Source organism: Microbacterium sp. NPDC060117 (assembly GCF_042729315.1).
Classification (GTDB): Bacteria; Actinomycetota; Actinomycetes; order Actinomycetales; family Microbacteriaceae; genus Microbacterium.
Genome location: NZ_JBHWXR010000003.1, coordinates 280448 through 393713 on the forward strand (window position 1 = coordinate 280448; position 113266 = coordinate 393713).

105 protein-coding genes and 1 riboswitch (2 of these 106 cut by a window edge) are annotated in these 113266 nt (G+C 70.6%); of the genes, 43 read left to right on the plus strand and 62 right to left on the minus strand.

Annotated elements, in window-relative coordinates; translation table 11 throughout:
* The 3 genes from ACFWCK_RS13065 to ACFWCK_RS13075 form a co-directional block, all read right to left on the minus strand.
* On the minus strand, positions 1-417 hold the 5' portion of the coding sequence (locus ACFWCK_RS13065) for an energy-coupling factor transporter transmembrane component T family protein (RefSeq protein WP_378806248.1). Its footprint begins 369 nt before the window's first position; only the first 417 of its 786 coding nucleotides appear in the window; it begins with the start codon at positions 415-417; its stop codon lies beyond the left edge, outside the window.
* A 53-nt stretch (positions 418-470) separates the two neighbouring features.
* Positions 471-1937, minus strand: coding sequence for an ABC transporter ATP-binding protein (locus ACFWCK_RS13070; RefSeq protein WP_378806249.1), 1467 nt, complete (start codon positions 1935-1937; stop codon positions 471-473).
* A 1-nt stretch (position 1938) separates the two neighbouring features.
* Positions 1939-2577 carry an ECF transporter S component gene (locus ACFWCK_RS13075; protein WP_233312696.1) on the minus strand — a complete coding sequence of 213 codons (639 nt, stop codon included), beginning with the start codon at positions 2575-2577 and terminating at the stop codon, positions 1939-1941.
* Positions 2573-2682: riboswitch (TPP riboswitch) on the minus strand. Its footprint overlaps the gene before it by 5 nt.
* Before the next feature lie 223 nt (positions 2683-2905).
* Between ACFWCK_RS13075 and ACFWCK_RS13080 the strand changes: the two genes are divergently transcribed.
* The gene (locus ACFWCK_RS13080; RefSeq protein ID WP_378806250.1) at positions 2906-4813 is read left to right on the plus strand and encodes a D-alanyl-D-alanine carboxypeptidase; all 1908 of its coding nucleotides are present in this window, start codon (positions 2906-2908) and stop codon (positions 4811-4813) included.
* A gap of 190 nt (positions 4814-5003) precedes the next feature.
* On the opposite strand, the gene ACFWCK_RS13085 is transcribed toward ACFWCK_RS13080, so the two are convergent.
* The 3 genes from ACFWCK_RS13085 to ACFWCK_RS13095 all read right to left on the minus strand — a co-directional run bounded on the left by ACFWCK_RS13085 (position 5004) and on the right by ACFWCK_RS13095 (position 10337).
* Positions 5004-7187 carry an ABC transporter ATP-binding protein gene (locus tag ACFWCK_RS13085; protein WP_378806752.1) on the minus strand — a complete coding sequence of 728 codons (2184 nt, stop codon included), beginning with the start codon at positions 7185-7187 and terminating at the stop codon, positions 5004-5006.
* 89 nt (positions 7188-7276) lie between these two features.
* A complete protein-coding gene (locus tag ACFWCK_RS13090) occupies positions 7277-9004 on the minus strand; it encodes an ABC transporter ATP-binding protein (protein WP_378806251.1) in 1728 nt (575 codons plus the stop codon).
* Positions 9005-9209: 205 nt separating this feature from the next.
* Positions 9210-10337, minus strand: coding sequence for an enoyl-CoA hydratase/isomerase family protein (locus tag ACFWCK_RS13095; protein ID WP_378806252.1), 1128 nt, complete (start codon positions 10335-10337; stop codon positions 9210-9212).
* Between the two features lie 188 nt (positions 10338-10525).
* On the opposite strand from ACFWCK_RS13095, the gene ACFWCK_RS13100 reads away from it, so the two are divergent.
* Positions 10526-13003, plus strand: a complete 2478-nt coding sequence (locus ACFWCK_RS13100; RefSeq protein WP_378806253.1) for an ATP-binding cassette domain-containing protein — start codon at positions 10526-10528, stop codon at positions 13001-13003.
* 111 nt (positions 13004-13114) lie between these two features.
* Here ACFWCK_RS13100 and ACFWCK_RS13105 read toward each other — a convergent pair whose 3' ends face one another.
* Both ACFWCK_RS13105 and ACFWCK_RS13110 read right to left on the minus strand, forming a co-directional pair.
* Positions 13115-13573 (minus strand): hypothetical protein, encoded by a 459-nt coding sequence (locus tag ACFWCK_RS13105; protein ID WP_233312691.1) that lies wholly within the window; start codon positions 13571-13573, stop codon positions 13115-13117.
* 453 nt (positions 13574-14026) lie between these two features.
* Positions 14027-15349: a glutamate-1-semialdehyde 2,1-aminomutase gene (locus ACFWCK_RS13110; protein WP_378806254.1), complete on the minus strand. Its 1323-nt coding sequence runs from the start codon at positions 15347-15349 to the stop codon at positions 14027-14029.
* Positions 15350-15572: 223 nt separating this feature from the next.
* On the opposite strand from ACFWCK_RS13110, the gene ACFWCK_RS13115 reads away from it, so the two are divergent.
* The gene (locus ACFWCK_RS13115) at positions 15573-16694 is read left to right on the plus strand and encodes a hypothetical protein (protein ID WP_378806255.1); all 1122 of its coding nucleotides are present in this window, start codon (positions 15573-15575) and stop codon (positions 16692-16694) included.
* Positions 16695-16857: 163 nt separating this feature from the next.
* Here ACFWCK_RS13115 and hemB read toward each other — a convergent pair whose 3' ends face one another.
* The 9 genes from hemB to hemE all read right to left on the minus strand — a co-directional run bounded on the left by hemB (position 16858) and on the right by hemE (position 24590).
* Positions 16858-17841, minus strand: a complete 984-nt coding sequence (gene hemB / locus ACFWCK_RS13120; protein ID WP_378806753.1) for a porphobilinogen synthase — start codon at positions 17839-17841, stop codon at positions 16858-16860.
* 26 nt (positions 17842-17867) lie between these two features.
* Positions 17868-18662 carry a uroporphyrinogen-III synthase gene (locus ACFWCK_RS13125; protein ID WP_374107846.1) on the minus strand — a complete coding sequence of 265 codons (795 nt, stop codon included), beginning with the start codon at positions 18660-18662 and terminating at the stop codon, positions 17868-17870.
* An 11-nt stretch (positions 18663-18673) separates the two neighbouring features.
* Positions 18674-19705 (minus strand): hydroxymethylbilane synthase, encoded by a 1032-nt coding sequence (gene hemC, locus ACFWCK_RS13130; protein WP_378806256.1) that lies wholly within the window; start codon positions 19703-19705, stop codon positions 18674-18676.
* The gene (gene hemQ, locus ACFWCK_RS13135; RefSeq protein ID WP_378806257.1) at positions 19702-20406 is read right to left on the minus strand and encodes a hydrogen peroxide-dependent heme synthase; all 705 of its coding nucleotides are present in this window, start codon (positions 20404-20406) and stop codon (positions 19702-19704) included. Before hemQ ends, hemC begins: the two co-directional genes overlap by 4 nt.
* Positions 20407-20649: 243 nt before the next feature.
* Positions 20650-20925, minus strand: coding sequence for a hypothetical protein (locus ACFWCK_RS13140; protein WP_378806259.1), 276 nt, complete (start codon positions 20923-20925; stop codon positions 20650-20652).
* Entirely contained in the window at positions 20915-21319 is a 405-nt protein-coding gene (locus tag ACFWCK_RS13145) for a phage holin family protein (protein WP_233312684.1), read from the minus strand. The genes ACFWCK_RS13140 and ACFWCK_RS13145 overlap by 11 nt, the downstream gene beginning before the upstream one ends.
* A 1-nt stretch (position 21320) precedes the next feature.
* Positions 21321-21743, minus strand: a complete 423-nt coding sequence (locus ACFWCK_RS13150; RefSeq protein ID WP_233312683.1) for a hypothetical protein — start codon at positions 21741-21743, stop codon at positions 21321-21323.
* Between the two features lie 151 nt (positions 21744-21894).
* On the minus strand, positions 21895-23529 hold the full coding sequence (locus ACFWCK_RS13155; protein WP_378806260.1) for a protoporphyrinogen/coproporphyrinogen oxidase: 1635 nt from the start codon (positions 23527-23529) through the stop codon (positions 21895-21897).
* Positions 23526-24590 (minus strand): uroporphyrinogen decarboxylase, encoded by a 1065-nt coding sequence (hemE, locus tag ACFWCK_RS13160; protein ID WP_378806261.1) that lies wholly within the window; start codon positions 24588-24590, stop codon positions 23526-23528. Before hemE ends, ACFWCK_RS13155 begins: the two co-directional genes overlap by 4 nt.
* A gap of 250 nt (positions 24591-24840) precedes the next feature.
* Between hemE and ACFWCK_RS13165 the strand changes: the two genes are divergently transcribed.
* Positions 24841-26184 (plus strand): glutamyl-tRNA reductase, encoded by a 1344-nt coding sequence (locus tag ACFWCK_RS13165; protein WP_233312680.1) that lies wholly within the window; start codon positions 24841-24843, stop codon positions 26182-26184.
* Between the two features lie 24 nt (positions 26185-26208).
* Complete coding sequence (arr, locus tag ACFWCK_RS13170; RefSeq protein WP_233312679.1) at positions 26209-26619, plus strand: NAD(+)--rifampin ADP-ribosyltransferase; 411 nt, start codon at positions 26209-26211, stop codon at positions 26617-26619.
* On the opposite strand, the gene ACFWCK_RS13175 is transcribed toward arr, so the two are convergent.
* Together ACFWCK_RS13175 and ACFWCK_RS13180 are read right to left on the minus strand one after the other, a co-directional pair.
* The gene (locus ACFWCK_RS13175) at positions 26616-27476 is read right to left on the minus strand and encodes an SRPBCC domain-containing protein (RefSeq protein WP_378806262.1); all 861 of its coding nucleotides are present in this window, start codon (positions 27474-27476) and stop codon (positions 26616-26618) included. The two genes, arr and ACFWCK_RS13175, sit on opposite strands and share 4 nt — an antisense overlap.
* Before the next feature lie 2 nt (positions 27477-27478).
* Positions 27479-27949: an SRPBCC domain-containing protein gene (locus tag ACFWCK_RS13180; RefSeq protein ID WP_378806263.1), complete on the minus strand. Its 471-nt coding sequence runs from the start codon at positions 27947-27949 to the stop codon at positions 27479-27481.
* Positions 27950-28029: 80 nt separating this feature from the next.
* Between ACFWCK_RS13180 and ACFWCK_RS13185 the strand changes: the two genes are divergently transcribed.
* Entirely contained in the window at positions 28030-28602 is a 573-nt protein-coding gene (locus ACFWCK_RS13185; RefSeq protein WP_378806264.1) for an HhH-GPD-type base excision DNA repair protein, read from the plus strand.
* Between the two features lie 117 nt (positions 28603-28719).
* Here ACFWCK_RS13185 and ACFWCK_RS13190 read toward each other — a convergent pair whose 3' ends face one another.
* The 5 genes from ACFWCK_RS13190 to ACFWCK_RS13210 form a co-directional block, all read right to left on the minus strand.
* Positions 28720-29982, minus strand: a complete 1263-nt coding sequence (locus ACFWCK_RS13190) for a hypothetical protein (protein ID WP_378806265.1) — start codon at positions 29980-29982, stop codon at positions 28720-28722.
* Positions 29979-31469: a family 20 glycosylhydrolase gene (locus tag ACFWCK_RS13195; RefSeq protein ID WP_378806266.1), complete on the minus strand. Its 1491-nt coding sequence runs from the start codon at positions 31467-31469 to the stop codon at positions 29979-29981. Before ACFWCK_RS13195 ends, ACFWCK_RS13190 begins: the two co-directional genes overlap by 4 nt.
* 71 nt (positions 31470-31540) lie before the next feature.
* Positions 31541-32524 carry a carbohydrate ABC transporter permease gene (locus tag ACFWCK_RS13200; protein ID WP_378806267.1) on the minus strand — a complete coding sequence of 328 codons (984 nt, stop codon included), beginning with the start codon at positions 32522-32524 and terminating at the stop codon, positions 31541-31543.
* Entirely contained in the window at positions 32521-33492 is a 972-nt protein-coding gene (locus tag ACFWCK_RS13205; RefSeq protein WP_233312672.1) for a carbohydrate ABC transporter permease, read from the minus strand. Before ACFWCK_RS13205 ends, ACFWCK_RS13200 begins: the two co-directional genes overlap by 4 nt.
* Before the next feature lie 27 nt (positions 33493-33519).
* Entirely contained in the window at positions 33520-34815 is a 1296-nt protein-coding gene (locus ACFWCK_RS13210) for an extracellular solute-binding protein (protein WP_233312671.1), read from the minus strand.
* Positions 34816-34986: 171 nt separating this feature from the next.
* On the opposite strand from ACFWCK_RS13210, the gene ACFWCK_RS13215 reads away from it, so the two are divergent.
* From ACFWCK_RS13215 to ACFWCK_RS13225, 3 genes are read left to right on the plus strand one after another with little or no spacing between them, the layout of a single operon-like run.
* Positions 34987-36414, plus strand: coding sequence for a sulfatase (locus ACFWCK_RS13215; protein WP_378806268.1), 1428 nt, complete (start codon positions 34987-34989; stop codon positions 36412-36414).
* A complete protein-coding gene (locus tag ACFWCK_RS13220; protein WP_378806269.1) occupies positions 36411-37769 on the plus strand; it encodes a glycosyl hydrolase in 1359 nt (452 codons plus the stop codon). Before ACFWCK_RS13215 ends, ACFWCK_RS13220 begins: the two co-directional genes overlap by 4 nt.
* Positions 37766-39067: a sulfatase-like hydrolase/transferase gene (locus tag ACFWCK_RS13225; RefSeq protein WP_378806270.1), complete on the plus strand. Its 1302-nt coding sequence runs from the start codon at positions 37766-37768 to the stop codon at positions 39065-39067. Before ACFWCK_RS13220 ends, ACFWCK_RS13225 begins: the two co-directional genes overlap by 4 nt.
* A 26-nt stretch (positions 39068-39093) precedes the next feature.
* On the opposite strand, the gene ACFWCK_RS13230 is transcribed toward ACFWCK_RS13225, so the two are convergent.
* Entirely contained in the window at positions 39094-39570 is a 477-nt protein-coding gene (locus tag ACFWCK_RS13230; protein ID WP_233312667.1) for an adenylyltransferase/cytidyltransferase family protein, read from the minus strand.
* Between the two features lie 143 nt (positions 39571-39713).
* The gene (locus ACFWCK_RS13235) at positions 39714-40736 is read right to left on the minus strand and encodes a LacI family DNA-binding transcriptional regulator (RefSeq protein WP_378806272.1); all 1023 of its coding nucleotides are present in this window, start codon (positions 40734-40736) and stop codon (positions 39714-39716) included.
* Positions 40737-40826: 90 nt separating this feature from the next.
* Here ACFWCK_RS13235 and ACFWCK_RS13240 point away from each other — a divergent pair, with 90 nt between their 5' ends.
* Positions 40827-43901 (plus strand): alpha-mannosidase, encoded by a 3075-nt coding sequence (locus ACFWCK_RS13240; RefSeq protein ID WP_378806273.1) that lies wholly within the window; start codon positions 40827-40829, stop codon positions 43899-43901.
* A gap of 175 nt (positions 43902-44076) precedes the next feature.
* Here the strand turns inward: ACFWCK_RS13240 and ACFWCK_RS13245 are convergent, their stop codons facing one another.
* Positions 44077-44550, minus strand: coding sequence for an S-ribosylhomocysteine lyase (locus ACFWCK_RS13245; protein ID WP_378806275.1), 474 nt, complete (start codon positions 44548-44550; stop codon positions 44077-44079).
* Between the two features lie 114 nt (positions 44551-44664).
* Positions 44665-45345, minus strand: coding sequence for an NUDIX domain-containing protein (locus tag ACFWCK_RS13250; protein ID WP_378806276.1), 681 nt, complete (start codon positions 45343-45345; stop codon positions 44665-44667).
* Positions 45346-45430: 85 nt separating this feature from the next.
* Between ACFWCK_RS13250 and ACFWCK_RS13255 the strand changes: the two genes are divergently transcribed.
* Both ACFWCK_RS13255 and ACFWCK_RS13260 read left to right on the plus strand, forming a co-directional pair.
* Positions 45431-46429, plus strand: a complete 999-nt coding sequence (locus ACFWCK_RS13255; protein ID WP_378806277.1) for an SPFH domain-containing protein — start codon at positions 45431-45433, stop codon at positions 46427-46429.
* Position 46430: 1 nt separating this feature from the next.
* Positions 46431-47315: a hypothetical protein gene (locus ACFWCK_RS13260; protein WP_378806278.1), complete on the plus strand. Its 885-nt coding sequence runs from the start codon at positions 46431-46433 to the stop codon at positions 47313-47315.
* 64 nt (positions 47316-47379) lie between these two features.
* Here the strand turns inward: ACFWCK_RS13260 and ACFWCK_RS13265 are convergent, their stop codons facing one another.
* Positions 47380-48522, minus strand: a complete 1143-nt coding sequence (locus ACFWCK_RS13265) for an epoxide hydrolase family protein (RefSeq protein WP_378806279.1) — start codon at positions 48520-48522, stop codon at positions 47380-47382.
* Between the two features lie 66 nt (positions 48523-48588).
* Here ACFWCK_RS13265 and ACFWCK_RS13270 point away from each other — a divergent pair, with 66 nt between their 5' ends.
* Complete coding sequence (locus tag ACFWCK_RS13270) at positions 48589-49545, plus strand: helix-turn-helix transcriptional regulator (protein WP_378806280.1); 957 nt, start codon at positions 48589-48591, stop codon at positions 49543-49545.
* A gap of 14 nt (positions 49546-49559) precedes the next feature.
* Here the strand turns inward: ACFWCK_RS13270 and ACFWCK_RS13275 are convergent, their stop codons facing one another.
* Positions 49560-50375: a serine hydrolase gene (locus ACFWCK_RS13275; protein WP_233312661.1), complete on the minus strand. Its 816-nt coding sequence runs from the start codon at positions 50373-50375 to the stop codon at positions 49560-49562.
* Positions 50376-50483: 108 nt separating this feature from the next.
* Between ACFWCK_RS13275 and ACFWCK_RS13280 the strand changes: the two genes are divergently transcribed.
* Both ACFWCK_RS13280 and ACFWCK_RS13285 read left to right on the plus strand, forming a co-directional pair.
* Complete coding sequence (locus tag ACFWCK_RS13280; protein WP_233312660.1) at positions 50484-51080, plus strand: carboxymuconolactone decarboxylase family protein; 597 nt, start codon at positions 50484-50486, stop codon at positions 51078-51080.
* Positions 51077-51973: an RNA polymerase sigma-70 factor gene (locus ACFWCK_RS13285; protein ID WP_233312659.1), complete on the plus strand. Its 897-nt coding sequence runs from the start codon at positions 51077-51079 to the stop codon at positions 51971-51973. Before ACFWCK_RS13280 ends, ACFWCK_RS13285 begins: the two co-directional genes overlap by 4 nt.
* Positions 51974-52308: 335 nt before the next feature.
* Here ACFWCK_RS13285 and ACFWCK_RS13290 read toward each other — a convergent pair whose 3' ends face one another.
* Positions 52309-53694 (minus strand): glycine--tRNA ligase, encoded by a 1386-nt coding sequence (locus ACFWCK_RS13290; RefSeq protein WP_233312658.1) that lies wholly within the window; start codon positions 53692-53694, stop codon positions 52309-52311.
* 169 nt (positions 53695-53863) lie between these two features.
* Here ACFWCK_RS13290 and ACFWCK_RS13295 point away from each other — a divergent pair, with 169 nt between their 5' ends.
* Genes ACFWCK_RS13295 through ACFWCK_RS13305 form a run of 3 tightly spaced genes read left to right on the plus strand, consistent with a single transcriptional unit; the run spans position 53864 to position 56604 of the window.
* Positions 53864-54649 (plus strand): CPBP family intramembrane glutamic endopeptidase, encoded by a 786-nt coding sequence (locus ACFWCK_RS13295; protein WP_378806281.1) that lies wholly within the window; start codon positions 53864-53866, stop codon positions 54647-54649.
* Between the two features lie 22 nt (positions 54650-54671).
* Positions 54672-55088, plus strand: coding sequence for a VOC family protein (locus ACFWCK_RS13300; protein WP_233312656.1), 417 nt, complete (start codon positions 54672-54674; stop codon positions 55086-55088).
* Positions 55089-55134: 46 nt separating this feature from the next.
* A complete protein-coding gene (locus ACFWCK_RS13305) occupies positions 55135-56604 on the plus strand; it encodes a peptide MFS transporter (protein ID WP_378806283.1) in 1470 nt (489 codons plus the stop codon).
* Between the two features lie 124 nt (positions 56605-56728).
* On the opposite strand, the gene ACFWCK_RS13310 is transcribed toward ACFWCK_RS13305, so the two are convergent.
* The 4 genes from ACFWCK_RS13310 to ACFWCK_RS13325 all read right to left on the minus strand — a co-directional run bounded on the left by ACFWCK_RS13310 (position 56729) and on the right by ACFWCK_RS13325 (position 60842).
* Positions 56729-57607: an NAD-dependent epimerase/dehydratase family protein gene (locus tag ACFWCK_RS13310; protein ID WP_378806284.1), complete on the minus strand. Its 879-nt coding sequence runs from the start codon at positions 57605-57607 to the stop codon at positions 56729-56731.
* Positions 57608-57812: 205 nt separating this feature from the next.
* A complete protein-coding gene (locus ACFWCK_RS13315; protein ID WP_378806285.1) occupies positions 57813-58205 on the minus strand; it encodes a hypothetical protein in 393 nt (130 codons plus the stop codon).
* Between the two features lie 182 nt (positions 58206-58387).
* Positions 58388-60355, minus strand: a complete 1968-nt coding sequence (locus tag ACFWCK_RS13320; protein WP_378806286.1) for a M13 family metallopeptidase — start codon at positions 60353-60355, stop codon at positions 58388-58390.
* Between the two features lie 58 nt (positions 60356-60413).
* Complete coding sequence (locus ACFWCK_RS13325; protein ID WP_378806288.1) at positions 60414-60842, minus strand: SRPBCC family protein; 429 nt, start codon at positions 60840-60842, stop codon at positions 60414-60416.
* A gap of 181 nt (positions 60843-61023) precedes the next feature.
* On the opposite strand from ACFWCK_RS13325, the gene ACFWCK_RS13330 reads away from it, so the two are divergent.
* The gene (locus ACFWCK_RS13330; protein WP_233312650.1) at positions 61024-62694 is read left to right on the plus strand and encodes a GspE/PulE family protein; all 1671 of its coding nucleotides are present in this window, start codon (positions 61024-61026) and stop codon (positions 62692-62694) included.
* Positions 62695-62720: 26 nt separating this feature from the next.
* On the opposite strand, the gene ACFWCK_RS13335 is transcribed toward ACFWCK_RS13330, so the two are convergent.
* The 10 genes from ACFWCK_RS13335 to ACFWCK_RS13380 form a co-directional block, all read right to left on the minus strand.
* Positions 62721-63959, minus strand: a complete 1239-nt coding sequence (locus tag ACFWCK_RS13335; RefSeq protein ID WP_378806290.1) for a type II secretion system F family protein — start codon at positions 63957-63959, stop codon at positions 62721-62723.
* Positions 63959-65098 (minus strand): type IV pilus twitching motility protein PilT, encoded by a 1140-nt coding sequence (locus tag ACFWCK_RS13340; protein WP_378806292.1) that lies wholly within the window; start codon positions 65096-65098, stop codon positions 63959-63961. Before ACFWCK_RS13340 ends, ACFWCK_RS13335 begins: the two co-directional genes overlap by 1 nt.
* Positions 65095-65877 (minus strand): hypothetical protein, encoded by a 783-nt coding sequence (locus ACFWCK_RS13345; RefSeq protein ID WP_378806293.1) that lies wholly within the window; start codon positions 65875-65877, stop codon positions 65095-65097. Before ACFWCK_RS13345 ends, ACFWCK_RS13340 begins: the two co-directional genes overlap by 4 nt.
* Positions 65874-66536 carry a hypothetical protein gene (locus tag ACFWCK_RS13350; protein ID WP_378806294.1) on the minus strand — a complete coding sequence of 221 codons (663 nt, stop codon included), beginning with the start codon at positions 66534-66536 and terminating at the stop codon, positions 65874-65876. Before ACFWCK_RS13350 ends, ACFWCK_RS13345 begins: the two co-directional genes overlap by 4 nt.
* The gene (gene pilM / locus ACFWCK_RS13355; protein WP_378806295.1) at positions 66536-67594 is read right to left on the minus strand and encodes a pilus assembly protein PilM; all 1059 of its coding nucleotides are present in this window, start codon (positions 67592-67594) and stop codon (positions 66536-66538) included. Before pilM ends, ACFWCK_RS13350 begins: the two co-directional genes overlap by 1 nt.
* Positions 67595-67637: 43 nt before the next feature.
* Positions 67638-68528 carry a prepilin peptidase gene (locus tag ACFWCK_RS13360; RefSeq protein WP_378806297.1) on the minus strand — a complete coding sequence of 297 codons (891 nt, stop codon included), beginning with the start codon at positions 68526-68528 and terminating at the stop codon, positions 67638-67640.
* Complete coding sequence (locus ACFWCK_RS13365; RefSeq protein ID WP_378806298.1) at positions 68525-70156, minus strand: hypothetical protein; 1632 nt, start codon at positions 70154-70156, stop codon at positions 68525-68527. Before ACFWCK_RS13365 ends, ACFWCK_RS13360 begins: the two co-directional genes overlap by 4 nt.
* Positions 70147-70656 (minus strand): hypothetical protein, encoded by a 510-nt coding sequence (locus tag ACFWCK_RS13370; RefSeq protein WP_378806300.1) that lies wholly within the window; start codon positions 70654-70656, stop codon positions 70147-70149. The genes ACFWCK_RS13365 and ACFWCK_RS13370 overlap by 10 nt, the downstream gene beginning before the upstream one ends.
* A 20-nt stretch (positions 70657-70676) precedes the next feature.
* Positions 70677-71093 (minus strand): hypothetical protein, encoded by a 417-nt coding sequence (locus ACFWCK_RS13375; protein WP_378806301.1) that lies wholly within the window; start codon positions 71091-71093, stop codon positions 70677-70679.
* A 69-nt stretch (positions 71094-71162) separates the two neighbouring features.
* On the minus strand, positions 71163-71636 hold the full coding sequence (locus ACFWCK_RS13380) for a type II secretion system protein (RefSeq protein WP_378806303.1): 474 nt from the start codon (positions 71634-71636) through the stop codon (positions 71163-71165).
* Positions 71637-72289: 653 nt separating this feature from the next.
* On the opposite strand from ACFWCK_RS13380, the gene ACFWCK_RS13385 reads away from it, so the two are divergent.
* The 3 genes from ACFWCK_RS13385 to ACFWCK_RS13395 all read left to right on the plus strand — a co-directional run bounded on the left by ACFWCK_RS13385 (position 72290) and on the right by ACFWCK_RS13395 (position 75156).
* Positions 72290-72673 (plus strand): hypothetical protein, encoded by a 384-nt coding sequence (locus ACFWCK_RS13385; protein ID WP_378806304.1) that lies wholly within the window; start codon positions 72290-72292, stop codon positions 72671-72673.
* A gap of 15 nt (positions 72674-72688) precedes the next feature.
* The gene (locus ACFWCK_RS13390; protein WP_378806754.1) at positions 72689-72859 is read left to right on the plus strand and encodes a hypothetical protein; all 171 of its coding nucleotides are present in this window, start codon (positions 72689-72691) and stop codon (positions 72857-72859) included.
* A gap of 128 nt (positions 72860-72987) precedes the next feature.
* Positions 72988-75156 (plus strand): M66 family metalloprotease, encoded by a 2169-nt coding sequence (locus ACFWCK_RS13395; RefSeq protein ID WP_378806305.1) that lies wholly within the window; start codon positions 72988-72990, stop codon positions 75154-75156.
* Positions 75157-75259: 103 nt separating this feature from the next.
* Here the strand turns inward: ACFWCK_RS13395 and ACFWCK_RS13400 are convergent, their stop codons facing one another.
* Entirely contained in the window at positions 75260-76411 is a 1152-nt protein-coding gene (locus ACFWCK_RS13400) for a sensor histidine kinase (protein WP_378806307.1), read from the minus strand.
* Positions 76408-77118, minus strand: coding sequence for a response regulator transcription factor (locus ACFWCK_RS13405; protein ID WP_378806309.1), 711 nt, complete (start codon positions 77116-77118; stop codon positions 76408-76410). Before ACFWCK_RS13405 ends, ACFWCK_RS13400 begins: the two co-directional genes overlap by 4 nt.
* Positions 77119-77268: 150 nt before the next feature.
* Here ACFWCK_RS13405 and ACFWCK_RS13410 point away from each other — a divergent pair, with 150 nt between their 5' ends.
* Entirely contained in the window at positions 77269-77742 is a 474-nt protein-coding gene (locus tag ACFWCK_RS13410; RefSeq protein WP_378806311.1) for a DM13 domain-containing protein, read from the plus strand.
* A complete protein-coding gene (locus ACFWCK_RS13415) occupies positions 77739-78272 on the plus strand; it encodes a hypothetical protein (RefSeq protein WP_378806312.1) in 534 nt (177 codons plus the stop codon). The genes ACFWCK_RS13410 and ACFWCK_RS13415 overlap by 4 nt, the downstream gene beginning before the upstream one ends.
* A 242-nt stretch (positions 78273-78514) precedes the next feature.
* Here ACFWCK_RS13415 and ACFWCK_RS13420 read toward each other — a convergent pair whose 3' ends face one another.
* Complete coding sequence (locus tag ACFWCK_RS13420) at positions 78515-79063, minus strand: DUF1992 domain-containing protein (RefSeq protein WP_378806314.1); 549 nt, start codon at positions 79061-79063, stop codon at positions 78515-78517.
* A gap of 453 nt (positions 79064-79516) precedes the next feature.
* Here ACFWCK_RS13420 and ACFWCK_RS13425 point away from each other — a divergent pair, with 453 nt between their 5' ends.
* Both ACFWCK_RS13425 and ACFWCK_RS13430 read left to right on the plus strand, forming a co-directional pair.
* On the plus strand, positions 79517-81040 hold the full coding sequence (locus ACFWCK_RS13425; RefSeq protein WP_378806316.1) for a DUF222 domain-containing protein: 1524 nt from the start codon (positions 79517-79519) through the stop codon (positions 81038-81040).
* A gap of 250 nt (positions 81041-81290) precedes the next feature.
* Entirely contained in the window at positions 81291-82595 is a 1305-nt protein-coding gene (locus tag ACFWCK_RS13430; RefSeq protein ID WP_378806756.1) for an MATE family efflux transporter, read from the plus strand.
* Between the two features lie 116 nt (positions 82596-82711).
* Here the strand turns inward: ACFWCK_RS13430 and ACFWCK_RS13435 are convergent, their stop codons facing one another.
* The 4 genes from ACFWCK_RS13435 to ACFWCK_RS13450 form a co-directional block, all read right to left on the minus strand.
* Entirely contained in the window at positions 82712-83920 is a 1209-nt protein-coding gene (locus ACFWCK_RS13435) for a hypothetical protein (RefSeq protein WP_378806317.1), read from the minus strand.
* A 129-nt stretch (positions 83921-84049) separates the two neighbouring features.
* Positions 84050-84706 carry a response regulator gene (locus ACFWCK_RS13440; protein ID WP_378806318.1) on the minus strand — a complete coding sequence of 219 codons (657 nt, stop codon included), beginning with the start codon at positions 84704-84706 and terminating at the stop codon, positions 84050-84052.
* Positions 84703-86001, minus strand: coding sequence for a sensor histidine kinase (locus tag ACFWCK_RS13445; RefSeq protein ID WP_378806320.1), 1299 nt, complete (start codon positions 85999-86001; stop codon positions 84703-84705). Before ACFWCK_RS13445 ends, ACFWCK_RS13440 begins: the two co-directional genes overlap by 4 nt.
* 77 nt (positions 86002-86078) lie before the next feature.
* Entirely contained in the window at positions 86079-86708 is a 630-nt protein-coding gene (locus ACFWCK_RS13450; RefSeq protein WP_378806321.1) for a TrmH family RNA methyltransferase, read from the minus strand.
* Positions 86709-86823: 115 nt separating this feature from the next.
* Here ACFWCK_RS13450 and ACFWCK_RS13455 point away from each other — a divergent pair, with 115 nt between their 5' ends.
* From ACFWCK_RS13455 to ACFWCK_RS13480, 6 genes are all read left to right on the plus strand, one after another.
* Complete coding sequence (locus ACFWCK_RS13455) at positions 86824-88113, plus strand: Nramp family divalent metal transporter (protein WP_378806322.1); 1290 nt, start codon at positions 86824-86826, stop codon at positions 88111-88113.
* Positions 88114-88253: 140 nt separating this feature from the next.
* Positions 88254-88604: a hypothetical protein gene (locus ACFWCK_RS13460; protein WP_378806323.1), complete on the plus strand. Its 351-nt coding sequence runs from the start codon at positions 88254-88256 to the stop codon at positions 88602-88604.
* An 89-nt stretch (positions 88605-88693) separates the two neighbouring features.
* Positions 88694-89326: a metal-dependent transcriptional regulator gene (locus tag ACFWCK_RS13465; RefSeq protein ID WP_233311764.1), complete on the plus strand. Its 633-nt coding sequence runs from the start codon at positions 88694-88696 to the stop codon at positions 89324-89326.
* 60 nt (positions 89327-89386) lie between these two features.
* Positions 89387-90214 (plus strand): HAD-IIA family hydrolase, encoded by an 828-nt coding sequence (locus ACFWCK_RS13470; protein WP_233311765.1) that lies wholly within the window; start codon positions 89387-89389, stop codon positions 90212-90214.
* 3 nt (positions 90215-90217) lie between these two features.
* On the plus strand, positions 90218-90790 hold the full coding sequence (locus tag ACFWCK_RS13475) for a YdeI family protein (protein WP_378806325.1): 573 nt from the start codon (positions 90218-90220) through the stop codon (positions 90788-90790).
* Complete coding sequence (locus ACFWCK_RS13480) at positions 90787-90948, plus strand: hypothetical protein (RefSeq protein ID WP_233311767.1); 162 nt, start codon at positions 90787-90789, stop codon at positions 90946-90948. The genes ACFWCK_RS13475 and ACFWCK_RS13480 overlap by 4 nt, the downstream gene beginning before the upstream one ends.
* A gap of 3 nt (positions 90949-90951) precedes the next feature.
* Here ACFWCK_RS13480 and ACFWCK_RS13485 read toward each other — a convergent pair whose 3' ends face one another.
* The 3 genes from ACFWCK_RS13485 to pyrE form a co-directional block, all read right to left on the minus strand.
* Positions 90952-92178 (minus strand): anhydro-N-acetylmuramic acid kinase, encoded by a 1227-nt coding sequence (locus tag ACFWCK_RS13485; protein ID WP_378806326.1) that lies wholly within the window; start codon positions 92176-92178, stop codon positions 90952-90954.
* 2 nt (positions 92179-92180) lie between these two features.
* The gene (locus tag ACFWCK_RS13490) at positions 92181-93104 is read right to left on the minus strand and encodes an ROK family protein (protein WP_378806327.1); all 924 of its coding nucleotides are present in this window, start codon (positions 93102-93104) and stop codon (positions 92181-92183) included.
* Positions 93105-93237: 133 nt separating this feature from the next.
* Entirely contained in the window at positions 93238-93813 is a 576-nt protein-coding gene (gene pyrE, locus ACFWCK_RS13495; protein WP_378806328.1) for an orotate phosphoribosyltransferase, read from the minus strand.
* Between the two features lie 220 nt (positions 93814-94033).
* Here pyrE and ACFWCK_RS13500 point away from each other — a divergent pair, with 220 nt between their 5' ends.
* From ACFWCK_RS13500 to ACFWCK_RS13510, 3 genes are all read left to right on the plus strand, one after another.
* Entirely contained in the window at positions 94034-94576 is a 543-nt protein-coding gene (locus tag ACFWCK_RS13500; RefSeq protein WP_378806330.1) for a YbhB/YbcL family Raf kinase inhibitor-like protein, read from the plus strand.
* A 126-nt stretch (positions 94577-94702) separates the two neighbouring features.
* Positions 94703-95134, plus strand: coding sequence for a heme-binding protein (locus ACFWCK_RS13505; RefSeq protein WP_233311772.1), 432 nt, complete (start codon positions 94703-94705; stop codon positions 95132-95134).
* Positions 95131-97320 carry a malate synthase G gene (locus ACFWCK_RS13510; protein ID WP_378806331.1) on the plus strand — a complete coding sequence of 730 codons (2190 nt, stop codon included), beginning with the start codon at positions 95131-95133 and terminating at the stop codon, positions 97318-97320. The genes ACFWCK_RS13505 and ACFWCK_RS13510 overlap by 4 nt, the downstream gene beginning before the upstream one ends.
* Positions 97321-97409: 89 nt before the next feature.
* Here the strand turns inward: ACFWCK_RS13510 and ACFWCK_RS13515 are convergent, their stop codons facing one another.
* A complete protein-coding gene (locus tag ACFWCK_RS13515) occupies positions 97410-97937 on the minus strand; it encodes a DUF6611 family protein (RefSeq protein WP_378806332.1) in 528 nt (175 codons plus the stop codon).
* 217 nt (positions 97938-98154) lie between these two features.
* On the opposite strand from ACFWCK_RS13515, the gene ACFWCK_RS13520 reads away from it, so the two are divergent.
* Together ACFWCK_RS13520 and ACFWCK_RS13525 are read left to right on the plus strand one after the other, a co-directional pair.
* Entirely contained in the window at positions 98155-99000 is an 846-nt protein-coding gene (locus ACFWCK_RS13520) for an exodeoxyribonuclease III (RefSeq protein ID WP_378806333.1), read from the plus strand.
* Positions 99000-99992: a Cof-type HAD-IIB family hydrolase gene (locus tag ACFWCK_RS13525; RefSeq protein ID WP_378806334.1), complete on the plus strand. Its 993-nt coding sequence runs from the start codon at positions 99000-99002 to the stop codon at positions 99990-99992. Before ACFWCK_RS13520 ends, ACFWCK_RS13525 begins: the two co-directional genes overlap by 1 nt.
* Before the next feature lie 52 nt (positions 99993-100044).
* On the opposite strand, the gene ACFWCK_RS13530 is transcribed toward ACFWCK_RS13525, so the two are convergent.
* The 5 genes from ACFWCK_RS13530 to ACFWCK_RS13550 all read right to left on the minus strand — a co-directional run bounded on the left by ACFWCK_RS13530 (position 100045) and on the right by ACFWCK_RS13550 (position 105648).
* Positions 100045-102102 (minus strand): carboxypeptidase regulatory-like domain-containing protein, encoded by a 2058-nt coding sequence (locus tag ACFWCK_RS13530; protein WP_378806336.1) that lies wholly within the window; start codon positions 102100-102102, stop codon positions 100045-100047.
* Positions 102103-102380: 278 nt separating this feature from the next.
* Positions 102381-102998, minus strand: a complete 618-nt coding sequence (locus ACFWCK_RS13535; protein WP_378806337.1) for a dihydrofolate reductase family protein — start codon at positions 102996-102998, stop codon at positions 102381-102383.
* A 197-nt stretch (positions 102999-103195) separates the two neighbouring features.
* On the minus strand, positions 103196-103876 hold the full coding sequence (locus ACFWCK_RS13540; RefSeq protein ID WP_378806338.1) for a winged helix-turn-helix transcriptional regulator: 681 nt from the start codon (positions 103874-103876) through the stop codon (positions 103196-103198).
* A gap of 18 nt (positions 103877-103894) precedes the next feature.
* The gene (locus tag ACFWCK_RS13545; protein ID WP_378806339.1) at positions 103895-104362 is read right to left on the minus strand and encodes a VOC family protein; all 468 of its coding nucleotides are present in this window, start codon (positions 104360-104362) and stop codon (positions 103895-103897) included.
* Between the two features lie 119 nt (positions 104363-104481).
* Entirely contained in the window at positions 104482-105648 is a 1167-nt protein-coding gene (locus tag ACFWCK_RS13550; protein WP_378806340.1) for an MFS transporter, read from the minus strand.
* Between the two features lie 75 nt (positions 105649-105723).
* Between ACFWCK_RS13550 and ACFWCK_RS13555 the strand changes: the two genes are divergently transcribed.
* From ACFWCK_RS13555 to ACFWCK_RS13580, 6 genes are all read left to right on the plus strand, one after another.
* Positions 105724-107121: a sensor histidine kinase gene (locus ACFWCK_RS13555; protein WP_378806341.1), complete on the plus strand. Its 1398-nt coding sequence runs from the start codon at positions 105724-105726 to the stop codon at positions 107119-107121.
* Entirely contained in the window at positions 107118-107813 is a 696-nt protein-coding gene (locus tag ACFWCK_RS13560; protein WP_378806342.1) for a response regulator, read from the plus strand. The genes ACFWCK_RS13555 and ACFWCK_RS13560 overlap by 4 nt, the downstream gene beginning before the upstream one ends.
* 59 nt (positions 107814-107872) lie before the next feature.
* On the plus strand, positions 107873-109102 hold the full coding sequence (locus ACFWCK_RS13565; RefSeq protein ID WP_378806343.1) for a benzoate/H(+) symporter BenE family transporter: 1230 nt from the start codon (positions 107873-107875) through the stop codon (positions 109100-109102).
* Between the two features lie 137 nt (positions 109103-109239).
* On the plus strand, positions 109240-110124 hold the full coding sequence (locus ACFWCK_RS13570; protein WP_378806757.1) for an ABC transporter ATP-binding protein: 885 nt from the start codon (positions 109240-109242) through the stop codon (positions 110122-110124).
* Positions 110121-111230 (plus strand): ABC transporter permease, encoded by a 1110-nt coding sequence (locus ACFWCK_RS13575; RefSeq protein WP_378806344.1) that lies wholly within the window; start codon positions 110121-110123, stop codon positions 111228-111230. The genes ACFWCK_RS13570 and ACFWCK_RS13575 overlap by 4 nt, the downstream gene beginning before the upstream one ends.
* A gap of 287 nt (positions 111231-111517) precedes the next feature.
* Positions 111518-112102, plus strand: coding sequence for a nitroreductase family protein (locus ACFWCK_RS13580; protein ID WP_233311791.1), 585 nt, complete (start codon positions 111518-111520; stop codon positions 112100-112102).
* 163 nt (positions 112103-112265) lie between these two features.
* On the opposite strand, the gene ACFWCK_RS13585 is transcribed toward ACFWCK_RS13580, so the two are convergent.
* Positions 112266-113266, minus strand: partial view of a glycoside hydrolase family 15 protein gene (locus ACFWCK_RS13585; protein ID WP_378806345.1) — the 3' portion only. Its footprint extends 829 nt past the window's final position; only the last 1001 of its 1830 coding nucleotides appear in the window; its start codon lies beyond the right edge, outside the window; it ends in the stop codon at positions 112266-112268.

Sequence of the window (113266 nt, forward strand, 5' to 3'; positions counted from 1 at the left end):
CGCGAGCGCGTCGGCGAGCTCGGTCGGATCCGTGCGCGCGAACAGCAGGATCGTCGGCAGGCCGAGTGCCACGACACGGATCGACACCGCGATCGCGAGCTGGATCGACGCCTCGCTGATGTGGGCGAAGCCGAAGCTGAAGAACACCTGCCCACCGGGGGCGGCGTAGAGCAGCATGCTCACGCCCGCGACCGGGGCGATGACCAGCAGCAGCGCCAGCCGGCGCAGCACGGTGCCGAACCGGAGCCCCGTGAGTGGAATGCACAGCAGCTGCAACCCGATCGCGACGAGCCCGCTCGTGACGTCGATCGAGGCGAACAACGGGATCGACAGCAGCAGCGCGAGCAGGATCCGGGTGACCGGGTTGACCCCGTCGATCCACGCGCGACCGACCGGCTCCGGTTTCGAAGCGCGCACATGGCTGCTTCCGACGGACATATCGAGCGCTTTGCGCTCTTCGAAACCCGTGCTCACGCTGCCACCGCCGCCGTCAGTCCGATTCGTTGCCCGCCGAGGTGGCGGATCACGTCGTCGTCGTGAGTGACTGCGATCACGGTCGTACCGCGCGCGATCTCCTCCTGCAGCAGGCTCACGATCCCGATCCAGCCGCGACGGTCCTGTCCGAACGTCGGCTCGTCGAGCACCACGACCGCGGGCGCCGCGGCGAGCACCGTCGCGACCGAGAGCCGGCGCTTCTGCCCGCCGGACAGGGTGAACGGGTTCGCCGCCGCCAGCGCGGTGAGTCCGAGTCGCTCCAGCAGAGCGTCGACGACGGCATCGATCCGGTCCTTGTCCCAGCCGAGTGCACGCGGCCCGACCGCGAGCTCCTCGCGCACGGTCTGTGCGAGGAACTGGTGCTCGGGATCCTGGAACACCATCCCGATGCGGGTCAGCAGCTCGCGAGACGTCCAGCGCGACGGGTCCAGTCCGCGCCGCCCGCGCAGTCGTTCGGCGGCCTCGACGGCGCCCTCGAGCGGATCCAGGAGCCCGGCGAGCGTGAGCGCGAGCGTGGATTTGCCCGCCCCGTTGGGACCGACGATCACGGTCGCCGCACCGTCGGGAACCACGAGGTCGAGCCCGTGCTGCACGGCTCGACGACGATCTCGGGTGACCGCCAGATCGCGCGTCGTGAGGATCGCGCCCTCCGGATCCGCGGCAGACAGCACCGGCAGCTCCGGCAGGCGCACCGGGTGACCCGGCACCCACACACCGGCATCGGCCAGGGCGTCGCCGTGCGTGCCGAACACCTCGGCCGGGGCGCCGTCGGCCAGGAGCCCGCCGTCCGCCCCGACGACGATGACGCGCGTCATCATGTCCGCCCACACCGCGGTGCGGTGCTCGATGACCACCAGCGTCGCGCCGGTCGCCTCCACCACCCGCTCCACGCTCGCGCGGATCTCGCGCACCCCGTCCGGGTCGAGGTTGGCGGTCGGCTCGTCCAGCAGCAGCAGCCCCGGACGCATGGCGAGCGCTCCGGCGAGCGCCAGCCGCTGCTTCTGCCCGCCCGAGAGCGCCGCCGTCGGCCGATCCCGGGGCACGTCCAGACCCACCGCGTCGAGGGCCTCGCTGACGCGCGCGGGGATCTCCTCCGCGGGGACGCCGAGGTTCTCGCATCCGAAGGCGACATCGTCGCCGACCCTGCTCAGCACGACACCGGCGTCGGGATCCTGCAGCACCAGCCCGATCCTGCCGCGCTGACTCTCCGGATCCGCGCCGTCGACCTGAAGGGATCCGCTGCGCTCCCCCTCCTCGGCATCGCCGAGCAGGCCGGCCATGCCTGTCAGGAGCGTCGACTTGCCCGCACCGGAGGCGCCGAGCAGGAGCACCCGCTCCCCCGGCTCGATCGTGAACGTCACGTCGCGGACAGCGGGCAGGCGGCGACCGGCGTAACGCCAGCCCCACCCGTCCGCGACGACGCGAGCAGCACTCGCGGTCATGTCAGACCTCGCGGCGGAGCTCGCGTCCGGCGGCGAAACGGCTCAGCGCACCGGTCGCGGCGAGCGCGCGCACCAGCAGCCAGCCGAGGACGCCGGCCAGCAGCGCACCCGACACGACCAGGGTGCCGAGGTAGATCGCATTGAACTCGACCGACTTCAGGATGTTCGGCGAGCTGCCGTAGAACAGCTCGAACAGCCAGGCGCCCGCGGCGGCGGCGACGCCCGCGAGGGCGGCGACCGGCAGCGAGAACCGGCGGTAGAGGAAGATCGCGAAGATCAGCTCGGCGCCGAGCCCCTGCGCGATGCCCTCGAGCACCGTGGACACGCCCCAGATGTTGCCGATCAGCATCGAGACGATCGCCGCCACGACCTCGACGACGAGGGCGGCTCCGGGCTTGCGGATCACGAGCCCGCCGACCACGCCGCCGAGCAGCCAGATCCCGACGGCGACGCCACCGAGGCCCGGCGTGAGGCCGTCGGCCGCCGTGAACCAGGCGTAGCCGATCGTGTTCCAGACCCAGAAGACCAGGCCGATCGCGACGCCGAGCACGGCGGCCACGACGATGTCGACGACGCGCCAGTTCAGGCGGCGTGCGACGGCCCCGCTGTTCACGTTCTGTGCGGTTGCAGATGCATGCATGAGAAATGCTCCTCCCTGCGCCGGCATGATCCGGATCAGGTTCGACGGTCGAAGCGCGATTCGCTCCCTCTCAGCCCGGCTCGCCGGACTCCCGTGGTGATTCCGCCCATCTTAGCCCCGCGGACGAGCGCGGGCGACCGTCCAGTCGTGATGTGACGAGGCAGTCGACCGGTCGTCCGACCGCGGACGCCCTCGGCCCATCCGCCGCTCGCCGGGCGCGACCTGTGGCCTCCCGTGATCCGAAACGCTGGGCGCGCGGTGAGCGAGGCGACTCCGCGCTCGCACGCCGATCCCGCGAGTTGACAGGGGCGCCCGATACGGTAGGGGGGTGAACAATGACGACGGTCCGGGGGCCGCCCAGGTCGATCCGGAGATCGTCGACGCCGAGGCACCCGACGCCGAGCGTCCCGGCTCGGAGACCGACGGGTCGGCCGTCGAGCCGGCAGGGCTGTTCTCGACGTCCCCGGACGGACGCGGATCCGCGGCGTTGTTCCCCACCCAGGACTCCCCCGCCGCCCGCCCGCTCTTCCCCGCGCCGGGCGCACCCGTCTCCCCGCCGCTGTTCGAAGGAACGGGGACGGCCGTCGACGCCGCGTCTACCGCCGCCGAGAAGGATCCGGCCGCCGAGGCCGCACGGCCCAGCCTCTCGAAGGATCCGATCGCCGAGCCGATTCCCGTCGCCAAGGACGGAGACCCGGCGCCCGTCGTCCCGGCTGCGACGCCCGCGACGGAGCCGACCGCGTCGACCGCGTCGCCCTCCGACTCGGTCGCCACCCGCGCCACCCGGACTGCCACTGCCTCCTCGGCGCGGACTGCCGAGCCGTTCCCGGGCACCGCCGCCGACGCAACTCCCGCCACCGCGCGGCCACTGCCCTCGGCGTCGCTCGTCCGCGGTCCCGATCGCACACCGACCGCCGCTCTCGCCTGGGTCGATGTGGCTCGCGTGGGCACCGGTGCGGCAACGGCCGCCGCCGCGCCGCCCCGGGCGCTGCTCGACGACGCGCCTCACCGCAGCCTCGCCCGGCCCGGCGTTCTGGTGCCGCTCGCCGGTGTGCTCGCCGTGATCGTGGCCTATGGCGCCACGACGGCGCTCTGGCCGCTCAACGCCGTGAAGCCCGTCACCTCACCGGTCCAGTTCCAGCCGGCCGCCGCCCCCGTGGCTGCCGCTGCCTGGCCCGGCTCGGGCAGCGCTGCCGTAGGTGTCGAGGGCATCGGCACGATCGCTTCGGCCGAACAGCCGGTGCCGATGGCCAGCATCACCAAGCTGGTGACGGTGCTCGCCTCGCTCGACAAGCTGCCGCTGAAGGCCGGCGAGCAGGGTCCGTCGTTCGCGTTCACGCAGGCCGACAGCGACGAGTACTGGAGCTACCTCCGCCAGGATCAGTCCGCCCTCGATGTCCCCGTCGGAGGGTCGCTCACGCAGTATCAGCTGTACGAGGGGATCCTGCTCGGTTCCGCGAACAACTACGCGGACCGGCTCGCCCGCGAGGTCTGGGGCTCGGAGGAGAACTACGCGGCCGCCGCCAACGAATGGCTGCGCCAGCACGACCTCGGCGACATCACCGTCGTCACTCCATCCGGATTCGACTTCGGAAACGTCGCCACTCCGCGCGCGCTCATCCAGTTGGGCCAGATCGCCGAGAAGAACCCGGTGATCGCCGGGATCGTGAAGCAGAAGAGCGTCGAGCTGCCCGGCGCGGGCGTCGTGGAGAACACCAACGGACTCATCGACGACGCTGGCATCGTCGGAATCAAGACCGGCACGATCGGCGACGGGGACGACACCCGCTACAACCTGCTCTCGGCCAAGGACGTCAAGGACAGCGACACCGTCGTGCGGATCTACGTCGCCGCGCTCGGACAGGGCAGCGATCAGGGCCGGGTCGATGCCTCGCGGGCGCTGTACGCCGACATCGAGGCCGCTCTGAAGGACCAGCCGCAGACGGTGGACAAGGGTGCCACGCTGGGCACGGTCGACACCGCCTGGGGCGAGACCACCCAGGTCGTCGCCGCCGCGGACGGCCGGGTCGTGCTGTGGAACGGCGCCTCGGCCACGGCGACCACCAAGTTCTCACTCGGCGACGAGTGGAAGGCGGGGGAGAAGGCGGGAACCCTCAGCCTGAAGGGCCCGCTGGATTCCGCCTCGGTGCCGCTGGAGCTGCGCACGGCCCTGCACGGCCCGAGCCTCTGGTGGCGCCTCACCCACCCGCTCGAGCTGTTCGGCCTGACGAAGTAGGCCGCTGGCTCCGGGACGCACGGCGACCGGGATCCGGCCCGACGGGGATCCGGCCCGCCGCCTCCGCCCGGGCGACGCCGCCTCCGCCCGGGCGATCCCGCCTCCGCCCGGGCGATGTCGCCCCCACTGACGCGGAAGCGCCGCCGCCCTGCGAACAGGACGACGGCGCTCACGTCGGTGCGGACGAGGGTCAGACCCTGTCGTCCTCGCTCTCCCACAACGGGGTCTCCGGCGACTCGGCCGACTCGATGACGCGCTCGGCGACCGCGACCGGGGCGGTCCCGGATCCGATCACGGCGGCGGCACCGGCCTCGACCTCGGACGCGACCGAACCCTCCACCGGAACCGTGACGGTCCCGGTGACGAGCGCCTCGTCGGCGTCGGTGTCGCTCGCGGCCTGCTCGAACTGCGACTGGTACAGCCGCCAGTACGCACCCTGGGCCGCGATGAGCTCCTCGTGGTTGCCCTTCTCCACGATGTCGCCGTGCTCCATCACGAGGATGAGGTCGGCGTCGCGGATGGTGGACAGACGGTGCGCGATCACGAACGACGTGCGCCCGTTCCGCAGGGCCGCCATCGCGTGCTGCAGCAGCAGCTCGGTGCGGGTGTCGACGGCCGACGTGGCCTCATCCAGGATGAGGATCGACGGCTGCGCGACGAACGCACGGGCGATCGTGATCAGCTGGCGCTCACCGGCCGAGACGTTCGAGGCGTCCTCGTCGAGCTTCGTCTCATAGCCCTCGGGGAGCGCGTGCACGAAGCGGTCGACGTACGTCGCCTTGGCGGCGTCGATGACCTCGTCATCGGTCGCGGTCGAACGGCCGTAGCGGATGTTCTCCCGGATCGTGCCGGCGAACAGCCACGGATCCTGCAGCACCATGCCGGTGCGCGAACGCAGGTCGGAGCGCTCCATCTGGGCGATGTCCTGCCCGTCGAGAAGGATCCGCCCGCCGCTCAGCTCGTAGAACCTCATGATGAGGTTCACCAGCGTCGTCTTGCCCGCGCCGGTCGGGCCGACGATCGCGACCGTCTGGCCGGGCTCCACGCGGAACGACAGATCCGTGATGAGCGGGCGATCCTCGGTGTAGGAGAACGCGACGTGCTCGAACTCGATGACGCCCTTGCCGTCGGTGACGGTGGGTGCGTCCTCGGCGTCGGGATCCTGCTCCTCCGCGTCCAGCAGCTCGAACACGCGCTCGGCCGAGGCGGTTCCGGACTGCACGACCGCCGCCATGCCGCCCAGCTCGCTGAGCGGCTGGGTGAACTGCTGCGAGTACTGGATGAAGGCCTGCACGTCACCCAGGCGCAGCTGCCCGCTCGCGACCATGAGTCCACCGAGCACGGCGAGGCCGACGTAGGTCAGGCTGCCGATGAAGGTCATCGCCGGCATCATCAGACCCGACAGGAACTGGGCCTTGAACGCGGCCTGGTAGAGCTCCTCGTTCTCGACCTGGAACTTGTCCAGCGCGTCCTTCTCACGGCCGAACACCTTGACCAGCGCGTGGCCGGAGAAGGCCTCCTCGACGCGGGCGTTCAGGCGTCCGACCTTCTTCCACTGGATCCCGAACGCCTTCTGCGAACGCGGCCCGATGACGCCGAAGATCACGGCCATGAGCGGCAGCGCCACGAGGGCGACGAGGGCCAGCTGCCAGGAGATCGAGAACATCATGATGAGCACGCCGACCACGGTGAGCACCGAGGTGAGCGCCCCGGAAAGGGACTGCTGCATCGTCTGCGTGATGTTGTCGATGTCGTTCGTGACCCGCGAGATCAGCTCGCCGCGCTGCACCTTGTCGAAGTACGACAGCGGCAGGCGGTTGATCTTCGCCTCGACGTCCTCACGCAGGCGCCACATCGTGCGCACCATGATGACGTTGATGACGTAGCCCTGGATCCAGCTCAGCAGCGCGGATCCGACGTAGATCGCGAGGACCGCGGTGATGACCCAGCGCAGCTGCTCGAAGTCGATCCCGTCGCCGACCTTGAACGGACCGAACGCCGCGACCATGTCGGCGAACTGGTTCTGCTTGGCGGCGCGCAGCGCCTCGACGACCTGCGCCTGGTCGGTGCCCTTCGGGAACCCCGGGAAGCCGTTCTGCCCCTTGCCCAGCTGCAGCGAGGTGAACCCCTCGTAGATGATGTTCGTCGCGTTGCCGAGCACCTTGGGCGCGGCCACGGCGAGCACCACACCGAGGGCGCCGAAGATCGAGACGAGCACGAACCACACGGCGCTGGGCTTGAGCAGCCCGATCATCCGCTTGAAGCTCGGGCCGAACTGGTTCGCCTTGCCCGGCGCGGGGCCGTCGAACATGCCGCCGCCCTGCTGGCGCGCCTTCTCGGCCTGCTCGGCCTCTTCCTTCTCGGCGTCGGTCATCTCGACGGTCTCGGTCGATCCGCCGGCGTACTTGGCCCGGCGTGCCGCCATGCGCTCCGCGCGTGCGGCCTTCTTGTCCACGTTGTCGCTCATGCGTCCACCCCCAGCTGCGACTCGACGATCTCTCTATAGGTGTCGCTCGTCCCGAGCAGCTGCTCGTGCGTGCCGACGGCGACCATGGTGCCGCCCTCGAGGACGACGATGCGGTCGGCGTCGGTGATGGTCGAGACGCGCTGCGCGACGACGATCTTGGTGACGTGCGGCAGCTCCCGCCACAGCGCCTGGCGCAGCCGGGCGTCGGTGGTGAGGTCCAGCGCCGAGAACGAGTCGTCGAAGACCAGGATCTCGGGCTGGTGGATGATCGCGCGGGCGATCGCGAGTCGCTGGCGCTGGCCGCCCGACACGTTCGTGCCGCCCTGGGCGATGTTCGAGTCCAGACCGTCCGGCATCTCCGAGACGAAGTCCCTGGCCTGGGCGATGTCGAGCGCGGCCCACAGCTCCTCGTCCGTCGCGTCCTCACGCCCGTAGCGCAGGTTGGAGGCGATCGTCCCGCTGAACAGGAACGGACGCTGGGGCACGAGACCGATGCTCTTCCACAGCGCATCCACGTCGGCCTCGCGCACGTCCGTGCCGCCGACGAAGGCGGCGCCTCCGGTGACGTCGAACAGACGTGGGATGAGCGAGATCAGCGTGGTCTTGCCCGCGCCCGTGGATCCGACGATCGCGACCGTCTCGCCGGGCTCCGCCGCGAAGCTGATCCCGTGCAGCACCGGCGACTCGGCACCGGGGTACGTGAAGGAGACGTCGTCGAAGGCAACGGATCCCGGGACCGGGAAGGTCTTCACGCCGTTCTCCGGCCGGGTCATGCTCTGCTCGGCGTCCAGCACCTCGCCGACGCGCTCGGCGGAGACCGCGGCGCGCGGGATCATCATGGCCATGAAGCTGGACATGATGATGCCCATCATGATCTGGCCGATGTACTGCATGAAGGCGAACAGCGTGCCGACCTCGACCGTGCCGTTGTTGACCTCGATGCCGCCGAACCAGATCACGCCCACGATGGTGACGTTCAGGATCAGCATGAACAGCGGGAACAACAGGACGAAGAGCGATCCGACGTTGCGACCGACGACCATGATGTCGGTGTTGGCGCCGCGGAAGCGCTCCTCCTCGATGCGCTCGCGCACGAAGGCGCGCACGACGCGGACGCCGGTCAGCTGCTCGCGCATGATGCGGTTGACGTTGTCGAGCTTGCCCTGGTAGCTGCGGAACAGCGGGACCATGCGGCCGATGATGATGCCGGCCACGATGAGCAGCGCGGGCACCGAGACGGCGATGAGCCAGCTCAGGCCCAGGTTGGTCTGCAGCGCCATGATGATGCCGCCGATCGCGAGCAGTGGGGCGGTGATGAACATCGTCGAGCCCATCATCGCCAGCATCTGCACCTGCTGCACGTCGTTCGTGTTGCGCGTGATCAGGGATCCGGCGCCGAACTGAGAGACCTCACGCTCGGAGAAGCCGCTCACGCGGGCGAACACGTCGGCGCGGATGTCGCGGCCGAGGCTCATCGCCGCGCGCGCGGCGAAGAAGGTCGCGATCACCGAGGCGATGATCTGGCCGAGCGAGACCGCGAGCATGAGCCCGCCGTGCGACCAGATGTAGGCGGTGTCGGCGTTGGCGACGCCCTTGTCGATGATGTCGGCGTTCAGGCGCGGCAGGTACAGCGAGGCGAAGGCGCTGCCGAACTGGAACACCAGCACGCCGAGCAGCAGCCACTTGTAACGCTTCAGATAGCGGAAGAGGATCTTTCCGAGCACAGGCGGACTTTCCTTGTGGGAGCGGGCTTCCCAAGGGGAAGGGGGATGAGCCGATGAACGACCACGAAACACCCTGCCACGAGGCACGGACATTCACATCCCCCTTGAGGAGGATCGACTCAGATCTTCGCTGAGGGCGAAACGAATCCCTGCTCGCGCCGAGATTTCCGGATCCGGTTAAGAAACCTCGGGCACGGGGAACGCATCAGCTCCAGAGCGGAATCGGCGGTACGTAGTCCCGTGCATCGGCGCCCGCATCGGGGGCGAGGTCGGCGAGGGTCTGCGGATCCCAGTGCGGATCGCGGTCCTTGTCGACCAGCTGGGCGCGGATCCCCTCGACGAGGTCGGGGTGGTGGTGCACGAACCACAGCACGCGACGGTACTCGCCCGCCAGCGCGTCGCGAACGGACTCCATCGCACGGGCCTCGCGCACGGCGTCGAGCGTCACGACGAGCGCGGTCGGCGCGAGGGACTCGAGCAGGTCCGCGGTCTCCGCGGGCGTGGGGCCGACCCGTTGCGACCTTTCCTCTCCCTCGACGGCGCCGGAGGAAGCGATCGCGCGGAGGCGCGCGATGATCTCCGGCACCGTGCCGGCGGAGAACGCCTCGTCGATCCACGCCCGCTGCATGGACAGCGGGGACGGATCCGGCGTCTCGTCGAACAGCATCACGATCTCGCTCGGCCCGGTCGGATCCGCCCGGTGCGCGAGCGCGTCGCGCAGCGCGTCGAGCCGTTCGGACGGCACCCAGAAGTCGGCGAACCCGGCGTAGAGCGCATCGGATCCGTTCATGGTTCCCGCGGTGAGGGCCAGGAACTCGCCGAGGCGTCCCGGGGCGCGGCCGAGCAGCCAGGTACCCCCGACATCGGGCGTGAAGCCGATCCTGACCTCGGGCATCGCCAGCTGCGAGCGCTCGGTGACGACGCGGATCGCCGCGTGCCCGGCGACCCCGATGCCGCCGCCCATCGTGATGCCGTCGGCGATCGCGACGATGGGCTTGGGGTACTCCGCGATGGCCGCGTTCATCGCATACTCCTCGCGGAAGAACTCCACCGTGTCCGCGCTGCGTCCCGCCGTGATCTGGCGATGCAGCTCGCGCACGTCGCCGCCGGCGCACAGGCCGCGGTCCCCCGCCCCGTCGATGTAGACGATCTCGACATCGCTGTCGTCGCGCCACGCGTCGAGCGCCGCGTGCACCGCGCGGATCATCCCCACATTCAGGGCGTTGAGCGCGCGCGGACGGTTCAGCGTGATCCAGCCCAGCGCGCCTTCGGCGCGCACGAGCACCTCGGCGTCTGCGGCGGCGGATCCCTGGGCGTCTTCGACGGTGCTCACGGATGCCACGTTACCGCGCACGATCCTCCGTCCGGGGCGCCGGCGACCGGGTGGACGGAGCGCGCATTCTCGCTCGCGCGGCGGGAGGACCGGCCCCCGCATTGGGCGGAATGCCCCGGATCAACCTGCGTTTTCCCTCCCCATCCGGCAGGATAGAGGCGTACTGCTGTATCGATGAGAGGCCGCGGATGACCGACGGACAAGTGCTCGAGTTCTCGCATGCGACGAAGCGCTTCGGCGTTCTCACCGCTGTCGACGACCTCTCCGCCCGCATCGAACCCGGTGCGGTGACCGCGTTCCTCGGGCCGAACGGCGCCGGCAAGACCACCTCGCTGCGGATGATGCTCGGGCAGATCCGCCCGAGCTCCGGCACCGCCACCATCGGCGGCATCGCTCACTCCGAGCTGCGCCACCCCCTGCGCACCATCGGATCCGTGCTCGAGGAGGCGGTCTACCGTCCTCGTCGCACCGCGCCCCGGCAGCTGTCCATCGCCGCGAAGGCGAACGGCATCCCTCTCGCCCGCGTCGATGAGGTGCTCGCCCTGGTGGGCCTTCAGAACGAGACCGAGACGCGCATCGGCGCCTACTCCCTCGGCATGCGCCAGCGGCTCAGCGTCGCCGGCGCACTGCTCGGCGACCCCGGTGCGCTCGTGCTCGACGAGCCGGCGAACGGGCTCGACCCCGAGGGCATCCGCTGGATGCGCCTGCTCATGCGCCGCCTCGCGGACGAGGGCCGGACCGTGCTCGTCTCCTCGCACGTGCTGAGCGAGATCGAGCAGATCGCCGACAACGTGCTGGTGCTGTCCAAGGGCCGTCTGGTCTACGCCGACAGCATCGGCAAGCTCTCGGATCCGACCACGGGATCCGTCGTCGTCGACGCCGATGACCGTGCGGCCCTTGCCGGCGCCCTGCAGAACGCCGGGCTGAGTTTCGACGTGCTGCGCTCCGGTCTGACCGTGCACAACACGGATGCCGCCGCCGTCGGCGCGGTCGCCGCGTCGGCGGGCCTTGCGCTCACCACGCTGCTGCAGCGCGGACCGAGCCTCGAGGAGGTCTTCCTCGACCTCGTGCACGGCCGTCGCGACTCCACGACGGGTGCGGTGCCGATCGTCGGCGCGCCCGAGGCGGCACCCGAAGAGTCTGTCGCGGCCGATGCCGGCGCCGGCGCGGATGCCGCGGATGAGGGCGCGGAAGCTCCGGGAGCGACCGAGGCCATTCCGACCGCGGGGCTGTTCGGTGCTGCCGCCGCCGTGCCGGTGGTGGCAGCCGCGACCGCCGGTGTCGCCGGCCTGTTCGACTCCGCGGGCACCCCGGCGGAGGGCGCGTCCGCCGTTCCGACCACGCGTCGTGAGGCCGCCGAGTTCGCCGCCGCGCAGTCGGCGGCCGACCAGGACGAGGACGCTGCCGGATCCGAGGTCGAAGGATCCGAGACCGACGATTCCGAGACGGCGACCGACGGTTCCGAGACGGACGATTCCGAGGCGGCGGCGGACGGCTCCGAGGCTGCGGCGGACGGTTCCGAGACCGACGGCGGAGAAGCGGCGCCCGAGGATGCGACTCTCACGGCCGTCGAGGACGGCGCCGAGAGCGACGACGAGACCGCATCCTCCGGCTCCGACGAACACGACGCAGACGAGAGCCCTGCCGACCAGGACGGATCCGAGGGCGATGAAGAGGCCGACGCCTCCGACTCCGACGACTCCGGTGATGAGGGATCCGCTGAGGAGGGATCCGCTGAGCCCGCCGCCGAGAGCGACGAGCACGCGGAAAGCGACGCTCACGCGGAGGACGGCGGGTCCGAGCACACCGCTGAGGACCAGGCAGAGTCCGCCGCCGAGGAGGACGCGTCGTCGGAGGACGCCCCCGACGACACCGCCATCGCCGCAGGCGTCGCGCTGACCGCTCCGATCGTCGCCGACTACACGCCGGGGGACGCGCCTCAGGACGACGCCGACGACGCGCCCGATGATGAGGGAGCCGACGCGCAGGACGCGCCTCTCACGCGCGCCGCCGACGCCGGCGAGGACGGCTCCGCGGCACTCGGATCCTTCGAGACCGCCGCGCTGACGATCCCGGACGCCGCACCGGTGTCCTTCGACGATCTGATCACCGGTGTGCCGTCGGCTCCGCAGGCCTCCGACGCCGCCGACGAGGGCCAGGACGGGCCCGCGGACGAGCGCGAGGACGCGGGCGCGGAGACGGACCACGTCGACGACGCTCCCACGGCGGCGACGACCGTGATCACGACGCCGCCCGCTGAGGACGAGTTCGCCTCGCCGGAACCCAGCACCGAGACCACGGAGATCGCCGGGATCGAGATCTTCGCCGCTCTCGCCGAAGGGCGCACGCAGGAGATCCAGGTCATCCTCGACGAGACGTCCGACGAGGACGACGACCTCGAGGACGTGACCCAGGGCGAGATCGACCACGACGAGGATCCGCGCGCCGCCGCCGTCAGCGCGTCGCTCGCCGCAGCCGCTCGCGCGTTCTTCACGGACGAGGCGCCCTCCTACACCCCCGGTCCCGCCGGCGACGAGACCGCAGGCGAGCAGCCTGCCGCGCAGGACGAGCCGGCGCCGCAAGACGACGAGCACGGCGACGAGCCGCAGCACGAGCAGGGCCAGGATGGGGAGCGCCGCGACGACGGCGACCACCACGGGCACTGACGCGAACCCCAGCGAAGCGGCGATCGTCTGAGGACGGTCGCCGCTTCGGCGTTCGGGCGGGTTCGCGACGCGCGCCCTCCGCCCGGAAGCACGCCCTGATTCGGGCCTCGATCAGGCCGGGCGGATCGCCGGCTTGCGCTTGCGGCCGGACCTGCCCGCGGGCTCCACGACGGGGATTGCACCGGTCGCGGCGATGTCCGTGACCTCTGCGAGCTCGGAGGTCGCATCGAGCCGCAGCGCCTGTGCGAGCGCCAGTCCGTGTCGGGTGGTGAGGACGAGGCGTTGGAACTCGGCGCCCTCGAGGTCTATCACGACGCTGGGCTTGTGCCGGCGGATGAGCACGAAGTCGTCTCCGTTCGCCGACTTCCAGGTGCCGGCCGCGAGCACGAGCGGCACGTGCGTACCCGGGCTGCCGACACCGCGCAGCCACGTCCAGGCGTCATCGGTGAGCTGCACCTTGACGATCGCCTCGCGGGCGATGTGCAGGTTGTCGCGGCGGAATGACACGGCGCGCTCGAGCGGAGAGAGCTCCACCTCGAGGCGGGTCCGGTCCAGCAGCAGCGTCACCATCACCCCAGTCTGCCAGCGCCGCCCCGGATCCGCCCGAGAGGCACCTCACAGGACGGCAACGATCCCGCTGGCGAGGACCGACAACCGGCTCCCCCGCCGTCGCCTGCGGCCGGCGACGCCAGTGTCGCCCGTTCGCTGGTCGCGAATCGCCGGTTCCCCCCCGCTCGCTAGTCGCGAATCGCCCCTTCCCCGCGCTCGAAGGGGCGATTGGCGACCAGCGAGCGGGGGTGGGAACTTCGGATCCGGATCCCGCGGTCGGGTAGGCTGCACGGACCGCCACCCGAACCACGGCCAGCCCGTCGTCCGAACCGCGATCAGCCCGTCGTCCGAAGCGCGGTCAGCCCGTCGCCCGAACCGCGGTCAGCCCATCCCCCGGGTCGTGCCAAGGCCGGCACGCAGGCTACTCTCCAGCCGTTCCCGCGGGCCGCGATCAGCCCGTCGCCCGGGCGGCGATCAGGCCGTCGCGCGAGCCGCGGCCTCGGCTGCCGCGGGCAGTGCCGCCTCGATCGCGGCGAGCTCGGCGTCTCCGTGCGCAGCCGTGAGGAACCAGGCCTCGAACACGCTCGGCGGCAGTGCCACGCCCTGCTCCCGCATCGCGTGGAAGAACGGGGCGTACCGGAACACCTGCTGCGCCTGGGCCGCGGTGTAGTCACGCGGAGCCGCAGGCGCGAAGGCCACGCCGAACAGGTTGCCGGCGCGCGGCACCGCGTGCACGACGCCCGCATCGGTCAGGGCGCGGTCGAGGGCGTCCGAAAGCCGGGCGGCCGCGGCATCGATCCGCGCGTACACCTCGGGCGTCGCGAGGCGCAGCGTGGCCAGGCCCGCGGCGACCGAGAGCGGGTTCCCGCTCAGGGTTCCGGCCTGATACACCGGGCCGGTCGGCGCCAGCCGGTCCATGACCTCGGCACGTCCGCCGAGCGCGGCGAGCGGCATGCCGCCGCCGACGACCTTGCCGAACGTGATGATGTCGGGGAGGTACTCCTCCCCCGCCGCCTGCTGCAGCCCCCAGAACCCTGCGGGGTGCACGCGGAACCCGGTGAGCACCTCGTCCAGGATCATGAGCGCGCCGTGCGCGTGCGCGGTGTCGGCGATGAGCCGGTTGAACCCGGGCTGCGGTGCGACCACGCCCATGTTCGCCGCGGAGGCCTCCACGATGACGGCCGCGATCCGGTCGCCGTGCTCGGCGAACACGGCGGCGAGCGCCTCCGGCGAGTTGTAGTCGATGACGAGCGTCTGCGCCGCGATCGGGGCGGGGACTCCCGCGGATCCGGGCAGGGCGAGGGTCGCGACACCGGATCCGGCCGCGGCCAGCAGCCCGTCCGAGTGCCCGTGGTAGTGCCCGGCGAACTTCACCAGCAGGTCGCGGCCGGTCGCGCCGCGCGCGAGCCGGATCGCCGTCATGGTCGCCTCGGTGCCCGTGGAGACCAGGCGCACCCGTTCGACCGGCCGTGCGTCGCCGTGCCGCACGCGGTCGGCGATGAGGGCAGCGAGCTCGACCTCGCCCTCGGTCGGAGCGCCGAACGACAGCCCCCGGGTCGCGGCCTCCTGCACGGCGGCGACGATCTCGGGGTGCGCGTGCCCGAGCAGGGCGGGGCCCCAGGACGCGACGAGGTCGAGGTAGGTCGTGCCGGCCGCGTCGGTGACCGTGGCGCCGGACGCGCTCGCGAGGAACCGCGGCGTACCGCCGACCGACCCGTAGGCGCGCACCGGGGAGTTCACCCCGCCGGGGATCACGGCACGGGCGGCGTCGAACAGGTCGTCATTGCGGTCGGTCATGGATCCATTCTCCCGGAGGATCCTGTGCCCTGGTGTGGGCTGGTCCTCCTCGTTTCAAAGCGCGCAAATGGCTCGATCCGACGCCTGGATGGAGCCATTTGCGCGCTTCGAAACGAAGACGGCTCCATCGGAGAGCCATCTGCACACTTCGCGTGCTTCAGAACAGCCGGAGCACCTCAGGGGCTGACGCCGATCCTTCAGGGTGCACGGCTAGCGTGACGGGATGCAGCAGCATCCGCCGGCGCTCCCGCACCGCACGTCCGCCCTGCAGCGGGCCACCTGGCGGATCTGGCCGTGGCTGACCTGGCTCCTGCCGATCGGCGTGGCCCTGTTCTGCCTCTGGCGTGTGAACACCGTTCATGGCGAGCTGTCCTTCACCATCGTGCTGACCTCGCCGCTGTTCCTCCCTCTGGCAGGTGGCCTGGGATCGCTGCCTCGCTCCGTTCAGCGTCGAGCGGGCGCGAGTGCGACGCCGGCGCGGCAGGTGCCGGTACTGATCCTGCTGTGGTGGAGCTGGGTGGCGTTCGCGATCGCGATGCCGGATCGCACGATCGCGTCAGCCCCCTCCCAATCTGCGCCGGTGCCGTCACTGCTGCAGCAGCTGGTCGGCGGTCCCGCGGGCGGAGTGTTCACCATCTGGGTCTTCGTCGCGACGATCGTCTGCGGGATCGCGGCCTGGGTGCTGCTGCTCGTGCTGGCATCGGACCGTGTGGCGATCCGGCGTGCCCCGCGGTGGGAGCGCCTCGGCTGGGCCGGGTTCGGACTGGCGCCGTTGCTGCTCGCGACCGCCGGCGGGATCGGTGTCGCGACCGGGCAGATGCAGGGGGATGCCGCCGGCGAAGTGCGCGCGCAGGCGTCGACCCGCACGGCCGAGAAGCAGATCGCGCTCGCGGAGCAGCGCTACGACGCCGTGCAGCGGGTGGTCTCCGATCTGCGCGCCGCCGCGGCACCGCAGGGGTGGGACGCACAGGAGGCGTGTGCGGAGTCGCTGAACCACGACGGGCTCGGGTGGGACGCGTATCGGCTGCGCATCGGGTTCCGCCATGCGGCGAGCCTGGAGCTCGACCACGACGCGCTGACGAAGGCGCTCACGGATGCCGGGTGGACGGTCACCGGGGATCAGGAGGCGCCGTTGGCGATCTCAGCCAGCGGGCCGCAGGGCGCTGAGCTGAGGCTCACGACGAACGGCGACGCGCCGTTCTGGATCACGGCGACGGCCGGTTCCTGGTGGCAGTCGGCGGATCAGCCGGTGTCGGAGGCATCGTGCGGCACGCCTGGCGGAGCCGGAGTCGGCTACGACGGCAGTGCGGGTGCGGACGCGAGCTGGTGGCCGCCGCTGCGATGATGCGTCCGCTGGCCCTTCCGGAGGCTCCTGTGACGCCTCCCCCGCAGCCCGGCACCGAGCCACCCCTTTGCACGCGAGCCTCCCCCTTGCGTCCCGTTCGCATGGGGGTGGCTCGCGCCGAAAGGGGTGGCTCGGCGTTCGCCGGAGGGCAGGACGAGGCGGCTCAGCCGCGGGCGAGCCAGCGGGCGGCCTCGGTCGCCCAGTAGGTGAGCACCACGTCGGCGCCGGCGCGACGGATCGACAGTAGCGACTCGAGGATCGTGCGCTCGCGGTCGAGCCAGCCGTTCTGCGCGGCCGCCTCGATCATCGCGTACTCGCCCGAAACCTGGTAGGCCCAGACGGGCACCTGCACGGCGTCACGCACCTCGCGCATGACGTCGAGGAACGCCATCGCGGGCTTCACCATCACGATGTCGGCGCCCTCGGCTTCATCCAGGAGCGCCTCGCGGACGCCCTCGCGCCGGTTGCCCGGGTCGAGCTGATAGGTGCGGCGGTCGCCCTGCAGCTGCGAGTCGACCGCCTCGCGGAACGGGCCGTAGAACGCGCTCGCGTACTTCGCCGCGTATCCGAGCAGCAGCACGTCCTGGAAGCCCTCGGCGTCCAGCGCGTGGCGCACCGCGGCGACCTGGCCGTCCATCATGCCGCTCAGGCCCAGCAGCTGCGACCCCGCGCGCGCCTGGGCGAGCGCCATCGCGACGTACCGCTCGAGGGTCGCGTCGTTGTCGACGGATCCGTCCGCCGCGAGCACCCCGCAGTGGCCGTGGTCGGTGAACTCGTCCAGGCAGAGGTCGGTCTGCACCACGAGCGCGTCGCCGACCTCGGCGGCCAGCACGGTGGTCGCGACGTTGAGGATCCCGTCCGGATCATCGGCACCGGATCCGACGGCGTCGCGCACGGCCGGCACGCCGAAGAGCATGATCCCGGGCACGCCGGCCTCGGCCGCCTCGACGGCGGCGCGACGGAGGGAGTCGAGCGAGTGCTGGACGACGCCGGGCATGGAGCCGATCGGGGACGGATCCGTCAGCCCCTCACGCACGAAGGCGGGGAGCACCAGGTGCCGCGGAAGCAGGTCCGTCTCACGGGCCAGGGAGCGCACAGCCGCGGACTGACGCAGCCGGCGCGGGCGGACGTCGGGGAAGCCGGCCATCGAGGCGTTGCCGGAGAAGGCGCCGGTCACGGGGCGAACTCGTCGGCCGCGTGCGGAAGGGTGAACTGCGAGACGGCGTCGATGAGCGCGTCCACGGTCTGCTTGTCGGCGACCACGGTGATCGGCAGGCCCGCCTTCTTGGCATCCTTGGCCGTGCGCGGGCCGATCGCCGCCAACAGCGTCGAGTCGGGGATGTCCGGGAACTGCTCGCGCACCTGCTCGGCGACGGAGCCGCTGGTGACGAGGATCGCGTTGATCCGGCCGTTCTGCACGTCGCGCATGATGCGCTCGGTGACCGGCACGCCGACGGTGCGGTACGCGACGACGCTGGACACGTCGTGCCCGGCCTTGATCAGCGACTTGGTGAGCAGCGGCTTCGCGATCTCGCTGCGCAGGGTCAGGATCCGCTTCGGCTCGGGCTCGAGCGCGATGAGCTGGCCGGCCATGCCCTCGGCGGAGTTGTCGTCCTCCGGCACGAGGTCGACGTGGTAACCGACGGCGGCGAGCGCCGCGGCGGTGGTCTCCCCCACGGCGGCGATCTTCGTGGAGGCGGGGATCTCGGCGCGGTGCGCGAAGAGCACGTCGACCGTGGTCGCGCTGGTGATGGTGAGCCAGTCGAACTCGCCCGCCGAGAGCTTCGCGAGGGCCTCGTCGAGGGCTGCCTGGTCGTTCGTCGGTGCGAAGTTGATCAGGGGCGCCACGACGGGGACCGCCCCCTGTGCGCGCAGAGTGGCGGCGACGCCGTCGCCCCACGGTCCTCCGCGCGGCACGAGCACGCGCCAGCCTGTGAGCGGCTTGGCCTCTTGCTTCGATTCAGTCATCATCATCGGATTCAGGGGCGGGGAAGGAGATCAGCCGCCCCACGTTCGAGCAGCCGATGGGCAAGAGACAACCCGATCGCGCGTGATGCGCTGATCGGGTCTGCACCATCGGCAGAGTCCGCACCGTTGCCACTGCCGTTGGGATGAATATACTCCTCGCCCGGTTCCGCCGCCTTCACGGAGGCTGGATGCAGGGGCTCTGTGACGTCGAGCCCGATCCGCCAGCCGTCGTGCGGCGCATAGACGACGGCCCGCACGCGCAGGTCGCCGCCGATGAGCTCCGCGTGCGCGGCCATCGGGGCCTGGCAGCCGGAGTCCAGCCCCTCCAGCACGGCGCGTTCGGCGGTCACGGCGATGCGGGTGGCCTCATCGTCGAGGAGAGCGAGGGCGGCGAGCAGCTCCGCCGGAGCGTCGACGGTGGTCTCCACGGCGAGCGCACCCTGGCCGGGGGCCGTGGGCCACTCCGCGAGGCCGAGGGGCTCCGCCTTCAGCTCTCCGAGGGGATCCCCGTCGAGCCTGCTGAGCCCCGCGGCCGCGAGGATCACCGCGTCGAGCTCGCCCTTGGCCACTCGCTGCAGCCGGGAGTCGACGTTGCCGCGCAGGTCCACGGTGCGCAGGCGCGGGTTGCGCACATGCACCTGCGCGATCCGACGCGGGGATCCGGTGCCGATCGCGGATCCGCCCTTCAGCTCGTGAAGGGGCGTGCCGTCGCGGGTGACGGCGACATCGCGGGCGTCGGCGCGGGCCGGGATCGCGGCGATGACGAGCCCGTCCGGCACCTGCGTGGGCAGATCCTTCAGGGAATGCACGAGGATGTCGCATTCGCCGCGGAGCAGCGCGTCGCGCAGGGCCGTGGCGAACACGCCCTGCCCGCCGATCTCACTGAGGGACGCCCGGTTGGTGTCGCCCTCGCTCGTGATCGGGACGAGCTCGACCCTTCGTCCCGAGACGGCCTCCAGCGCCTTCGCGACATGGCCGGACTGGGCCTGGGCGAGGGCGCTCCGGCGCGTGCCGAGGCGGATGACGTCTGCGGCAGCGGTCACTGCAGCACCTCGGGGATCTCGTCGAGGCGCAGTCGGCGCCCCGTGTAGAAGGGCACCTCCTCCTTCACGTAGCGGCGCGCGTCGGTGTAGCGCAGGTCGCGCATGAGGTCGACGAGCTCGGTCGGGTCGTCCGCTTCGAGCGGCAGCAGCCACTCGTAGTCGCCGAGGGCGAAGGCGGCGACGGTGTTGGCGATGACGCCGCGGAAGGCGGCGCCCTTGCGCCCGTGCTCGGCGAGCATGCGGCGGCGCTCGTCCTCCTCGATCAGGTACCACTCGGGCGTGCGCACGAACGGATAGAGGCAGAGCCAGCCCTTCGCCTCGACGCCGCGAAGGAAGCCGGGGACGTGCGCGCGGTTGAACTCGGCGTCGCGGTGCACGCCCATCACGTTCCAGGTCGGCAGCAGGGTGCGCAGGAGCTCGGTGCGACGCAGGCGACGAAGGGCCTTCTGCAGCTCCTCGGGGTTGGGGCCGTGCAGCCACACCATGAGGTCGGCATCGGCCTTGAGGCCGGAGACGTCGTAGAAGCCGCGGACGGTGATCCCGCCGTCCTCGACGTGCCGGACGATGTCCTCCAGCTCGGTCGCGTCGGACTCGACGACGGGAGCGGAGGGGTCGCGGCGCCAGACCGCCCACAGGGTGAAGCCCTGGGGCGAGGCGTCGGAGTCGGCGGCGAGCACGGGCGTTTCTGCAGCTTCAGCCATGGATCCAGTCTGCCCCCTCCGCCTATGAGGTGCGGACGGATGACGGTCTGCCGCCGCCCGGATCAGCTCGGTGGCCGCACCGGATCCGCTCGGTCGAGTGCGACGATCAGCACATGGTGTGACGATTCGCCGCGCAGATCCGGCTGATTCGTGTGCACATCGTCACAACCTGTGCAGATCGTGCGCGACAAGCGCCCCGGCGCGCCGGATCCGACGCGGGGTCAGGCGCGAGTCGGACGCGGGTCAGCGCGAGATGCTGCGGGCGACGGCCCAGACGATGCCGCCGACGACCGCGGCGACGCCGACGGCCGCAGCCACAGCGCCCGCCGGGTTGCGCTGCGCGAACGTGCGCAGTCTGACCTTGCCCTCGACGGTCGCCTTCTCGAGACGGCGGGGCACGTTGCCCTTCTCCTCGATCGCGAGCAGCGCCGCCTTCAGCTCGGCACGGGCCGAGGCGACGGGATCGACGATCCCTGCGGGCACGGCCGTGCGCGGGATGTTCACCGGGTCAACGGCCATTGCCGGCCTCCTTCACGATGCGGACGTCGGTGGCGACGGCCTGTGCGGGGTTCTCCCGGCGCAGCACCTTGCGGAACTTCAGGATCCCGAGCAGCGCGAACACGACCACGGCGAGCAGCAGGATTCCGAACGTGATGATCGCGGAGAGCCAGACGGGGAACCAGGAGGAGAGACCGGCGATCGCGAACACCAGGACGACGGGCACCGTCCAGAACAGGAAGAACAGGGCGACCAGGAACCAGACGCTGCCGATGCCGGCGTCCTTCGCGGTGCGGGAGATCCAGGTCTTGGCCGCGTCGATCTCGGCCTTGACGAGGTTGCTGACGAGGTCGGGAAGGTCGCCGAGCAGCGTCAGCAGGCTGTCGTCGGCGCGGTCCCGGAAGTTGCCGGCCATGTCAGGCGCCCGCGGTCGGCTTCTTCGGCGCGCTCTTCGCGCCCGAGGAAGTGCGGGGCTTCGCCTTGCTCTCGCCCGCAGCGGCGCTCTGCTCGGCGGCCGCGACCGTCTCCTCCGCCGCCTGCTTGACCTCCGCCACGACGGTCTTGCCGCTCGCGATGGTGGAGTCCACGCGCTGGCCCGGGGTGCCGTCCGACGTGGCCGCCTTGACGATCTTGACGGCGCCGGTCCACAGCGCCTGCGGCACGGCGGCCGCCTGAGCCTTCGCGAAGTCCTGCACCTTGTGCACCTGCGCCTGCACCGGGTCGAGGTGCCACACCTTGAGCCACTGCTTCTTGATCTGCTCGTAGCGCTCGCGCCCCGCGCGGGTCCCCAGCACGTATCCGACGCCGAGTCCGACGACAAGTCCGATCTTCCCCTTCATGGGGTCTCCTCACGATTGCGGTCTCTGCGGATCTCCAGCGTAACCCTGTATTCCGTTTTCGGCATCTATCGGGAGGAGGGTTGACTTCGCCCGGTCCGCATGAGTCGCGCTGTGCACTCCACCCCGCGGACCACGGCCGTTCCCGCCCGGATCAGCCCCAGAGGAGGGAGTGGCGGATCCGCTCCGCCTCGGCCTTCGCGTGCGGGACGACCTGCGCGAGACCTGTGCCGCTCAGCCATGCCCCGGTCGCGCCGACACCGGCGACCGCGGAGACCGCGGCGGCCGCGGCGGTGCGCCGCTCGGCCGCGCCCGACACCGCGGAGGGCTGCGCCTGAACGAAACGCGCCCGGTGACTGCCGCGCAGCTGCGCGGCGGTCAGCTCGACGCCGAGGAGCGCCGATGCCTCGGCGAGCGCGAGGGCTCCGGCGGCCTCGTCGTCCAGGACCGCGGTCGCCGGATCCTCGCCGGCGGAGCCGAACGACACCCGCACGATCTGCCGGGTTCCGGCGCGCTCGCGCAGCCAGCCCCACTTGGCGGTGCTGTGCGTGAGCGCCTTCGCGGTGTGCGTGCCGGGAACGGTGAGGACTCCGGATCCGCGCGGAGCGGCGGCGAGCTCGGGGGCGTCGAGGACCAGTGTGACGATCTCGATGCGAGGGGAGGCTCCGGCGGCGACCGAGGCGAGCTCCGGAACGTGCGGGCCGAGGAGCCGGCGCGCGGTGGACTCGTCGGCGGCGACGATGACCGCGTCGAAGCGCTCGTCTTCTTCCGGGGTCGTTGCGCGAGCACCCACGGAGTCGGCGCGAGACGAAACGCGGTCCCCGTCGGGTTGCGGCGTTTCGTCTCGGTCGCCTTCGGCGTCCTCGCTCAATGACCCCGAAGCGAGCCGGTCGGTCACCGGAACCTGCACGATCCAGCCGTCGTCGTCGCGCTCGAGCGCCTGGACCGGGGCGCCCGTGCGCACCTCGGATCCGAGCAGTCCGATGCGTGCGACCAGCGCGTCGACGAGGCCCGACATGCCGCCCGCAAGGCCCTGCACCGCGGCGCCGGGAGTGCGCCGCGAGGCGCCGGTGATCTCGGCGACCGCACCGGAGAGCGAGCCGGCGCGGGTGAGGGCCGCGTTCAGGGTCGGTGCAGCGGCGTCGACGTCGATGTCGTCGGGGTGCGCGGAGTACACGCCCGTGCTGACCGGGGCCACGAGGCGGTCGAGCACGCGGGCCCCCATCCTCTTGCGCACGAGACGACCCAGGCTGTGGTCATGGCCGATCGTGAGGGGCGGCAGCAGCCGATCGAGCCAGGCCCGCCAGGTGCCGTTCCAGCCGATCACCCGGCGCACGTCCTCGGCGAAGGGGTTCGCCGGGATTCCGAGCAGACCACCCTTCGGCAGTGGAGCCGCACCACCGGGGATCCCGGCGACCCAAGCCCCGCCCGGCTCGGGCGACACGACCCGGTCGTCGAGACCGAGGTCGGACAGCAGTGTGCGCACATGCCCGCCGCGCACGGCGAAGCTCTCCGCTCCGGCATCGAAGGCGAGCCCGTCGGCCTCGCCCGACTGCACGGCACCCCCGGCGCGGCGCTGCGCCTCGAACACCGTCGCGTGAGCGCCGATCGCGGCGATCGACTCCGCAGCGACGAGGCCCGCCACGCCGCCGCCGATCACCGCGACACGGAGCTTCGCAGCCTTCGCGGCGAGCGCGGGCTCGTGCGGCTCGACGCCGGGCTCGTGCGGCTCGACGGCGGGCGAGGGCGACTCCGTCGCGGGCGAGGTCGCCGGATCCGGTCCGGTCATCGCCCCGCCCCGGCGGCGGCGATGCCGGACTCCGCACGCACCTCGTTCACGAGCTCGACGATGCGGGTGAGCACGGCGGGGTCGGTCTCGGGCGGCACTCCGTGGCCGAGGTTCAGGATGTGCGCACGGGCGGCGGTGCCGCGGCGCAGCACGTCGCGGACGTGCGCCTCGAGCACGGGCCAGGGCGCGGTGAGCAGCGCCGGGTCGATGTTGCCCTGGACGGTCACGTCGTCGCCGAGCACGGCCACGGCCTCGTCCAGTGGCAGGCGCCAGTCGACGCCGACCGCGTCGGCGCGCCCGTCCAGGCGCATGTCCGCGAGGAACGGGCCCGTGCCGACGCCGAAGTGGATGACCGGGGCGTCGATCCCGTCCACCGCGGCCGCGGAGTGCGGGGCGACGAAGGCGCGGTAGTCGGCGGGGCTGAGCGAGCCCGCCCAGGAGTCGAAGAGCTGCACGGCACTCGCGCCCGCCGCGCGCTGCGCGTCGAGGAAGGTCCGCGAAATACGCGCGAGCCAGCCCGCGAGTCTGTTCCACGAGTCCGGATCCGTGTGCATCATCGCCCGCGCGCGCAGGTGCTCCTTCGACGGCCCACCCTCGACAAGGTAGGCGGCGAGGGTGAAGGGCGCTCCGGCGAAGCCGATCAGCGGCGTCGCATCGCCGAGCTCCGCGACCACGAGCCGCACCGCCTCTGCGATCTGCGTCGTGTCCAGCGAGTCCGGGTCGATCGCCGTGATCCGGTCGACGTCGGCGGCGGTGCGCACCGGCGCCGCGAACACAGGCCCGCGGCCGGGCTCGATCTCGACCTCGACGCCGGCGAGGCGCAGCGGCACCACGATGTCGCTGAAGAAGATGCCCGCGTCGACCTTGTGCCGGCGCACCGGCTGCAGCGTGATCTCCGCCGCGAGGTCGGGAGTGAGGCAGGCGTCGAGCATGCGGGTGCCGACCCGCAGGTCGCGGTACTCCGGCAGCGAGCGGCCGGCCTGGCGCATGAACCACACCGGGGTGGTCTCGGGGCGGTCTCCGGCGAGGGCGCGCAACAGGGGGGCGTCGTTGAGGGGCATGAGTCCATTGTCCCCGACCTCTGCTTTGCAGCGAATGGGGATCCGTCGATCGGCCGGATCCGTCGAGCGGCCGGTTCGGGGCTCCTCCCGTTGTGGGGCGCCGTACGCCGAGAGTCCCGGCCATGGCGCGCCCCAAGACGACGCGGCACGCCCCGGATCAGCGACACGAACAGACCGAGACCAGCCGGATCCATGTCGCTCCGCGTCGGCATCCAGGATCCGCAAAGGGCGCGGAGCGTAAACTCCCAGGGTGCTGCTCTGCGTCACGGCCAATCACAAGACGGCCCCCTTCGACCTCCTCGAACGACTCAGTCGCACCCCGGATGACCTGGCCGGATCCCTCTCCGAAGGATCCAAGGGCGCCGTCGTGCTCGCGACCTGCAACCGTTTCGAGGCCTATGTCGACGTCGACGGCACGGCCGACGAGAACGACGTCGCGCGGATCCTGAGCACGGTCTCGGAGCGCAGCGGCATCGACGCCGACACCCTCACCGCGTCGTCGTCGGTGCACTCCGGCGCCCGCGTGGTGGAGCATCTCTTCTCCGTCGCCTCCGGACTCGAGTCCGTGGTCTCGGGCGAGGGCGAGATCGCCGGCCAGGTGCGCCGCGCACTGACCTCCGCCCGCAAGCACGGCACCACCTCCCCCGAACTGGAGCGGCTGTTCCAGCGCGCCAGCGAGGCGCAGCGCAAGGTCAAGAACGACACCGCGCTCGGGCGCGCCGGCCGCTCGCTCGTCCGTCTCGCCCTCGAGCTGGCCGACAGCCGCATCGCCGACTGGAGCGCCGCCCGCGTGCTGCTCGTCGGCACCGGCGCGTACGCCGCCGTGACCCTGGCGACGCTGCGCGAACGCGGCGCCCAGGACATCAGCGTGCACTCCCCCTCCGGGCGCGGCGCCGCGTTCGCCGCGAAGCACGGCATCCGCGCCCTGCCCAAGGCCGAGTACGCCCGCGCCGCCGCGCACGCCACGATCGTGATCACGTGCACGAGCGCCGAACTGCCTGTGCTGGACGCCGCGATCCTGCGCGCGGGACGAGGTCCGGCGCTGTCGGCGCTGCCTTCGCCCGACGCGGCGGTCGACTGCCCGGTCCCCGGCCACGGCTTCTCGGCCGGCGCCGCACCGTCGCAGCTGATCGTCGACCTGGGCATGCCGCGCAATGTCGCCCCCGACGTCGCCGAGGTCGAGGGCATCGCCCTGCTCGACCTCGAGACCATCCGCCTGCACGCGCCGCTCGAGGAGCTGCAGGCCACCGACGCCGCGCGGTCGATCGTGCGCGCGGCCGCCGCGACGTTCCATGAGGTCGGCGCCCGCGAGAGCGTCACCCCGGCCGTCGTCGCGCTGCGCGGTCACATCTTCGAGCTGCTCGAGGCGGAGATCGAGCGCGCCCGCCGTCGCGGCGATCACGGCGGGCAGGTCGAGCAGGCGATGCGCCACCTCGCCGGCGTGCTGCTGCACACCCCGACGAGCCGCGCCCACGAACTCGCCGCGCAGGGTCGCGGATCCGAGTTCATCGCCGCCCTCGAGACGCTGTACGGGCTGAGCGCCGAAGCGGGCGCCGGGCGGAACGCTCCCCAGGACGACGCGGCCACGGCCTGACCGCTGCGCGGTTAGCCTGAGACGGTGAGCGACGTGACAGACGAAGGCCCCTTCTTCCACGGCACCAAGGCTGATCTGCAGCCCGGCGAGCTGCTCACAGCGGGGTTCCGGTCGAACTACCGGCCCGAGATCGTGATGAACCACATCTACTTCACGGCGCTGCGCGACGGCGCCGGCCTCGCCGCCGAGCTCGCCGCGGGAGACGGCGCACCGCGGGTGTACCTCGTCGAGCCGACGGGCGCCTTCGAGGACGACCCGAACGTGACCGACAAGAAGTTCCCGGGCAACCCGACCCGTTCCTACCGCAGCGCCGAGCCGCTGCGCGTGGTCGCCGAGGTCGACGACTGGACGCGGCTGAGCCCCGAGGCGCTGCAGGAGTGGCGTGACCGTCTGGCCGCAGTCCTCGCTGACGAGCGCGGCGAGATCATCAACTAGGGCCGGACGACGCCGTCACCGGATCCGTCCGCGAAGAGGCCGGCGAGCGCTGCGAGCAGCTGAGTCCAGCCGGGTTCGAGTCCCGCGATCGCCTCGACCGCGCCCGGCCGCACCCCGGTGGCCTCGATACGCAGCTCGACCGTCGTGGCGGCGTCGTCACCGCTCAACGAGACCGTGTGCACGGCGTCGAACATCGGTGCGCCCGTCGGGTCGACCGGCGCGAGCGCGAAGACGAGGCGGCGGCCCGGATCCGCATCGAGCACGCGTCCTTCCGAGCGATAGGTCGCCCCGCCCGGCTCGCCGAGCGCGAAGCGGATGGGAGCACCGGGCTCCGGGGCGATCGCCAGCTCCCGCACCTCGAAGTGCGGCGGCGCCCACCACCGGCTCGCGATCCGGGCGTCGGTCCACGCACGCCACACCGCGTCGACCGGGCCGGGGATCACGGCGCCCAGGGACATGCTCCGGTCCTGTCCTGGGTCCGCCTGCTCCGACGCGATCGCCTGCTCGTAAGTCTGCAGCGCGTCATCGTCCGCGCCGGTCTGCGCCCACTCTCCGAGGTGCGCGGCGAGCATCGTGAAGGAGCTCCGGTTCAGGCTCGCCACGCGCCGTCGACCGAGCCGGTGAATCGTGATCAGCCCCGCACCCTCGAGCGCCTGGAGGTGCTTCGTGGTCTGCGGTTGCAGGGCGCCGATCGCTTCCGCGACCCCGCCCACGGTGGCCGGGCTCCCTGCGAGGACCTCCAGGATCCGATAGCGGGTCGGCTCCCCCATCGCGGCGAACGCGCGCTGGGGGTCGCGGGATCCGGCTCCCGGAGCCTCGTCCGACGGCGCGCCGGCCCCGGGCGACGATGCAGCCACGGTCATTCCGCGGCGACGAGAGCGGCGAGGTTGTCGAGCTCGTTCGCCCTGCCTGCGAGCAGGCGCTGCGTCCACACCTCGTCGTGCAGGGGTTCCACGCGCATGACGACCCGAGTGCCGCCGTCCTCGGCCGCGTGCAGCTCGATCTCGGTGAGCTGCTCGTACTCGTCGTAGCCGGGCACGAAGTCGATGATGGAGGCGTAGGCGAGCCGCGTCGGCTCTGCGATCTCGGTGAAGCGCTTGCGCGACGCCGTGGACAGCGGCATCCCGTTCTGCTCCATGAAGGCCACCTGCTCCGGCCCGACCGCGGTCATGGTGTACTCGAGTGTGCCGCCGGGGCGCAGATCGAGGGCGGTCACGTCGGTGCGGAAGCCGTCCGGCGCCCACCAGCGGGAGATGCCCTCGGGAGTGGTCCAGAGCTCCCAGACGCGCTGGGGGGTGGCGGAGACGGTGCGTTCGATGATCTCGCTCATGGATTCATGATGCATTCGTCTGGACGAATATGTCAAGAGGTTTCTCCTCGGAGATCGACCGGCGATGCGAGACTGGATCCATGGCCCTTCACATCACCGGAGACACCGCCGCCGACGCCCTGCTCAGCGACAACCCGCTCGCCCTGCTCGTGGGCATGCTGCTGGATCAGCAGGTCGCGATGGAGACCGCCTTCGCCGGTCCGCTCAAGATCGAGCAGCGCACGGGCGCGACCGAAGCCGCCGCGATCGCCGCCTACGACCCGGAGGAGTTCCTCGCCGCGTTCAAGCAGACGCCGTCCGTGCACCGCTTCCCCGGCTCGATGGCCGCGCGCGTGCAGACGCTGTGCCAGAAACTCGTCGACGACTGGGGCGGCGATGCTGCGAACCTGTGGACCCAGGGGGATCCGGACGGCGCAGAGGTGCTGCGCCGCCTGAAGACCCTGCCCGGCTTCGGCGAGCAGAAGGCGAGGATCTTCCTCGCCCTGCTCGGCAAGCAGTACGGCTTCACCGGCGCCGGCTGGCGTGAGGCCTCCGCTCCCTACGGCGAGGACGGATCGTTCCGCTCGGTCGCCGACATCGTCTCACCCGAGTCGCTGACGAAGGTCCGAGAGCACAAGCGTGCGATGAAGGCCGCCGCCAAGGCGACCGCCTGACATCTCACATCATGATCGTGTCGGCGTCGTCGGCGCGGTAGTCCTCAGTCGACGGCACCGGGACCCGGCCCCCTCCCCCTCGGGCCGGATCCCGCGCCGTTCTGGCGCCGACGACGGTCAGTCGCCGACGAAGCGCACCGCGGTCGGGGCGGACGCTCCCGTGTGCGGCAGCTTCTGCGTGATCGTCGCCGTCTGCGGCTCGGTCAGCTTGCGGTTCAGCACGAGCGTCCAGCTGCCGTCGACCGCTGCGGTCGTCGAGGCCGCGGTCGGGATCCTTCCGGGTCCGGTGACCTTCACGCTCACCGTGGAGCCAGGGGCTCCGACGCCGCGGATCGTGATCCGGTCCGCGGCGAGCGCGGCCGTGGTCGCCTTCGGCGCGACGCCCGCGGCGTCGTCCTGCACGGCCGAGAGGTTCTTCATCCAGGTGAAGGACGTGGGCGTGATGCTGTTGTCGCCCCACACCTTGCCGTCGCGGTCGACCGCATAGGCGAAGAACCCACCCTTGGTGCCGCCCTGCGGCTGCCAGGTCGCGTACTTGTAGGCCGTGGATCCGGGCGCCGTCGCCGGGTCGTAGATCCCCTCGGCGTCGCCCCAGTGCGTGCGGTCCTGCTCCTCGGGGAAGGAGAACCCGGGCAGGAACTGGCAGGGGGCGATCTTGTCGGCGAAGGTGTTCCATGTCGACTGCATGCCGGCGGTGCCACGGCCGTAGGCCTGCAGCAGCACATAGGACACCTTCGAGGAGACAGCCGTGAACAGCGGGGTGCTGCCGTTCTGGTTGGTGTCGAAGATGAGGATCTTGTCCGAGCCGGATTTCGGGCCGATGATGTCGCCGAGAGCGTTGAACACGCCGATCGCCCTGGTCAGGTCGTCCCCGGTCGGATACGACTCCACATCGATGTCGATGCCGTCCAGCCCGTACGGGGTTACATACGTGTCGACGAGCTTCTGCGCGTAGTCGCGATAGGCCTGGTCCGTGAGCGGGATGTCCGCCTTCGCGAGCTTGTCGATCCACAGCGTGTACGCGACCCTGGTTCCGCGCGCGTGCAGTGCGGGCACGTACTCGTCACGCAGGGCGCGCCAGTAGTCGGTGTCGGCCGTCGCGCCGGCGTCGAACACCATCGCCACGTCGACCTCGGGGGGAAGGTCCGTCATGCGCGTGACGTTGGGATCGGGCAGGTTCGAGTTCGCGCTCTGCGGCACCGTGACGTCGCGCCAGGTGCGGTAGTACGCCATGGTGAGCGGCTCGGCCGAGCACTGCGAGGTGTTCCCGACGGGCGCCGATCCCGTCGCGGCGAGGGCGGGCGGTGCTCCGAGGACGGCGATTCCGGCGATGAGCGCGCCGAGTCCGACGGCGGCTGTCGTGCGTTTCATGCGTGTCATGCGTGCCTTCTCTCTTCTTCGAGTGGGGTGGCTTCCCCGATCGCGACGTCGAGCGCCGCGAAGTCCTCCAGCGACAGAGCGGATCCCGCGTTCCAGGACCGCTCCGCCATCGCGCGCAGCGGCCCGCGGATCCCCTCCGCGACCTCGGCCGGGGTCTGCGCCTCCGGCCGGTCCGACCACACCGCGAACGACGCCCCGCGCAGCAGCGCGGGATAGGGACGCTCCAGCTCCTGCCGCACGGTGCTCTGTCCCTCCGGCCCCCAGAGGGCCGGGAAGAGTCCCGGATGCCAGTCCGCCTCCCAGATCCGCGCGGCGGTCGGATAGCGGTAGCCGGCGTTCTCGCCGAGCACGTAGTAGAACAGCGCATCGTTGACGTTGACGAGCCGGTGCCCCGCGGCGACCGCCTCGGCCACCGGGCGCATGTGCGCGTTCCAGTTCGTCCACCACGTCAGCACGACCCCGGGATCCAGTCGTTCCGCGGCGCTGCGCAGCAGGCCGTCGTTCCACGCGCGCGCCTCGAGACCGTGCTCGCCCAGATGCGCGGAGACGCGGTTCACGAACGCGGTGAGCAGGTCGAATCCGGTGCCCGCCGTACCGTAGCGCTCAGCCGCCGCCGTCGCGAGCGCCGGGAACTCGGCGATGCGGTCGAAGTCGACGAACTCGTCGCCGCCGAGGTTCCAGCGCGTGCTGTGCGGGAACACCGGAACCATGTCGTCGATCAGCGCGAGGGCGAAACGGACCGGATCCTCCCGCGTGATGTCGAGGGCATGATCGGTGGCGAGGCCCGGCGTGGTCGGGAGCCGGAGCTCGGCATGCGCGGCCAGTGCGTGCCGCAGATGGCCCGGCATGTCGAGCGACGGGATCAGGTCGATGTGCAGATCACGGGCGGTTTCGACGATCTCCGCGGCCTCGGCGCGCGTGATCCGCTCGTCCGAGACGATCTCCGGAAAGGCCTCCGACTCCAGCCGGAACCCCTCGTTCTCGGAGAAGTGCCACTGGAACGCGTTGATGCCCACGTCGGCGGCAGCGCGCAGCTGCGCGATGATCCACGCAGCCGGATAATGCTTGCGCCCCGCGTCGAGGTGCAGCCCGCGCTCCGCGACGGCGGGCACGGATCGCACCCTTCCTCGCGGAACCGCGCCCTGCGCGCGCAGGTTGTGCAGCAGCTGGCGGGTGGCGCGGAACACGCCGGCCGCGGAGGCCGCGGTCACCACGACGTCGTCGTCCACGTCGACCGCGAACGACTCGTCGGCGGCGTCCCGATGCGCCAGCGCGCTCAGCCTCAGCCGGATCACCGGATCCGAGACGTCGACGGCCGTCGCGATCCCGAAGATCCGCAGCTCCGCCTCGAGCCGCTCCGCCTCCCGGCGCAGCCCTCGGCTCGCGGCGATCACCCGCACCCGCTCCGGCTCCCACATCCCACCCGCCGGCTCGAAGGCCGTGGGCTGCGGGATCGCCTGCCAACGGGCCGGCCCTTCGAACCCCACGCCCCTCTCCGGCCGTCGCTTCCCGCCACCCGGAGCCTCCGGGACACGTGGGCCCGGCGCAGGGACCGGGGTCATCCCTTGACGCTCCCCTCCTCGACGCCCTTGAAGAACTGCTTCTGCAGGACGGCGAAGAGGATGATGATCGGCACCAGCGCGATCATCGTGCCCGCGGCGATCACGCGGGGGTTGGATCCGAAGTTCGAGTTCAGGTAGTTCATGCCGACCGTGAGCGTGTAGTTCGCCGGATCCGACAGCACCACCAGCGGCCAGAGGAACTCGTCCCAGGCGCCGATGAACGCGAACAGCGCGACCACGGACACCATGCCGCGGATGTTGGGCCAGACGATATGGCGCAACCGCTGCAGGGTGTTGGCGCCGTCGATCGTGGCAGCGTCCAGGGTGTCGGCGGGGATCATCCGGCAAGCGGCGGCCATGAGCAGCACGTTGATCGCCGCGATCGCGCCGGGCAGGAACACGCCCCACAGGGTGTTCGCGAGCCCGAGCGACTTCACCGTCAGGTACTGGCTCGTCAGGGTGACCTCGCCGGGCAGCAGGAGCGTGGAGAAGAAGATCGCCATGACGATCCCCTTGCCGCGGAACTTCAGGCACCCGAGGGCGTAGCCGCCGAGTGTGGCGAAGATCACATTGGTGATGACGGTGCCGACGCCGACCAGCAGCGAGTTGCGGGCGTAGTCGAGCACCGGGATGGTGCGGAAGACCTCCGCGTAGTGGTCGAGCGTGGGCGCGCTCGGGATGAGGTTCGGCGGGAATCCGTAGATGTCCTCGCCGGATCCCTTGAACGAGGTCGAGAGCTGCCAGAGGAACGGGAACACCATGATCCCGAGGACCACGACGAGCAGCACGTACTTGCCGATCAGCCCGGCCAGCGAGGGCTTCATGATGTCGGCGGATCCGCGGGTGCGGTACGCCTTCTCGCGCGAGCGCGGCGGACGGGCGCCGCGGCCGCCTCGGGTCGACTCCGGAGTCGACCGGAGGGCCGTCGTCGCCTGCTCCTCGATCACGCCGGCGCTGCCGGGGGTCTGGAAGGAAGTCATGCCGTCACCTCCGCACGGTCCTTGGCATCGCGGCGCTCGGCGCGCTGCTGCGCTCGCAGGTCGCGGCGGGTGCGCCGGCCCGCCAGCGCGTCGCGGATCATCTCGCCGTTGTTGGCGATGCCGACCACCGTCAGCGGGATCAGGGTGAGCAGGAACAGCACGATCGAGATCGCCGAGGCGTAGCCGATCTGCCCGTTCAGGCCCTTGCCCATCGACTGGATGAGCATCACCATGCTCATCGACCGCCCTCCGGGCCCGCCGGATCCGGAGGAGAGGATGTAGAGCTCGGTGAACACGCGCATCGCGGCGACGCAGATGAGCACCGAGACGAGCATCATCGGGCCGCGCACTCCGGGCACGGTCACCGACCAGAACCGGCGCCAGGCTCCCGCGCCGTCCATGGCGGCGGCCTCGTGCAGCTCGCGCCCCACGTTCCCGAGGGCGGCGAGGTAGACCACCATGTAGTAACCGAGGCCCTTCCACACGGTCAGCCCGATGGCGCAGAAGATCAGCAGCCAGCGGTCGGAGAGGAACTCGATCGGCCGATCCGCGAGGCCGAAGAACCTCAGCGCCGAGTTGATCGTGCCGGTGCTGGAGAACAGGAACTCCCACACGATCGCGACCACCACGGCCGAGGCGATCACCGGGAAGTAGAACGTCGTGCGGAAGAACCCGATCGCCGGGATCTTCCGGTGCACGAGCAGCGCCAGCAGCAGCGGGATGAACGTGAGCAGCGGCACGCACACCACCACGTACACGAGGGACGTGGTGAGGGCGTAGCCGAACCGCTCATCGCTCGCCAGGCGGGTGAAGTTGTCCAGCCCGACGAACGTGACGGGACGGAGGGGGCGGGCGTCCGTGAAGGCGAGCACCACCGTGTTCAGGAACGGCCACAGGGCGAAGACGACCACCCAGACCACACCCGGCAGCACCAGGAGGTACGGCGTGTACCAGCGCTGTCTTCTCATCTGCTCACCCCCTCCTCACTCATCGGGTCACTTGGACACGTTCTGGTCGGCGTAGTCCTGCGCCTTCTTCAGGGCGTCCTTCGCCGAGATGTCACCCTTGATCGCGAGCGCGATCTGCTGCTTGGCGTAGTTCTCCATGGAGTCCACGTATCCGCTGCCGGGGGCACCGGGCACGCGGGCCTTGTCCATCTGCGCGGCGGCGAACTTGGTCGCCTCGGCCTGCTCGGCGTTCTGCGCGGTGCCGGCGAAGGCCGACGGGTCCTCGTTGGCCTTCTTGGTGCCGGGGAAGAAGCCTGCGGCGAGCTTCATGAACTCGATCTGGTTCGCGTCGTTCGTGACGTACTCGCCGAACGCGATCGCGGCGGCCTTGTTCTTGGCGTTCTTGGAGACGCTGATGCCCTGCACGAACAGCGGCGGCTCGCCGAACCCTCCGGTCACCTTGACCGACGGGAGAAGCGCCGGCGAGTTCACGGCGAGGTTCTTGTCGATGTAGTTCGGCCCGGCGGTCGTCCACGCGACGCTGCCCTTGTTGAAGTTGTCGACGTTGGCGTTGGCCGTACCGGCGTTCTGCAGCGCCTCGGGGCTGACCGCACCCTCCTTGTAGAGCTCGGCGTAGCGCTCGACGATCGCCTCGGCCTCGGGGGTGTCGAAGACGAACTTGCCGTCCTTGACGAAGTCGTAGGTCTTGCCCTGGTCGCTGATGTCGATCTGCATCGACTTCGGGCTGGGCACGTCGGAGAGCGTCGCGATGCCGAGCTTGCCGAGCTTCGACGCGGCGTCCAGGGTCTCGTCGAAGGTCTTCGGCGGCGCCGTGATGCCGGCCTTGCCGAGCAGGTCCATGTTCCAGTAGTTCAGCTCGGTGCCGAGGTACCACGGGAAGGCGTACGTGCCCTCGAGCCCGTCGTAGGTGTAGGCCGCGACACCGCCGTCGACGTAGTCGCCGATGATCTTCGAGTCCTTCTTCAGGTCGACGAGCTGACCGGCCTTGGCGAGCTCCTGCGCGAACTCCGGCGGCAGGTTCACGACGTCGGGCAGCTCGTTCGATTCGGCCTGCTGAAGGATCTTGTCCTCGTAGCCGTCGGCGGGCTGGTCGATCCACTTGACCGTGACGCCGGGGTGCTCCTTCTCGAAGCTCTTGGCGATGTTCTCGAAGTACGGCGTGAACTTGTCGTTCTTCAGCGACCAGGTCTGGAAAGTGACGGTGCCGGTGATCTCGCCGTCGGCGGATCCGCCTCCGGAGGCCGCCCCTGAACCGGTGCAGGAGGTGAGAGCGAGCGCCGCGACCGCGGCGATGCCGACGGCGATAGTCGATCGGATCTTCATGGACGTGTTCTCCTTCGAAGTGTCCCGGGTGCATCGCCGGCCGGCGCTGGCATCCCATCACTAAAACGATATAGTGTGCCTAGCATGCCACAAGGACGCGGTGTTCGTCCAACAGCACCGCAACGCCGACCTGGGGAACCAAATCCCTTCAGCTACTCAAGGAGGAACGTGATGAGCAGCCCCCGTCGCCCGAACATCGTGTTCGTGCTGACCGACGACCACGCCTCGAACGCCATCGGCTGCTACGGATCAGCGGTGAACACCACGCCCGGCATCGATGCGATCGCCGCGGCGGGGATGCGCTTCGATCGCGCCCTGGTCGAGAACGCGCTGTGCACGCCCAGCCGAGCGGCGTTCCTCACCGGCACCTACAGCCACACGAGCGCCGTCACCACGCTCGCCACGCATCTGACCAACGATCATGAGACCTTCATCACCGCGCTGAAGGCGGCGGGCTACCGCACCGCGATGTTCGGCAAGTGGCACCTCGGCCACGGCCCCGACCACGATCCGGCGGGCTTCGACCACTGGGAGGTGCTGCCGGATCAGGGCGAGTACTTCGACCCGGAGTTCGTCACACCCGAAGGCTCGGTGCGCTACGAGGGCTACGTCACCGACATCATCACCGAGCACGCCCTCGCGTGGATGGACGCGCAGGGCGACGAGCCGTACTGCGTGCTGGTCTGGCACAAGGCCCCGCATCGCCCCTGGCTGCCGCACCCCCGGCATGCGGGCCTCTTCACGGATCCGATCCCGTTGCCGCCCACCTTCGACGACGACTACGACGGCCGCGGCACGCCCGCGCACCATGCCACGATGCGCATCGCGGACTACCTCACCGACATCGACCTCAAGGAGGATCCGCCCGCCGAACTGGGCTACGCCGAGCGCGCGGTGTGGAAGTACCAGCGCTACATGCAGGACTACCTGCGCTGCGTGGCCGCTGTCGATGAGGGCGTGCAGGCGCTCACCGACTTCCTGCGGGCGAAGGGCCAGTTCGACGACACGGTCACGATCTACGCCTCGGACCAGGGCTTCTACCTCGGTGAGCACGGCTGGTTCGACAAGCGGTTCATGTACGAGGAGTCGCTGCGGATGCCGCTCGTGCTCAGCTATCCCGCCCGGGTCGCCGCCGGCGGGAGCACCGAGACACTCGTCTCCAACGTCGACATCGCGCAGACCCTGCTCGAGTTCGCCGGAGTCGCCGCCCCCGAGGGCATGCAGGGGCACAGTCTCGTCGACCTGGTGACCGCGGAGGATCCGGATCCGGTGCGAGACGCGCACTACTACCGGTTCTACGAGCACGACGACCACATGCACCACGTCTGGGCGCACTACGGCGTGCGCACCGACCGCTACAAGCTGATCTACTACTACGCCGACGGAATGGGACTGCCCAACACGGGCGACACGTCCTATCCTCCGGAGTGGGAGCTGTTCGATCTCGAGAGGGATCCGTACGAGCTCACCAGCGTGCATCTCGATCCCGCATACGCCGGCATCCGGCGTGAGCTGACCCTGAAGCTGTGGGATCTCCAGCAGGACCTCGGCGATTCTCCTCACCCGCGCCAGCCCGTCCCGGAAGGACGTACTCGATGACCCTCGGCACCGACGCCGCACTCTCCCCCGCCACGGACGGGGCCGCCCCGCTGCGGTTCGGCGCGAACTACACCCCGTCGAAGGAGTGGATGCACGCCTGGCTCGACCTCGACCTCGACGCGGTGCGCCGCGACTTCGCCGGACTCGCCGCGCTCGGCCTCGACCACGTGCGGATCTTCCCGCTCTGGCCGGTGCTGCAGCCCAACCGCACCCTCATCCGCGACAAGGCGATCGCCGACGTCCGCGCCGTGGTCGACGTCGCGGCGGAGTTCGGCTTGGACGCGTCGGTCGACGTGATCCAGGGGCACCTGTCGAGCTTCGACTTCATCCCGTCGTGGCTGTTCACGTGGCACGACAAGAACATGTTCACGCACCCCCTCGCGCTGAGCGGCCAGGTCGCGCTCGTCGAGCGCCTCGGCGCCGCGCTCGTCGACGCGCCGAACTTCCTCGGCTTCACGCTCGGCAACGAGGTGAACCAGTTCTCGGCGGCGGTGCACCCGCACCCCTGGCCCGTCACGCCCGACGAGGCCGCGGGCTGGCTCCGTGCCCTGCTGGACGCGGCCGAGCGGTCCGCTCCCGGGCTTCCGCACGTGCACAGCGAGTACGACGCGGCCTGGTACATGGACGGGCACGGCTTCGTGCCGACCCACGCGAGCCGGATCGGCGCCATGACCACGGTGCACTCGTGGATCTTCAACGGCACCGCGCAGCGCTACGGCGGACGCAGCGCTGCCAGCGACCGCCATGCCGAGTACATGATCGAGCTCTCCCGCGCCTTCGCGACGGATCCGCAGCGCCCGGTCTGGCTGCAGGAGGTCGGCGCCCCGTCGAACTGCCTGACACCCGAGCAGACCCCCGACTTCCTCGAGGCGACGGTGCGCGCCGCGGTGCGCACGGAGAACCTCTGGGGCGTCACCTGGTGGTGCTCCCACGACGTGGGCCGCGAGCTCGCGGACTACCCCGAGCTCGAGTACTCCCTGGGGCTGATCGACCAGGCCGGCGAGGCCAAGCCCATCGGTCGGCGCTTCGCGGAGATCATCCCCGAGCTGCGCGCGCGACAGCAGACGCCGGCCCGCACGACGGCGATCGTGATCGAGGTCGACGCCGACGAGATCCCGGTCAGCCGTGCCGCGATGAGCCCGGGGGGCGCGATCTTCCAGGCCTGGGTCGACGCCTGCGAAGCCGGCCTCGACGTGACCTTCGTCACCTCGCGCGCCGCGGCGGATCCGGCCGCCCTGGCGGCCCGCGGGATCACCGACCTGATCCTTCCCGACCTGCGCACGGGATCCGGGATCTACTCGTCCAACAACACCGTCGTCGATGGCGCGGAGGACTCCGCGGAGGTCACCGCATGACCCGCCCCAACGTCGTGGTGATCTACGCCGACGACCTCGGCTACGGCGATGTCGGCTGCTTCGGCGGCGACGACGTGCGCACGCCGCATCTGGACCGGCTGGCGGATCGCGGCGTGCGCCTCACGAACTGGTACTCGAACTCGCCCGTGTGCTCGCCGTCGCGCGCGGCGCTGCTGACGGGCCGCCACCCGGTGCATGCCGGGGTGCAGGAGATCCTCGGGGGCAAGCGCGGCACCGCGGGCCTGCCCGCCCAGCCGACGCTCGCCTCGCGCCTGCAGGACGAGGGCTACCGCACGGGCATCTTCGGCAAGTGGCACCTCGGCACCGGATCCGGCTACCGCCCGCTCGACCGCGGCTTCGACCAGCACTTCGGCTTCCTCGCGGGCTGCGTCGACTACTACTCGCACATCTTCTACTGGGGCCAGAACCAGAACCCCGTCCACGACCTGTGGGACGACGAACGCGAGGTCTACGACAACGGGCGCTACCTCACCGAGGTCATCGCGGAGAAGGCGGTCTCGTTCATCGTGGACAGCGCCGCCGAGCCGTTCCTCTGCTACGTCCCGTTCAACGCGCCGCACTACCCGATGCATGCGCCGAAGGAGTACGTCGACCGCTTCCCTGACCTGCCCGACGATCGCCGCATCATGGCGGCCATGATCGCCGCCATGGACGACGGCGTGGGCCGCATCCTGGACGCGCTCGACGCGGCGGGGATCACGGACGACACGATCGTGTTCTTCTCCTCCGACAACGGCCCCTCCACGGAGAGCCGCAACTGGCTGAACGGCGAGGAGATCGACTACCAGGGCGGATCCACGGGCGGCCTGCGCGGCAACAAGGGCTCGCTGTTCGACGGCGGCATCCGCGTACCCGCGATCATCGCCTGGCCCGGTGCCCTGCCGCAGGGCGCGGACTGGACCGAGCCCTGCGCGATGATGGACCTGCTTCCGACCGTGCTCGAGGCGACGGGCGCGCTGGCCGCGGACGAGGCGGACGGCGCGAGCGTGCTCGCGGCACTGCGTGCGCTCGAGCCGCTGGCCGCCGAGCGCACCCTGTTCTGGGAGTACGGACCGCAGCTCGCCGCACGCCGCGGCCCGTGGAAGCTCACGACCTCCGGCCGGGAGCACCTGGGCGGGCCCTTCGTCCTGGGCAGCAGCATGCTCGCGAACCTGGACGAGGATCCGGCCGAGGCCGTGGACCTGTCCGCGGAGCACCCCGAGATCGCGGCCGCGCTGCGCGCCGAGCTGGAGGAGTGGGCGCGGAGCTTCGACTGGGACCCGTCGCCCTGGCTCTGAGTCACCTCAGCGACGAGAAGCCGACGTCAGTTGCGCGCCTCGCGCTCGGCCTCCTTGGCCGCAACGATCTTGCGCAGGCCGGAGCTGGAGAAGCGGTGGTCGCGGCTGTTGAAGTACAACTCGATCCCGGCCTCCTCGCAGTACGCGCGGCCGGTGAAGTCACGGTCCTCGTACTCGTCACCGACGATGCGCACGTCGAGCTTGAACGAGCGGAGGATGTCCTCGAGGTCCTGCTCGGTCGAGTACGGGACGATCTCGTCCACGTACTCGCATCCGCGCAGCTGGATGTAGCGCTCGACCACAGTCTGGGTGGGAGCGTTCTTCTCCGGGCGGTCCAGGGTCGGGTCCATCTGCAGGCCGCAGATGAGGTAGTCGCACTGGCGCTTGGCCTCGGCCAGCATCATGATGTGCCCCGCGTGCAGCAGGTCGAAGGTGGAGAAGGTGATCCCCACGCGCGGCCCCGGGTTGTAGTCCTGGTGCTTCTTCACGGTCTCCGGCGTCATCTGCGAATCCTCTCGTCGGCCCAGAGCACTCTATCGAACGCGCCCGGACGCACCCCGTGCAGCCGCACTCGCCGTCGCCCGACGGCCCGCTGTCACGCGCGGCCCGCCGTCGGACCTCGAGGACCGGGCTCGACGCGATGCGCTCAGCGCGACGGCGCCGCCGTGCTCTCCCGGATCGTGAGCGCGGGGGCAGGGCCACGGCGGGACGGCAGCGGATCCGCGGATCCGATCCGCTCCAGCAGGAACGCCGCCGCCTGCTCGCCGAGCGCGAAGGTGTCACGGGTGAGGCAGGTGATCGACGGATGCACAAGCCCGGTCACCACGGAGTCGTCGAACGACGCCACCGACAGCGCCTGCGGCACCACCACGCCCATCTCCTGGGCGACGCGGAGCCCCGCGATCGCCATCACGTCATTGTCGTAGACGACCGCCGTGGGGCGGGACGCGCGGCTGAGCAGCGTGCGCGTGGCCGCGGTCGCTGCCGCCGGGGAGAAGTCGGTGACAAGCGTCTCTCCCACCACGCCTCGGGCGGCGAGTGCCGAGAGCACGTCGGCGCGGATGCGGGTGTGCTGGAACTCGGCGGGCCCGGAGACGTAGGCGATCTCCCGGTGTCCGAGCGCCGCGAGGTAGTCGAACAGCGCGTGCGCGGCGGCCTCGTCGTCGAGCCAGATGGCGGGGGGATCGCCGGCGCTGTCGCTGCTGCCGATCACGACGGCCTGCAGCGGCAGGCTCGGGAGCAGGGCCAGACGCGGATCGTCGTCGCGCGGGTCGATCACGATCACGCCGTCGACCTGATTCGCGCTGCGCCAGCGCCGGTAGGTCGCCATCTCCTCCTCGATCGAGGAGACCACGACCAGCTGCAGCGCGACGCCGTGCTGGGCCAGCGCCGACTGCACGCCGGCGATGAGGTCGGTGAAGAACGCCTCGGTGCCGAGCGTGCGGGCCGGTCTGTTCACGGCGAAGCCGACCACGCCGGCGCGGGATCCGACCAGAGCACGGGCGGCCGAGCTCGGCTGCCACTGGTGCTCCTCGGCGATGTCGAGGATGCGCTGCCGGGTCTGCTCGCTGACGCCGGGGCGCCCGTTCAGCGCGAAGGAGACCGCACCGGGAGACACTCCGGCGAGCCGGGCGATATCGGCGATGGTGATGCGCTTCGCCTGTGACATAGACTCACCGTACTAGATCGTTTTAGTTGGCCCTGTGGGAGAGGATCTCCCCAGGCGTTCTGACATTCTCGCACCGCGAAGGAGCACCCCGTGCACGAAGAGACCTCGCTCACCGTCGGCCGCGTCACCCGCGTGCTCGGCGAGCGCGTGCGCCCCGCCGTCCACTCCGCCCGAATCCCGCTGGAGATCGCCGCGCACGCGCTGCCGGGCGAGCCGATCCCGGCCGCCGAGGGCCTGGCGCTCGAGTTCGCGCCGTTCAGTGCCGGCCAGCAGTGGGGGCCCGCGTGGGGCACCACCTGGTTCCGGATCCGCGGCACCGTGCCGGCCGAGTGGGCAGGCAAGCGCGTCGAGGCACTCGTCGACCTCGGCTTCGACATCAACATGACCGGCTTCCAGTGCGAGGCCCTCGCGTATCGCGTCGGCGCCGACGGCGAGCCGGTCCCGGTGAAGAGCCTCAACCCGCGCAACCAGTGGCTGCCCGTCACGGAGCGCGCCGAGGGCGAGGAGGCGATCGAGCTGTACCTCGAGGGCGCCTCCAACCCCGTGCTGCTGGACTACCACCCCTTCCTGCCGACGCAGGAAGGCGACATCCTCACCTCCTCGCCGGATCCCCTCTACCGCGTGCGGCACATGGACCTCGCGGTGTTCGAACCCGAGGTGTTCGAGCTGTCCCTCGACCTCGAGGTGCTGCTGGAGCTGCAGGCGGAGCTTCCCGAGACCAGCCCGCGCCGCATGCGCATCCTGCAGGCGCTTGACGATGCGCTCGACGTGCTCGACCTGCAGCGCATCATCGAGACCGCGGGCGAGGCGAGGGCGCAGCTGGCCGACGTGCTGGCCGCACCCGCCGACGCCAGCGCGCATCGCATCGCCGCCATCGGGCACGCGCACATCGACTCCGCCTGGCTGTGGCCGCTGCGCGAGACCGTGCGCAAGGTGGCCCGCACCACCTCGTCGATGACGACCCTGCTCGAGGAGCAGCCGCAGTTCCGCTACGGCATGTCCAGCGCGCAGCAGTACGCATGGATGAAGGAGCACCGGCCCGAGGTCTACGCGCGGATCAAGGGCGCCGTCGCCGAGGGCCGCTTCCTGCCGCTGGGCGGCATGTGGGTCGAGTCCGACACGGTCATGCCGACCGGCGAGTCGCTCGTGCGGCAGTTCTCGCACGGCCAGCGCTTCTTCGAGCGCGAGTTCGGGGTCCGCTCGAAGGGCGTGTGGCTGCCGGACAGCTTCGGCTACTCCCCCGCCCTTCCGCAGCTCATGCGCCGGGCCGGCTTCGAGTGGTTCTTCACGCAGAAGATCTCGTGGAACCAGCGCAACGTGTTCCCGCACCACAGCTTCGACTGGGAGGGCATCGACGGGTCGCGGATCTTCACGCACTTCCCGCCGATGGACACGTACAACTCGCAGCTGAGCGGCATGGAGGTCGCCAAGGCGTCGCGCCAGTTCAAGGAGAACCGCGTCGCGACGCGTTCGATCGCCCCGGTCGGCTGGGGCGACGGCGGCGGCGGCACGACCCGCGAGATGACCGGCAAGGCCTCCCGCCTGGCTTCGCTCGAGGGATCCGCCCAGGTCGAGTGGATCCACCCCGATGAGTTCTTCGACGCTGCCAAGGCGGAGCTGCCGGATCCGGCCGTCTGGGTCGGCGAGCTCTACCTCGAGCTGCACCGCGGCACGCTCACCAGCCAGCACGCCACGAAGGCGCTGCACCGCTGGGCCGAGCAGGCGCTCATCGAGGCCGAGCTCTGGGCCTCGACCGCGGCGGTGCGCCTCGGCGCGGCCTACCCGCACGATGAGCTGGACCGGCTGTGGGAGACCGTGCTGCTGCACGAGTTCCACGACATCCTCCCCGGCACCTCGATCGCATGGGTGCACCGCGAGGCCGTCTCGGTGCTGTCCGGCGTGCTCGACGAGGCCCGCGCCCTGTCCTCCGAGGCGCGCGCCGCGCTCGCAGGTTCGGGAGATCTCGAGCTGGTGTTCACGCCGACGTCGGTCGGCGTCGGATCCGGCGCCCGCGCGCTCGGCGCCGGCTTCGCCTCCTCTTCGGGGTCGTTGAGCGAGGACGCGCGCAGCGCGACCGAGACGAAACGCGGCAACGTCACGGAGCAGGGGGTCTCCCTCACGGAGACCGGATCCGGCTTCCGCATCGAGAACGACCTCGTCACGGTCACGATCTCGGCCGAGGGTCTGATCACCTCCGCGATCGACAAGGCGACGGGTCGCGAGAGCATCCCTGCCGGCAAGCCCGCGAACCTGTTCCAGCTGCACCAGGACTTCCCGAACATGTGGGACGCGTGGGACATCGACAAGTACTACCGCAACCGCGTGGACGACCTCGTGGCGGTGTCGTCGATCGCGGCGTCCGTGGAGGACGGCGTGGCGACGATCATCGTGGAGCGGCCGTTCTCGGAGTCCTCTCTGCGGCAGACGATCACGCTGCGCCCCGGCTCGCGCACGGTGCTGCTGCGCAACGAGATCGACTGGCATGAGACCGAGAAGCTGCTCAAGCTGGCCTTCCCGCTGGACGTGTTCGCCCGCGAGACGGCGGCCGAGACGCAGTTCGGCTTCCAGCGCCGGGTCACGCACGTGAACACGAGCTGGGAGGCCGCGAAGTTCGAGACGTCCATGCACCGCTTCGTGCTGGTGCAGGAGGACGGCGGCTTCGGCGCCGCGCTCGTGAACGACTCGATCTACGGCTTCGACACCACCCGCGACGTGGACGGCGACGACGTCACCACCACCGTGCGCCTGTCGCTGCTGCGCGCCCCGCGCTTCCCCGACCCCGACACCGACCACGGCCGGCACGAGATCCAGGTGGGACTGGTGATCGGCACCGACGCCGCGATCGCGACGGCCGAGGGCATCGCACTGAACGCCCCGACGAGCGTCGTCCGCGGCGCGCACGAGGTCGAGCCGCTGGTCGCCGTGACCGGAGAGGGCATCGTGGTGTCGAGCGTGAAGCTCGCCGACGACCGCTCCGGCGACGTGATCGTGCGCGTCTACGAGTCGCTGGGCCGGCGTGCGAGCGGATCCCTGTCCGTCGGGTTCGAGCACGGCGGCATCCGCGAGGTCTCGCTCATCGAGGACGAGCTGGACGAGCCGCGCACCGGAGAGGCACTGTCGCTGCGTCCCTTCGAGGTGCGGACGCTGCGCATCGCCCGGGTCTGACCGCCGAGACCCCCGCGCAGCGTCGAAACCCCCATGCGTTCGCGCACGCACGTGGGGGTTTCGGCGGCCCGTGGGGGTGTCGGCGGACGGTAACGCCCGGGGCACCCACGATCCTCGCCCCGGGGTCGTTGAGCGAGGACGGCGAAGCCGACCGAGACGACACGTGGTGCGCGGATCAGGCCAGGATGCGGGTGAACGCGTCGCGGCTGATCCCCTGCTCGAGGATCCGCGCCGACCATTCGCGCGCGCCGTGCAGGCTGTGGTCGCGGTAGTTGCCGCACTCGATCGCGCTGACACCGGGGACGTCGCTCCACTCGGCCTTCTCGGCGATGAAGCGCAGACTGTCGGTGATGGCCTCGACGAGCGCCGGCACCTCAGGCCGGCCCCAGGTGATCAGGTGGAAGCCGGTGCGGCAGCCGAACGGCGAGATGTCGATGACGCCGTCCACGCGGTCGCGCAGCAGCGAGGCGAGGGTGTGCTCGATCGTGTGCAGCGCCGCCGTCGGGATCTCACCCTCGTTCGGCTGCACGAAACGCACGTCGAAGTTGGAGATCTCGTCGCCGCGCGGTCCCTGATCGACGCCGATCAGGCGGATGTAGGGCGCCTTGACGGCGGTGTGGTCCAGGGTGAAGCTCTCGACCTCGGCCATGGCGGATCTCCTTCAGGTGAGGGACGGACGACGGACCGGATCCGGCCCGGGTCCGAGGCTACCCCGCTCACCTCGGACGAGAGCCGCCGCCCGCAACACGATGACGGGAGCGGATCAGGCCGGCCGGGTGAGAGGAGGCTGCAGCATGCCGACGGGACCGCGCCGGTAGAGCTGCGCCGGGCGCCCGCCGTCACGCGTGCTCCCACCGGTGGCTTCGAGGAAGCCCGCCGAACCGGTGACCTTCCGATGGAAGTTGCGCGGGTCGAGTTCGACCCCCCACACCGCCTCGTACACCGAGCGCAACTGGGCGATCGTGAACTCGGGCGGACAGAACGCGGTCGCGAGAGAGGAGTACTCCAGCTTCGCCCGCGCCCGCTCGATCCCATCGGCGAGGATCCCGGCGTGATCGAAGGCCAGCGCGGTCGCGTCGCCCTCGACCTCGGACACCGGCCGCCAGCGCGCCGACCGGGCGTCGGATCCGGCGAGGGCCTCGCCGAGCTCAGGCGCGAGGGCGAGCCACGCGACGGAAACCACCCGGCCCCGCGGGTCGCGCCCCGGCGCTCCGTAGGTGCGCAGCTGCTCGAGGTGGACGCCCTGCGCCACCCCGGTCTCCTCGTCGAGCTCGCGATAGGCCGCGATCTCCGGATCCTCGTCGTCGAGCACGAAGCCGCCCGGGAGGGCCCAGCGCCCGGCGAAGGGATCGATCCCGCGTTCTACGAGGAGCGCCTGCAGCGCGTGGTCGCGGATGGTCAGCACGACGAGGTCGACGGCGACCGCGAAGGAGAACGGGTGCATGGCACCATCCTATGTTTATCGTCACCTTGACATGAAGTGGGGATTCCATTATCGTCAGAGTGACATAAACAACGAGGAGGACACCATGGCCACCATCACCAAGGCTCCGTTCATCCGGCACCTCGGCGCCGCACCGACGATGCACGTGCAGCACCTGCATCGCGGCGACCTGCGCCACGCGGGCGCCGGCCAGGCGTTCTGGTTCCGGCCGCTCGACGCCGCGATCAGCGAGATCCCGTTGGACGATCGCGAGCTCTCGGTCGTCGTCCAGCTCCGCACCGAGGATCTGCAGCAGCTATCCGCGCCGATCACCGTCACCTATCGGATCGTCGACCCGGCGATCGCCGCGCAGCGCATCGACTTCTCGATCGACCTCGGCACGGGCCTCTGGACCGAGCGCCCGCTGGACGCCATCGCCGGACTGCTGCACGGCGCAGCGACCGCGGCCGTCGGACATCTGCTGGCCGCCGAGCCGCTCGAGCGCGCGCTGCGCAGCGACCTCGCCGCGCTCGGCGCCCAGGCCACGCGCATCCTCACCGCGGACGCGCGACTGGCCGAACTGGGCCTGGAGATCGTGGGGGTGCGCTTCGCCCTGCTCCGCGCCGAACCCGACGTCGAGCGCGCGATGCAGACGCCGGCGCGCGAGGCGATCCAGCAGGACGCCGACAAGGCGACCTTCGCCCGTCGGGCCCTGGCCGTGGAGCGGGAGGCCGCGATCGGCGAGAACGAACTGGCCAACCAGGTCGAGCTGGCGCGGCGGCAGGAGGAGCTGGTCGCCACGCGGGGGCGCAACGCCCGCATCGAAGCCGAGCAGACGGCAGCGGCGGCCGCGATCGCCGCCGAGGCTGAGGCGGGACGGATCCGGCTCGCCGCAGAAGCTCAGGCCGATGCGGAGCGCGCGACCGGCGAGGCCGCGGCCGCCGCCGAGAGGGCGCGGATGGACGCCGTCCGCGACGTGCCGACGGCGGTGCTCACCACACTGGCGCTGCGCGAGCTCGCGGGCAGCCTGCCGACCATCGACCACCTCACCGTGACCCCCGACCTGCTGAACGACCTGCTTGGTCGCATCGGCGGAGGCCGCTGAGATGGTCGCCCCTCGGGCGGTGGTCGTCCACCGGGCGAGCGAGTGGACCGAGCTGCTCGCCCGACACGGCACCCGCGGCCAGGTCGAGTTCTTCCTGCAGCAGCGCGGCCAGTCACCGGCGGACGTCGCCGCGCACCACGATCAGCTCGAAGCGGCCCTCGCGACCGTGGCGGCCGGGATCCCGACGGAGTGGCGGCGCGCCGACGTCGAGCGCGCCGGGCTGCCGAGGTTCGCGTTCGAACCGGAGGATGTCTTGCTCGTCGTGGGTCAGGATGGCCTGGTCGCCAACGTCGCGAAGTATCTCGACGCCCAGCCCGTAATCGGCGTCGATCCCTCGCCGGGACGCAACGCCGGCGTCCTGGTCCCGCACCCGCCGGCCGCGGCGGCGGCACTGCTGCGGCAGGTGCACGACGGCCGCGCCGGCGTGTGCGAACGGGCCATGGTCGAGGTGCACAGCGACGACGGCCAGTCGCTCGTCGCCCTCAACGAGATCATGATCGGCCAGCCGGGACACCAGTCCGCGCGCTACCTGCTCGAGGTCGGCGGACACGCCGAGCGGCAGTCGTCGTCGGGGGTGATCGTCGGCACGGGCACCGGGTCGTCCGGATGGTGCCGGTCGATCGCGCGCATCCAGGCCCCGCAGCTGGCGCTGCCCGGGCCGACCGATGCGGCGCTGGCCTGGTTCGTGCGCGAGCCGTGGCCGTCGCCGACCACCGGCGCGGAGCTCGTCGCCGGCCGGCTGGAGGGCGACACGCTCGCTCTTCGCGTCGAGTCCGACACGCTCGTCGCGTTCGGGGATGGAGTGGAGAGCGACCGGCTGAACCTCGGATGGGGCCAGCGGGTCACCGTGGGCCTCAGCGCCCGCACCCTGCGCACCGTCGCCTGATCGGGACGCCGCGCTCCGACGCCCCGAACGGGACGGCGGAGGCGGAGGCAGCGGCAACTGCGGTTCAGCTCTCGCGGATCCCTGCGAAGAACGCGCGCACGTCGCCGGCGAGCAGGTCGGGACGCTCCAGTGCGGCGAAGTGGCCGCCCTCGTCGAAGCGGCTCCAGTGCACGATGTTGTCGTTGTCGCGCTCGGCGAAGACGCGGATCGTCTGGAAGTCGTCCTTGAAGACGGCGACGCCGGTGCGCGCGTGGTTCACCTGCGGCTCGGTCTGCGCCTGGGCGTTCTCGAAGTAGCTGCGGCTCATGCCCGCGGCGGCGTTCGCGAACCAGTTCACGCTGACCTCGAGCAGGATCTTCTCCAGCGGCACGAGCGAGGTGCCGTTGCCGAAGCTGTTGAACAGTTCGCTGTACGCCAGCAGTCCGATCGGGGAGTCGCTGAGCCCGACCGCGACCGTCTGCGGCCGGGAGGCGTTCATCGTGTTGTAACCGCCGACCGACTGGAACCACTGCATGTGCTCGAGCCCCGCGTAGTCGGCCGGCTCGAGACGCTCGAACTCGCTTGGGTCGCCCGAGGGGAACGAGAACAGCTGCAGCACGTGCAGGCCGAGGAAGCCCTCGGGGCTCAGCAGTCCGAGCTCGCGTGCGACCATCGCACCGTTGTCGGATCCGTGCACGCCGTAGCTCTCGTATCCGAGGCCCCGCATGAGCTGGTCGTAGGCCCGGGCGACGCGGGGCATCGTCCATCCGGCATCGGTCACGGGCTGGGAGAAGCCGTATCCCGGCGCATCGGGGACGACCACGTCGAACGCGTCCTCCGCGCGGCCGCCGTACGACACCGGGTCGACGAGGCGATCGATCACGTCGAGGTAGTCGACGGAGGATCCGGGATAGGTGTGCAGCAGCAGCAGGGGCGTTGCGCCCTCATGCGCGGAGCGGACGTGGATGAAGTGGATGTCCTGGCCGTCGATCTCGGCGACGAAGTGCGGGAAGGCGTTGATGCGGGCCTCAGCGGCGCGCCAGTCGAAAGCGCGCCAGGCGGCGAGCGCCTCGCGGAGGTAGTCGTTCGGGGTGCCGGTGGTCCAATCGTCGGCGGGGGCCGGCTGCGGCAGGCGAGTGCGGGCGAGCCGGTCCCGAAGGTCGGCGACCTCGGCGTCGGTGACGGAGACGGTGAAGGGGCGGATGACGAGGGCTGCGGTGGTGTTCATGTGTTCCACGGTAGAAGGCCATTAGGCTGGATTCGTTCCTAATGCGAGAACTTCTTCGAGGACCCGATGACAAGCCCCTCCGCCCGCCTGCTCGCCCTGCTCTCGCTGCTGCAGACGGGATCCGGCCGCACCGGCGCCGAGCTCGCGGCCCGGCTCGACGTGAGTCCGCGAACCGTCCGCGCCGACATCGAGCGACTCCGAGACCTCGGCTATCCGGTGGATGCCGTACGCGGCTCGGTGGGCGGATACCGCCTCGGTTCGGGCGGGCAGCTGCCCCCGCTGCTGCTGGACGACGAGGAGGCCGTCGCGGTGACCGTGGGCCTGCAGATGGCCGCGGGAGTGACCGGGGTCGAGGAGTCGGGCGCCAGAGCCCTCGCCAAGATCGAACAGGTGCTGCCCTCCCGCTTGCGTCCGCTCGTCGACGCTCTCGGCTCGACGATCGACCGCGGCCAGGAGAACGTCGGCACCGACGCCCCGGATCCCGAAGTGGATCCCGCCGTGCTCGCTGCGACCGCCGCGGCGATCCGCGATGTCGAGTGGCTGCGCTTCGACTATCAGGACGCACCTGTGCTCGTCGAGCCGTACCGTCTGCTCAGCTGGCAGCGGCGCTGGCACCTCGTCGCGCGCGACCCCGCCTCCGGCGCGTGGCATACCTACCGGGTGGACTGGATGACGCTGCGCATGCCGACCCGTCGCAGGTTCGATCCGCAACCGCTACCCGGCGGCGACTACACGGCGTTCGCGATGCGCACGATCGCGGCGAGCGGATGGGCGGTGCACGCCCGGCTGCGCATCGACGCGCCGGCGCAGGCCGTCCTCGACCGGATCAACCCGACCGTGGGCGTCGTCGAGCCGATCGATGCCGACCACTGCGTGCTGGTCACGGGCGCCGACAGCCTCGACACGGTGGCGGCGTACATCGGGATGCTGATGATGGACTTCACCGTCGAGTCCCCGCCCGAGCTGATCCCCCGACTGCAGGTGCTGTCGGCGAGGTACGCACGCGCGGTCGCCGGATCCTGAAGACCGGATCCGGATCAGCGTCCGTAGCGCGTGACGATCTCCTCGGTCAGCGCGGGCCAGATCCGCTTGTGCTCCTCGCCGAACGGGACGCCGGAGAGGAACGCGGCGGCGAGGTCCCGCGAGCGGTCGATGAGCAGGAAGCTGCCGAGCGCGCCGAAGTGGCCGGCCGTCTCGGGCGGCAGGGTGTCGCTCATCCAATGCGGCGACTTGGAGTCCTTGAGCTCGAAGCCGAGTCCCCACTGGTTGTCGGGATACGCCCCGTAACCGGGCACGATCCCGCGCAGGCCGGGGTGCGAGACGGTGAGGGCGAGGTCGCGCAGCGCCGCCGGGATGAGCGTCGGGCGGAGCACCTCGCGTCCGAAGATGAGCAGATCCTCGATCGAGGCCGACGCCCCCGCCGACGGCCGTCCGGTGACATCCGTGCGCCCCATGCCGAGCGGCAGCGTGACCTCCCGCAGCATCCAGTCCGCGAAGTCCATGCCGACGGCGTCGGAGACGTGCGCGGCGAGCGCGTCGAACCCGGCATTCGAGTAGATGCGCCGCTCGCCGGGAGCCTTCAGCGGCCCCTCCCCCTCCATGGGCAGTCCGCTGGTGTGGTCGAGCAAGTTCAGCACCGTCGCTCCCGCAGGGCCGGCCGGCTCGTCCAGATCCACCAGCCCGCGCTCGATCGCGACGAACACACCCCATGCGGTGAGCGGCTTGGTCACCGAGGCGAGCGGAAGGACGGCCTGCGGGTCCCCCTGCACGGCGAGCGCCTGCTCGGGGCCGGTGACGCCGACCAGCGCGGTGTGCGGGAAGCCGTCGGTCGCTGCGAAGGTCGTCGTGTCCACGGATCCATCGTGGCACGAGGCGAATATCGGATCCGGATGTCACACATCGGGGTCGACCGGTGTCTCCATGTCGAAGGCGCGAGAAACGCGCCACAGGAGGAGCAGATCATGACGAAGACGACCAGGATCCCGGCAGTCGCGGTGACCGGCCCGTTCGGCGCACTGGTGAAGACCATGGCGCGGCGCAAGCTGGGTCTCGTGCCCGACTCGATCGGGGTGATGTGGCAGCACCGGCCCGTGATGATGGACATGATGAGCTTCGGTGGCAAGACCGAGAAGTGGCGCGAGCTCGACAAGGGCCTGTCGACGCTGGCGACCATGGCGGCGGCCGCGACGGTGGGCTGCAGCTTCTGCCTCGACCTGCACTACTTCATGGCGCACGACCACGGGCTCGACGAGGAGAAGGCCCGCGAGGTGCCGATCTGGCGCGACTCGACCCGGTTCACGCCACGGGAGCGCCTGGTGATGGAGTACGCCGAGGCGATGAGCCAGACCCCGCCCACCGTCACCGATGAGCTCTCCGACGCACTGCTCGCCGAGATCGGAGCGCCGGCGCTGCTGGAGCTCGCGGCGAAGGTCGGCTACCTCAACGCGACCGCCAGGGCGAACATCGCGCTCGGCATCCACTCCGACGGCTTCGCAGACGCCTGCGGACTGGCGCCGCTGGCGACCACGGCGGAGACCCGCGTAGCGTCGGCGTCATGAGCGACACGACAGGACCGCGATCCGAGGATCCCTTCGTCGCGCACCGCGGCCTGCTGTTCACCGTCGCATACGAGATCCTCGGATCCGCCGCCGATGCCGAGGATGTGCTGCAGGAGTCCTGGCTGCGCTGGGCGGCGGCCGACCGCGACGACGTGCGCGATCCGCGCGCCTACCTGGTGCGCACCGTGACCCGGCAGTCCCTGAACCTGCTGCGGACGGCATCCCGTCGGCGCGAGGAGTACGTGGGCCCGTGGCTTCCGGAGCCGCTGCTGACGACGCCGGATGTGGCGGACGACGTCGTGCTCGCGGAGAGCGTGTCGGTCGCGATGCTCACAGTGCTCGAGACGCTGGGTCCGACCGAGCGGGCGGTGTTCGTGCTGCGCGAGGTGTTCGACGTGCCGTTCGACGAGATCGCCGACGCGGTGGGCAAGACGCCGGCGGCGGTGCGGCAGATCGCGCACCGCGCCCGTGACCACGTGGCCGCCCGGCGTCCGCGCGTCACGGTCGACGCCTCCGAGCACGACCTCGCCGTGCAGCGCTTCATCGCGGTGATGAACTCCGGCGACGTGCAGGGGCTGATGGACGTGCTGGCCCCCGACGTGGTGTCGGTCACCGACAGCGGCGGGCTCGTACGGCATGCCGCCCGGCGCCCCTTGCACGGCGCCGATCGCGTCGTGGCGTTCCTGCAGGGCAGCATCGCCAAGCTCGACACCGCCTTCGCGGTGGTCCCGCTGCGCGTGAACGGCATGCTCGCCGCAGGGATCCGGGTGGGCGGCGAGCTGCTCGCGGCGGTGAGCTTCACCGTCGAGGACGGACGGATCACCCAGGTCTTCTCCGTCGCGAACCCGGGCAAGCTCGCCGGCCTCGACACCGAGGCACCGCTCGCCCGGTGACGCATCGCACGGCGCAAAGAGTCCGCCTCGATCAGCCGTCGCGCCGCTTCCTTGCATAGTGCGAAGGAACTGCGCTTCTTTCGCGTCAGATCGCGCAGAAGCGTGAATGGAGGACCGCGAAACTGGATCCAAGCCCCCACTCGTACGCAAAGGAGCACCCCATGGAACGCGACCCCGAACTCTTCGACTCCGACGCACTGCTGCACATCGGCCGTCCCGTCTGGTTCGAGAAGCACCCCTCGCAGGCCGAGGGCGAGGACTTCTGAGCACTCGTCCCGAGACGGCGAAAGGGCCGCGATTCACCTCTGTGAATCACGGCCCTTCGTCTTGCCCGGTCAGGCGCCCTTGAGGCGCTCCGACAGATAGGCGTCGAGCTCCGCGAGCGGCACGCGCTCCTGCGCCATGGTGTCGCGGTCGCGCACGGTCACCGCGTCGTCCTCGAGCGAGTCGAAGTCGATCGTGACGCAGAACGGGGTGCCGATCTCGTCCTGGCGACGGTAGCGGCGCCCGATCGCACCGGCGTCGTCGAAGTCGATGGCCCAGTGGCCGCGCAGCTTGTCGGCGACCTCGCGAGCCAGCGGCGAGAGGCGCTCGTTGCGGGAGAGCGGCAGCACCGCGACCTTGACCGGCGCGAGGCGCGGGTCGAGCTTCAGCACGGTGCGCACATCGGTGCCGCCCTTGGCGTTCGGCACCTCCTCCTCGACGTAGGCGTCGACGAGGAACGCCATCATCGAGCGGGTGAGGCCGAACGACGGCTCGATCACGTAGGGGGTGTACTTCTCACCCGAAGCCTGGTCGAAGTAGGTGAGTGAGGATCCGGAGGCCTCGCTGTGGTTGGAGAGGTCGAAGTCGGTGCGGTTGGCGACGCCCATGAGCTCGCCCCACTCCTTGCCGGCGAAGCCGAAGCGGTACTCGACGTCGATGGTGCCGGCGGAGTAGTGCGCGCGGTCGTCCTCCGGCACATCGAACTGGCGCATGTTCTCGGGGTTGATCCCGAGGTCGATGAACCAGTCCCAGCACTCCTGCACCCAGTGCTCGAACCATTCCTGTGCTTCCGCGGGCGGCACGAAGTACTCGATCTCCATCTGCTCGAACTCACGCGTGCGGAAGATGAAGTTGCCGGGGGTGATCTCGTTGCGGAACGCCTTGCCGACCTGGCCGATGCCGAACGGCGGCTTCTTGCGGCTGGCGGTCAGCACGTTCGAGAAGTTCACGAAGATGCCCTGCGCGGTCTCCGGGCGCAGGAAGTACACGCCCGACTCGTCATCGACCACGCCGAGGTAGGTCTTCACGAGCCCCGAGAACGCCTTGGGCTCGGTGTACTGGCCCTTGGTGCCGCAGTTCGGGCACGGCACGTCGGCCAGGCCGTTCTCGGCGGTGCGACCCTTACGCGCCTCGAAGTCCTCGATGAGAGTGTCCGCGCGGAACCGCTTGTGGCACTGCAGGCACTCGACGAGCGGATCCGTGAACGTGGCGACGTGGCCCGACGCCTCCCACACCCGCTTGGGCAGGATGATCGAGGAGTCCAGGCCCACCATGTCGCCGCGGCCGCGCACGAACGTCTGCCACCACTGCCGGCGGATGTTCTCCTTGAGCTCGGTGCCGAGGGGTCCGTAGTCCCAGGCCGAGCGCGAGCCCCCGTAGATCTCACCCGCCTGGAACACGAACCCGCGGTGGCGGGCGAGGGCGATGACCTTGTCAAGACGGGACTGTTCGGCCACGGTGGCTCCAATGGTCGCGATGATGCGGGGAATGCGCACGAAGAGGCGCAGGTCAATCCTATCGGCGCGTCGGATCCCGTGATGGTGCGGATCCTCACTCGCCTGCCAGGATATGAGTCGACTCCTGACAAACCTTCCCCGACGAGCTCCTCCCGAAAGGTCCGCATCGATGCGCATCACCCCTCGCCTCTGGATCGGCGTCCTCGTCTGGCTCGCCTACTCCCTCACCGTCTTCCTGGTGGGCCTTGCCACCGGCATCGGCTACCAGCACATGGGCGAGACCACCGCGACGCTGTGGGGTGGACCGGTGCTGTTCCTCGCTGCAGGAACGGTGCTACTGCTCGTCGCCGCCGGGGTGCTGGGCTGGTGGCGCCCCGCCCTGATCGAGCGGCCTCGTGCCCGCCACCGCTGGCCGATCGTCGCCCCGGCGATCATGGCGCTGGCCGCGCTGATCATCCTCAGCCTGGGCACCGACTGGTCGAAGATCGACGGCGGCTATCTCGCCGGGCTGCTGGCGCTCGGCGTGCTCGTCGGCTTCAACGAGGAGCTCACCACCCGCGGTCTGCTGCTCGTGGGCGTGCGCGCGCAGACGCGCGAGGTCTGGGTCTGGTTCATCACGAGCGCCCTGTTCGGTCTCATGCACATCACGAACGCGTTCTCCGGGCAGCCGTTGCTGCCGACCCTGCAGCAGGTCGGGCTGGCCTTCCTCGGCGGCACCGCGTTCTACATCGTGCGCCGCGTGACCGGCAGCCTGATCTGGGCCATGCTGCTGCATGGCATCTGGGACATCTCCTCGTTCGCGAGCGCGCACGCCCCTGGCACCTCCGCCATCGGCAGCATCGTCGGCCAGGTCGGTCTCGTGCTCGCGCTGGTGTTCGTGTTCTGGACGTTCCGCGATCGCGACGAGAAGGCTGCGCCGGCCGCCGCGAAGGCGCCCGCCGCCGCGAACGTCTGAGGCCGGTGGCACACTGACCCGCATGGAACAGCGCGTCAGCTTCATCACCCTCGCCGTCGCCGATGTCGCCCGCAGCAGGGCGTTCTATGTGGACGGCCTGGGGTGGCAGCCGATCTTCGAGGCCGACGAGGTGCTCATGCTCCCGGTGGCGGACCGGCTGATCCTGTCGCTGTGGAGCGTCGCCGGCTTCACCGCGGAGATCGGCGAACCACCGGCGCCGGGCGTCGCCCCGCTCACCCTGGCGCACAACCTGGCGAGTGAGGCCGAGGTCGACGCCGTGCTCGCCGAGGCCGCGGCCCTGGGCGCGCGAGTCGCCCCCGCCGTGCGCCGGGAGTGGGGCGGCTACTCCGGCTACTTCGCCGACCCCGACGGATTCCGCTGGGAGATCGCGATGAACCCCGGCGACACCGGAGCGTTCGTGCTCGGGACGGTGCGCTGACCCCGGACTTTCCGCGGCCTGCGCCGGCGCGGCTTACCCTGGAATGATGAGCACCGCACAGGAGACCGATAAGCACGGCGGCCACGACACCCGCTTCTTCGGGCAGCCATGGGCCCTCGCCCACCTGTTCGGGGTGGAGATGTGGGAGCGGTTCAGCTTCTACGGCATGCAGGGCATCCTGCTCATCTACCTGTACTACTCCGTCACCGACGGAGGGCTCGGGCTCGACAAGGGCATCGCCGGCGGCATCGTCGGCGCCTACGGCGGATCCGTCTATCTGGCCACGATCCTCGGCGCATGGGTCGCCGACCGGATCCTCGGGTCCGAGCGCACGCTGTTCTTCAGCGCGATCGTGATCATGGCGGGACACATCGCCCTCGCGCTGCTGCCGGGCGTCGTCGGCGTCGGCGTGGGCCTGGTCCTCGTCGCGATCGGATCCGGCGGGCTCAAGGCCAACGCCACCTCCGTGGTGGGCACCCTGTACTCGGCCGATGACCCGCGGCGCGACGCCGGCTTCTCACTGTTCTACCTGGGCATCAACCTCGGCGGCTTCTTCGGGCCGATCCTCACCGGCCTGCTGCAGTCGACCCTCGGCTTCCACTTCGGCTTCGGCCTCGCCGCGGTCGGCATGGCCGCCGGGCTCGTGCAGTACTCGTTCGGACGCCGGGGGCTGCCGGCCGAGGCCAGCCGCGTCGCGAACCCGCTGCCGCGCAGCCGCTACACGACGGCGATCGTCATCGCGATCGTCGGGATCCTGATCATCGCCGCGCTCGTGCTGACCGGCGTGATCACGGCGGCCAACCTCGCCACGGTCGTGATCATCGCGGCCACGGTCGCCGCGATCGCCTACTTCGCGGTGATCCTCACGAGCCGCCGCATCGACGCGACGGAGCGCTCCCGGGTGTGGGGCTTCCTACCGCTGTTCATCACGAGCGTGGCGTTCTGGTCGCTGTACCAGCAGCAGTTCACGGTGCTCACGGTGTACTCCGACGAGCGTCTGAACCGCGACCTGTTCGGCTGGGAGATGCCGGTGTCGTGGGTGCAGTCGATCAACCCCGTCTTCATCATCGTGCTGTCCGGCGTGTTCGCCGCGATCTGGACGAAGCTCGGCGCCCGCCAGCCGTCGACGCCGGTGAAGTTCGCACTCGGCGCGATCATCATGGGCGCGGCGTTCCTGCTGTTCCTGCCGTTCGCCGGCGGGGCCGCGAACTCGACCCCGCTGCTGGCGATCATCGGGATCCTGTTCGTGTTCACGGTCGCCGAGCTGCTGCTCTCGCCGATCGGCCTGTCCGCCGCGACCAAGCTCGCACCGGCCGCGTTCCACACGCAGATGGTGGCGCTGTTCTTCCTGTCCGTGTCGCTGGGCACCGCGATCTCGGGCTGGCTCGTGCAGTTCTACGACCCGCACAACGAGGTGCCGTACTTCTCGATCCTCGGCGGGATCGCGATCGTCGTCGGGATCGGACTGCTGGTGTCCGTCAAGCCTGTGCTCGCGTTGATGAGGGGCGTGCGCTGACCGCGGGCTGGCGCTGATCCGGGGCGCGCCCTCCCGTTTCGGGGCGCGCCCCGCCAGGATCCCCCGACCTGACGCGCCCCAAAACGGCGAAGTGCGCCCCGAACACGGCGCGAGTGCCCGGGGATCAGCCCTGGGCGACCACGCTCTCACCGAGATACTCCCCGGCGGCGAGCTGCTCCACGAGCGGTCGTGCGGTCGGGGTCCAGCCGAGCTCGGCACGCGCCTTCGCCCCCGAGGCCTGCTCGTCGAGGAGGAGCGCGTCGGCGAACGCCTCGCCGAGCCGCGCGCGCGTCTGCTCGACGCTCTCGGCGCGGATGCCCTCCGCCACGTCGGATCCTGACGCGATCGCCTCGCCGATCTCGCGGATCGTCGGGTTCTGCCCGGAGGCGCCGATGTAGGTCTCCCCCGCGTGGCCGTTCTCCAGCGCGAGCACGTACAGTGCGGCGAGGTCGTCGACGTCGACGCTGGTCCAGTGCTGGCTGCCGTCGCCGATCAGGAGCACTCCCCCGTCGGTCGCATCGGTGAGGATCCGGACCAGTCCGCCGCCGCGTCCGTAGACGGCGGCGGGCGCCACGACCAGGCCACGGACGCCGGAGGCGCCGAGCACCTTCGCCTCCCCCGCGCCGCGCCAGGCGGTGAGGGCCGGCCGGTCGAGAGGAGTCTGCTCCGTGATGTCGTCCGCCGTGCCGTAGCTCCAGATCCCGCCCGTGTGGACGAGCGGCTTGCCCGTGCCCTCGAGCGCGCCGAGCACGGCGTCGATGAATGCGGCGTCGCCCTCCGGGGTCGATGCCGTGTGGATGACGCCGTCCGCCGCGGCCGCCGCCTCGGCGACGAGCACGGCGTCGGTGACGTCGCCGATGAGGGCCGTCGCGCCGGCCTTCTCGACGGCACTCGCCTTCGCCTCATCTCGGACGAGGGCTGTCACGGAATGGCCCTCCGCGACGAGCCGGTCGAGGACGGAAGTGCCGATGTAGCCGGTCGCGCCGGTGAGAAGAACCTTCATGCCTTTCGCGAACGCATCGCGTGCGGGGTCGTATTCCCGCCGCCGAGCGCGCCGGCCGCCGACTGCACGGGTTCTCGCCGACCGCACAGCCTGTCAGCGCAGACCGCCCGTGCATCCGGCGCATTCCCTTGCGCCGGGTACGACACGGGGGCGGCTGGCCCGTGCAGGTCGCGGGAGCGGTCGCCGAACCCGGCTCCACCCGCGGTCAGCGCGTGATCGTGCGGCCGTCCGGGTCGCCAGGGCCGTGCGGACGCAGGCGTGCGGGGAGGGGCCATGTCAGCGTGTAGCGCTGCGTGGGCGGACGCTGCATGTCGCCGAAGTCATCGACCTTCACCGTGATCCGGCCTTCGCCCTCCGGAACGACCTCCACGATCTGCACCCGCAGCGGCCCCTCGTTCTCGCCGTCCAGGACCCACGGATCCGCGAGCCAGCGGATCCCGTGCTCCTCGAGCGCGGCCTCGGCGTCGAGCCAGTCGATCTCGCCGGTGAGTTCGCGCCCGAGCACGTCGACGGCGAGCCAGTCGGCGCCCTCGGGGCGGATCCAGCCCAGGAGTTCGCCGTCCTCACGGCGATGCGGGGTCCAGTCTGCGGGGATCATCCGGCGAGCCTAACCGACGCCGCGCGGACGGCGGCCGAGACCAAACGCCGTGCCCTCGCTGGAGACCGCGTTTCGTGTCGCTCGGCCTCCAGCCGTGCTCGCTCAACGTGCCCGAGAAGGACCCGAAACGACGAGCCCGCCCCGGCACAGGCCGGGGCGGGCATCACTTCACAGCAGGAGCGTCACCAGATCGTGACGCGCTCCTCGGGGGCGAGCCACAGTTTGTCCGCCTCGGTCACGTCGAACGCCTCGTAGAAGGCGTCGATGTTGCGCAGGATCTGGTTGCACCGGAACTCGTTGGGCGAGTGCGGGTCGATCGTGAGCAGGCGGATCGTCTCGGCCTCACGGCTCTTCTGCTGCCACACCTGCGCCCACGACAGCAGCAGGCGCTGCACGCCCGTGAACCCGTCGATGACCGGCGCCTCGGCCCCGCCGAGCGCGATCTCGTACGCCTTCAGCGCGATCCCGAGACCGCCGAGGTCGCCGATGTTCTCGCCGATCGTGAGGGCGCCGTTCACGTGGTGCTCGGCGCTCAGCCCCTCCGGAACCAACGCGTCGTACTGCTCGATCAGCGACTTCGTGCGCTCCTCGAACGCGGCGCGGTCCTCGTCGGTCCACCAGTCCTGCAGCTTGCCGTCCCCGTCGTAGCGGCTGCCCTGGTCGTCGAAGCCGTGCCCGATCTCGTGGCCGATGACGGATCCGATCCCGCCGTAGTTGGCCGCCGCATCGCGAGCCGCGTCGAAGAACGGATACTGCAGGATCGCCGCGGGGAACACGATCTCGTTCATCAGCGGGTTGTAGTACGCGTTCACCATCTGCGGCGGCATGAACCACTCGTCGCGATCGATCGGCTTGCCCACCTTACCGATCGTGCGGTCGTGCTCGAACTGCGCGGCGCGGCCGGCGTTGCCGATCAGATCGCCGGCGTCGACCGTCACGGTCGAGTAGTCGCGCCACACCTTGGGGTGCCCGATCTTCGGCGTGAACGTGTCGAGCTTGGCGAGGGCCTTCTCGCGCGTGGACGGGCTCATCCACTCGAGCGTGGTGATCGACTGCCGGTAGGCCTCCAGCAGATTGCCGATGAGCTCGTTCATCGCCGCCTCGGCCGCCGGCGGGTAGTGCCGCTCGACGTAGACCTTGCCGACCGCGTCGCCGAGCGCGCCCTCGACGAGCGAGACGCCGCGCTTCCAGCGCTCGCGGATCGTGGGGACGCCCGTGAGCTCCGTGCCGTAGAACGAGAAGTTCTCCTGCACGATGTCGTCGGTGAGGTACGCGGCGAGACCGTGCACGACCTTGGCACGCAGCCAGGCCTTCCAATCGTCCAGGCGATCCGCGGTGAGCAGGGATCCGAGCCCTTCGAAGAAGCTCGGCTGGTACACGACGGCCTCCGCGAAGGCGTCGGATCCGGCCGGGCCGGCGACGGCATCCCGCCACGAGGCGAGGTCGACGCCGACGAGCGTCTGGAACTCGTCCCAGGACTTCAGGTTGTACGTCTTGACCGCGTCGCGGCTCTCCACGTTGTCCCAGTGGTGCCCGGCGATGTCGTGCTCGAGCGCGAAGGCGCGGTCGGCCTGCCCTGCCGCGTCCGCGACGCCGGCGAGGGCCAGGATGCGCTCGAGGTGCGCGCGGTAGGCGGCGCGTGTGCCCTCGAAGCTGTCCAGGCGGTAGTAGCTCTCGTCGGGCAGTGAGATGCCCGCCTGCACCACGAACGGCACGTAGCGCTCGGGGTCGCCCGGGTCCGGCTCCACGAACACGCCGATCAGCGCGGCGATGCCCTGGCGGTCGAAGGATCCGACCGTCGCGAGGAACTCGTCGATCGAGGTGATCGCGTCGACCGCGGCGAGCGGCGCGGCCAGAGGAGCGGTGCCGAGGGCGGCGATGCGCTCGGTGTCCATGAAGCTCGCGTACAGGTCGCCGATCTTGCGCGCCTCGGTGCCGGGCTCGGCGCCCTGCGACTCCTCGATGATCGCGCGCACGTCCTTCTCGGACTGATCGGCGAGGAGGTGGAAGGATCCCCAGCGCGCCTTGTCGGCGGGGATCTCGGTGGTGGACAGGAACGTGTGGTTCACGTGCCGGTAGAGGTCGTCCTGAGGGCGAATCGCGGGGTCGAAGTCGCCGGTGGCGAGCCCGGAGGGAAGAACGTCGGTCATGAGGCCCAGCCTATGCGGACGCGTCGACATCGGGCAGGCAGGATGTCGCCCGCGGACATCAGGACTCGAGGAGCGCCTTCGCCTTGTCGAGGGCGGCCATCTCGCCGTCCATGCTCTTCTGCACGGGCCCGCCCATGAGCAGCTTCTTGAGGCCGCGCAGCTCGACCGACAGCTCGAAGGTGACGAGCGAGCCGCTCGGGACCTCGGCGAACGTGTAGCTGCCGAGGGGGCGCACCGGGCCCGCGATCGTGGCGAACGCGTATCGGCTCGGCACGGTGTACTCGGTGATCCGGATGTCGGCGCCGATGGGCCGGCCGCCGGGGCCCGCGATCACCTGGTGCACCGTCGCACCCACCGCCGGCTGCCCCTCCGCCCGCATCTCGGTGACACCGCCGCGCCAGGTCGGATCCTTGCTCGGATCGGTGAAGAAGGCGAAGACAGTCTCGATGGGTGCGGCGATCTCGATCGTCCGGGATGCGGTGGGCATGAGCCGATTATCGTGCGTCGCAGCGTCCACCGGAAGACACCGCACACCGCCCGGGGCTACGCCGCGATGGCCGCGGACGGCGTCCGCCCGGTGAACCGGAATATCGCTCTGTCGCGGCGAACCGCGCGGCCCTAGGATGAGCATTGGAGCGGCGTCTGGGGCGTCGCGGGATGGGGATCCCATGCGTGGTCTGGGGCAGATGCTCGTGCTGACCGGCGCTGCGCGCGCCGAGGATGTGAACTCCGCGATGTCCGCGGTGGGCGACGGAGACGCCTTGCCCGACTACCTGCTGCGGCACGGCCTGGTGAGCGAGGTGCAGCTGGCCGAGGCCGTCTCGGTCGCGACGAGCACGCCGTACGTCGATCTCGGCTCGTACCCGCTGGATCCCGAGGTCATCGCGCTCGTGCCGGGTGTGATGTGCCGGCGCTACCGGCTGCTGCCGCTGCGGCAGTACCGCGACCAGCTGACCGTGGCGATGCTGGATCCGACCGACATCATCGCGCTCGACGACGTGGCCAGCATCACGGATCTGCGGGTGAGCCCGGTCGTGGTCACCGGCGAGGCGCTGAACCAGGCGTTCGAGCGGTTCCTGCGCTCGGATGAGGAGCTCACCGACCTGTCCGAGCAGATCGGCGAGGCATCCGGATCCTCCTCGCACATCGTCTTCACGGAGCAGCTCGACGATCAGGACGCCGATGCGCCCGTCGTGCGGTTCGTGAACCTGCTCATCACGCAGGCCATCAACGACCGTGCGAGCGACATCCACATCGAACCCGGCGAGCACCGGCTCACGGTGCGGTTCCGCATCGACGGCGTCCTGCACGAGATGCAGCGCGCCGACCGCAGCATCCAGGACGGCGTCATCTCGCGATTGAAGATCATGTCGTCGATCGACATCGCCGAGAAGCGGGTGCCGCAGGACGGCCGCATCTCGGTGCTGCACGAGGGGCGCAGCGTCGACCTGCGCGTGGCCACGCTGCCGACGGTGTGGGGCGAGAAGATCGTGATGCGCATCCTCGACAACAGCGGCCAGGTGATGCTGATGTCGGATCTGCTGTTCTCGGAGACCAACGCCGAGCGCTTCACGCAGGCGATCTCCCGCCCGCACGGCATGGTGCTGGTGACCGGACCGACCGGATCCGGCAAGTCCACGACGCTGTACACGGCGCTGCGGGCCGTGGCGAATCCGCGCGTGAACGTGATCACGGTCGAGGATCCCGTCGAGTACCGGATCCCGGACATCAACCAGATCCAGGTCAACCCGCGCGCCGGGCTCACGTTCGCGACAGCGCTGCGGTCGATCCTGCGCGCCGATCCGGATGTGGTGCTGGTCGGTGAGATCCGCGACCGCGAGACGGCGGCGATCTCGATCGAGGCCGCCCTGACCGGCCACCTCGTGCTGTCGACCCTGCACACCAACGACGCCCCGAGCGCGCTGACCCGGCTGGTCGAGATCGGCACCGAGCCCTTCCTCGTGGCGACGGCGCTGAGCGCGGTGATCGCGCAGCGGCTCGCGCGCCGGCTGTGCACCAAGTGCCGCCAGCCGATCGACGACGACCGGGCGATGCTCGAGGCCGTCGGCATGCCGCTCGACCTCATCGACGACGCCACCGTGTTCCGCGCCGTGGGGTGCACGGCGTGTTCCAGCACCGGCTATCGCGGCCGGGTCGCGCTGCATGAGGCGATGGAGGTCACCGACCGCATCGAGCAGGCGCTCGTGGGCCGCGCGACGGGCGGCGAGCTGCGCGAGATCTCCCTGGAGCAGGGGATGATCCCGCTGCGCGACGACGGCTGGGCCAAGGTCGCTCAGGGCATCACAACGATCGAAGAGGTGCTGCGCGTCTCGGTGTGACGCCCGGCGGCGTGCACCGAGCTCGCTCAGTGCTGCTTGGCCAGGTCTCCGTAGAGGGTGAAGATCGGCAGGTAGAGCGAGATCACCATGCCGCCGATGACGACGCCGAGGCCGACGATCAGCACGGGTTCGATGAGCGACGACAGCTGCTCGGTGGCGGTCTCGACCTCGTCCTCGTAGAAGTCGGCGATGCTGGCGAGCATCTCGGCGAGCGTGCCCGACTCCTCACCGACCGCGACCATCTGCGACACCATGGGCGGGAACACCTCGGCCGCGGCCAGCGGCGCCGCGAACGAGCGCCCGCCGCGGATCGACTCCTGGATGTCGCGCACGGTCTGCTCGATCTTCCAGTTGTTCGACGCCTGGCCGACGATCGACAGCGCCTGGATGATCGGCACGCCCGCGTCGAGCATCATGGACAGGTTGCGGGTGAAGCGCGCCACGGCCATCTTGGTCAGCAGCTTGCCGAAGATCGGCAGCTTCAGCAGGAACGGATCCACCACCTTGCGGTAGGCATCGGTGTAGCGGTTGCGGGCCCACCAGATCCACACGATGATCGCGACCACCGCGAGCGACGGCAGGATCCAGACCATGTGCTCCGAGATCGTCACCAGGATCTGCGTGGGTAGAGGCAGGGCTGCCCCAAGACCGGCGAACATGTCCTTGAACACGGGTACGACGAACGTCAGCATCGCGAGAACGCCCAGGATCGCGACGATCAGTACCACCAGCGGATAGGTCGTGGCGGAGCGTATCTTCGCGTGCAGGTCGGCCTGCTTCTGATAGGTCTCGGCGATCGAGTCGAGTGCCTTGCCGAGAAACCCGCCCGCCTCGCCGACGCGGATGATCGACACCATGAGCGGCGGGAACACCTGCGGATGCCGGGCCATCGACACGGACAGCGAGGATCCGGACTCGACGTCGGTCTGCACGATGACCAGCACCTGCTGCAGCTTCTTGTCGTCGGCCTGCTCAGCGAGCACGGTGAGGGTGCGCAGCAGCGGCAGCCCGGCGTTGATGAGCGCCGCCATCTGCCGGGAGAAGATCGCGAGCGTCTTGGCCGGAACACTCTTGCGCAATGACGGCAGCGTGATCTCGCGGTGCAGCCCCGTCCTCGCGACCGGCGCGACACGCAGCGGGGTCAGCCCCTGCGCCTTCAGCCTTGCGGCGACCGCACTGTCGCTGGACGCGTCCATCGAACCCTTGACCGTTTGCGCCGTCGCCGGGTCCAGCGCCTGGTATTCGTACTCCTGTACCCCGGCCATCAGGATCCCCATTCCTCGAGCTGCGCGCCGGCCGCGAACGTCGACCACGACTCCGCGTCCAGGTCGGCGGGCTGCACATGCACGCCGTCGATCGACTTCGGATCGACCGCGAAGGTGCGCGCCACGTGCGCGGCGATGAGCCCCTCACCGACCAGGCGGCGCAGGTCCTGGTCGAGCGTGTGCATGCCGACGGACTGCCCCGCCTGCATCGTCGAGTACAGCTGCGACACCTGCCCCTCCCTAATGAGGTTCGCGACCGCAGGCGTATTGATGAGCACCTCGGTCGCGATCGTGCGGCCCGCGGTCTGCGCGCGCGGCAGCAGGGTCTGGCTGATGATGCCCTGCAGGGTGTCGCCGAGCTGAGTGCGGATCTGGTGCTGCTGATCGGCCGGGAACACGTCGACGATGCGGTTCACCGACTTCGCCGCGCCCTGGGTGTGCAGTGTCGAGAGCACCAGGTGGCCGGTCTCGGCGGCGGACAGGGCAGTGGAGATCGACTCCGGGTCGCGCAGCTCTCCGACCAGGATCACGTCGGGGTCCTGCCGCAGCACCCGACGCAGGGCTTCAGCGAACGACGCCGTGTCGGACCCGACCTCACGCTGGTGGATGAGCGCGCGGTTGCTGGTGTGATGGAACTCGATCGGATCCTCGATGGTGACGACGTGCACGGGCCGGGTGTTGTTGACGATGTCGACCATTGCAGTCAGCGTCGTCGACTTGCCGGATCCGGTAGGACCGGTGAGCAGCACGAGACCGCGAGGGCGCAGGGCGAGATCGCTTGCGATGGCCGGGGCGCCGAGTTCTTCCAGACTGAACACCCTGTCGGGGATGTAGCGCAGCGCCATGGCGATGTCGCCGAGCTGACGGAACACGTTCACGCGGAAACGCCCGATGCTCTCCGCCGCGTGCGCGAGGTCGACCTCATGATTCGTGGCGAATTCCTCCCGCTGTGCGGGCGTCATGAGCTCGTACGCGGCGCCTTCGACCCAATCTGCGCTGAGCGGATTCTCATGCCGCGGCACCGCGACGAGGTCGCCGTCGACGCGCATGAGCGGGGCGGTGCCTGCCGTGATGTGCACGTCGCTCGCCCCCGCACGGGCGCCGATCGCGAGGATGCGCGTGAGCTCGGTAGCGCTCATTTCGAGGCACCTGCTGTCGGAACCGCCGTGAGGAACGCCAGGAGGTCGACACGGATCTCGAGTCCGCCGTTGCCGGGGGTGAGCGTGGCCTTGTCCACCGCGAGCAGGCGAGCGGATGCGCGCAGCCCGTCCAGGAACGCCTGGGCTGCGACCTCATCCGGGACGCTCGCGACCACGGAGACCGGGATCTGTTCCCGCGTCGCAGTTGCCGCCCCGGCTCCGGTAGTGGGCGCGCTCGTTCCGGTCTGCACGGCGGCGCCTGCCCCTGCTTGAGAAGTCTGGGCCGCGTTGGCGTCAGCCTGTGCAGCGACGTTCTTCGCGTCGCCGACCGCCCCCGTCCCGGTCGTCGTCTGGGGCGTGGGTTGCGGCTGCGGAGCGGCCTGAGCCTTCTGCTGCGCTGCAGCGCCCGGTCCCGCGGGCACAGGCGCGGGGCGAGAGGCGAAGACGGCGAGGTCGCCGCGGGTGGCGCTGGTGAGCGTCGCGCCCGACGCCTGCGCCGACGCGGCGATGACGTCGAACACCTGGTCGAGTTCGGGCGAGGCGGGGATCTGGCCGCGCAGCGCATCGACCGACGCGTCGATCTCGCTCTTACGCTGTTTCTGCTTCTGCAATTCCGCGATCTGCGCCTGGTACGCGGCGTTCGTGGAGGCGACCTGGCTCGTGCTGCCCAGCGCGGTGAACGACTGGCCGACCAGCGGCAGCACGCCGAAGACGACGGCGAGCACCACGATCGCAATCGAGACGAGAGCTCCGATAAGAGTGATCAGCTGCTTGCTCATTTCGCGGCCCCCTCGCTGAACTGGCCCGAGTACACCGTCTGGTTGAAGGTGATGTCGATCGTGTACTTGTACCGACCTGGGGACTGCTGGCTGGCGGTATTCGCGCTGCCATCGGCGGCGAGAACCCCATCTACGCCGCGCAGTGTACGTACCAGGGCACCGAGGTCGATCGCATTCGGGCTGTCGATGGTCAACGTACCTGTCAGCCCGACTGCCTTCTTCGCTGCGTCCTTGTCCTTCGTCGCCGCGTCGGGCGCCGCCCCGGGAGTGAGCTCGAATCCGGTCACCGCGGTCTCCGGCGGGAGGGCTCCGCGCACCCGGTCCAGGACTCCGCTCCACATGAGATCGGATCCCATCGCCTGGCTTCGGAACGCATTCAGCTCGCTCTCGGTCGCAAGGGCGCTGCTGACCTCGTTCAACTGCCCGATCTGGCCGATCAGCTGCGTCGAACGCGACTGCTCCGCGGCGAGCTGCTGCTGCGTGAACTGGTTCCAAGCGAACGCTGCTCCGATCAACAGCACGGCGAGCAGGACGGCGAGCAGGCCCACCCGCACCCAAGCGGCGGAGAGCTTCTCGCGTTCCCGGCGATCGATCTCGGAGCGGGGCAGCAGGTCGACCCGGGGCGCACCACCCGGGGCCGCGGCGACGATGCGGGCCATCAGCGGTCCTTTCCAAGGGCGAGGCCGGCGGTGCTCACGAGGTCGAGCGCGAGCTCACCGGTGGGTTCGGCACCGCGCGCCGGAATGAGGTTCTGCAGAGTGAACGTGCGCACCGGCATCTCGACGGCCTCTGCGAGGCCGGACGCGACGCCGTCGACGGCGGATCCGGCGCCACTGAGCAGCACCTGCTCGATCGGCGGCGAACCCGGCTTGTTCAGATAGAACGCGAGGGTGCTCCGCATCCGTCCGATCACGTCGACCACGGGGCGCAGCGCGACGTCCACGCGGAGCGAGCCGCGAGCCACGATCCCCGCGGTCCCGGTGAGATCATCGGTGAACACCCGGGTCGGGTCCACCGCTCCGTCCGTGATGAACGTGCCGTCTCCGATTCCATCAGGGGCGAGCATCTGCGACGCTCGGCGCCGCACGGCGCCGGTCTCGAGGTCGACGGGCGTGATCCGGACGAAGTCGGGGATGCCGTCGCGCAGGATCACGATCTGCGTGGTGTGGTCGCCGATGTGGATCGCGGCGGTCGTGCCCGTTGGTGCGACAAGCGCGGCGGACCGAGCAAGCCCGAAGGCGGCGAGGTCGACGCCGTCGATCCGGATCTTTGCACGCGCGAAAGCGCCGATCATCGCTTCGACGGTGTCGGAGACGGCAGCCACGAGCAGGCCGTGCAGCTGATCGCCCTGCTGCGAGATCGGGTAGTAGTCGAGAACCGCCTGGGCGACCGGGACCGGAAGCAGATCCTGCACCTGGAACGGCAGCGCCTGCCGCAACAGGTCGGGAGCCATTGCCGTGGTGGTGTGCTCGCGCACCAGGACACGCCTGCTCGCGATGCCGAGCGTGGCGGATCTCGATTTGATGCCGGCCGTCCGCCAGAGCTGCTGGATCGCGAATGCGACGGCGCCCTGGTCGAGCACCTCCGAATCATGTGCGGCATCGGGCGGCAGTGCGACCTCACCGAAGGCGGTCACCTGCGGTTGGCGTTCATTGCTCACCTCGACGGCGCGCACACTCTCTTCGGTGATCTCGACACCGACGTGACTCTTGGCCATTTCTCTCCCCAAGCCCTCAGTGCTGTTCCTGCCCCACGCAGACTCAGCTCAGTCCCAGCATTCCGACATACCAGCGCCCGACGGGTTCACCCACTGCGATCCCAGCCCAGGCACCCGCGATCATCCACGGCCCGAACGGGATCGCCGTCTTGCGTTTCGCTCGGCGGAGCAGGATCAGCCCGATCCCGAACAGTCCGCCGAACACGAAGGCTGCGAAGGCTCCGACCATGAGTGTCGCCCAACCGCACCAGCCGAGGTACAGGCCCACCAGCGCGGCGAGCTTGACGTCGCCGCCCCCCATCGCGCGCGGGCTGATCACCCGCACGATGAAGTAGAAGGCGTAGAGGATCGCCCCACTGGCGATGGCCCGCAGGAACGTTCCCCAGCCGGCCGCTGAGCTTGTCGAAGCACCGATCGCTGCGGCAAACGCCAACAGCACGATCCCGACGACGATGCTCGGCAGAACGATCACGTTCGGCAGCCGCTTCGTGTCGAGATCGATGAGGGTCAGCACGACCGAGACCGCCGAGAAGTAGAGGAACGCGACGAGCACGATCCAGAACACCGGATCCGCGACCGCCGCCCAAACGGAATCGTCGAGCGGTACTCCGCCGTGGTCGTTGAGCGAGCGAAGCGAGACGAAACGCCCCGCTACCGCCCCCCATGTCACCGCAACGAACACCACTCCCGTCAGCGCCTCGACGATCGCATACCGACCGCTGATCGGAGCAGCGCAGTTCGCGCATCTGCCCCGCAGAATCAACCACGACAGCACAGGCACGTTCTGCCACCAGCGGATCGGCGTATCGCATTCGGGGCACCGGCTCTCCCGCATCAGCGAGATCCCCGCCGGCACGCGATACGCGACCACGTTGAGGAAGGACCCGATGACGAGCCCGAACAGGCCAGCGAAGACGAGGAGGAAGGCGATCATGGCGCGACCTCCTGCTCGGAGGTCAGGGTCGGCGGCAGAATGGTCGTGATCGTGGATCCAGGCGAGCTGACGGACGTCGCCACCTTGCAACCAAGGTCGATGACCGGGCTCCACGTCATCGGCGTACACGTGAAGTCGGGGTGCACCCAATGGGAGCTACCGTCGTTGTTGGCGTAGTACTGGCCCTGGAAGATCAGTCCATTCTGCGAACTGTTGTTGAGGCCGCAGGGCGTATAGAACATGAGTCGCGCCTGCACCGTGCTCGGCAGATTCAACGCGTCACTCGCCGACCCGGATCCGCAACTGGGCGCGGTGTCGTTGAGGTTCGCATCAGCATGGATGAAGAGCAGCTGAGGTGCGGTCGCGAGCGATGATGCGCTCGAGGTGAGCGGCCCGGAGACGTTGACGTTCATCGGCGACCCGGAGGCGATCAGCATGACGGCATCGTTCACGAGCGCAGTGGATCCGATGTTCACCGTGACGGTACCCGTGCAGGAGCTGAAGTCGACTCCGATACGCGTGTTGGGAGCGGTCGGCGCGGCGGTGAGCAGACCGGTGATGCTCGCGCCGTTGCACGGCCCGGTCGCCCACTGGATGTTCGACCCCCAAGCTGCACGTGCCGAGCCGAGATTGCGCCACGTGGTCATTGCGGTCACCGCGACGAGGGTCGGGTTCGTGCGATTGGTGCCGGGCTTCGCCGCAGGCGCTCCGCAGAGCGAGGCGTTTGCCGCCGGCGTCGGACTGGTCGAGCAGTTGGCGACGCTCTGTGCGGGCTTTCCGACCGTGCCGGCGCCGCTGAAGGCCTTCCCGATCGAGTAGCCACCGAGGATCACGGGCTTGTTGCCGAGGGTGAACGTGCCGTCGGCGTACACGAACCCTGACGTCGGGACGGCGGAGTCCCCGAGCGAGAAGCCATTGGCCACGAGGTTGACGTTGCCCGCGGTGATCAGGTTGCCCTTCACTGTCGCCGCGTTTCCGCCGCTGGCCGTGATGTCGCCCAGCGCGTAGACGTTGCCGTTGACGGTGCAGTTCGCGCTGAGATCGACGGCGCCGTTGGGCACCCAGAGGTCGCCCGTGATCACGGAGGACGAGTTGCAGCTGTAGTTGCCGCTGCGGATCACCAGATCGCCGGTGTAGTTGGCGTGGGTGGCGAGGAACGACCCGTCGAAGTACGACATCGTCCCGCCCGGGGTGTTCGAGAGGGAAACCGGTCGCTGGTAGAGAGCGACGATCTTCGTCGCCGAGCCGTCGGGCCCCTTGCCGCTGGCCGTGATCTGAATCGTCGACGCCGCCGTCGTACTCAGGCACGCGTCGGTGAGATGGTCCTTGTCAGGCCCGAACAGCGCGCTGACCGAGTAGTAGAGGGGCGCGGAGCCCGCATCCGCGATCGACTTCACGCATGGATTGGCCAGCACGGTCGCGAGCATCTGATCGCGACCCGATTCAGCCGCCACGAATGCCTGGGTGGTGCTCTTGTTCTTCGCGTTCGATTGGATCGTGAACATCACGGTGGCGGCCACCAGCACGGCAGCGACGACGCCCACAACCATGACGATGAGCACGGCGACCAGGGCCGCCCCGCGTTCGTCGCGACGAGCGGCTTCGAGTCGATCTCGGATCACCAGCATGGGCTGAGGCTTCCTGCTGCGGAATTGCGCATATAGGCGGTGCCCTGGAAATGCACGGGCGCCGCGACAGTCTGTGCTCCCGACTTGCTGAGCGCATCGAAGTTGTAGGCGATGCTGTTGCCGTTTTTGGAGGCGAACGCTCCTGAACCGGCAGTGACATCGGTCTGCCACAGAGGCCACCCGGAGGGGACAGCCGGCGAGGAGGAGACCGACATGTGCAGGCCGTCCGCAGCAAGCTGAAACGCCTGGCATTGGAGCCCACCGCTGAGTGCCGTGTTGACCCGGATCGTGGATCCGTCAGCCGAGACGTCGAAGGCCACAGCATTGCGCATCGCTCGCTCCATTTCAGAGGCGACGAGCTGCCCGCGGGCCGTCGCCTGGCTTTGCGCCGAGACGGCCACCTGGGACCGCCAAATGTTGCTGAAGAGTGTTCCCAGCACGAGGCTGACGACGCCAAGGATGGCGACGACCACCACCAACTCGATCAGGGAGATACCCATGTCATCTTCTGATGGAGAAGTCATGGCGACGTCACCGGATCCGGCGGGATGATCACGAGCGCATCTGCTGTCGCCAGAGTGTTGCCGCTCTGTGTGGCCGTCAAGTGGATCGAGACCGTCGCCCCCTTGTTGCACGATCCGATTGCCGCCTGTGTCGCGTAGCTATTGCCGTGACCGTCGAGGAACGAGCGGGGAGACGCTGCCGTGCCGAGGATCGAGCCCATGGTTCCGCAATCAGGGCTCTGCCGCACCTGGTCGATGAGTCCGTTGAGCTGCCGGGTGGCCGTGGCCACCGATGACTGCTGCGCGGAGAAGCGCAGTCCATTCACAAGGGCAGGAAGGATCGAGACGGCGATCAGCGCGAGAAGGAACATCGCAATGACCACCTCGACGAGGCCGAGTCCGTCCTCGGTGCCCTCATTACCCTGGTTCGTCATCGTTCTCCGCCCCCCAGATCGCGCTCGGCCCCGGAGCTCCCCGCCCCGGAGCCGAGCAGGACAGTTATGTCAAGGGCAACCGGGCCCGGCTTTTCCGGTGACACCGCCCGTGGTGGATCCCGCGCCCGCTGCGGAAACGCAGAAGCCGTCGAGGGTCAACGGCCCGGCGACGGTGACCGTCGAGTTGCCGGACGAGTTGTACACAGTGCTGGGCACCGCCCCGGCGGCCGTGATCGTCGGCGTCGTCTTCGCCAGATCCGCGGCAACAGCCGACGCGGCACTCGCGGCGATCGACTTCAGAGAGTTGTCCTTCGCCTGCTGTTGAATCCCAGCGAAGATCGGAATCGCGATCGCGACCAGGATGCCGAGGATCACCACGACGATGATCAATTCGATGAGTGAGAAGCCGGCTTCTTCGCCCTCTTCCCGTGCCTTCTTCTTCGCCTCGAGGGCGCGCTGAATAGCGAGCATTGCTTGTCCCCATTCCAGAGAGTCGTTTCGGGTTAAAACGCACTCTGCGAACCGGCGCGTCCCCTGCGCCAACGAACAAGCTCCGGATGGTTCCGGTCCCCAGATTCGGAGTCGAGCTGTCCCATAGCTCTCGTCCTGGACAAAGGATGGACCCAACGGGGCACCGACGCAAGACCTATGTCGAAACCGCTATTTCGGGATACCGAGACGCAGCGGGGCTCCGGAGTCCCACGAGGCACAACCGATCTCCATGGTGTGCGCCCGCCGGACTACCGCTAGGGTGCTCCCCATGGACTTCTGGGGAGTTCTCCGTACGGCCGAAGCTGGGTATCTGTACGCCGGGGCAGTGCTGGGCGCGCTGGTCACGCTCGCCGTCTTCGTCATTGTCAACGCGATCGTTCGCGACTCCCCGGCGCGTCGGATCCGTCGCGCCGAGCGCGCGAAACGTCGCCTCGATCGTGCCGTGAGATCGGCCGCACGCCACGGCATCGTGCCGCATCCGGCGCCGCAGACGCCGCGGCCATTCTCCGGTCGGGTCGGCAACGTCGGCCGCCTGGATCGCACTGGCTTCGTGGATCCGGGACCGCGGCAGCCGGGTCCTCGCGATTGGGCCCCGGACGGGCGCTGAGCTTCCGCCACCCGACACAACCGGCTCCACCACAACAGAACGTCGCGAGCCCACCGTGCTCGCAGGCACGATTGGGAAATCTCACTGGGGAGAGAACATGCCTGTGATGTCGCATCGACTGCCGCCGCGGGGGAGTCTTGTCGGATTCATCGCGCTCGTGCTGGTGGTCCTCGGCGCGATCGCGGTTGCAGCGTCGTTCTTCCTGCCCGCTGTCGCACACCTCAACGGGGTGTCGATCGTCCTCTACGTTGCGGGAGCGTTCGTGCTGGCTGCGTTCGTGTTGGCGATCATCGGGCTGACTCGCTGGGGTGAACCGAAGGCGACATCCATGGTCGCACTCGTTCTGAGCGTGCTCGTTGCCGGCACTTGTTTGGTGAGCCCGAACATTCTCATTCAGAGGAACGAAGCCCAGTTCCTGGCCACGGTTCGCCCGAACGTTCAGACCGACGTCAGCGATGCGAAACTCGTCGCGCTGGGCTAGACCGTCTGCGACAAGCTGAGGACAGGCGCAGGCGGAGAGGACTTCATCGGACTTTTCTTGTTCTCCCGCATGGATCCCAAGGACCTGGGTTTCGTTGCCGGTGCAGCCGTGCGTCATCTGTGCCCGGACCAGGCGGACGCCGCACAGAAGTTGGCCACGTTGTACGCGCCGAGCGTAGGAGAGTAAGCGCCCGAATCGGGCAATGAGCACGCGATGACCCCGGCGCCCCTCTGTCGTTCGCCAGATCCGACGCATGTATCACCGCGCCCATCCCTGCCTCCTCACCGTCACACCACCGATCGATGGAGGCTGTCATGCCGGATCTCAGCGATGTCGTCCAGACCCTCGAGCGCCTGCGCGATGTGATCGACGTGCGCTCGCCCCTGTTCACGCAGCGGCCCACCGGCATCGAGGTGACGCAGGCCGTGCAGTACTACCGCGCGTCGGAGCATCTGACGGATCCGGGCGATCGGAAGAAGGACAACGCCGCACTGCTGGTCGCCTACAAGCCCGCCGTGGTGCGCGTGTACGTCGCGCCGTCTGCACTGGTGAGAACGGGCGACCCGACCGGCGGATCTCTGCTCCTCGAGCGGCGGCAGGGCCTTTTCGGACCGTGGCGCGCGATCGTGACGATCGCGCCCTGGCTGCTGCCGACGGTCACACCCATCGACGACGGCTACGACGACGAACGCAGCCGCTTCGACCGGACGTTGAACTTCCGGATCCCCGCCGAGCAGTTCTTCGGCAGCATGCGGCTGACCGTGACCCTCGACGACGGGCAGACGCTCAGCACCACGGTGTCGGCGCGCCTCGTGCAGACGCTGCGCGTGCGCGCGATCCTCGTCAGCTACCAGGGGCCGAGCACGGCCAACCCGCCGGCCGGCACGATGGCGCCGACGGTCACGCTCGCGGCGCCGACGCTCGCCGATGTGCAGACCACCGCGGCGCTCGCTTTCCGGATGATGCCCGTGCAGCAGACCGGGTCGTTCATGACCGCAGGAACCCTCGCCTGGACGCAGCCCCTCGACGACGTGCGCAGCTCCCCCGGCGCCTGCTCGACGAACTGGGGCGCCCTGCTCACGGCGCTGGGCAACATCCGCACGAACGACGGCAACCGCGCCGATGTCGTCTACTACGGGATCCTGCCGTCCGGTATCCCGCTGAACGTTCCCGGCTGCGGGAACGACGGGCTGGGAGCGGGTGCGGCGGGTGACACGGCGACGTTCGTCCACGAGATCGGCCACGGCTACGGCTTCCCCCACGCCCCCGCGGGCAACGCCGGCACCACCGATCCCGACTACCCCGTCTACGAGCCGAACATGTCAGGATCCATCGGAGAGTACGGCACCGACATCCAGACCGGCACCGTCTTCACCCCGGCGACCTCGACCGACTACATGAGCTACGGGGCCAACCGGTGGATGTCGCTCTACCACCATGCGAAGCTCATCGAGCATGACCGACTCGCGCCCACGTGGATGCCGGAGCCGAACCCGTTCGACCGCACGCCTGTGGAGTTCGATCCGAAGCACCTCTGGTGGCCCAACCCGCCCTGGAGCCGGGAGCAGATCGAGAAGTACGCCACCCACCGGATGATCGTGATGAGCGGCGTCATCGACGAGGCCGGTGTCGTGACCGTCGAATCGGTGGCCCGAGTCGAGGCGAACTCCGCCCTGGTCGGTCCGCCGATCAGCTGGACCGCCCAGCTCGTCGGCGCGACGGGAGAGATCGCGTCCCGCGTGGCCCTGTCGCGCGAGCTGCAGTTCGGCGGCGAGGACTGCGGCTGCGCCCCCTCGCCCGGTGACGGCGATCCCGACCGGCTTCCGCTGCGTTTCCGTGCGCTCATGCCTGACACCGAGCTCGGCTCGGCGCTGCGCATCGTCGACGGGCGCGGCGAGGAGGCATGGGTCAAGAAGGCCCCCGCCGATCCGGCGCGGTTCACCCGGATCACCGCCGAAGTCGTCGAAGCGCGTGCGGTGCGACCGCGCTGGGATGTCGTGGGCGAGCCCGCGTCGGACGTGTGGGCGCAGGTCAGCACCGACGGCGGCCGGATCTGGCGCGGGCTGGCGGTGGGCCTCACGGGCGGTCTCGCGGATCTGGACCTCACCGGCCTGCCCGCGGGAGAGGCTCACGTGCGCCTGCTCGCGCACGACGGGTTCAGCACGGCCGTCTCCGACGCCGCGGCGATCCAGGTGCCCGACCTCGCCCCCTCCCCTGCAATCCTCTTCCCCGCCGATGGCGGCAGTGTTCCGGCAGGCGTGGATGTGGAGGTGCACGGCAACGCGGTGGATCAGGCCGGGAACCCCGTCGACGACGAGCTGCTGAGCTGGGAGATCGATGGCGAACCCTTCGGGCGCGGCCGCGTCGGCTCGCTGCAGGTCGGACCGGGCGAGCACGTCCTGACGCTGCGCTGCGAGACCGGGCCCGCGGCGGACACCTCGGTGCGGATCACCGCGCTTCCGTTGCCGCGCCGGACCAGGTGACGGCGGGCTCTCGCTGAACTGCTGAGTCCCTGGAACGCATCGGGGGCCGAGCGAATGCATCCGCGAGGTCGGTGCCGTCGTCGACTCCTCGCCCTCTCGGCCCTCAGAGCCCGGGCTCGCCCACCGGCAGCAGCACCTTCAGGCAGAAGCCATCGTCGGTGTGCTCGGCGAACACGTCGCCGCCGTGCGCCCGGGCGAGCCCCCGCGCGATCGCGAGGCCGAGACCGGCTCCCGATGCCACCGCGTCCGGGACGGTCCCGCTCGTGCGGGACGGATCCGACCGCCATCCGACCTCGAACATGCGATCCAGGTCCTCCACCGCCACGCCGCTGCCGTGGTCGAGCACGGCCAGCACGAGCCGGTGCGGCGACGGCGACTCGGCGAAGACGAGGATCTCGGATCCCTCGGGCGCATGCCGCACCGCATTCGTCAGCAGGTTCACGATCACGCGCGTGAGCTGATGCGGATCCGCCCACAGCACATGCCCGTCGATGCCCTGCTGCACGATCCGCACGCGGTGCTCCCCCGCGGCGGCGCGGACGTCTGCCACCGCATCCGAGACCACGTCGAGCAGCTCGACCTGCTCAGTGCGCAGCCGGAGCGACCCCGAGGTGATGCGGGACAGCTCGAACAGGTCGTCGACCATCCGGCCCATCGTCTCCACCTGCGCCCGGACCTGACCGGGGAACGCGTCCGGATCCGCGAGGCCCTCCTCCGCCGACTCGGCGAGCGCGCGGATCGCGGTGAGCGGAGTGCGCAGATCGTGCGAGATCCACGCGAGGAAGCGCCGGCGGTCGGAGTCCAGTCGCTCCAATTCCGCCCTCGCATCGCTGAGCTTCGCAGACACCGTGGCGAGCTCGGCGGACAGGTCGTCGAACTCACGCCAGCCGCTGGATCCGCGGTCGACGACGTCGCCCTCGCCGACTCGGCGCACCGCGGCCGACAGCCCCCGCACCGAGCTGCGGGCCGCGCGCGCCGTGATCCACGCCGTGGCAAGCGCGCACAGCAGCGCGGCCCCGAGCACCCACACCAGCACCGTGAAGTCGTGCGCCGACAGGTACATCTCGGCCGAGATCGCGAGCACGCCCGTCGCCAGGGCGAGCACCGACGCCACCCCGACCACGACGAGCCGGAACGTGAGCCCCGCCCGCCGTGCACGGCGCAGCACGAATACGGCGGCGAGCGTCACGACCGCAGCGCATCCCAGCGCGGTCAGCACGATGAGCAGCACATCGAGCGCGCCGAGCGGCATCATGAGCCGGATCCGTCCGCGGAGAACCGGTAGCCGGCGCCCCACTCCGTGAGCAGGTGCAGGGGATGGCGCGGATCCCGTTCGATCTTCTCCCGCAGCCGCCGCACGTGCACGGTCACCGTGCTCGCCTCGCCGAACGACCAGCCCCAGACCTCGCGCAGGATGTCGTCGCGGGAGAGCACCTCGCCGTCGTGCTGCACGAGGTGCGCGAGCAGCTCGTATTCACGGGCGGCGAGCGGCACCTCCTCCCCCCTCACGTGCACGCGGCGCCGGGCCGGATCCAGCCGGAAGTCACCGCGCACGATCTCCCGCGTCGGCGCGGCGGCCGCCAGGGACCGGCGCAGCAGCGCCCCCACCCGCAGCAGCAGCTCGCGCAGCGCGAACGGCTTCACGAGGTAGTCGTCGGCGCCCGTCTCCAGGCCCTCGATGCGCTGCTCGACCTCGCCGAGCGCGGTGAGCATGATGATCGGCACCGCGGAGCGCGCCCTCGCATCGCGCGCCAGCTCGTCTCCGCTGATGCCCGGCAGCATGCGGTCGACGATGAGCACGTCGGGCGGATCGGCCTGTACCGCGCGCTGTGCCGAGACGCCGTCGCCGAACCCGTCGACGCGGTAGCCGTTCGCCGCGAGATAGCGCTCGACCGCGGCCCGCACCGTGGGGTCGTCCTCGACGACCACCACGCGGGGCGGAGCGGATCCGGGCATCTCCATGCTCAGAGGCTAGCCCCGGCGCCCGGGACGGATCCGAGTTCCTTACGGCCCCGAAAGAACTCCCCCGCAGGCCTCACGCCCTGCCTAGCGTCGGATCCGTTCTCGACAGCCGGCACCTGCATCGCCGGCGCATCCACGAATGGAGCAATCATGCGCAAGACCGCACTCGTCCCCGCCTCGCTCGGCGTCGCCGTGCTCGCCCTGGGGCTGTCCCTCGCCGGCTGCAGCTCGACTCCGGCCGCATCGCCGACCTCCGCCGACACCATGTCCTCGTCCACGCCGATGCCATCGTCCTCGCCCATGGCATCGGCCATGGACGACATGCACAAGACCGGCACCTTCATGGGCCTGAACGGCAAGAAGGTGCAGGGCACCGTCACGATCTCCGGCTCCGAGCTGACGCTCACCGGCTTCTCCTCGGACGAGGGCCCCGACCTGCACGTCTACCTGACCAACGGCACCGACGAGGCCGCCGTCTCGGCCGGCAAGCAGATCGACCCCGTCGCCTTCGACAAGGACTCGCAGACGTTCATGCTGAACGGCGTCGACGCGTCGATGTACACCGACGTCGTGATCCACTGCGACAAGGCCAAGGCGGTCTTCGGGGCCGCTGCCCTGTCATGACCGCGACGGCGGTGCGGACCGGCTCGGGGGCGCCGGCCCGCACCGCGTCCTGGCTGCTCGCCGGCACTCTTGTCGGCGCGGCGGCTCGGATCGTCGCAGGCGTGCTGTGGCTGAACGAGGGGATCCTGAAGTACCGCGCCGGATTCGGATCGGCCGACATCCTGCTCGTGGCGCAGGGTACCGCGGGCAACACGCGAGTGCCGTTCTTCTTCCGCCCGCTGGGGGCGCTCATGCAGTCGGTGCCGGGACTGTTCGGGATCGCGATCCCCGCGCTCGAGGTGGGTCTGGGCGTGCTGCTCGTGCTCGGCCTCGGGCGAGTGGCCACGACGCTCGTGGCGCTCGGATCCGTCGCCACTCTGATGCTGTATTGGTCGTCGGACCAGCTCATCGCGCAGTATCCGGCGATGATGCTGCTGTCGGCGGTCGTGCTGGCGCTGCCGTGGTCGGGGCGCGTCGGCGTCGCGTGGTGGTGGGAGCGGCGGCACGGACGGTCGGCGACCCGGGGAGCGGCGCGGCCGTCGTCGCGGTGACGAGGCGGCCGTCCGGCGGCGTGCCGGGGGCGACCCGAGCCCGGGGCGGGGGCCGGGGGCGACCTGCCCAGGGCGGGGTGCCGGGGCGCCGTGCCGGGGGCGGCCGAGCCCATCGTCGTTCACTTGTCGCCAATCGCCCTTTCCCGACCGGCGAAGGGGCGATTGGCGACAGGCGAACTCGTCCTTCCGCCGGATCCGGTATCGGAGGTCCCCGGATTCGAGACCGGATCCGGGGTGATCCGTCAGGCCTTGCGGAACCAGCGCTTCTTCGTCGTCGCGATGGGATCCGGATCCGCGATAGCCGCAGACTCCCGGCGCTCTCTCCACGCCGCGATCTCGGTCTCGACGTCACGGGGCTTCGTGACCACCGGCGGCCCGCCGAGGAGCTGCCGCCTGGCCTCGATCACACGGCGGTTGAAGTCCTCCACCACAGCGCGCACATCGGTCTCGCGCCGCAGGGAGTCGAGCTGCGCGTCGAGCTCACGATCCTCCACGCGCAGCATGAGCGCGGGTGGGCCGAGGCCGGTGAGCTTCTCTCGTTCGATCTTGCGCCGGATCCACCAGTCCGGATCGTGGTGGTCGCCGAGCCCGGGGATGGGCTTGCCTGCACCAGGGAGGTCGTCGAACTGTCCCTGGCGGATCGCCACCTGGATCGCGGTCTCGACGATGGCCGGCATCGTCTCGGCGTTCAGGACCGCCGGTGGCGCAGTGGGTGGCGCGGTGGGGTCCGCGGGTGTGCGGCTCAGCAGGCGCTCGGCGTGCGAGCGACGCCTGTGCTCTTCGTCCGTCATGACGCTCCTCCGGTTCTGGTCGGACCTCGGGTCCTCCCAGACTACGGGGGCGGAGGCGTCGCGGGGTCGGGCTCCTCTCCCTCATTCAGGCCTTCCGCGCGCGCCTTCGCCCACTCGTCGGTGCCTTGCTCGCCGTCCGTCGTTCGCCCGCTCGTCGGTGCGTCTCCTCGTCCATACGCCTGCTCTTCGTCCGCTCGTCCGCCCGTCCGCTCGTCCGCCCGCACGCTCCTCCTTCGCCGTTCCGTCCGTTCGCTCGCGCGTCTGTTCGCTCGATCCGTCCTCCGCTTCGGTGGTCACGAACTGCGAATTTCGGAGCCTGAGAACCGTGCCCCGCGACCACGAAAACCTCCGAATCGTCCTCCACAGGAGTGGATCCGAAACCGTTCTCCACAGAGTTCGTTTTTCCGCTTGATCAGGCCTTCGAATGTCGGTGGCCAGGAGTTGAATGAGGGTATGACATCCCCGATGCGCGAGGCTCTGGAGCAGGTGCAGCACCTGCTCCAGCAGACGAGTGTGCGGGGTGAGCTCGACTCTCAGTTCGATGGCATGGAGGATGCGGAGACGATCCGGATCCTGCGCGAGTGCGGGCAGGTGCAGCGCCTGCTGGACGCGGCGATCACCACCGTCGTGGCGCGAGCGCGACATCGCGACACCGGGTTGCCGTCGGAGAAGATCACCACTCTGGCCGGCTGCCGCGACGTGACGGAGCTGACCCGGCGGGCGCTGCGGGTCGACGCGGGCACCGCACGTCGGTATGTGCGGGCCGCCGATGCCGTGGGGAAGGACTTCCTGCTCTCCTCGGGCGAGCACGCCGCGGCCCGCTACGAGCAGCTCGGGCGGGCACTGCGAGACGGCCAGCTCTCGGTCACGGGTCTGCTCGCCGCGATCGGACCGGTGGAACGCGCCGGCACCCGCATCGGCCCGGATGAGCGGGAGGCTGTGGACGCGCTGCTGGCGAACACCGCGCGCGGACTCGACCTGCCCGATGAACACGGCAACGCCGGGCCGGCTCCATCGACGGACGAGCTCGCCGACTACGCGCGGGCGCTGATGCTCGCCCTCGACCCGGATGGCGCCGAACCCGACGACGCAAAGGCGGACCGGTCCCGCAGTTTCTGGATCGGGAAGCTCCATGACGGCACGCACCCGTTCGGCGGGCATGCGCTACCCGAAATCGCCGGGCTGATCCAGCGACTGATGGACGCGTTCAACAACCCCGCCGCGGACAGTTCCCCGAACCTCGGCTCCGGCGCGGTCGCCTTCGAGCCGGAAGACGCCGATCCGGCTGGTGCTGCGGATCCTGGTCCCGCGATGGGTTCGGATCCGGATCTCGTCGACGGGCTCCCCGTCCCGGACGATCCGCGCACTCCGGCCCAGCGGAACCACGACAACCTTGCCGCGATCCTGCACGCCGCAGCCGCGTCTGGGGCCGTCCCCGACCTCGGCGGCGCCGCGCCGACCCTGGTCGTCTCCGTCACTGCCGCTGACTACGCCGCCGGACACGGGCGGGCGTTCATCGAAGGCACCGGCGACGACGTGCCCCTGTCCGTCGCCCGGCACACGGCCTGCGCCGGGGGCGTCCAACGAGTCCTGTTCGACGGACGCGGCCAGATCGTGTCGATCGGAACGACCGCCCGGATCTTCACCGCGATCCAGCGCCGAGCCATCCACCTGCGGGACCGGGAGTGCGTGATCCCCGGCTGTCACGTCCCCGCCACCTGGTGCGAGATCCATCACGTCCAGGAGCATGCCGACGGCGGTCCGACGCACACCAGCAACGGCGTCGCCCTCTGCTGGCATCACCACCGCACCCTCGAGGTCTCCGGATGGCGGATCCGTATGAGCCGTGGCGTCCCCGAGATCCGCGGACCGCAGTGGTGGGATCCGCACGGCGCCTGGCACCGCCCGCGCACCCGCGGCGGCGACCCGCAGCACGCCCGCCGAACACTCGCCGACGCGCTCGGCCCACCCGGGTAGGTCCCATCCCCGGATGACTTCGGCCCACCCAGGTTCGGCGCTCGGCCTTCCCTGATCGCCCCCCCGGATGACTTCGGCTCGCCCGGTTTGCGCTCGGCCCCCGGATGACCTCGCCCCACCCGGAGCGCAGAGCGACGCCGGTACCCGTGTCGCCCCGCGCCCCTAGGCTCGTACGGTGCCCTCTCCCACGCCGAACCCGCACCCGGGCGACACCCCGCGCGGTGCGCCACGCTCGAACCCGGCGCCGACCTTGAACCGCGAGATCATCCGCCTGGCCGTGCCGGCCCTCGGAGCGCTCGTGGCAGAGCCCGCGTTCCTCATGGTCGATGCGGCGCTCGTCGGGCACCTCGGCACCACGCCCCTCGCTGGACTCGGCATCGCATCGGCGATCCTGCAGACCATCGTCGGACTGATGATCTTCCTCGCCTACTCGACCACACCCGCCGTCGCGCGGCGGTTCGGCGCCGGCGAGCACGGCGACGCCGTGTCGGTGGGCATCGACGGGATGTGGCTCGCGCTCGGCCTCGGTGCCGTGCTCGCGGTGATCGGGTCTCTGCTCACCCCCGCGGTGATCCCGCTCTTCGGCGCGACCCCGGCGGTCGCGGCGCAGGCGGCCGCCTACCTCGCGCCCTCCATGTGGGGGCTGCCCGCGATGCTCGTCGTCTACGCGGCGACCGGCCTGCTGCGCGGCATGCAGGACACCGTCACCCCGCTGTGGATCGCGGGCATCGGCTTCGCCGCGAATGCGCTGCTGAACTGGCTCTTCATCTACGGCTTCGGCTGGGGCATCGCCGGATCCGCCTTCGGCACGGTCGTGGCGCAATGGGGCATGGTCGGCGCGTACGTGCTCGTGATCGGACGCCTGGCGCGCAGGCACGAGGCCTCGGTCGCCCCCGAACTGAGCGGGATCCGCGGATCTGCGCGCTCCGGCGGCTGGCTGTTCCTGCGCACCGTGAGCCTGCGCGTGGCGCTGCTCGCGACGGTGGGCATCGCGACCGGCATCGGCACGCGCGAGCTCGCCGGCTGGCAGGTGGTCTTCACCGTGTTCTCCGCGGCGGCCTTCGCGCTCGACGCCCTCGCGATCGCCGCACAGGCCCTCATCGGCAAGAGCCTGGGTGCCGCCGATCCGAACGGAGCCCGGCACGTGCTCGCCCGCACGGTCGCCTGGGGCGCCTGGTTCGGTGTGATCGTCGGAGCCCTCATCGCCGCACTGTCCGCCGTCATCGGGCTCGCCTTCACGGGCGACCCGGACCTCGCGGCACTGATCCAGCCCGCCCTCATCGTGCTCGCGGTCGCCCAGCCGATCGCCGGCATCGTGTTCGTGCTCGACGGGGTGCTCATGGGTGCCGGGGACGCCCGCTACCTCGCCGTCGCCGGCGGCCTGAACCTCGTCCCGTTCCTGCCAGTGCTCGCGATCATCGCCGCCACCGGGGTGAGCGGCGTCGCGGGCCTGATCTGGCTCGCCGTCGCGTTCTTCGGCGTGTACCTGTGCGCACGGCTGGCGACCCTCGGACTGCGCGTGCGGACCGGTCGCTGGCTCTCGATCGAGGTCTGAGAGCGCGCGGGACTCGCCTGCCGGCAGGCGCTTCCGGATCCGCCCCTGAGGTACCGGATCCGCCGAAGTCCCGGGATCGACGTGACGACATGCACTCCCGGGCCTCGCCCTGGCCATCAGTGCCGGCCGCGGTGCATCTCGCGCTCCTCGATCGCGTCGAGCTCGGCGGTGGCCCGCGCCCGCAGCGCGTCCGAGAGCCCGCGATCGCCGATCGCCCGCGGCACAGCAGGGCGCTCCTCCGTCCGGCCGCGGTGCATCGCGTAACCCCACGTCGCCAACCCGAGCAACGGCCCCCACAGCCAGAACGGCAGCACCAGCAGCAGCTCGACGACGCCCACGGCAAGGGCGCCGCCCGTCGTGACCACACGCACCAGATCCACACCCCCGACCGTGAACATCACGGCCACGACCGATGCAGCGATCACCGCGAGTCCGACCGGCACCGGACGGCCGCCGACGCCCGCCAGCCATCGCGGGAACCGATCCGCCCACGGCAGGCACAGAGCGAGCGTGAGGAGCCCCGCCGCGAGCATCGCCCCGCCGAGCAGCAGGCCGACCATCAGGACATCGGGCCTCAGAGCGGCCGGCGGGGCGAACAGCGGCCACGGCGTCAGCCAGGTGAGACGGCAGAACGCGTAGGGCAGGGCGCACAGCGCGGCGGCCACCGTGATCGCACGTCGGTGCCGCAGCACGCCCGCGGCGAACCGCCCGCGCACCGCGGGTTCGCCGATCGCCCAGGCGGCGAGCGCGCCCGCCGCGACCAGGTGCGTGAACGAGACCGTCAGCTCACCGAACCGCGGGGCGAGCGCCTCCAGCACACGGGGCGCGAAAGTGCCCAGTGGCAGCCGCAGCGCGGCGAACCCGAGCGTGCCGATGACGAGCAGGATCCCGGTGGCCCCGATCAGCGGGCGGCGCACTGTCAGCAGCGTCAGCCCCGCCGCGACGAGGCCCGCCACGACCAGCACGAACGAGTAGCCGGCGACGGGGATGATCCCGCCCGGGATGAGCGCCGCCACCAGCAGCGCCACGACCACGGCGGCGATGCGCAGCGCGGCCGGCGGCGCCCCGGGGACACCGACCGCGCTCGCGGAGGCGTCGACCCGGTGTGCGCGCAGGCCGAGTGCGCCGACGGCCACCGCGGCGAGCCCCGCCCCGACCGACACCACCGCCGCCGCGGGCGCCCCGACCACCGCCGCGACCAGGCTCGGGCTCACCCCCGTCGGCACCGACCCGGCGAAGAGCAGTTCGACCGCGCCGAGCACCGCGACGGCGGCGCCGAGCGCGATTCCGAGGATCAGCAGTACGACACGCGTTCTGTTTCTCATGTCCCGCACGCTAAGGATCCGGTTCCCTGCTGCGCGTCGCCCCCGAGGAGGGTTCGGGCTCACCCGCAGGGATGATCCGTGCGCGCTCGCCAGGCGGCCGGCCTCGCCCTCACCCGGCGGGGCACGCCGTCATCGGCCCGGCCGGCGGATGCCGTTCTCATAGGCCCAGATCACGACATGCAGACGGTCGGCGAGACCGAGCTTCGCGAGGACCGCCTTCACATGCGTCTTGACCGTGTTCGCACTGAGGAACAGCGCCCGCGCGATGTCGTCGTTCGAGGCCCCGGTCGCGAGCGCACGGGCGACCTCGCGCTCCCGATCGCTGAGCGGCGCGAGCGCGGCATCGGGATCGACCGCGGGCCCGCCCTCGCGCACGTAACCCAGCAGCGCGGCCGTCGCCCGCGGCGACATCGCCGCATCGCCCGCGGCCGCCGCGGCGATGGCGTCGGCGAGTTCCTGCGGGGCCGCATCCTTGGTCAGGAACCCGCTCGCACCCTCGCGGATCGCCTCGACGACGTACTGGTCGAGGTCGAACGTCGTGAGCATGAGGATCCGGATCCCGGGCTTCAGCCGCAGGATCTCCCTGGTGGCGGCGATGCCGTCCATCCCGGGCATGCGGATGTCCATCAGCACGACGTCGACCGCGTGGCTGCGGATGTGCTCGATGCCCGCGCGCGCATCGGCGGCGACGGCGACCTCGGAGATGCGCGGATCCCGGCCCAGCATGATCGCCACGGCTTCGCGGAACAGCTCCTGGTCGTCCACGAGCAGCACCCGGATCGTCATGCTCCCTCCTCCCGTTCCGCGAGGCGCTCCGCCGTCACGACGGGCTCCGAACTGGCAGCCGTCGCCACCGCGTCCGAACCGGTCGCCGGCAGCACCGGGAGCTCGACCCGCAGCAGCCAGCCGTCGGATCGGGCGCGCCCGGATGAGCCGCTCCCGACGACCGCAACCCGCCCCGATGCGAGCGACCCGCCCGCCAGCCGGATCCGCTCGGCCAGGCTCACGAGGCCGGTGCCGGTGCCGAGATCGGATCCGCTGCGCCCGGATCCGCCATCGTCCTCGACCTCCGCGATCACGTGCTCCTCGGACCAGGCGAGGCGCACCTCGACCTGCAGAGGTGGAAGCGCGTGCCGCATGGCGTTCGTGAGCCCCTCACGCACCGCACGGTGCAATGCCAGCGCTGAGACGGGAGCCAGGGCGCGGCGATCTCCGGTCTCCACGAACTCGACCGCGCACGCGGGGCTGCGCACCGCGGCGACCAGCTCGGCCAGCGAACCAGCCGTCGGCGTCGGCTCCTTGGGGGCGTCGCCGTCAGCCGCGACGATCGAGCGCATGCCTCGAAGTGCGTCGCGCCCCGTGTCCACGACGACGCCCAGCGCCCGCTCGCTGACCTCCGGACGTTCGCGCACCAGCGCCCGCGCCACCTCGGACTGCGCGATCATGACCGTCATCGCGTGTGCGATGACGTCGTGCAGCTCGCCGCTGATGCGCATCCGCTCGTCCGCGATCGCCTGCCGCACGCGTACGGCTGTGCGCTCCTCGGCCCGGCTCGTCGCGGAGCGCACCAGCAGGCCGCACGCCCACGCGGCGGTCGCGCTGGCAGCGAGCCCGAGGAAGGCGCCGAGCCGCAGCAGCCCGGTATCGGCAGCGGGACCGCCGGCGAAGGAGGGCTCTGTCACCGCGATCATCCCGGCACCCACGAGCGCGACCGCCAACGCGACGACCGACAGCCGCACCCGCTCGCGCACGGCTATCTGGGCCAGGCAGAGCAGGTAGACGGCGGCCGACGGATGCATGGTCGCGGAGGCGTCGCGAGCCGCCGGAATGAGCACGAGCAGCAGCATCACGGCGCTGGCGAGGAGGAATGCCGTCCTCGGACGCCTCACCGCGAGCAGGGATGCACCGTGCAGCACGGCGAAGGAGACGGCGAGTCCGCCGACCACCAGCGGCGCCGCGTGCGGGGTGGACCAGGCGAGCGAGGCGAGACTGATGGGCAGCAGCACCACGAGAGCGGCCAGCGCCACGATCAGCGCGGTGCCGCCACCGCGTGCGCCGCTCCGCGCCTTCCCTGTCCGCACGTCCCCATGCTCGCACGCGGCCGTGCACGCGTCCTCACCCGTGCGAGTGAGGTGCACCCGCATCCGGGATCGCGCATTCAGCCGGCATGCCTCCGGCACCACTCGTACATGATCACGGCCGCAGCAGCCCCGGCGTTGATCGAGCGGGTGGATCCGTACTGCGTGATCTCGACGTGCCCCGCCGCCGCCGCGAGCGCTTCGTCTGAAAGCCCGGGCCCCTCCGCGCCGAACAGCAGCACGCAGCGCTCGGGCAGATCCGCGCGGTCCACGGGCACCGCGCCGTCGAGGTTGTCCACGGCGACGATCGGGATGCGCTCGGCCTCAGCCCACGCGGTGAACGCCTGCACGGTGTCGTGATGCACGACGTGCTGATAGCGATCGGTGACCATGGCGCCGCGTCGGTTCCAGCGCCGCCTCCCGATGATGTGCACGGTGTCGGCGAGGAACGCGTTCGCGCTGCGCACGATCGAGCCGATGTTCATGTCGTGCTGCCAGTTCTCGATCGCAACGTGGAAGCCATGCCGGCGGGTGTCGAGATCGGCGACGATCGCCTCCATGCGCCAGTACCGGTACCGATCGACGACGTTGCGCCGGTCGCCCTGCGCGAGCAGTTCGGGATCGAAGTGCTCCCCGACGGGCCACTCCCCCTCCCATGGACCGACGCCGTGCGTGGGCTCGGGCTCGGCGACGGCCTCTGGATCCTGCATCCCGCCAGCGTATCCGCGTGCATCCCCCGGGGCGTTGCCGAGCGCGCACCCGGGCTCGGGCAACGGCCGCGAGCCGAATATTTCGGTATGCCTAAAAATGAGGTAGGTTTTCGGTGTGCCTAAAACGACGGTGACCTTCGCGCCCTCGCGCTCCGATACCGCGGCGTCCGCCCGCGGTGCGGCGCTGCTCGGCCCTGCGCTGGTGGCCGGAGTCGCCTATGTGGATCCGGGCAACGTCGCCAGCAACATGACGGCGGGTGCCGGGTACGGCTACCTGCTGGTCTGGGTGGTCGTCGTGGCGAACGTGATCGCGTGGCTCGTGCAGTACCTCTCCGCGAAGCTGGGCGTCGTCACGGGGCGCAGCCTGCCGGAGCTGCTCGGCGACCGGCTGCAGCACCGGTTCGCGCGGCGAGCGTACTGGCTGCAGGCGGAGCTCGTGGCCATGGCGACCGACATCGCCGAGGTCATCGGCGGCGCGGTCGCGCTGCAGCTGCTGTTCGGGATCCCGCTGCTGCTCGGCGGACTCATCACGGGCGCGGTCTCGATGGCGCTGCTCGCCGTGCAGGGCCGGCGGGGCGCCCGGCCCTTCGAGTTCGTGGTCATCGGCCTGCTCGCCGTGGTCACCGTCGGCTTCCTCGCCGGCATGCTCGTCGCCCCACCGGATCCCTCCGCGGCCCTCGGCGGGCTGACGCCGCGCTTCACGGACTCCGGATCCGTGCTGCTCGCCGCCTCGATCCTGGGCGCGACGATCATGCCGCACGCGATCTACGCGCACTCCGCCCTCGCCAGGGACCGGTTCGGATCCGCCCCGATGCACCCCGGAGGCGACCCCGAGTCGCCGTCGCGCACCCCCATCGCCCGGCTGCTCACCGCCACCCGGTGGGACGTCACCCTGGCGATGGTCGTCGCAGGCGCCGTGAACCTGGGCATGCTCCTGCTGGCCGCCGCCACCCTGCCCGGCGTCGAGGGCACCGACTCGCTCGAGGGAGCGCACGCCGCGATCAGCGCGCAGCTCGGTCCGCTGATCGGCACCCTGTTCGCGGTCGGCCTGCTCGCATCCGGCCTGGCCTCGACCGCCGTGGGCGCCTACGCGGGCGCCGAGATCATGCACGGCCTGCTGCGGGTGCGCATCGCGATGCCCGTACGGCGGCTCATCACGCTGATCCCCGCGCTGCTGATCCTCGGGCTCGGCGTCGACCCCACCTTCGCCCTCGTGCTCAGTCAGGTGGCGCTGTCGTTCGGGATCCCGTTCGCCCTCATCCCCCTCGTCGCCCTCACCGCCCGGCAGCGCACGCTCGGTCGCTACGCGAACCGCCCCTGGACCACGATCGCTGGGATCGTGGCCGCCGCACTGCTCATCGCGCTCAACGCGGTGCTGCTCTGGTTGCTGCTGAGCGGGGCGTGAGCCCGGCGCCGGATCCCAAATCCGGGGTGCCTGACCGTGCACACCCGGATCCCGTCCGGTGGATCTCGCCCGTTCGGGATCCATCGGACGGACGATGGGGCGCGGGCAGGACCCACAGTCTCCGCCGGTAGGCTCGAGGGATGGCCAGATCCCGCCGCCCGTCCGCCGCGCAGCGCGCCGCCGAGAAGGCTGAAGCGCAGGCCTCCGCGCGCCGGTCCGTCCGCCTCTGCACGTGGGCGTCACTCGTCACCGGCGCGCTCGGGATCCTGCTCCTCGCCGTTCCGAAGCTGCTGCCGGCGGGCGGACCCTGGGTGCAGCTCGCACTGGGCGCCTTGACGTTGATCCTCTCGTTCCGGGCCCGCGCGATCGGGATGCGCGGCATCGAGGGATTCGACGGGCGGCTCTCCCTGCTGGGGGCCCTCGCCGGCTTCGCGATCATGTTCTTCGCCGGTCAGGCCGCGTTCGCCGTGCTCTCCGCGATCGGCCACTGACCTCGCACCTTCCGGGCGGTCCCGCCGAGCGTGCGCGGGTCGCCCACGACCTCGCGCGGGCCGCGGGCCGTGCCGGTTAGGCTGGAGGGGTGGCATCCCCCGCGGCGGACGACTATCTGAAGACGGTGTTCGCGCACACCGAATGGCAGCCGGCGCCGATCACGCCGTCGCAGCTCGCCGCGAAGCTCGGCATCGCCCCGTCCAGCGTCACCGAGATGGTGAAGAAGCTCGCCGCCGCCGGCCTCGTCTCGCACGTGCCCTACGGCGCGGTGCGGCTGACCGACGACGGGGAGCAGCGCGCCCTCGCGATCATCCGACGGCACCGCCTCATCGAGACCTGGCTCGTGCGCGAGTTCGACTACGCCTGGGATGAGGTGCACGACGAGGCGGAGGTGCTCGAGCACACCATCAGCGACCGCCTGCTGGAGGGCATCGACGCGCGCCTGGGACGGCCGCGCTTCGACCCGCACGGCGACGCGATCCCCGACGCCGACGGCCGGATCGAACGCGAGCCGTTCGTACTGCTCGCGGACGCCGCCACCGGACACGCCGGCCGCGTGCTGCGGGTGGACGACCGCGATCCGGAACTGCTGCGCTCCCTGGAGTCGGCGGGCCTGGTGATCGGCGGCGAGGTCGTCGTCACCCGCGACGGACTGCGCATCGAGGGCTCCGACGTGCCACTGCCTGCCGACGGCGTCGACGCGGTGTGGCTGTCGGCCTGACGCAGAGGCCCGGATCCGGCCCGTCATCCGCCCGTAACCCGGGAGTCCTAGGCTGGGCGCATGGCACAACGCGACGACATCGAATGCTGGCTCACCGACATGGACGGTGTGCTCGTGCACGAGAACGACGCCATCCCCGGAGCGTCCGAGCTGCTCGCCAACTGGGAGAGCAGCGGAATCCCCTACCTCGTGCTGACGAACAACTCGATCTTCACCGCACGCGACCTGTCCGCGCGGCTGCGCACGAGCGGGCTGAACGTGCCGGAGGAGCGGATCTGGACCTCCGCGCTCGCGACGGCCGACTTCCTGCAGCAGCAGCTCCCGGGCGGATCCGCATTCGTGATCGGCGAGGCCGGGATCCTCACGGCGCTGCATGACGCGGGCTTCATCATGACCGAGACGAGCCCCGACTTCGTCGTGGTCGGCGAGACGCGCAACTACTCGTTCGAGGCGATCACCAAGGCGATCCGTCTGATCAACGACGGCGCGCGCTTCATCGTCACCAACCCGGACGCCACGGGCCCCAGCGCCGACGGGCCGCTGCCCGCGACCGGGGCGATCGCCGCCCTCATCACCAAGGCCACCGGCAAGGATCCGTACGTGGTCGGCAAGCCGAACCCGATGATGTTCCGCTCGGCGCTCAACAAGATCGGCGCTCATTCCAAGCGCACCGGCATGATCGGCGACCGCATGGACACCGACGTGGTGGCAGGCATCGAAGCGGGCCTCCACACGGTCCTGGTGCTCACCGGGATCAGCGACACCGCGGAGATCGAGAAGTACCCGTTCCGCCCGGACGAGGTCGTGCAGTCCGTCGCCGACCTGCTCCCCCGCATCACCGAGACGATCCGCACGATCCCGCAGAAGGCGCCGAAGACGAAGGACTGACCCATGGGCGCACTCGACGACGGCGTGCAGGTGACCGCTGCCGATGCGGCGACCTGGCGGGCCTGGCTCGCCGACAACCACGCCACCGCGACCGGTGCATGGCTGGTACGACCGCGTCCGGGCAACGACGACGTGCACGTCGGCTATGAGGAGGCGATCCTGCAGGCGCTCTGCTTCGGCTGGATCGATGGGCCGGTGCGGAGCTTCGACGAGCGGATCGGCGGGCTGTGGTTCGCGCCGCGCCGGGCCTCCAGCGGCTGGGCCGCGACGAACAAGGCACGGATCGCACTGCTCGAGGAGGCCGGCCTGCTCGAGGAGGCGGGCCTGCGCGCCATCGAGGTCGCCAAGGCCAACGGCGCCTGGACCGTGCTGGACGGCCCCGAAGCCGGCATCGAGCCGGACGATCTCACCGCCGCACTCGACGCGTCACCCTCCGGACGCACGGGGTGGGACGCCTTCCCGCCGTCGGCGAAGAAGGTCGGCCTGACGCAGATCGCGATGGCGAAGCGGACCGAGACCCGGGCTGCGCGGATCGCGAAGATCGTCGCCGACGCGGCGGAGGGGAAGCGGCCATGACGTCGAATCCGATCATCTGGGTCGCCGCCGTCATCGCGCTCGGCACGCTGACCGCGTGGATCGTTCAGTTCGTGCGCAACCGCCGCGGCGGATCCGCCCGCGACCGCGGCGCGTGGTGGGAGGGTCCCTGGGACGAGGACGACGAGCGCCGCGGCTGACGGTCAGTCGAGGGTGAGCGACGCGATCCCCGCGACCGGCTCCGGCAGACGGAGCGGACCGGATCCGGGCGTGATCGTGCCGAGGATCCGTGGGGCACGGGCTCCGGTCGCGCCCGGGAGCACGGCGGGGACGCCGTGCAGGGTGCACCAGCCGATGAGTGCGAAGAGGATCGCCTCCTTGGCATCGGCCGGGGCGCCCAGCGCGTCGGCGGAGACGACCTCGACGTCGTGGAGCGCGGCGCGCAGGCCGTCCATGACGACGGGGTTGTGCGCTCCGCCGCCCGACACGGCGAGGAAGGCGACGCCCCGCGCGGCGATGTCGCGGGCGACCGTGCGCACCGTGAGCTCGGTGAGCGTGCGCACGAGGTCGGCGTCGGCGATCACGCGCCCCAGAGCTGCCAGGTGCTCCTGCACGTACCCCAGGTGGAAGCGCTCCTTGCCCGTGCTCTTGGGTGCGGGCAAGGCGTAGTACGGATCGTCCAGGAGCGCGGCGAGGAGCCCCTCGTCGACCCGGCCCGCTGCGGCGATCCGGCCACCGGCGTCGTAGCCGCGCGGGTCGAGGCCGCGGTCCTGGACCACCGCGTCGATGAGCGCGTTCGCCGGACCGATGTCGTAGCCGAGCACCGGGCCGGATCCGACCACGGTCGCGTTCGCGATCCCGCCCAGGTTGAGCGCGGCAGCGGTGCCGCCGGGCAGCGCAGGGTTCAGCGCGTCCCGCAGCAGGAGGTCGTCGAGGAGCGACACGAGCGGAGCGCCCTGCCCTCCGGCGGCGATGTCGCGGATCCGCACGTCGGAGACGACGGGAGCGCCGGTGCGCTCGGCGATCCACGCGGGTTGGCCGACCTGGAGCGTGCCGCGGGCGCGCCCCTCCCCGTCGATCCAGTGGAACACGGTCTGGCCGTGCGAGCACACGGCATCCACACCGCCCACCGCATCCGCGGCCTGCGCCGCGGCCTCTGCGAACGCCTGCCCGATCAGGGTGTCCAGCTCGCACACCTCGGCCAGGGTCGTGGCGGCGGGAGGCAGCGCGGCGACGAGGCGGGCGCGCAGCTCAGGCGCGTACGGGGTCTCGGCCGTATGCAGCACGGTGCCGCGCAACGCGACGCCGGGCGCGGCGGACTCGTCCGGTGCGACGCCGCGCGCGTCGTCACCGCCGTCGAAGCGGAACTCCACGACGGCCGCGTCGATCCCGTCGTGCGACGTGCCGGACTGCAGGCCGAGGACGCGCATGACTACTGCAGCACGAGCGCCGCGGCGCCGATGAGCGGCCCCTCGTCGCCGAGCCCGGAGCGCACGACGCGCGTGCGGCGGGAGTAGTCGTGCTGCGCGCTCTCGGTGAGCGCCGCCTGGACGAGGTCGATGTAGTCGTCCGCGACCCTGGAGAACCCGCCGCCGATCGCGACGACCTCCAGGTCCACGAGCGTCGAGGCGTCGGCGAGGGCCGCACCCACCGTGCGGGCGGAGCGCTCGATCGCCGCGCGCGCGATCGCATCGCCCGCCTTCGCATCGCGGGCCAGGTCCTCGCCCTGCTGCCCCGTCCATCCCTGCGTGCGGGCCCAGGCCACGCTCGCGGGGCCGGAGGCGACCTGCTCGACCGTGAGCTCGGGCGTCGCGTGCACCTGGCCGAGATGGCCGGCGTTCCCGGACGAGCCGGGCAGGTAGCGGCCGTCCACGACGAACCCTCCGCCGACGCCGGTCGACACCACGATCGAGAGCGATGCGGCCGCTCCGCGCGCGGCGCCGTAGCGGGACTCGGCGAGCGCGAGGCAGCCGCCGTCATGGGCGAGCACGGTCTCGACCGGAGCGCCGTGCACCGCCTCGGCAGCGATCCGGACGGCGTCGCGCAGCCCGAAGCCATGCGCGGCGGGCATGTTCACGGGAACGATCGTGCCCTGCACGCGATCCACGGGGCCGGCACTGCCGATGCCGGCGCCGACCAGCTCGTCCTCGGATCCGCGACCGGCGAGAGCGTGCGCGACGACCGCGTCGATCGCGGCGCGCAGCGAGTCGGACGTCGCATCGGGCCCGGTCGGGCGGCGACTGCGCGTGCCGTCGACGACGGTCCCGTCGGCGCGCACCAGGGCGGCCTCGAGCTTGGTCCCGCCCACGTCGACGGCGAGGGCGACCCGGGGGTCTGCGGATCCGGATCCGGTCATGCGATGCTCCTGATGTCGGGGACGGATGCACGATCCAGGGACGGATGCAGGATGGAATCGGGGATCCGATCGTGCAGACGTCGCAACGTCGTGCAGACGTCGCGGAGAGCCGCGGCCGAGGTCGCGGCGTCGGTCACTGCGGGTCGAGCCCGAGGTCGTCGAGGTCGATCGCGGCGAGCCACTGCAGACCGGCGGCCTCGATCGCGGCCTGCGCGCCGGTCTTGCGGTCGACGATCGAGATCACGGCGACCGGCTCGGCGCCCGCGACACGCAGCACCTCGACGGCCTTGAGCGGGGAGCCGCCCGTGGTCGACGTGTCCTCGACCACCACGACGCGCTTGCCCGTGACATCCGCGCCCTCGATCTGGCGGCCGCGGCCATGGTCCTTGGGCTCCTTGCGCACCACGAAGGCGTCGACCGGGGATCCGGCGCGCACCGACTCGTGCATCACCGCATTGGCGATCGGGTCAGCGCCCAGAGTGAGGCCTCCGACGGCGGCGATGCCGTCGAGACCCTGCATGAGGTCGAGGACGATGCGGCCGATCGCGGGCGCTGCGCGGTGGTCGAGCGTGAGGCGACGCATGTCGACGTAGTACGTGGCCTGCTTGCCGCTGGCCAGAGTGAAGTCTCCGTGGAACACCGCCTCATCCTTGATCAGGGCGATGAGAGCCTGGCGGTCGGCTTCGAGTTCGGGGGTGCTGAGCGTCACGACTCAAGTCTACGATCGCGCCCCTCACTGTGCCGAGCCACCCCTCTGCACCCGAGCCACCCTCTTGCGCCCGGTGTGGAAGGGGGTGGCTCGCGCGGAAGGGGGTGGCTCGCGCGGAAGGGGTGGCTCGCGATCTTGGCCCCGACTCCGGGCGGTGAAAGGATGAAGGCACCCGCGTCGCCGGCGACCGATGCCGCGGCGCCCGTGGATGGAGGTCCGCATGCTCGACGTCGACACCTACGCCGCTCTCGCCCGGCTCAAGCCGGTGCCTCCGCTGGAGCTGAGCAGCCCCGACTTCGACGCGGACGGGCCGTTGCCGGTCTGGGCCTGGTCCGAGTCCCGCGGCGGGGACGACCGCTCCCCCGGCCTGGTGTGGGGCGAGCCGCCGGCCGGCACGAAGAGCTTCGCCCTCTCGATCTACGACCCCGATGCCCCGACCGGATCCGGCTTCTGGCACTGGGCGGTCGCGAACATCCCGGTCGACGTGCGTTCTCTCCCCGCGGGCGCCGGCGACGGCGAGCCCGGATCCCTTCCCGCGCAGGCGATCACCCTGCCGAACGAGGCGCGCCTGCAGCGCTACATCGGCGCCGCACCGCCCGCCGGCACGGGCGCGCACCGCTACGTCATCACGGTCGACGCGCTGGACATCGAGGAGATCGATCTGGACGGCGACGAGACGCCCGCCTACCTCGGGTTCAATCGGCACTTCCACGTACTGGCGCGGGGGATCCTAGTCGGGACGGCGGACCCCTCGGAGCGCTGAACACCCCAGATGGGATACCAATTTTCACCTGCGTATTTCGAGATGTGGAACTTAAGCTTCACATTGTGGTAATCTCGCCGCGAAGGTAATCTCGACATCGAGATAAATCACGCCGAGGAGACGCCGATGTCCACACACCGACAGACCGTCACGATCACGTACGAGACGGCCGCGCGCGCCGTGGCGCTCGCCCTGGAGATCGGCGCCGAGCGCGGCCTGCCCACCGTGGCCGCCGTCGCGGATCCGTCGATGACCCTCATTGCGTACGGCATGGCCGACGGCTCCACCCCGCACAGCGCCGACACCTCGCAGCGCAAGGCGAAGAGCAGCGCCTCCATCCGCCGCCGCACCGGACAGATCGCCGAGGCCCTCTCCGCGACGCTGCCCCTCGGCACGGGCGGCACCATGACCACGATCGACGGGGGCGTGCCGATCTTCTTCGGCGAGCTCCACGTCGGCGGACTCGGCATCGCCGGTGGTCCGCCCGCGCTCGACGCGGAGATCGCACTGGAAACCCTCAAGCGCCTCGGCGCCCGCACAGAAGGAATGGAACTATGACCTCGTACCTCTCCCGCGCAGACCTGTCGGTCGCCGCGCCGATCGTCGAGTTCGCTGAAGCGTCGCTTGCCGATTCCGGTCGCGACGCCACGGCGTTCTGGGCGGGCGTGAGCGAGATCATCCACGACCTGGTGCCGCGCAACGCCGCGCTGCTCGCCCGGCGCGACCAGCTGCAGCAGCAGATCGACGAGTACCACCGGCAGAACCCGGGTCAGCCGGATCCGGCCGCCTACCGTGCCTTCCTCACCGAGATCGGCTACCTCGTCCCGGTCCCCGAGCAGGTCACCGTCACCACGGAGAACGTCGACCCCGAGATCGCCACGATGGCGGGCGCGCAGCTCGTCGTCCCGCTGCTGAACGCCCGCTTCGCCCTGAACGCGGCGAACGCCCGCTGGGGCTCGCTGTACGACGCCCTGTACGGCACCGACGCGATCGAGCGCACCGGCGAGCTCGCCCCGGGCAAGGAGTTCAACCCCGCCCGCGCGGCGGCGGTGGTCTCCTTCGGTCGCGAGCTGCTCGACGAGATCGCCCCGCTGGCCGAGGGCTCGCACAGGGACGCCACCGCCTACCGCATCGACGCCGACGGACTCGTCGTGGTGACTGCGACCGGCGATCGCCGCCTCGCGGATCCGGACCGCTTCGTCGGATACACCGGCGAGGCCGACGCCCCCGACACCGTGCTGCTGGTGCAGAACGGCCTGCACGCGGAGATCCTCGTCGACCGCTCCGGCCCCATCGGCCGCACCGACGCCGCCGGCGTGCAGGACATCATCCTGGAGTCGGCGCTCACCGCGATCCTCGACCTGGAGGACTCGGTCGCCGCCGTCGACGGCGACGACAAGGCGCTCGGCTACCGCAACTGGCGCGGATTCATGGACGGCACGCTCACCGAGACCGTGACCAAGGGCGGCAAGACGTTCACCCGCTCCCTCGCGGCGGACCGCGTGTACCGCACCGCCGACGGCGGCGAGGTGACTCTGCCCGGCCGCGCCGTGCTGTTCGTCCGCAACGTGGGTCACCTGATGCGCACGCCCGCCGTGCTCGACCGCAACGGCGACGAGGTCTTCGAGGGCATCGTCGACGCGATCATGACCGCACTCGGATCCCTTCCCGAGCTCGAGGGTGCGAACAAGGGCACCAACTCCCGCACCGGATCCATGTACATCGTGAAGCCGAAGATGCACGGCCCCGAGGAGGTCGCGTACGCTGCGGAGCTGTTCGGCCGGGTCGAGACGCTGCTGGGACTGCCCGCCGGCACCATGAAGGTCGGCATCATGGACGAGGAGCGGCGCACGTCGGCGAACCTCGCCGCGTCCATCGCCGCTGCGAGCGACCGCGTCGTGTTCATCAACACCGGATTCCTGGACCGCACCGGCGACGAGATCCACACGTCCCTGCACGCCGGCCCCTTCCTGCCGAAGGCCGGCATCAAGGCGCAGCCGTTCATGCAGGCGTACGAGGACCGCAACGTCGCGATCGGCGTCGCGAGCGGCCTGACCGGGCACGCCCAGATCGGCAAGGGCATGTGGGCCGAGCCCGATCTCATGCACGACATGCTGCAGAAGAAGATCGCGCACCCGCAGTCCGGGGCGTCGACCGCCTGGGTGCCGTCGCCCACGGCCGCCACGCTGCACGCCCTGCACTACCACCAGGTCGACGCGTTCGCCGCGCGCGCGGCGCTGCCTCCGGTGTCCGCCGAGGCGCTGGACCGCCTGCTCGTGCCGCCGCTCGCCGCCGAGGGCGATCTCACCCCCGAGATCGTCGCGACCGAGGTCGACAACAACGTGCAGTCGATCCTCGGCTACGTGGTGCGCTGGATCGACCAGGGCATCGGCGTCTCCAAGGTGCCGGACATCCACGACGTCGGCCTCATGGAGGACCGCGCCACGCTGCGCATCTCGAGCCAGCTGCTCGCGAACTGGCTGCAGCACGGCGTGATCACCGAGGAGCAGGTCGACGACAGCCTGCGCCGCCTCGCCGTGGTCGTGGACGCACAGAACGCCGGCGATGAGAACTACGAGCCGCTCGCGTTCGCCGAGGGCTCCGAGCCCGGCATCGCGTACACCGCGGCCCGGCGCCTGATCACCGAGGGCGCCGCGCAGCCCAGCGGCTACACCGAGCCGCTGCTGCACGGCCTGCGCCGCGAGAAGAAGGCCGAGCAGGCCGCCCGGGTCGCCCAGGTCTGATCCGCTTCTTCGTTTCGAAGAGCGCAAATGGCTGCATCCACGGTCTGGATGCAGCCATTTGCGCGCTTTGAACGGCGGCAGCCGGCCGGTCAGGAACGAGCGTGCGTGTAGACGGCACGCCAGACGCGGTCGAATCCTTCCTCGTCCAGCGCACCGGACCGGTAGGCGAGGCTCGCACCCAGCATCGCGTCGGCGAGCGCGTCCAACCGGCGCCGGGCGTCGTGGTCCGGTCCGTAGGCGAGCAGGGCGGAGCCGCAGGCGGAGACCCGCGCCGCGCCCCGCCTGACAGCGCGAGTGCGGCGGGCGAGCAGCAGGCCGACGACGACCGCGACCGCCGCGATCGCCAGGATGGCGACCATCGGCGAGACGCCGGCCGCCGCGAACCCGATCCAGGCGAGCAGCGCCCCGCCGGCAGCGACCGCGCCGTAGGTCCGGGAGGCCTCGGCCCAGCGCCGGTCGCGCTCCGGGGCGTCCGGCGAGTAGATGACGAGCTCGCTCGACACGACGCCGTATCGGCTGACCGCGCGCGACAGGTAGCCCCAGGATGGCCGCGCGCGCCGTGCCGTGCCGGCCGAGTGCCCGTGCCGCGAGGGCGTGAACCGCTGTTCGATGACCATGACTCCACCCTGCGGCGCCGGTCGCAGCCGGGAGCCGTTTCCCTACGGAATGCAAACGGGAGCGGGCCGGATCTCTGCGCTTCCCGCACGGTGGGGCTTCAGAACGTTTCGGGGAGCAAAGTCTGCTCTCAGAACCGTCGGAACGCAGCAAACAATGCTCCTCGAACCTGCGTCGCCGCGAAACGGCGATGTCGCCGCCCGCCCGTAGGCTGGATCCATGCGCCTGGCCACCTGGAACGTCAACTCGATCCGCACCCGCGTCGCCCGCACCGTCGAGTTCGCCGTGCGCGAGGACATCGACGTGCTCGCGATGCAGGAGATCAAGTGCAAGCCGGAGCAGTTCCCGTATGCACCGTTCGAGGAGGCCGGCTACCACGTCGAGGTGCACGGCCTGAATCAGTGGAACGGTGTCGCGATCGCGAGCCGCGAGCCGATGACCGATGTGCGCACCGCGTTCGATGGCATGCCCGGGTTCGCGAAGGGCCACGAGGGCCCCGATGCGCCGCAGGAGGCGCGGGCGATCGGCGCGATCGTCAACGGCGTGCGCGTGTGGAGCCTGTACGTGCCGAACGGCCGCTCGCTCGACGACCCGCACCTCGCCTACAAGCTGCACTGGCTCGATGCCCTGCGCACCGCGACCGCGGCCGAGCTCGCCGCGACGCCCGGCCTGCCGCTCGCCCTCGTCGGCGACTTCAACATCATCCCGTTCGACCACGACAACGGGGATCCGGACATCGTCGTCGGCCGGTCCACCCACGTCTCCCCTGAGGAACGCGCGGCGTTCTTCGCTCTGGAGTCGGCGGGCGTGCACGACGTCGTGCGCCCGCTGCTGCCCGAGGGATACACCTACTGGGATTACCAGCGCCTGAAGTTCCCGCGCAACGAGGGCATCCGGATCGACTTCGTGCTCGGATCCGAGGCCTTCGGCGACGCGGTGAAGGGCGCCTCGATCCACCGCAACGAGCGCAAGGGCGAGCAGCCCAGCGACCACGTGCCGGTGGTCGTCGACCTCGAGCTCGGCGCCGCCGAGGAGGACGACGACATGCCCATGATCTTCGCCTGATGAGCACCGTCGCGGATCCGGCTGATGCGGCTCCCGCGTCGCCCCGCGAGGACGCCCTCCGCTCAGGGTCGTCGAGCGCCGTTCGACAGGCTCAAGGACCGGCGGAAGACGCCCCCATCCCGGGGCCGTTGAGCGAGGACACCGAAGGCGACCGAGACGAAACGCGTCCAACGACCGGATCCAGGATCCGCCTGATCGCGACGGACCTCGACGGCACCCTGCTGGATCCCGCGGGCCAGGTCAGCGCACGCACCCGAGCAGCGCTCGATGCCGCGCGGGCCGCGGGGATCGTGGTGGTGCCCGTGACGGCGCGACAGCCGATCGGACTTCGCGCGATCGCCGAGGAGGCCGGGTTCGACGGATGGGCGCTGTGCGGCAACGGCGGGTACGGCATCCACCTCGGCACGCACGAGCAGCTGTTCGCGTCGGAGATCGCGGTGCCGGTGCAGCAGCGCATCGCTCGCGAGCTGGGCGCCGAGATCGACGGGCTGCTGTTCGCGAGCGTGCGCGAGGCCGGAGAGGTGTTCGTCGCCCAGGACGGGTACGCCGCCGTGTCGACGCTCAGCGACCACAAGCGGGATCCCCGCACGATGGGCGCCGTACCCCTCGCCGACGTGCTGGCGGCTCCGAGCCTGAAGCTCGTGATCCGGCATGCCACTGTGACCCCGGGCGTGATCTTCGCTGCACTTCGCAACCTTGATCACACCGGCTTCGAGGCCACCCTGTCGGGCGCGCCCTTCGTCGAGGTCATGGCGGAGGGCGTCACCAAGGCCACGGGGCTCGCGCTGCTGTGCGCCGCGCTCGGCATCGATCGCTCCGAGGTGCTCGCCTTCGGCGACGCGCTCAACGATGTCGAGATGCTGCGCTGGGCCGGGCACGGCATCGCGATGGCGAACGCCGAGCCCGAAGCACTCGCCGCCGCCCACGAGGTCACGGCCTCGAACGCCGAGGACGGCGTGGCGGTCGTGCTGGAGCGGGTACTCGCGGACTGAACGACGACGAGGCCGGTGTGGGCGAACCCACCCGGCCCCGAAGCGCGTCGTGTCAGGCCCTGCGACGGATGCGGATCGCCGCGAAGCCGATGAGCAGCATCAGCACGCCGATCAGCAGCGTCGCATCCGGGAACTCCGCACCGGTCGCCGCGAGCTGCGCGTCGCCGGAGCCGGAACCAGAGCCGGACCCGGAATTCGCAGGTGTCGAGCCGCTGCCGGTTCCGGATCCTTCGGATCCGCCCGGAGTCGTCGCGCCGGCCACGGTCAGCGCCGAACCGCCGGTCAGCGTCGACATCTGCCCCGTGAGCACGATCCGGTGCGCGCCCGCGGGCGCATCCGCCGGGATCGTGACCGTCGTGTCGATGGTGCCGTCCGCAGCGGCGGTGACCGATGCGAGTTCGACGGGATCGGAGTGCAGCTCGATCTTGACCGGCTCGTTATGTGCGAAGCCCGACGCCGTCACGTGGATCGTGTCGCCCGGACGGGCGGTAGACGACGAGAGCGCGACGTCCGCGGTGAGTGAGGACAGGTCGAAGTCGATGCCCGTGACATCGCCGGAGCCGGAGACGACGACCGGCGTCGCGTCGGCCTCGGAGGCCGCGTGCGAGTAGTACTGCGGTGCGACGGCCAAGGCGAAGCCTTCCGTGCCCTCGACCTTCACCGTGTAGGTGCCGGGTCCGATCGACAAGGCGTACGTGCCGTCGGGGTGGACATAGCTCATCCCGACGAAATGACCGTCTGTCTCCGCGACCACCGCGAGGCTCGAGGAGTGCCCCCGCAGATCCGTGGACCCGTCGAGGAGCACGGACCCGCGGATCGCCACGGTCGCATCGAGGCTCGCATCGATGCCCGTGAGCTGCGAGCCCTCGAGGAGCGTGACCGGCGTCGCGTCCTGTGCGCTGGCGGCACCACTCCACCACTGGGTGGCGAACGTCTGATGGTTGTCGCGGAACTCGACGGTGTACTGGCCTGGCGCGGCGGAGATCCGATAGGCACCGGTGTCATCGGTGGTCGCCCAGTAGTATCCGCCGGTACCGCTCGCGCTCACCGAGATGCCCGCCACCGGCGTTCCATCGGACGCGCGCGTCACGGTGCCGCTGATCTGCGCGGGGAGGGACTGCAGCGCGGCGTCGATACCGCTGACCGTCTGACCGGCGACAACGGTGACAGCCGTCGCCGCGGCCGCGGTCGCGGCACCGGCCCAGTACTGCGGGACCAGGCTCGGATCGTTGGACGAGAACTTGACCTTGTAGTCCCCCGGGCGGATCCCGTCGATCCGATATGTGCCATCGATGGAGAGAGCTCCCTGGGCGACCGAATTGCCGTTCACGTCCAAGACGGCGACCCAGCCGTTGGCGACGGCGGAGCCGTCGGAGGCCTTCGTGACCACGCCCTGGACGGATCCGCCCGCCGTGAGCACGGCGTCGATGCCGGTGACCGCGCCACCGGCCACCACGGAGACCCTGGTCGCGGAGAAGTAGTCAGCTGCATCGTTCCAGTACTCGCCGACGAGCCCGTCCCATGTCCCCTGGAACTGGACCACGTAGGAATCGGCTGCCAGGCCCGGAATCGTGTAAGCGCCCGAAGAGTCGGTGAACCCGCTGCTGAAACCCCCATTCGCGCCGTTCGCCCAGACAGGACTACTCACGACGGGCGTGCCGTCTTCCCGGGTGACGACCCCGCTGATGGAGGCGCCGGCGCTGAGCCCCGCGTCGATCCCGGCGACGACGGCGCCTTCCTGCACGTCCACCGTCGTCGCGCCGAAGTAGCTCGACGAGTTGTTCCAGTACTCGCTGATGTACGGCGTGCCATAGGTCAGGAAATGCACATGATGCGCACCCGCGAGCAACCCATCGATTCGATAGGTGCCGTCCGGGCCGGTCGTCGCCCCGGCGAGGGAGGAGGCGTCATTGTTCTGTGCCTCGACGTACACGCCTGCGATCGGAGATCCGTCGACGTCGCTCGTGACGACCCCCGCGATCGACCCACCGGCGACCGCCGGCGGATCCACGGCACTCGCCGCTCCCACGCCGGTGAACATCAGCGCCGCGGCGAGCAGCGCCGTCAGCGCACTCTTCCAGCCACGACGTCCGGACACACTTCCGGTCATCCCGGTCCCCCCTCGGGTCTGCGGCCGCGGCCCTTCGTCAGGCTCGACCGGAGCCTGAAGAACCAGGCGTCGATGCAATCTATCGTCACAGGGTTCTCTCAGGAAAGAGGCAATTCCTGCGCTCGGATCCGCACATGGGAACACCCGCACTCCCCAGAGTGCGGGTGTTCGGGTCAACGTCCCCACGCGTTACGGATGACTGTAGTTTCGCGACGGATCGCCAGCTAGACCGATCCGCGATATTCCGGTCACGAATCCGACACGTCGCCGTGCAGGGCTCACATCGTGCCGGTGGTGGGCTCTCCGGGCAGCGGCGCGTAGCGCAGCAGCAGCGTGCCGCCGTCGCCCGACTCGGCGTGCACGAGGCGAAGATTGTGCGGGGTGGCGCCGTCGGGGAACACCTTCTTGCCCTGGCCGAGCACGATGGGGTACACCCACAGCTGCAGCTCGTCGTAGAGCTGCTCGGCGAGCAGGGTCTGCACGAAGTCGACGCTGCCGATCACGTGCACGTCCTGGTGCTTCTCGCGGAGCGCAGCGATCTCGGCCGGGAGGTCGGCGCCGATCCTGATGCTGCCCTCCCAGTCGAGCTCGATGCCGGCATCGCGCGACGCCACGTACTTCGGCACCCGGTTGAAGAGCTCCCCGATGAAGCCCTCGGGACCCGTGGTGTGCTCGGGCCAGTAGCCGGCGAAGATGTCGTACGTGCGACGTCCCAGCACCAGGGCGTCGAGGGTCTCCATGCCCTGGGTCACGCTGCGCATGACGGCCTCGCTGGGCAGCGTCGCCTGCCAGCCCCCGAAGCGGAAGCCGTCGCTGGTGTCCTCCTCGGGGCCGCCCGGCGCCTGGGCGACGCCGTCAACGGTGGTGAACAGGTCGATGATGATGCGTCCGGTCATGATGTCTGCTCCTCGTGGATCCCGGATCCGGTTCGGTCGTTCATGATTCGAGTTCGCCCACCCGACCGCGAGACCGAAGGCGCGTCCCGAAACAGCAGTTCTGTTCTGCGGTCTCGGGACGCAGGTTCGGTTTCGCGGTCAGTGTTCGGTTTCGCGGGAGCGGCACACGATCCGTGGCGCACGCACCCACGGCGACGCTACGCCGCGAGCGGGTCGATGTGGAAGGTCTGCGCGAAAGCGTTCAGGATCCGCTCCTCGCCGCGCACGACGGCGACCAGATCCTGTGCGATCGCCTCGGCGGGTGTGACTTCGCCGCCGATGAGGCGCCGGATGCCGGGGCCGGCGACGAGGACGGCCTCGGGCTCGCCGGGCGGAAGCGCACCGCCGACGGGCGGCGCGGGCGGAGCGAGCTGCGCGACGGAGAGCACCCCGTCGCGGACCACCGCCCGCAGCGCGACGTCTCCGAGGTGCAGCTCGACATCGAGGTCCTGCGCGTCGTCCGCGCGGAACGCGGTGCGCAGCGCCATGGTGAGGGAGTCGGGCGTCACGATGTCGCCCTCACCGGGGTCGCCCATCGCCTGGAAGCCCCAGCGTCCGAGCGCGAGCACGATCGGCTCCAAGGCCCGGCCGTAGGGCGTCAGCTCGTAGACGAGACCGCTGCCGTGCAGGGGCGCTCGACGCACGACGCCGCTCTCCTGCAGCTCCTTGAGCCGCGAGGACAGGATGTTCGTGGGAATACGCGGCAGCCCCTGCTTGAGGTCGGTGTAGCGGCGCGGGCCGACCAGCAGATCGCGCACGATGAGCAGCGCCCACCGCTCCCCGATCAGCTCGACGGCGGTGGTCACGCCGCAGTACTGGCCGTAGCTGCGCGCGGCCATGTCAGCCCCGTCCCCGCATCACGCGGTCGCGTCGCTCGCGGCGGCCGCGGCGGTCGCGTCGCTCGCGGCGGCCGCCGGAGTCTCGGCCCCTTGCTCTCCTGCGGGAACCATGTAGAGGAAGCCGAGCGAGTTGCCGTCGGGGTCGTCCAGGTCGCGCGAGTACATGAAGCCGTAGTCCTGCGCGGGCTGCGGCTCGGTGCCGCCCGCGGCGAGCCCCTTCGCGATCGCGGCGTCGACCTCCTCCCGGGAGTCGAGCGCGAAGGACGCGGACGTCTGCAACGAGATCTTCGGATCCACGATCGGCTTCTCGGTGAAGGTCGCGAAGAACTCGCGCGTGATCATCATGAAGTACACGTTGTCGTCCCAGACGACGCAGACGCCGTTCTCGTCGGACATCTCCGGGTTGATCGCGCAGCCGAGCGCCGTGTAGAAGGCCTTGGTGCGCTCGAGGTCGGTGACCGGAAGACTGATGAAGACGTTCGTCACGATGACTCCTCTGTCGGTGGATCGCTGAGCGGATCCGATGAGGCAAGCTTGCTTTTTGCAAGTTAACTTGTCAAGAGCAAGCTTCACTCGGATCCGGGAGTCGTGAGGGAAGGCGGCGGTCAACTCTCGACCGGAGGGCGCCGCAGGCCCAGAGCCGCGAGGATCCCCGCGCAGACGGTCAGTCCCCCGATCACCACCAGCCCCACGCCGGGGACCGTCGCGGTCGCCACGGCTCCGGCGACGAGCGGCCCGCCCGCGTCGCCGAGCTCGCGGCCGAGCTCGGCGGATCCCATCGTGCGCCCCATCCGCTCCGGCGGCGTGGTCGCGGCAAGGTGCGAGAACGCCACGGGCGTCGCCAGTCCCGCGCCCGCGCCGATGAGCACCGCCGTGACGATGAGGGTCGGCAGCATCGGCCACAGTCCCGCGACCACGATCCCGGCGGCCAGCAGCGCCAGCCCGCCGACCGCGCCGAGCCGCACCGGCAGCCGTCCGCGATCGTGCAGGGATCCGGCGAACGGCTGCACGACGCTGCTGACGATCGCCAGCACGGTGACGAGCGCCATGCTGCCGACCGTGCCGATGCCCGTCTCCCGGCCGAGGAGCGGGAGGAAGCCGACGGCGACCGCGAGCCCACCGGTCGTCGCGGCGAGCACGAGGGTCGGCACGACGAACCCTGGCGCCGTGAGCTCCCGCGCGAGATCCGCGACGGTCACGCGCTTGCGGGGCAGCACCGGCACCACCGGCACCCCGAACCGCACCCACGCCGCGGCGACGAGCGCGACCGCGGCGAGCGCCCAGAACAGGGCGGGCAGGCCGGCCCAGACGATCAGCCCGGCGCCGAGCAGCGGGCCCAGCGCATAGCCGAGGCTCTTCCAGGATCCGTAGCGTCCGAAGTAGCGGCCGCGGGAGGCATCATCTGCCAGCCGTGCCACCGCGGCGGACGACGCCGGGGAGAAGGCCGAAGCCGCCGCGCCCTGCCCGAACCGCGCCACGATGAGTCCGAGCGTGCCGGGCACGAGCGCGCCGACCACGGAGAACACGGCGAAGGCGAGGAGTCCCGCGACGATGACGGGGCGCACGCCGATCCGGTCGCTGAGCGCGCCGAACACGGGCTTGAGCAGCACCTCGGCGAGGTCGTACAGCGCGAGGGTGAACCCGAACGCGAGCAGGGTCCAGCCGATGTCCTCCGTCTCCGCCCCCAGGGCGGCGGCGATCCCGTGCGCGCCGAACGCGGTCGTGAATCCGGCGAGGTACAGCGGGGCGAGACGCGGGCGCGGCGAGGTCACGCTCCAGTGTCGCACCCGGGCGGATCCGCCGTGCGGGGGATGCTCTGCGGCCGGTGCCCGCCCTACGGTGGAGGGATGCCGCCGTTCACCCGCACCCCTACCTCGCGCGAGCTCCGCGCAGATCTGGTGCTCGCCGCCGTGATCTTCGTCGGCGGCCTGCTCAGCGCGGCGCTCTCCTCGATCTCCGGCGTGTACGGCTCCCAGCAGAACCAGCTGTGGACCGCGATCCCCTACCTGGTGGTCGTCACCGTGGCGGTCGCGGTGCGGCGGCGCCGCCCGGCGATGGCCGCGATCGTCGTCGCCATCGCCTATTCGATCGCCGTCACCCTGCACATCCCCGAGGTGTACGCGGGCAACATCGCGATGTTCGTGACCCTGTACACGGTCGGCGCCTGGACGAACTCGCGTCGCGCAGCGTTCCTGGTGCGAACCGGCATCATCACGGGGATGGGGATCTGGCTGATCATCGCGATGTACCGAGAGGCGATCGACCAGGCAGGAAAGGCGCACGTCTCCACCGCGCTGCTGAGCCCCTATGTCGCGATGATCATGCTGCAGGTGCTGATCAACGTGCTGTACTTCGGCGGTGCCTATTACTTCGGCGAGCGCAGTTGGAGCGCCGCCCGGGAACGCGCCGCCCTCGAGCAGCGCACCGCGGAGCTCGAGCGCGAGCGCGCGCTCAGCGCCGCCCAAGCGGTCGCGCTGGACCGGGTGCGCATCGCCCGGGAGCTGCACGACGTGGTGGCCCACCACGTCTCGGTCATGGGCGTGCAGGCGGGCGCCGCGCGCATGATGATCCCGCAGGATCCGCAGGCGGCCACCGCGATCGTCGCCGGCATCGAGACCGCCGCCCGTGACGCCACCCGCGACTTCCATCAGCTGCTCGACACGCTGCGCGCCCCCGGTGACACCGAGGACGAGTCCTCGACCGTCGGAGTCGAGGACATCGCCGAGCTCGCGGCCGCGTCGACGGCGGCGGGCCTGCCCACGCGGCTGCAGGTGATCGGGGACGCGGCGCCGGTGCCGCGCGTGACCGCGGTCAACCTGTACCGGATCGCCCAGGAGTCGCTCACGAACGCCCGTCGCCATGCGGGCCCCGACGCCGAGGCGGATGTGCGGATCCGCTATGAGCCGGGATCGGTCGAGCTCGAGGTCGTGAACACGGGCCGGGTCGTCACGGGGCTGCGTCCCGGGCTCGGCCAGCTCGGCATGCGGGAGCGCGCGACGGCCTCGGGCGGATCGATCGAGCTCGTGGCCCGGCCGTCCGGCGGATTCCGCGTGCGCGCGACGCTGCCGGTGGTTGCGGCCCCGCCCGAAGGTTCGCTCCTCGCCGAGGGCGGTGCGGGTGACCGCGAGAACGAACCCGCGTCTCGAGACCGACGATCTCATCGAGGGTCTCGAGACGCACCTTCGGTTTCGCGGCCGCCTGGCCCGCCGGCCGCGGCGGCAAGCGACCCCAGGGGGTCGGAGTGAGCGCTCGGATCCGCGTGCTGATCGTCGACGACCACGCCATGCTGCGTGCGGGGTTCCGCACGATCCTCGACCTGCAGCCCGACATCGAGGTCGTCGGGGAGGCCGGCACCGGATCCGAGGCGGTCGACCTGGCCGGCTCCCTGCTGCCCGACGTGATCACGATGGACGTGCAGATGCCCGACATGGACGGGCTCGAGGCGACCCGGCGGATCACGGCGGACGGGCGGATCCGCTCGTCGATCGCGATCGTGACGACCTTCGACCGCGACGACTACCTGTTCGACGCGCTCGACGCGGGAGCCAGTGGCTTCCTGCTCAAGAACGCCGGACCGGAGGAGCTCGTCGCCGCTGTGCGGGCCCTGGCCGCCGGGGACGGCATGCTCGCGCCGGAGGTGACCCGCCGGGTGCTGCAGCGGTTCGCCGCGCAGCCGACCGCGGTCACCGAGGGGCTCACGACCGTCGCGACCGGATCCGCCGTCCTCCCCAGCGCCGAACTGCCCGAGCCGCTCACCGAACGCGAGACCGAGGTGCTGCGTCTCGTCGCCGAGGCCTGGAGCAACGCCGAGATCGCCGCGGAGCTGTTCATCGGCGAGGCGACCGTGAAGACGCACGTGTCGCGGATCCTGCAGAAACTCGGCGCCCGCGACCGCGTGCAGGCCGTGGTGCTGGCGCACCGGCTGGGCCTGGCGTAGCGGGGCCGGCCCGGGGCGCCCGTACTCCGCGCACCCGCGCACCCGGCTAGCCTCTCCCCATGTCTGAAACCGCGAGCCCCCCGCCGCCGCACTCGGGTTCGTCCGTGTCCCGCCCGATCATGGCCGGGGTCGTCACGGCGCTCGTCGGGTTCACGAGCTCGTTCGCGGTCGTGCTCACCGGTCTCACCGCGGTCGGGGCGACCCACCCCCAGGCCGCAAGCGGGCTGCTCGCCCTCAGCCTCACGATGGGCGTCGCGTGCATCGTGCTGGCCTGGCGCTACCGCATGCCGATCACCGCGGCGTGGTCGACCCCGGGAGCGGCGCTGCTGGCCGCCTCCGGGGCCGTCGAGGGCGGCTGGCCCGCCGCCGTGGGCGCGTTCCTCATCGTCGCCGCGCTGATCCTGCTCACCGCGCTCGTGCCGCAGCTCGGATCCCTCATCGCCGCGATCCCCCCGTCGATCGCACAGGCGATGCTCGCCGGCGTGCTGCTGCCGCTGTGCCTCGCCCCGATCGTCGGGCTCGGGAAGAACCCGTGGGGCGTCGTGCCCGTGATCCTGACCTGGCTCGTGTTCGCCCGGCTCGCGCCGCGGTGGGCGGTGCCTCTGGCCTTCCTCACGGCGACCGTCGTCATCGTCGTGGGGATCGTGACGGGTGGCCCTGCGACGGGCTCAGGGACCGGATCGGGGGCCGCGCTGGATCCGGTCACCCTCCTGCCGCACCTCGAGCTCACGATGCCGACATTCACGGTCGGGGCGTTGGTCGGCATCGCCCTGCCGCTGTTCATCGTCACGATGGCGTCGCAGAACGTGCCGGGAGTGGCCGTGATGCGCAGCTTCGGCTACGAGGTGCCGTGGCGTCCGGCCATGCTCGTGACCGGCCTCGGCAGCGCGCTCGGCGCCCCCGCGGGCGGGCACGCCATCAACCTCGCCGCGATCAGCGCGGCCCTCGCCGCCGCACCCGATGCGGAACCGGATCCGAAGCGCCGCTGGATCGCCGGCGTCTCGACCGGGGTGTCCTACCTGGTCTTCGGCGGGTGCTCCGCCGCGTTCGCAGCGCTCGTCGTGCTCGCCCCGGTCGCCGTGATCCCGGCCGTCGCGGGCCTTGCCCTGTTCGGCGCGTTCGGATCCGCGGTGCAGCAGGCGATCGACGACCCCGGCGAGCGCACCCCGGCCGTGGTGACGTTCCTGGTCGCGGCCAGCGGCATGGCGTTCTGGGGCGTCAGCGCCGCATTCTGGGCGCTGCTCGCCGGCCTCCTCGTGCGCGGCGCACTGCACCTCGGCCGGCGCTGAGGACGCGGCCGGCTGAGCCCGGATCCCCCGGCCGAAGGATGCCGGCGGATCCGCCGCAGGGGGGATGCCCGCACCCGGCGCCGCTCACTAGCGTGGGGCTCATGACCACAGTGCTCACCCGCACCACGACCACGGGGCTGCTCGAACTCGAGGGCCTCACCAAGAGCTACGGCGCCCGGCGCGTGCTCGATGACGTCTCGTTCCGCGTCGAGCCGGGCCGCCTCACCGGCTTCGTCGGAGGCAACGGCGCCGGCAAGACCACCACGATGCGGATCGTGCTGGGCGTGCTCGGCGCCGATGGTGGCAGCGTGCGCCTGGGCGGTCACGACGTCGCCGCCACCGACCGGCGCCACTTCGGGTACATGCCCGAGGAGCGCGGCCTGTATCCGAAGATGAAGGTGCTCGAGCAGGTCGCCTACCTCGCGCGGCTGCACGGCTTCGGCAAGCCCGAGGCGATCGCCCGGGGCGAGGCGCTGCTCACCGAGCTGGGCCTCGGCGAGCGGCTGCACGACACGATCGAGTCGCTCTCGCTCGGCAACCAGCAGCGCGCCCAGATCGCCGCCGCCCTCGTGCACGATCCCGAGGTGCTCATCCTCGACGAGCCGTTCTCGGGGCTGGATCCGCTCGCGGTCGACGTCGTCGCGGGCGTCCTGCAGGCCAGGGCCGCACAGGGTGCGTCGATCCTGTTCTCCTCGCACCAGCTCGACGTCGTGGAGCGGCTGTGCGACGACCTCGTCATCATCGCCGGCGGGACGATCCGCGCCGCCGGCTCTCGCGAGCAGCTGCGGGCGCAGCACTCCGCACCGCGCTATGAGCTGATCTCCGACGCCGACGCCGGCTGGATCCGCGCCGAGCCCGGCATCACGGTCGTCGATTTCGAGCGCGGGACCGCGGTGTTCGACGCCGCCTCCCCGGAGGACGCGCAGCGCGTGCTGCGCACGGCCCTCGGCCACGGTATCGTGCACGCCTTCACCCCGCAGCATCCGTCCCTCGCCCAGATCTTCAAGGAGGTCATCCAGTGAGCACCGCGACCACTCAGAACGGCGCGCTCTCCGCGTCGAGCGGAATCTTCCTCGTCGCCGAACGCGAGATCGGATCCAAGCTGCGCAGCAAGGCGTTCCTGATCTCGACCGGGATCCTGCTGCTGATCGCCCTCGCCGGCGTGCTGATCGGCGGGTTCATGAGCAAGAACACCTCGGACACGAAGATCGCAGTGACCTCCGAGACCGCCCAGGCGGTGCACGGCATGCCCGGTCTCGCGCTGACCGAGGTCGCCGATTCGACGGCGGCGGAGAAGCTCGTGCGGTCGGGCAAGGTCGAGGCCGCCCTGATCCCGGCGCCGGGCGACAACGCGTTCGGCTACGAGATCGTCGCGCTGAAGGAGGCGCCGAAGAGTCTGCAGGGCCTGCTCGCCAAGACGCCGAAGGTCACGATCCTCGAACCCGATACGACCAATCCGCTGCTGCGGTATCTCGTGGCGATCGGCTTCGGCGTCGTCTTCCTCATGGCCGCATCGACGTTCGGAGCGACGATGGCGCAGAGCGTCGTCGAGGAGAAGTCCACGCGCGTCGTCGAGCTGCTGTTGGCCGCGATCCCCGCCCGCGTGCTGCTGGCGGGCAAGGTCATCGGCAACACGGTGCTCGCGATGGCGCAGATCCTGCTACTGGCGGCGATCGCCGTCGTCGGGCTCATCGTGACGGGGCAGAACGCGGTACTGCAGGGGCTCGGATCGCCGCTGGTGTGGTTCGCCGTGTTCTTCCTGTTCGGATTCGTGCTGCTCGCCTCGCTGTTCGCGGCGGCCGCCGCCCTGGTCTCGCGCCAGGAGGACATCGGATCCACGACCATGCCGATCACGATGCTCGTGATGGCGCCGTACATCCTGGTCATCATCTTCAACGACAACCCCGTGGTGATGACGATCCTGTCGTACATCCCGTTCTCGGCCCCGGTCGCGATGCCGGTGCGGCTGTTCGTCGGTGAGGCGCAATGGTGGGAGCCGCTGGCCTCGCTGGTGCTCCTGCTCGCCGCGTGCGTGGCCGCGATCCTCGTCGCCGCGAAGATCTACGAGAACTCCCTGCTGCGCATGGGGGCGCGCGTGAAGCTGTCCGAGGCGCTCTCCGGGCGCTGAGCGAGGGCTCGGGGGCGGGCATTCCCGGGCCCGCCGCTGCCGGGCTCGCGGTGCGCCACATCCCGCGAGACTGCATCTCCGTCTCGAGACTGCATGAACCGACTGCAGTTTCGAGACGGAGATGCTGTCTCGCGGTCAAGAGAGGAGCGGATCCGAGGACCGAGCGGATCCGGGGAATCCGAGCGAATCCGGGTTCTCAGGAATATTCATACGCATGGATTGTTAGCCTCAGGGTGCGGACGATGGGGTCCGGCAGCAGAACCACCGACCCGAAAGGCCTCATCGCCATGAGCACGCCCGCCATCGACCGCACCGCGGTCACCGACGCCCCGATCCTCGACGTCCTCGCCGAGCGCTGGAGCACCCGCATCTTCGACGCCACCTCGACGATCGACGAGGAGGCCCTGGCCAGCGCGCTCGAGGCCGCTCGCTGGGCGCCGACCGCCGCCAACACGCAGCCGTGGCGCGTGATCGTGGCCCGCCGCGGCTCCGAGGCGCACGCCAAGGTGCTCGGCACGCTCGCCGGATTCAACAGCAGCTGGGCCGGCGACGCCGCCCTGCTCGTGGTGTTCGTGGCCGAGACCACGCGCGACGGCCAGCCTATGACCTGGGCCCTCTACGACACAGGCCAGGCCGCCGCGCACTTCACCGTGCAGGCGCACGCCAACGGCCTGTCCACCCACCAGATGGGCGGCTTCGACCGCGACGCCATCTCGGCCGCGTTCGAGCTGAGCGCCGACTTCACCCCGATCTCGGTCATGGCCGTCGGCGAGCTGGGCGACATCCGCACGGCCTCAGAGGAACTGCAGCAGCGTGAGAACGCGCCGCGCGAGCGCCGTCCCATCGCGGACACCCTCCTCATCAACGCCTGATCCGAATCAACGCCTGATCCGACCGGATCCGGTGACCGCGAGACCGAAACTGCGTCCCGAAACCCGCGATGACATCGTCGGTCTCGAGACGCAGGTTCGGTCTCGCGGTCAAGAGGGTCGAGGGGCACCAGGGCACCTCGCCCCGACGGGACGCCGGTCCCGGTCAGCGCTCGCTGTGCAGCCCCGCGGCGAGCGCATCCGCCGCACGCACCAGCGAGAGGTGCGAGAACGCCTGCGGAGTGTTCCCGACGTGCCGCCGCCCCACCGGGTCGTACTCCTCGCTCAGCATGCCGACGTCGTTGCGCAGCGCGCAGAGCCGGTCCATGAGCTCCCGCGCCTCGGCCATGCGCCCGGTGACCGCGTACTGCTCCACGAGCCAGAACGAGCACGCGAGGAACGCGTGCTCGCCCCCGGGCAAGCCGTCGACGCCGGATCCCGTGCGATACCGGTTCACGAACCCGCCCTGGAGCAGGGTCTGCTCGATCCGCTCCACGGTCGCCAGCATCCGGGGATCGTCGGGCGCGCAGTACCCCGTGCGCGGGATGAGCAGCAGCGACGCGTCGACCTCGTCCGTGCCGCGGTGCTGCACGAAGCGACCGTCGCGCACGCCGTGCTCGTCGATCTCGGCGCGCAGCCTGTCACGCACCTCCCGCCATCGCTCCAGTGGCCCGTGCTCGCCGTCCTCCTCGATCGCGCGCACCCCGCGGTCGAACGCCGCCCACAGCATGACCCGGGAGTGGGTGAAGAACTGCGGATCCCCGCGGATCTCCCACATGCCGTTGTCCGGGCCGTCGAGGCGCTCCTCGGCCTGGCGCAGCAGCACTCGCTGCAGTGACCAGGACCGTGCGGATTCCCCGAGGCCCGCACGCCGCGCCGCGGCGAGCGTCACCATCACCTCTCCGAAGACATCCGCCTGGAACTGCTCGGCCGCGGCGTTGCCCACCCGCACCGGCGCGGATCCGGCGTAGCCCGGCAGGGACCGCATCTCCCGCTCGAGCAGATCCCGCTCCCCCGCCAGGCCGTACATGATCTGCAGATCGGCCGGATCCCCGGCGACCGCCCGCAGCAGCCAGTCCCGCCAGGCGCGCGCCTCGTCCGCGAGACCGTGCGCGAGCAGCGCCTCGAGCGTGAGCGCCGCGTCGCGCAGCCAGACGTAGCGGTAGT

Excerpts from the sequence above, each read along its gene's own strand:
- ACFWCK_RS13070 (WP_378806249.1), bottom strand. The coding sequence starts at position 1,937 with ATGACCGCGAGTGCTGCTCGCGTCGTCGCGGACGGGTGGGGCTGGCGT.
- ACFWCK_RS13075 (WP_233312696.1), bottom strand. The coding sequence starts at position 2,577 with ATGCATGCATCTGCAACCGCACAGAACGTGAACAGCGGGGCCGTCGCA.
- ACFWCK_RS13085 (WP_378806752.1), bottom strand. The coding sequence starts at position 7,187 with ATGACCGACGCCGAGAAGGAAGAGGCCGAGCAGGCCGAGAAGGCGCGC.
- ACFWCK_RS13100 (WP_378806253.1), top strand. The coding sequence starts at position 10,526 with ATGACCGACGGACAAGTGCTCGAGTTCTCGCATGCGACGAAGCGCTTC.
- ACFWCK_RS13105 (WP_233312691.1), bottom strand. The coding sequence starts at position 13,573 with ATGGTGACGCTGCTGCTGGACCGGACCCGCCTCGAGGTGGAGCTCTCT.
- ACFWCK_RS13110 (WP_378806254.1), bottom strand. The coding sequence starts at position 15,349 with ATGACCGACCGCAATGACGACCTGTTCGACGCCGCCCGTGCCGTGATC.
- ACFWCK_RS13115 (WP_378806255.1), top strand. The coding sequence starts at position 15,573 with ATGCAGCAGCATCCGCCGGCGCTCCCGCACCGCACGTCCGCCCTGCAG.
- hemB (WP_378806753.1), bottom strand. The coding sequence starts at position 17,841 with ATGGCCGGCTTCCCCGACGTCCGCCCGCGCCGGCTGCGTCAGTCCGCG.
- ACFWCK_RS13125 (WP_374107846.1), bottom strand. The coding sequence starts at position 18,662 with ATGACTGAATCGAAGCAAGAGGCCAAGCCGCTCACAGGCTGGCGCGTG.
- hemQ (WP_378806257.1), bottom strand. The coding sequence starts at position 20,406 with ATGGCTGAAGCTGCAGAAACGCCCGTGCTCGCCGCCGACTCCGACGCC.
- ACFWCK_RS13140 (WP_378806259.1), bottom strand. The coding sequence starts at position 20,925 with ATGGCCGTTGACCCGGTGAACATCCCGCGCACGGCCGTGCCCGCAGGG.
- ACFWCK_RS13145 (WP_233312684.1), bottom strand. The coding sequence starts at position 21,319 with ATGGCCGGCAACTTCCGGGACCGCGCCGACGACAGCCTGCTGACGCTG.
- ACFWCK_RS13150 (WP_233312683.1), bottom strand. The coding sequence starts at position 21,743 with ATGAAGGGGAAGATCGGACTTGTCGTCGGACTCGGCGTCGGATACGTG.
- ACFWCK_RS13155 (WP_378806260.1), bottom strand. The coding sequence starts at position 23,529 with ATGACCGGACCGGATCCGGCGACCTCGCCCGCGACGGAGTCGCCCTCG.
- hemE (WP_378806261.1), bottom strand. The coding sequence starts at position 24,590 with ATGCCCCTCAACGACGCCCCCCTGTTGCGCGCCCTCGCCGGAGACCGC.
- ACFWCK_RS13180 (WP_378806263.1), bottom strand. The coding sequence starts at position 27,949 with ATGAGCGAGATCATCGAACGCACCGTCTCCGCCACCCCCCAGCGCGTC.
- ACFWCK_RS13185 (WP_378806264.1), top strand. The coding sequence starts at position 28,030 with ATGGCCCTTCACATCACCGGAGACACCGCCGCCGACGCCCTGCTCAGC.
- ACFWCK_RS13190 (WP_378806265.1), bottom strand. The coding sequence starts at position 29,982 with ATGACACGCATGAAACGCACGACAGCCGCCGTCGGACTCGGCGCGCTC.
- ACFWCK_RS13200 (WP_378806267.1), bottom strand. The coding sequence starts at position 32,524 with ATGACTTCCTTCCAGACCCCCGGCAGCGCCGGCGTGATCGAGGAGCAG.
- ACFWCK_RS13205 (WP_233312672.1), bottom strand. The coding sequence starts at position 33,492 with ATGAGAAGACAGCGCTGGTACACGCCGTACCTCCTGGTGCTGCCGGGT.
- ACFWCK_RS13210 (WP_233312671.1), bottom strand. The coding sequence starts at position 34,815 with ATGAAGATCCGATCGACTATCGCCGTCGGCATCGCCGCGGTCGCGGCG.
- ACFWCK_RS13215 (WP_378806268.1), top strand. The coding sequence starts at position 34,987 with ATGAGCAGCCCCCGTCGCCCGAACATCGTGTTCGTGCTGACCGACGAC.
- ACFWCK_RS13220 (WP_378806269.1), top strand. The coding sequence starts at position 36,411 with ATGACCCTCGGCACCGACGCCGCACTCTCCCCCGCCACGGACGGGGCC.
- ACFWCK_RS13225 (WP_378806270.1), top strand. The coding sequence starts at position 37,766 with ATGACCCGCCCCAACGTCGTGGTGATCTACGCCGACGACCTCGGCTAC.
- ACFWCK_RS13230 (WP_233312667.1), bottom strand. The coding sequence starts at position 39,570 with ATGACGCCGGAGACCGTGAAGAAGCACCAGGACTACAACCCGGGGCCG.
- ACFWCK_RS13235 (WP_378806272.1), bottom strand. The coding sequence starts at position 40,736 with ATGTCACAGGCGAAGCGCATCACCATCGCCGATATCGCCCGGCTCGCC.
- ACFWCK_RS13245 (WP_378806275.1), bottom strand. The coding sequence starts at position 44,550 with ATGGCCGAGGTCGAGAGCTTCACCCTGGACCACACCGCCGTCAAGGCG.
- ACFWCK_RS13250 (WP_378806276.1), bottom strand. The coding sequence starts at position 45,345 with ATGCACCCGTTCTCCTTCGCGGTCGCCGTCGACCTCGTCGTGCTGACC.
- ACFWCK_RS13255 (WP_378806277.1), top strand. The coding sequence starts at position 45,431 with ATGGCCACCATCACCAAGGCTCCGTTCATCCGGCACCTCGGCGCCGCA.
- ACFWCK_RS13260 (WP_378806278.1), top strand. The coding sequence starts at position 46,431 with ATGGTCGCCCCTCGGGCGGTGGTCGTCCACCGGGCGAGCGAGTGGACC.
- ACFWCK_RS13265 (WP_378806279.1), bottom strand. The coding sequence starts at position 48,522 with ATGAACACCACCGCAGCCCTCGTCATCCGCCCCTTCACCGTCTCCGTC.
- ACFWCK_RS13270 (WP_378806280.1), top strand. The coding sequence starts at position 48,589 with ATGACAAGCCCCTCCGCCCGCCTGCTCGCCCTGCTCTCGCTGCTGCAG.
- ACFWCK_RS13280 (WP_233312660.1), top strand. The coding sequence starts at position 50,484 with ATGACGAAGACGACCAGGATCCCGGCAGTCGCGGTGACCGGCCCGTTC.
- ACFWCK_RS13285 (WP_233312659.1), top strand. The coding sequence starts at position 51,077 with ATGAGCGACACGACAGGACCGCGATCCGAGGATCCCTTCGTCGCGCAC.
- ACFWCK_RS13295 (WP_378806281.1), top strand. The coding sequence starts at position 53,864 with ATGCGCATCACCCCTCGCCTCTGGATCGGCGTCCTCGTCTGGCTCGCC.
- ACFWCK_RS13300 (WP_233312656.1), top strand. The coding sequence starts at position 54,672 with ATGGAACAGCGCGTCAGCTTCATCACCCTCGCCGTCGCCGATGTCGCC.
- ACFWCK_RS13305 (WP_378806283.1), top strand. The coding sequence starts at position 55,135 with ATGAGCACCGCACAGGAGACCGATAAGCACGGCGGCCACGACACCCGC.
- ACFWCK_RS13310 (WP_378806284.1), bottom strand. The coding sequence starts at position 57,607 with ATGAAGGTTCTTCTCACCGGCGCGACCGGCTACATCGGCACTTCCGTC.
- ACFWCK_RS13315 (WP_378806285.1), bottom strand. The coding sequence starts at position 58,205 with ATGATCCCCGCAGACTGGACCCCGCATCGCCGTGAGGACGGCGAACTC.
- ACFWCK_RS13320 (WP_378806286.1), bottom strand. The coding sequence starts at position 60,355 with ATGACCGACGTTCTTCCCTCCGGGCTCGCCACCGGCGACTTCGACCCC.
- ACFWCK_RS13325 (WP_378806288.1), bottom strand. The coding sequence starts at position 60,842 with ATGCCCACCGCATCCCGGACGATCGAGATCGCCGCACCCATCGAGACT.
- ACFWCK_RS13330 (WP_233312650.1), top strand. The coding sequence starts at position 61,024 with ATGCGTGGTCTGGGGCAGATGCTCGTGCTGACCGGCGCTGCGCGCGCC.
- ACFWCK_RS13335 (WP_378806290.1), bottom strand. The coding sequence starts at position 63,959 with ATGGCCGGGGTACAGGAGTACGAATACCAGGCGCTGGACCCGGCGACG.
- ACFWCK_RS13340 (WP_378806292.1), bottom strand. The coding sequence starts at position 65,098 with ATGAGCGCTACCGAGCTCACGCGCATCCTCGCGATCGGCGCCCGTGCG.
- ACFWCK_RS13345 (WP_378806293.1), bottom strand. The coding sequence starts at position 65,877 with ATGAGCAAGCAGCTGATCACTCTTATCGGAGCTCTCGTCTCGATTGCG.
- ACFWCK_RS13350 (WP_378806294.1), bottom strand. The coding sequence starts at position 66,536 with ATGGCCCGCATCGTCGCCGCGGCCCCGGGTGGTGCGCCCCGGGTCGAC.
- pilM (WP_378806295.1), bottom strand. The coding sequence starts at position 67,594 with ATGGCCAAGAGTCACGTCGGTGTCGAGATCACCGAAGAGAGTGTGCGC.
- ACFWCK_RS13360 (WP_378806297.1), bottom strand. The coding sequence starts at position 68,528 with ATGATCGCCTTCCTCCTCGTCTTCGCTGGCCTGTTCGGGCTCGTCATC.
- ACFWCK_RS13365 (WP_378806298.1), bottom strand. The coding sequence starts at position 70,156 with ATGCTGGTGATCCGAGATCGACTCGAAGCCGCTCGTCGCGACGAACGC.
- ACFWCK_RS13370 (WP_378806300.1), bottom strand. The coding sequence starts at position 70,656 with ATGGGTATCTCCCTGATCGAGTTGGTGGTGGTCGTCGCCATCCTTGGC.
- ACFWCK_RS13375 (WP_378806301.1), bottom strand. The coding sequence starts at position 71,093 with ATGACGAACCAGGGTAATGAGGGCACCGAGGACGGACTCGGCCTCGTC.
- ACFWCK_RS13385 (WP_378806304.1), top strand. The coding sequence starts at position 72,290 with ATGCCTGTGATGTCGCATCGACTGCCGCCGCGGGGGAGTCTTGTCGGA.
- ACFWCK_RS13395 (WP_378806305.1), top strand. The coding sequence starts at position 72,988 with ATGCCGGATCTCAGCGATGTCGTCCAGACCCTCGAGCGCCTGCGCGAT.
- ACFWCK_RS13400 (WP_378806307.1), bottom strand. The coding sequence starts at position 76,411 with ATGATGCCGCTCGGCGCGCTCGATGTGCTGCTCATCGTGCTGACCGCG.
- ACFWCK_RS13405 (WP_378806309.1), bottom strand. The coding sequence starts at position 77,118 with ATGGAGATGCCCGGATCCGCTCCGCCCCGCGTGGTGGTCGTCGAGGAC.
- ACFWCK_RS13410 (WP_378806311.1), top strand. The coding sequence starts at position 77,269 with ATGCGCAAGACCGCACTCGTCCCCGCCTCGCTCGGCGTCGCCGTGCTC.
- ACFWCK_RS13415 (WP_378806312.1), top strand. The coding sequence starts at position 77,739 with ATGACCGCGACGGCGGTGCGGACCGGCTCGGGGGCGCCGGCCCGCACC.
- ACFWCK_RS13420 (WP_378806314.1), bottom strand. The coding sequence starts at position 79,063 with ATGACGGACGAAGAGCACAGGCGTCGCTCGCACGCCGAGCGCCTGCTG.
- ACFWCK_RS13425 (WP_378806316.1), top strand. The coding sequence starts at position 79,517 with ATGACATCCCCGATGCGCGAGGCTCTGGAGCAGGTGCAGCACCTGCTC.
- ACFWCK_RS13435 (WP_378806317.1), bottom strand. The coding sequence starts at position 83,920 with ATGAGAAACAGAACGCGTGTCGTACTGCTGATCCTCGGAATCGCGCTC.
- ACFWCK_RS13440 (WP_378806318.1), bottom strand. The coding sequence starts at position 84,706 with ATGACGATCCGGGTGCTGCTCGTGGACGACCAGGAGCTGTTCCGCGAA.
- ACFWCK_RS13450 (WP_378806321.1), bottom strand. The coding sequence starts at position 86,708 with ATGCAGGATCCAGAGGCCGTCGCCGAGCCCGAGCCCACGCACGGCGTC.
- ACFWCK_RS13460 (WP_378806323.1), top strand. The coding sequence starts at position 88,254 with ATGGCCAGATCCCGCCGCCCGTCCGCCGCGCAGCGCGCCGCCGAGAAG.
- ACFWCK_RS13470 (WP_233311765.1), top strand. The coding sequence starts at position 89,387 with ATGGCACAACGCGACGACATCGAATGCTGGCTCACCGACATGGACGGT.
- ACFWCK_RS13475 (WP_378806325.1), top strand. The coding sequence starts at position 90,218 with ATGGGCGCACTCGACGACGGCGTGCAGGTGACCGCTGCCGATGCGGCG.
- ACFWCK_RS13480 (WP_233311767.1), top strand. The coding sequence starts at position 90,787 with ATGACGTCGAATCCGATCATCTGGGTCGCCGCCGTCATCGCGCTCGGC.
- ACFWCK_RS13485 (WP_378806326.1), bottom strand. The coding sequence starts at position 92,178 with ATGCGCGTCCTCGGCCTGCAGTCCGGCACGTCGCACGACGGGATCGAC.
- ACFWCK_RS13490 (WP_378806327.1), bottom strand. The coding sequence starts at position 93,104 with ATGACCGGATCCGGATCCGCAGACCCCCGGGTCGCCCTCGCCGTCGAC.
- ACFWCK_RS13500 (WP_378806330.1), top strand. The coding sequence starts at position 94,034 with ATGCTCGACGTCGACACCTACGCCGCTCTCGCCCGGCTCAAGCCGGTG.
- ACFWCK_RS13505 (WP_233311772.1), top strand. The coding sequence starts at position 94,703 with ATGTCCACACACCGACAGACCGTCACGATCACGTACGAGACGGCCGCG.
- ACFWCK_RS13510 (WP_378806331.1), top strand. The coding sequence starts at position 95,131 with ATGACCTCGTACCTCTCCCGCGCAGACCTGTCGGTCGCCGCGCCGATC.
- ACFWCK_RS13515 (WP_378806332.1), bottom strand. The coding sequence starts at position 97,937 with ATGGTCATCGAACAGCGGTTCACGCCCTCGCGGCACGGGCACTCGGCC.
- ACFWCK_RS13520 (WP_378806333.1), top strand. The coding sequence starts at position 98,155 with ATGCGCCTGGCCACCTGGAACGTCAACTCGATCCGCACCCGCGTCGCC.
- ACFWCK_RS13525 (WP_378806334.1), top strand. The coding sequence starts at position 99,000 with ATGAGCACCGTCGCGGATCCGGCTGATGCGGCTCCCGCGTCGCCCCGC.
- ACFWCK_RS13530 (WP_378806336.1), bottom strand. The coding sequence starts at position 102,102 with ATGACCGGAAGTGTGTCCGGACGTCGTGGCTGGAAGAGTGCGCTGACG.
- ACFWCK_RS13535 (WP_378806337.1), bottom strand. The coding sequence starts at position 102,998 with ATGACCGGACGCATCATCATCGACCTGTTCACCACCGTTGACGGCGTC.
- ACFWCK_RS13540 (WP_378806338.1), bottom strand. The coding sequence starts at position 103,876 with ATGGCCGCGCGCAGCTACGGCCAGTACTGCGGCGTGACCACCGCCGTC.
- ACFWCK_RS13555 (WP_378806341.1), top strand. The coding sequence starts at position 105,724 with ATGCCGCCGTTCACCCGCACCCCTACCTCGCGCGAGCTCCGCGCAGAT.
- ACFWCK_RS13565 (WP_378806343.1), top strand. The coding sequence starts at position 107,873 with ATGTCTGAAACCGCGAGCCCCCCGCCGCCGCACTCGGGTTCGTCCGTG.
- ACFWCK_RS13580 (WP_233311791.1), top strand. The coding sequence starts at position 111,518 with ATGAGCACGCCCGCCATCGACCGCACCGCGGTCACCGACGCCCCGATC.